We start from the raw sequence: 113,851 nt of genomic DNA on the forward strand, positions 1-113,851 counted from the left end.
GCAGCACCGAGCGTTCGCTGGCACGCCGTGCCGAACTCATCGCCATCGGGCGAAAGCTGTTCGCCGACACGTCGTACGACGCGCTTTCGATGGACAACATCGCGAACACCACTCGCGAAGGGCACACGCCCGGTGCGGCGCCGGCCGCGGGGTCAGGCCGCGTCGGGGAGCCAGAGGTCGGGACCGAAGACCTCGTAGCTGATCTGCCGGGCGGGGACACCCGCACCCAGGAGCCCGCCCCGCACCGTGCGCATGAACGGCAGCGGACCGCACAGGTACACCGACGCGTCCGAGGGGACGTCGATCCCGGCGAGGTCCATCAGGCCGCTGCGCGCGTCGGGTTCCTCGGCACCCGGCCGCTCGTACCAGAAGACCGCGCGGGCGTCCGGGAGTTGCTCCACCAGCGACCGCACCTCGGCGCGCAGGGCGTGCTCGTCGGGCGAGGTGTCGGCGTGCAGCACCAGGACCCGGCGGGCCGAGCCCGTCGCGGCGAGCCGGGCGAGCATGCCCACCATGGGGGTGCAGCCGATACCGGCCGAGACCAGCACCAGCGGGGTGTCGGCCTCGTCCAGGGCCACGTCGCCGGCCGGGACGGACAGCGCGAGTTCGTCTCCCACACCGGTCTGCTCGTGCAGCAGGTCGGACACCTCGCCGTCCGGTGCCCCCGCCTCGCCGGTGACGCGTTTGACGGTGATGCGGCGCAGGTCGCCCCCGGGGTCCGAGGACAGGCTGTACTGGCGCAGCTGGTGCACCCCGTCGGGCATCCGCAGCCGCACGCTCACGTACTGCCCGGCCCGTGCGGGCGGGGCGGGCTCACCGTCGGCCGGGCGCAGCAGGAACGACACCACGTCGGGGGTCTCCTCGTGCCGCTCGACGACCGTCCACTGCCGCCATATCGCGCCCGGTTCCACCCCCGCCCTCTGGTAGAGGCGGGCCTCCTGCCCGATGAGGGCACCGGCCATCAGCCAGTACACCTCGTCCCAGGCGGCGGCCACCTCCGGGGTGACGGCCTCGCCCAGCACCTCCGCGATCGCGCCGAACAGGTACTTGTGCACGATCGTGTACTGGTCGTCGGTGACCCCGACCGCGATGTGCTTGTGCGCGATCCGTGCCAGCAGGGCGTCCGGCCGGGTGTCCGGGTCGGCGAGCAGCGCCTGCGCGAAACCGGCGATGGAACCGGCCAGCGCCCGGCGCTGGGCACCACTGGCCTGATTGCCCCGGTTGAACATGCCGTCCAGCAGTTCGGGGCGGTCGCGGAACATCGCGCCGTAGAAACGTGCGGTGATCTCGTCGAGCGCTCCGGCCACGGCGGGAAGGGTGGCCCGGACCACTGCGGCAGATTCTTCGGACAGCATGAGGTCTCCCGACAACGTGACGGAGTAAGGGTGTTGGGCCGCCGTTCCGGACCGGCGGCACCACCTGTATAGCAATCCGACAGGAAGGTTTCCGTCGGTAACCCGCGAGGACGGGGCACTGGGGCCCATCGGCCGGGAAGAAGGGGACCTTCGGTCCCGGACGCCGCGCCCCGGCAGGGCCGATCGGCTCGGCCACGGGGGACCCACGGCGCTGTTCAGTGGCTTTCGCGCACCGTGGGGGCGGCCGCGTCGAGCTCCGCGGGCAGCAGGGGGAGCAGCTCGAAGACGCCGGTGAGCCGGGCGTGGCGGAGGAGGCGCAGGAAGGAGGGCCGGTCCGTGATCAGCCGCAGCCGCCCGCCGCGGGCCAGCACCCGGTTGCGGGTGCGGCACAGCACCCTCAGCCCCGAGCAGTCGATGAAGGAGACGGCGCGCAGGTCGAGCACCAGGTCGGGAAGGGCCCGGTCGGTCAGCGCGTCCAGGCGCCGCGACAGAACGGGTGCGGTGCGCAGGTCGAGTTCACCGCTCGGGGTGACGACCGTCGTGCCGGCGACGGTCCGTTCGGGAGGCTCCGCCGCGGACCGGCTGGGGTTCTGGGGCATACCCTCCAGACAACCCGGGCGGCGGGTCCGCCGGTAGGGCCGGCCGGCCCCGGCCGCGGCGGCCCTACCGGGGCCGACCGGCACTGACCGGTGAGTACGGCACCCGGGGCGGGGACGGGGGCGGGCGGGCGCCGGTATCGTGAGCGGAGCGACACCGCGGGGGATCGGCGCCGCTCCTGTCCTCGAGGATGGCCCGGCCGCGCGCCGTGGCACAGGTGCCGATGGTCCCGACATCCCGGACCGACCGGCCCCGGCCGCATCCACGGGACGGCGGGCGCCCCGGGACGGAACGGGTCCTCCGGGAAAGCAGGACCGGTCGGCTCTGGCCGTCCGGCCCGTGATCGAGAAGGATCTCCCCGGAGGGACCGCCCGGCCGGTGTACCCGGTGTACCGGGTATACAGGGACGGCCAGGTACAGCCAGGGACAGCCGAGAACAAGGAGCGTCAGATGGCGGACAGCGAGCAGCCCGGACCCGACCGGCCCATCCGGGTCTTCCTGCTGGACGACCACGAGGTGGTCCGCCGCGGAGTGCACGACCTGCTCAACGACGAACCGGACATCACCGTGGTCGGTGAGGCCGCCACCGTCGAGCAGGCCCTGGTCCGCGTCCCCGCGCTCCGCCCCGACGTGGCGGTGCTCGACGTCCGCCTGCCCGACGGCGACGGTGTGACCGTCTGCCGCGAGCTGCGCTCGAAGATGCCGGACCTGGCCTGTCTGATGCTCACCTCGTTCGACGACGAGGAGGCCCTGCTGGACTCGATCATGGCGGGTGCCTCCGGCTATGTGCTGAAGCAGATCCAGGGCTCTGACCTGGTGGCGGCCGTGCGGACGGTCGCCTCGGGGCAGTCCCTGCTCGACCCGAGCGCCACCACCCGCCTGATGGCCCGGCTGCGGCAGGAGCAGGAGGAGCCGGAGGAGGAGCAGGACGCCCTGCCGGGACTGACCGAGCGCGAGCGGGAGATCCTCGCGCTGATCGGTGAGGGGCTGACCAACCGGCAGATCGGCCAGCGGCTGTACCTCGCGGAGAAGACGGTGAAGAACCACATCTCCCGGCTGCTGGCCAAGCTCGGTGTGGAGCGCCGGATCCAGGCCGCCGTGATCGCCACTCAGGCCCAGGACCGGCTGCGGCGCACGGACCGCTGACGCCGGGTGCGGCATTCGGTGGGACGCGGTCGTGCGGGTCCCGTTACCGTGGCACCTGCCGGGGGCACGTTCCCGGCAGGGCGAACGAACGGGAGGACCAGGGGTGGAGAGCTCCGAGCGGGACGGGGACGCCCGTCTTCGGCTGCCGCAGCTGAGGCTGGACGAGTTGTTGGAGGAGCTCCAGGCCCGGATCGACGCGGCCCGCGGCACGCGTGACCGGGTGCACAGCCTGCTGGAGGCCGTCCTCGAGGTGGGGCGCGAGCTCGACCTGAAGCAGGTCCTGCACAGCATCGTCGACGCCGCGGCGGTGCTGGTCGACGCGGAGTACGCCGCCCTCGGTGTGATCGGCCCCGACGGCAAACGGCTGTCGGCCTTCCACACCGTCGGCGTCAGCGAGGAGGTGATCGCCCGCATCGGCCACTTCCCCGAGGGACACGGCATCCTCGGGGAACTGATCCGCCACCCCGAGACGCTGCGGCTGGACAAGCTCTCCGACCACCCCTCCTCCTACGGATTCCCGCCCCACCACCCGCCGATGAACAGCTTCCTCGGCGTCCCCATCCGGGTCCGGGACCAGATCTTCGGCAACCTGTACCTCACCGAGAAGCGCGCCGGGGCGAAGTTCGACGAGGAGGACGAGTCGGTCCTGTCGACCCTGGCCGTCGCCGCCGGCGTGGCCATCGACAACGCCCGGCTCTACGAGGAGTCCCGGCTGCGGGAGCGGTGGCTGCAGGCGAACACGGAGATCACCCACGCCCTGATGTCCGGCGGCGGCGGCAGCGAGGCCCTCCTGCTGATCGCCGAACGCGCCAGGGAGATCACCGGCGCCGCGCTCGCCGAGGTGGCGGTGCCGATGGAGGGCACCGGATCACTGACCGTGGAGGTGGCCATCGGACAGGAGGCGGACGCCCACCGCGGGCTCGTCGTACCCGTCGACGACAGTCTGCTGGGCCGGGCGTTCACCAGCGCCGCCCCCGTCACCAGCCCGGACGTCTCCAGCGACGAGAGGGTCTCGTCCGGACCACCGCGTTTCGCCGGACTCGGCCCGGCGGTGGCGGTGCCCGTCGGATCGGACGACGGCGTCCGGGGCGTCGTCCTGCTGGTGCGCGCCACCGGCGCCGGAGAGTTCTCCGAGAAGGAGATCGAACCGCTGCAGGGCTTCGCCGCGCAGGCGGCCGTGGCGATGGAACTCGCGGAGCGGCGCCGCGACGCCGCGCAGATCGCCGTGCTCGAGGACCGGGACCGGATCGCCCGGGACCTGCACGACCTGGCGATCCAGCGGCTGTTCGCCACCGGGATGACGCTGCAGAGCGCCGGCCGCTTCATCGAGCACAAGGAGGCCTCGGAGCGGGTCGCCCGGGCGGTGGACGACCTGGACGAGACCATAAAGATCATCAGGTCGACCATCTTCGGTCTGCGCGCGCACGACACCGCTTCCGGGAGCGGTCTGCGGGCCCGCGTCGTGCGGGTGGTCGGCGAGGCGGCCCCCCTGCTCGGCTTCGCCCCCAGTGTGCGGATGGAGGGCCTGGTCGACACCCATGTGTCGAAGGAGACCGCCGACCATGTGGTGGCCGTCCTGTCCGAGTCCCTGACCAACATCGCCCGGCACGCGCGCGCCGACCGCGCCCAGGTGGCCCTCGAGACCGACGGCCGCGAGGTGCGGCTGACCGTCTCCGACAACGGCGTGGGCATCCCGGCCGGCGGCCGCCGCAGCGGACTGCGCAACATGGCCGAGCGGGCCGCGCAACTCGGGGGCGAACTGGAGATCGACAGTTCGGCGGAGGGAGGCACCGCCCTGGTGTGGCGCGCGCCGGTGCGGGAGAGTTAGAGCCTGTCCCCGGCCGTGTGTGGCCGGGCCCGGGGCGGGGTACCCCGTGCCGGACCACCGGGGCTCTCCGCCGGGCCGACCGCGGAAGGAGCGTCTTCGTGACGGGCTGGACCTGGGAGTACGAGGGATACGACGCCGCCGAGGCGCGCCTGCGGGAGTCACTGTGCACGCTCGGCAACGGCTACCTCGCCACCCGGGGAGCGCTGCCGGAGTGCACCGCCGACGAGGTGCACTACCCGGGCACCTACACGGCCGGCTGCTACGACCGGCTCATCTCGGAGGTCGCCGGGCGGCAGGTGGAGAACGAGGACCTCGTCAACCTCCCCAACTGGCTGCCGCTGCGCTTCCGGCTGCCCGGCGGCCCCTGGCTCACCCCCGACACCGCGACCGTGCTCGACCACCACGAGACCCTGCGGATGGCCTCGGGGCTGCTGGAGCGCCTGACCCGGTACGACCTGGGCGGCGGCCAGGTGCTGAGGGTGCGCCAGGAACGGCTGGTGCACATGGCCGACCCCCATCTGGCCGCGCTGCGGACCGAGTTCACGGGGGAGCAGCACTCCGGCGCCCTCGAGGTCGAGGCGGCGCTCGACGGCGGCGTCACCAACGCGGGAGTGGCACGCTACCGGGACCTGGACGGCCGGCATCTGACCCATGTGCACAGCGGCAGCTCGGCTCCGGACACGGTGTGGCTGAGCTGCCGCACCCGTACCTCGGACATCCTGATCGCCTTCGCCTCCCGGCTGCTGTCCGAGGCGCCCACCGCGATCCGCAGGGAGGAGCGGCGTGCCGTCCAGTCGACCCGTCTGCACCTGACTCCGGGCCACACCGCGACCGTGGACAAGATCGTCGCCCTGCACACCTCGCGGGACCCGGCCATCAGCGACCCCCTGCACGCCGCCGTCGACCGGGTGGGCCGTGTGCCCGCCTACGACGAACTGCTGGAGACCCACCGGACGGCCTGGGGCCAGCTGTGGCGCCGGGGCGAACTGGACGTCCCCGGCGAGGCCGGCAGCATTCTGCGGCTGCACCTCTTCCACGTGCTCCAGACCCTCTCGCCGCACACCGCGGACCTGGACGTGGGGGTGCCGGCCAGGGGGCTGCACGGCGAGGCCTACCGCGGACACGTCTTCTGGGACGAGCTGTTCGTGCTGCCCTACCTCAACCTGCACTTCCCCGAGGTCTCCCGCGCCCTGCTGCACTACCGGCACCGCCGGCTGGGCCGGGCCCTGACCGCCGCCCGGGACGCCGGACGCAGGGGGGCGATGTTCCCCTGGCAGAGCGGCAGCGACGGCCGGGAGGAGGCCCAGCAGGTCCACCTCAACCCGCGGTCGGGCCGCTGGGTGCCCGACCACTCCCACCTCCAGCACCATGTGGGTTCGGCGATCGCGTACAACGTGTGGCAGTACTGCGAGGCCAGTGGCGACAGCGAGTTCCTGCACACCAAGGGCGCCGAACTGCTGCTGCAGATCTCCCGCTTCTGGGCGGACGCCGCCGCCTGGGACCCGCTGCTGGGACGGCACCGGATCAAGGGTGTGGTCGGCCCGGACGAGTACCACGACGCCTACCCCGACGCGGCCGAGCCCGGACTGGACGACAACGCGTACACGAACGTGACCGCCGCCTGGGTGCTCGCCCACACCCTCGACGTGCTGCGCTCCCTGCCCGAGCCGCGCCGGCGGGAACTCGACGAACGCACGGGCCTGGACGGAAGCGAACTCGAGAAGTGGGAGGAGGTCTCCCGCACCCTGCACGTGCCCTTCCACGACGGCGTCATCAGCCAGTTCGAGGGGTACGGAAAGCTCGCCGAGCTCGACTGGCAGGACTACCGGCGGCGTTACGACGACATCCGGCGGCTGGACCGGATCCTGGAAGCCGAGGGCGACACCGTCAACCGCTACCGGGCCTCGAAGCAGGCGGACGTCCTGATGCTCGGCTATCTGTTCGCTCCGGCCGAACTACAGGGCCTGTTCCGCCGGTTGGGGCATGAGCTGGACGAGGCGACCTGGCGGCTCACGGTGGACCACTACCTGCACCGCACCAGCCACGGCTCCACCCTCAGCGGCCTCGTCCACGGCTGGGTGCTGGCCCGTGAGCGGCGCGCCGAGGCCTGGACGTTCTGCCAGGAGGCGCTGCGCGGGGACATCGCGGACGTCCAGGGCGGGACCACCGGCGAGGGCATTCACCTCGGTGCCATGGCCGGTACCCTCGACCTGGTCCAGCGCGGACTGCCCGGGCTGGAGACCCGGGACGGCGATCTGAGGCTGGACCCGGTGCCCCTGCCGGAGCTGTCCTCCTACGGCTTCAGCCTGCGCTACCGCGGTCACTGGGGTGTCCGGCTGAGGCTGGAACGCGGCCTGCTGGAGATCGTCGTACCCGCCTCCGGCCCCGCCCCGATCGACGTGCGCCTCCCGGACCGCACGGCCCGCCTCCACCCGGGGGAGACGGGCCGCCTGCCCCTCACGGAATGACGGCCCCGGCCGGAGTCCGGGGCCGGCCGCAGGTCGGCGGTACGTCCGGCGCCGGACGTCCGGCCCTCAGCTCACGCGCCGCTCTCCCGCAGCATGTCCTCACGCTCCACGAGCTTCACCCGATCGCGTCCCTGCGGCTCGCCCAGCGCCTTCTCCGCGGCGTCCAGCCGGTACCAGCCCTCCCAGGTGGTGTAGCGGACGGCGCGCTCGGCGAGGAACGCGTCCACAGCCTCCGGGGCGGGCGAGTCCGGGGCCGACAGCCGGCCGTTGGCGAAGTCGTCCAGCAGGTTCGCCACCGTCTCGTTGGCGTCGCCCTTGGTGTGGCCGATCAGGCCCACCGGGCCGCGACGGATCCACCCGGTGACGTAGGTGGACGCCAGGTGCTCGCCGTTCTCCTGCACGACCCGGCCGCCCTCGTCCGGAACGGTGCCGGAGTCGATGTCCCAGGGCAGCTTGGGGAGCTTGTCGGACAGGTAGCCCACCGCGCGGTAGACCGCGCTGACGTCCCAGTCCTTGAACTCGCCGGTGCCCTTGACGTTGCCGGTGCCGTCCAGCTCCGTGCGCTCGGTGCGCAGGCCGACCACCTTGCCGTCCTCGCCGAGGATCTCGGACGGCGACTCGAAGAAGTGCAGGAACAGCTTGTGCGGACGGTCGCCGGCGTCGCGGATCGCCCACTTCTCCAGGGTCTTGGCGACCATGTCGGCCTGCTTGTTGCCGCGCCGGGTCGCGATCGAGCCCTCGTCGTAGTCGATGTCCTCGGGGTCGACGATCACCTCGATGCTGGGGGAGTGGTCCAGCTCCCTCAGCTCCATCGGGCTGAACTTCGCCTGCGCCGGGCCGCGGCGGCCGAAGACGTGGATCTCCCGCGCCCTGTTGGCCTTCAGCCCCTCGTGGACGTTCGGCGGGATCTCCGTCGGCAGCAGTTCGTCCGCCGTCTTGGCCAGGATGCGGGCGACGTCGAGGGCGACGTTGCCGACGCCGAGCACGGCGACCTTCTCCGCGTCGAGCGGCCAGGTGCGCGGCACGTCCGGATGACCGTCGTACCAGGAGACGAAGTCGGCCGCCCCGTAGGACCCGTCGAGGTCGATCCCCGGGACGGACATCGCCCGGTCGGCGGTCGCGCCGGTGGCGAAGATCACGGCGTCGTAGAACGCGCGCAGGTCGTCGAGATGGATGTCCGTGCCGTAGTCCACATTGCCGAACAGACGGATCTGCGGTTTGTCGAGCACCTGGTGCAGGGCCGTGATGATGCCCTTGATCCGCGGGTGGTCGGGAGCGACGCCGTAACGGATCAGACCGAACGGCGCCGGCATGCGCTCGAAGATGTCGATGGAGACGCCCGGTTCGGCGGCCACGTCGGACTTGAGCAGGGCGTCGGCGGCGTAGATCCCGGCGGGGCCGGATCCCACGACGGCTACCCGCAGGGGGCGGGGCATGAGCAGATTCCCTTCGAGTGATGGCAAGAGCGTCACTCGATCCTAAACAAAGGCTTGCCTTACCTGGTACGCGGGTCCGGTCTATGGGCACATAAGTGGCCCTTATGGCTCCTCGAAGCCCCTCATGCGCTTTCCGGCGTGACCCCGTGGTCACGGGATGAGCTGCTCCGCCCAGATGACCTTACCGGCCGGTAGGTAGCGGGTGCCCCAGCGCTCCGCCAGCTGCGCCACCAGGAACAGGCCGCGCCCGCCCTCGTCGGTCATGGTCGCGTACCGCAGATGCGGCGAGGTGCTGCTGCTGTCGAAGACCTCGCAGATCAGCTGGCGGTCCCGCAGCATCCGCACCTCGATGGGACCGCCGCCGTAGCGGATCGCGTTGGTGACCAGCTCGCTCAGGATCAGCTCCGTGCTGAAGGAGAGGTCCTCCAGTCCCCACTCGGTCAGCTTCCGGGTGACCTCGGCGCGCACCTCGGCGACGGCCGCCGGTTCGGAGGGCACCGGCCACCGGGCGATCCGGTCCGCGGCGAGTGCCCGGGTGCGGGCCACCAGCAGGGCGATGTCGTCCCGTGCCCTGGCCGGACGCCGGGACTCCAGTACGGCCCGGCAGGTGTCCTCGGGAGAGTCACCGGCCCGCGACAGCGCCTCGCGCAGCAGCTCCAGACCGACGTCGATGTCGTGCTCCCGGTCCTCGACCAGCCCGTCGGTGTACAGGACGAGACGGCTGCCCTCCGCCGGTTCCAGCTCGACCGTCTCGAACGGCAGCCCGCCCAGCCCCAGGGGCGGGCCGGCGGGCACGTCCACGAACTCCACGGCGCCGTCCGGGTGGATCAGCGCGGGAGGCGGGTGGCCGGCGCGGGCGACCTTGCACTTCCGGGTGACCGGATCGTAGACGGCGTACAGACAGGTCGCCCCGGTCACCGGGGCGCTGTGCTCGTCCTCCGTCTCGTCCGAGTCGATGCGGCCGACCAACTCGTCCAGCAGGCCCAGCAGCTCGTCGGGCGGCAGGTCGAGCGCGGAGAAGTTGTGCACCGCGGTGCGCAGCCGCCCCATGGTGGCCGCGGCGTGCAGCCCGTGCCCGACGACATCGCCGACCACCAGCGCGACCCGCGCCCCGGACAGCGGCAGGACGTCGAACCAGTCACCGCCCACCCCGGCCTGGGCGGGCAGATAGCGGTAGGCGACGTCCAGGGCGCTCTGCTCGGGCAGGCTGCGGGGCAGCAGGCTGCGCTGGAGCGTGACCGCCATGCCGTGCTCGCGCGTGTAGCGGCGGGCGTTGTCGATGGCCACCGCGGCCCGTGCCACCAGTTCCTCCGCCAGGGCCAGCTCGTCCTCGTCGAACGGCCCGGGCTTCTCGGAACGCCAGAAGCTGACCACGCCCAGCAGCAGGGAACCGGCCCGCAGCGGCACGGTGATCAGCGAGTGGATGCCGTACTCCACGACCTGCCCGGAACGCTCCATGTCCTGCGCCCGCCACCCCGGGGCCCCGCTCAGCCGGGGCTCGACGAGCGGCCGGCCGGTGGTGAGGCTGCGGCCCTGCGGGGACGTCCCGACGAACCGGATCCGGGTGCCCGCCGGGTACAGCGGGGCGTCCTCGCGGACGCCGGCCACCGCCGTGCGGCGCACCGGGTCCGTCCCGTCCGGCTGGCCGCCGGCCAGCACCGTCTCGAAGAGGTCCACCGTGGTGAAGTCCGCGAACCGCGGTACGGCGAGTTCCGTCAGCTCCTCGGCGGTACGGGTGATGTCCAGGCTGGTCCCGATGGCCACACCGGCGTCGTAGAGCATGTCCAGCCGCTCCCGCGCGGCCTCGGCGCGGCCGGACAGGGCGCGCAGTTCGGTGGAGTCGCGGATCGTGGCGACGCTGCCGGGCGGGCCCCCGGCGCGGTCGGTGGACCGCTGGTTGACGGCCAGCAGTCGGCCGCCGACCTGATGCACCTCGTCCGTGGCGACGCGTCCCGAGGACAGCAGGTCGGCGGTGCCGGGGGCGAGGGGGAGGTCGAGCACGTGACGGCCCTCCGCGTCCTCGGGCAGACCGAGCAGCCGGTGCGCCTCGTCGTTGGCGAGCAGCAGGGTGCCGTCGCCGGCGAGGATGATCACGCCTTCCCGCACCGCGTGCAGCACCGCGTCGTGGTGTTCGTACATCCGGGTCATCTCGTGCGGACCCAGCCCGTGGGTCTGCCGCAGCAGGCGTCTGCTGATCAGGGCCGCGCCCGCGGTGGCCAGCACCAGCGCGGCGCCCCCGGTGGCCAGCACCAGCGGCAGCTGGTCGTCGACGGCGCCCCCGACGTGCTCGGTCGTGATTCCCGCCGAGACCAGGCCCACGACGGCACCGTCGGGGTCGTTCACCGGCACCACGGCCTGGACGAGGGGACCGAGGGTGCCCGTGATCTCCTCGGTGACCGGCCGTCCGGCCAGCGCGGGCTGCAGGGTGCCGACGAATTTCTTGCCGATACGGTCCTTCTGGGGGTGTGTGTAGCGGATGCCCTCGGTGTTCATGACGACGACGAAATCGACCTTCGCCTGTTTGCGGATGGTTTCCGCGCGCGGCTGGAGCAGGAGAGTGGGGTCGGGGGATCTGAGTGCCTCGACGATGCCGGGCGCGTGGGCGAGCGTCTCCGCGACGGCGAGCGAACGGCTGCGAGCCTCCTGAGTGCTGTCGTGCCGCACTTGCAGCACCAGCGCGATCACGGCCGACAGGACCAGCAGCAGCACGATCACGACATGCAGGACGAACACCTGCCCTGCGACGCTGCGTGCGCTCAGCACCGGCCGGAGCCACGCCGGTGGGCGCCACCGCGGACCGTCGCCTCCCTGCCGCTGCCGACGTGGGGAGGTCCCGGTGCTGGGCCGCTGGGGCGACCGGGCCTGGGACCGGCCCATCAGTCGGACCATGTGCCGAGTTTAACTACAGGCCCCGAGGGCGCGTCCTCGACGGGCGACGGGTGTCCGTGACGGGACCCGGGCCGGTCGGGGGCGTCGACGGTGGGGCGTCGACGGTCCCGCCGCCGGACGTGCCCGAGGACCGCGCGACCGGTGGTGCGTTTCCGGTCGCGCGGTCCTCTCCCGTGCCATTCGCCCCTCGGCGCTCGTCCCCCAGGCGCTCGGAGGGGCTCAGTCGGCCAGCGCGCGGGCCAGCTCGGTCGTGGCACGGGCGATCTTGGTGTCCTGGTCGGCCATCAGGCGGTTCAGGTCGCTCCGCCGGGCACGTACCGCCTGCCGGGCGGCCCGCTCCCACACGACCGGGTTCTCGCGGCGATTGAGCAGCTTGGGATACGCGGCGGCGGTGCTCTCCCACTGCCGGGCATCGGCGATCGCCTTGAGCAGCCGGATGATCTCGGCGCGACAGGTGACGTGCGGCAGCTGCGCCAGCTCCCAGAGGAAGGGGACGGTGGCGGCCGTCGCCTGCTCCACCACGAAGCCGTACTGGCAGATGCGTTTCCGCAGATCGGCCAGTGCGGACCGGGCCGTGTCGGCGTCCCCCCAGGCGATGCCGTTGAGCAGCAGGGGGATGGCCGCCGCCGACCCGGTGGAGTCCTGGATGTCGCGCCACGGCACCCGGGACAGTGACATGAGGGGCGCCGTACGTGCCATTCCGGTCGGGGCCGTGTGGCGCACAGGGCGCTCGCTGCCCGGGTGTTCCGTCGAAGCGCTGCGCATCGCGTGGGTGCCTTTCCGCGGCGGTTGTGTCGAGTGGGGGGACTGGTCAGAAGGGCGGCCGGTCCGGCAACCGGGCCCGGACCGCGATCCCGGTGCTCGGCCCGGCCACTTGGTGCACAGGTGATGACATGCCATCTCCCCGATGGGACGTCAGGACAGGGCGCCACCAAGGGGGTTGACGCCACGACTATTATCCACGCTGAGAGTGATCGTGTGCAATTGCACGAGAAATTGCGTGAAGTTTTTCGCGGCGGGGTGGGCCGGGTGGCGACCGGGCCCGGCCCCTCCCGTGTGAACGGCCGGACCCCGTCCGGCGATACCCGCGAACAGCGAGGAGACTGCGGTGCCAGGAGTGCGGAACGGAGTGCGGGCGAGTTCCTTGGACGCCTGCTGGGTCAAGAGTCGGCACAGCAACGCCGAGGGCAACTGCGTCGAGGTGGCCCCGCTGGACGACGGCGGCGTCGCGATGCGCAACTCCCGCGATCCCGACGGTCCCGCGCTGGTCTACACGGCCGCGGAGCTGGCGGCGTTCCTGGCCGGGGTGAGGGACGGCGAGTTCGACCACCTGGTCTGAGCACTCCGGAGCCCGGCGCCGGGGCGGTGCGACGAAGCCCGGCTTCCCGTTTCCGCAGGACTTCTGCGGGTGGATGCAGTGCGGCAGAGCAGAAGTGCGATAGTGTGAATCGCCCTTGTGCCGGTCTGCTGGGAGTCAGGATGTCCGCCGCCTCGCACCGAATCTCCCGCCTGGAACCCTACCTGGACCGCCCCGAGCCGGCTCCGACCCTGCTGAAGATGCTGGTCGGTGTGCAGCTGGCGGGCTTTCGCGAGGACGCCGAGCTGGCCCAGGACCAGGCGGCGCGCTCCGTCGGTTTCAGTGCGGCGAAACTGTCCCGCATCGAGTCGGGCAAGGGGCGCCGCCCACCCACCGAGAGCGACGTCCGGGCGCTTCTGGAGCTGTACGGCACCGACGACTACGAGGTCTCGGTACTCCTCAAACTGCTCAAGCGGGCCGGGGACCCGGGGTGGTGGCAGCGGTACGACAAGCGGCTGATGCCCGAGTGGTTCGACCGGCTGGTCGGACTGCAGGAGGCCGCCGCCACCATCCGCACCTTCGAGATCCAGTACGTTCCCGGCCTGCTGCAGACGGCCGCCTACACCCGCGCGGTGGTGGAGCGCGGCCTGCCCAACGCCCCGGCCGGCGAGGTCCGGCGTCGCGTGGAACTGCGCATGCGGCGGGCGGAGTTGCTGCTGCGCGAGGGGGCTCCACAGCTGTGGGCGGTCATCGACGAGTCGGTTCTGCTGCGTGTGCTGGGCAGCGTCGAGGTGATGCGCGAGCAGCTCGAACACCTCGCGCGGATGGCGGAGCGCCCCAACGTCACGGTGCAGATCGTGCCGTTGGACGTGACCAACGCGTCGGCCCCCGCCATCCCGGTGACGTATCTGCGCTTCGACGGCCTCGATCTGCCCGACGTGGTCTACCTGGAGCACATCAAGAGCGCCAACTTCCTCGAGGACCGCGACGAGACGGAGGAGTACCGGATCGCGCTGGACCGCCTCGCCGACGAGGCCCTGCGGCCCCGTGACTCCCTGGACCTGCTGCGCACCACGATGGAGAGCCGCTACCCCTCGCCCCGCTCCGCCCCGCATTCCGGGGCATAGCGTTCCGCGAGGCGCGGCCGGCGCGGAGAGCGCACCGTACGGAGCCCCTCGCGCGGCCCGGTGATCCGGGTTCGCGCGAGGGGCGGCGGTGTGCCGGGGCCCGGCGGGCCGGGACCTACAGCGGAATCCGGCCCACGCCCCCGAACTCGATCCACTCCTGGGTGAGCTGACGGGGCGCCACCTCCGTGTCCGGACGCCAGGTGGAGACCTCCACCAGGCCCGGCTCCAGGACCTCCAGGCCTTCGAAGTACGACTCGACGTCGCTCTCCTGCCGTACCCGGCCCCAGTGCCCCTGGGTCACCTGGTCCATGAACTCCGTGACGGACTTGCGGACTTCGGCGTCCTCGCTGACCAGCTGGCACATCACCAGGAAGCTGCCCGGTGCGAGCCGCTCACGGACCCGGCGGGCCACGGCGAGCGGGCCGTCGGTGTCGCTGTCCGGGATGCAGTGGAACACGGAGTTGAACAGCACGCAGGCCGGCTGCGAGAAGTCGATCAGGCGCTGCGTCTCGGTGTGGCCGAAGATCTCGTCGGTCTCCCGCATGTCGGCCTGTATGACCACGGTGCGCTCGTCCTGCTCCAGCAGGGCGCGGCCGTGCACCAGGACCATCGGGTCGTTGTCGACGTACACCACGTGGGTGGTCGGGTCGATGCGCTGGGCGACCTGATGGACGTTGTCCTGGGTGGGCAGACCGGAGCCGTGGTCGAGGTACTGCCGGATCCCGTAGTCCTGGGTGAGGACCCGGACGACGCGCTGGAGGAAGCGCCGGTTGTTCAGGGCCAGGCGGCGGGTGCTGGGCACCACCTTGTCGAGCTCTTCCACGGCGGCACGGTCGGCCGAGTAGTTGTCCTTGCCGCCCAGGTAGTAGTCGTACATGCGTGCGGCCGTCGGCACTGTGGCGTCGATCTCGGTGGACAGCTGCTTGCCGGTGTGCATCGTTCCCCCTGCGGAGTGCCAACTGGACTGGCTGGACAGGGAGTACATCCTAGGGAGCGCCGTACGGCTCGGACCAGTCCATGGGCGAACAAGACCCTGAAGGAATGGTGGAGTTGCCTCTGCCGGTGTCCGGAGTCACCGTGTACGTGCCGGTATCGCGCGGTTCCTTCCGTCGCCGCGGCGCGGGGAAGGCCGCCGGCCGCCCGGTGTGAACCCACGGGGCGCCCCAGGGGAAGCATGCATTGCGTGCATGTTGCACCATGTAAAACATTCACTTGCTGGATGTGAAGATCGCCACTTCACTGGGGCCATGGTCACTCCACCCACCTCCGGTACCGACCTCTTCGCCGACGAGGTCGTGCTCGACCCCTACCCCGTCTACGCCGAACTGCGGGAGCAGGGTCCGGTCGTTCATCTTCAGAAGAACGACGTCTACGCGCTGACACGGTACGACGTCGTCCGGGACGCGCTCGCGGACTGGGAGTCGTTCTCCTCGACCTCGATCGCCTTCAACCCGATGGCCAACGAGGCGCTCGCCGGCACCTCGCTCGCGTCCGACCCGCCGGTGCACACCCAGCTGCGCGCCACGCTCACCGAGAACCTCTCCCCGCGGGCCCTGCGCGGTCTCAGGAGCGGGATCGAGAAGAAGGCGGACGCCCTGGTCGCCGAGCTCGTCGAGACGGGTTCCTTCGAGGCGATCGACGCCCTCGCCCGCGCCTTCCCGCTGGAGGTCGTGGCGGACCTGATCGGCTTCACCGGCCACGTGCGCGACAACATGCTGCGCTGGGGGCAGGCCGCCATGCAGGTCCTCGGCCCGATGAACCAGCGCACGGCCGAGAACTTCCCCGTAGCCGGCGAACTCTACGGTTGGTGCTCCGAGGTCAAGGCCGACGACCTGGCCGAGGGGTCCGTGGGCCGCGGCATCTTCGAGGCCGAGACGCGCGGCGCCATTCCCCCGGGCACGGCCGGCCACATCATCCACCAGTACCTCGGCGCCGGCGTCGACACCACCATCGCGGCGATCGGCAACATCGTCGCCCTCTTCGCCCGGCACCCCGACCAGCTCGCCCTGGTCCGCGAGAACCCCTCTCTGGTACCGGCGGCGTTCAACGAGGTGCTGCGCTTCTGGCCGCCCATCAACGCCTGGGGCCGGCGCGCCACCAAGGACGTCGAGATCGACGGGACCGTCATCCCCGCGGGCGCGCAGATCGCCGTCCTGCTCGGCGCCGGCAACCGCGACCCCCGGCACTACGAGAACCCGGACGCCTTCCTCGTCGAGCGCAATCCGGTCGACCACCTGTCGTTCGGCTACGGCCCGCACGGCTGCGCGGGCCAGGGACTCGCCCGCCTGGAGGCCCACGCGGTGATCGACGCGCTCTCCCGGCGCGTCGAGCGCCTCGTCGTCGGCTCCGAGGTCCGCGTTCCCAGTAACACCACCCGGAGCATCGAGGAGCTCCCCGTCCTGGAGGTGATCCCCGCATGAGGATCGTTCTTGACCGCCCCCGCTGCGAAGGCCACGGCCTGTGCGAGGAGGCCGCCCCGCAGCTCATGCACCTCGACGACGAGGGCGAGCTGGTGCTCGACCGTGAGGAGGTCGAGGGGGCCGACGTCGCCCTGGCGAACGCCGCCGCCCGCGTGTGCCCGGTCGCCGCGCTGAAGGTCATATGAGTACGAGCACCCTGAACCGCATCGTGGTCGTCGGCAACGGGATCGCCGGACTCACCGCGGCCGACACGCTCCGTGCGGCCGGCTTCGACGGCGAGCTGACCATCGTCGGCGACGAACCGCGCCCGGCGTACAGCCGCCCGGCCCTGTCGAAGGCGCTTCTGCTCGACCGGGACGACGTGTCGTCGCACGAGCTTCCACCGGCCGGTCACGGAGCGGCCGAACTGCTCGGCGTACGCGCGACCGGACTCGACCTCGACCGTCGGCGCGTCACGCTCGACGACGGCACGGAGCTGCCGTACGACCGCGTCGTCCTGGCCACCGGCTCCCGGGCGCGGCGGCTGTCCGACCTGCCCGGGGAGCTCACCCTGCGGGGACTCGACGACGCGCTGTCCCTGCGCGAGCGGCTGGCGGACAAACCGTCGGTCGTCGTGGTCGGCGGCGGCCCGCTCGGAATGGAGATCGCCTCCGGGTGCCTGGCCGCCGGCTGCCGGGTCACCGTCGTCTCCCAGGGCGTGCCCCTCATCCTCCAGCTCGGCCCCTACCTCGCCGACGTCTTCGTCAAGGCCGCGCTGGACCAGGGGCTCACCGTCGTCGAGACCGCGGCGGCCCGGCTCGAACAGCGGGACGGAGGCACTCGGGTCGTCCTCGAGGAGGGCCCGGTCCTCGACGCGGAGCTGGTCGTCACCGCCGCCGGCGACGTGCCCAACACGGAGTGGCTCGCGGGCTCGGGACTCACGGCGAAGGGGGCCATCCCGGTCGACGAGCGCGGGCTCGTCCGCCCCGACGTCGCGGCCGTCGGTGATCTCGCGGCCTTCCCCACCCCGCACGGTCTGCGCCGCGTCCCCCTGTGGAGCAGCGCGATCGAACAGGCGAAGGTCGCCGCCACGGCGCTCGTCCGCGGCGAGGAGTGCCCGCCGCTCCGGTTCCAACCGTACTTCTGGACCGAGCAGTTCGGGCTGAGCCTGAAGGCGGTGGGCCACCTTCCGGCGGAAGGGGAGCCGACGTACGTCGACGGGCGGCCCGGGGGCGGGCCGGCGTTGATGCGCTGGCCGCACGAGGACGGCACCGGCGACGTCGTGGCGCTCAACTACCGGATCCCGATTCCGCGGCTGCGTCGCATGACCCAGGCAGCCGCGTAAGGTCGACACATGGGCGAAGAGGGCACCACGGGTTCGGGGCTGGACCGGCTGGCATCGGTCAACCTCAACCTGCTGGTGCCCCTCCTCGCGCTCCTCGAGGAACGCTCGGTGACCAGGGCCGCGGAGCGGGTCGGTCTCTCCCAGCCGGCGATGAGCCACGCCCTCACCAGAATGCGACGGCTGCTGGGGGACGACCTCGTCGTCCGGCAGGGCACGGGCCTCACGCTGACCCCGCGCGCGCTGGAGCTGATCGCGCCACTGCGCAGTGCCCTGGAGCAGACGGCGCACATCGTGAACTTCCCCTGCTTCGATCCCGCCACGGACCGGCGCGTCATCACGATCGCCCTGACGAACAGCACGGCGTTCGTCGTCGGTCCCCGGCTGGCCCAGCTCGTCGCCGAGCGCGCGCCCCACGCCACCTTGCGGCTGCGCACGATCACGGTGCCGACGGAGGACACCTTCACCGACAGGGGGGTCGACGTCGTGCTGCTCTCCGAGGGGCACTTTTCGCCGTACCCGCGTGAGCGGCTGTACAACGACCGCTGTGTGGTGATGGCCGCGTCGGACACGCCGCCGGAAGCGAGCGCGCTCGACCTCCTGACCACCCAGCCGCACGTCGTCGTCGACACCGAACGGCGCGTCTTCCCGTATTCGGTGCTCGACGAGATGGGAGTCACCTACCGCGTCGGCCAGTTGAGTTCCGACTTCCTGCTAGTGCCCTTCCTGGTGGCGCGCGCGGGCGGCGTCGCACTCCTCCGCTACCGGGTCGCCGCCGCCATGCGAACGCTCGCCGATCTGCGGATCGAGGAGTTCCCGTTCCCGCTTCCCGGGCTCGGGATCGACATGGTCTGGAACCCCCGGCTGGCCGATCAGTACTTCATGGAATGGCTCCGGGCGCTGCTGTTCGACGTCGCGACCGAACTCTGACACCTACGAGGCCGTGCCTCTTCGGAGGGCCTTGACGTGCAGCGCCGGTCGAAAAGTCCACTTTTGCGCACACTGCTCCTCGTGCATCGTTTTACGTGTCGTTCATTTCATTGACGCTATGTAAACCGAATCGATACTGTGCCAGCAGCCACAGGGTGCTGGGCACCCCACTGAACACGTGAGGGCAGGCATGAGCGTCAAGAGCAACACCGTCAACACCGTTCTGGGCCCGGTGCCGGCCGAGCAACTGGGCGTCGTCGCGGTCCACGAGGCCCTGCTCTCCGTGGTCCCGGGCGCCGAGCACGCGTACGACATCACCATCGACCGCGCCGAGATCTTCGAGACCCTCGCCGCGAAGCTGAAGGACTTCCAGGCCCACGGCGGCGGCACGATCGTCGACAGCACCGGCATGTTCCACGGCCGGGACGTCCGGCTGTACGAGACCCTCTCCCGCACGACCGGCGTGCACATCGTCGCCTCGACGGGGCAGGGCCCGGAGGAGCTGCTCGGCGGCTACTTCCTCACGCCGCAGACCAACCCGCCGACGCCGTGGCCGGCCGAGAAGTTCGCCGACCTCTTCGCCGAGGAGGTCACCGAGGGCATGGTGGTCCCCCGCGTGGAGCGCCGCGGCGCCGCCGGCCTGGTGGCCACCACCGCGACCCTCGGGGGCATGACCGCGACCGACGAGAGCCTGTTCCGCGGCGCGGCCCGGGCCGCCCTGAGCACCGGCGTCGCGGTCTCCGTCCGCTACGGGAGCGACGCCGTCCACGACCTCGACGTCGTCCTGGAGGAGAAGCTGCCGGCCGACCGCGTCGTCGTCGGCGGACTCGACCGCAAGGACGCCGTCGCCGCCGGCGCCCCCCTCGAGATCGCCCGCCGCGGCGCCTACGTCGCGCTCGACCACGTCGGTGCAGAGGACGAGGCCCACATCACCGATGCCGAGCGCGCCGACCTGGTCGCCGAGCTGGTACGGGCCGGCCTCGGCAACCGGGTCCTGCTCTCGAGCAACGCGACCGGCGTGGCGAAGGGCCACCCCGGCAACGACCTCCCGTACAGCCACGTCCTGACCACCTTCGTCCCGCTCCTGAAGGCACGGGCTCTCGGCGACGAGGACGCGCAGCGGATCCTCGTGGAGAACCCGCGCGACCTGCTGTCGACGCGCTGAGCGCGCCGCCACGAACGACCATCGAGTTTCTTCAGCAAAGGTGAGTGTTGTGTCGAGAGTGAACACCGTCCTGGGGCCCGTCCCGGCCGAGGAGCTGGGTCTCGTGGCCGTCCACGAGCACATCGGCTACGGCATGCCCGGCTCCGAGCTGGACACGAAGTGGTGGAAGACCCCCGAGCAGCGGTACGAGGAGACCGTCCCGAAGCTGCGCAGGTTCCACGAGCTGGGCGGCGGCACCTTCGTGGACGCGACCGGGATCTGCAACGGCCGCGACGTCGACTACTACAAGTCGCTGTCCGCGAAGACCGGCGTCCACATCGTCGCCTGCACCGGCTTCGTCGGCGGTGACACCGCCCTGCCGCACTTCGCCCGGGCCGACGTGGACTACCTGACCCGTCAGTTCGTCCACGAGATCACCGTCGGCATCGGCGGCACCGGCAGCCTCGCCGGCGTCATCAAGGTCGGGGTGAGCCGCGGCGGCCGCATGACGGACCTGGACAAGCGCATCTACCGGGCCGCGGCCCGCGCCGCGCTCACCACGGGCGTGCCGGTCCTGACCCACCTCGCGATCGACGCCGAGAACGCGATCGCGATCTTCAACGAAGAGGGCCTCCCCCTGGACCGCGTCCTGTTCGGGCACGTCGACGACGGCGTGAACGCCGACAAGACGCGCGACGTCTGGATCGCGGAGCAGGGCGGGCGCATCGGCTTCGACACCTTCGGCTACGAGACCGAGCTGCCGGACCCGCCGTTCTGGGCCCGCCCCCGCCAGGAGCGCCTCGACCACTTCCTCCGGTTCATCGGCGACGGCCGGCTGCACCAGGTCCTCGCCTCCGCCGATGCCAACTGCAGCCCCCTGGGCTGGCCGGGCGTCAAGGGCCACACCGTCAACTACATCTTCGAGGACCTCATCCCGGACCTCCGCGCCGCCGGTCTCGACGAGGCCGCGATCAAGACGATCTTCGTCGACAACCCGGCCGACTTCCTCACCCTCCGGAAGTCCTCCTGATCCTCCAGAGCTTTTCTGACCCTCCAGAATCAGAGAGAACCACCATGCAGACCTCAGAACTGAAGAACCTGAAGATCGCCATCGTCGGAGCGGGCTACGGCGGCGCGGCGGCGGCCAAGGCCCTCAGCCTGCTCGGTGCCGACGTCGACGTCTACGAGCAGGCGACCCAGATCCGGGAGGTCGGCGCCGGCATCGGTCTGCGGCCCTCCACCATGAACCGTTTCCGCGAGTGGGGGATCTTCGACGCGATCGCGAAGGTGAGCTCGCCGAGCGAGTACTTCGAGATCCTCACGGCCACCGGTGAGCCGATCATGAAAGAGACGTGGCCCGTCTCCGGGGAGCAGACCCACACCCACCTGATCCACCGCGGTGACTTCATCGAGGCCCTCCTCGGCGTGCTCCCCGAAGGCATGGTGCACCTCGGTCACAAGCTGGAGAGCATCCAGGACAACGGCGACCGCTCCGTCCTCACCTTCGCGAACGGCAAGACCGTCGAGGCCGACCTGGTCGTCGGTGCCGACGGCATCAAGTCGGTGGTGCGCCACCAGCTGTTCAGCGACAAGGGTCCGGTCTTCTCGGGCGAGCACGCCTACCGCGCCGTCATCCCTGTCGACGCCGCCCACGGGATGGTCACCGACGACAACCTGCGGATGTACATCGGCAAGGGCACGAAGATCTACCTGCTGCCGCTGCGCCACCGCGGCCAGGTGTCGTTCGACATCACCGCCCTGTGTCCGGACAGCACCTGGAACCCGCAGAACACCAAGGAGGACATGCTGGCGACGGTGGAGGGCTTCGACGAGCGCCTCGTCAGCATCACGCGTGACCTCGACATGGCGACCGTGAACATCCGCGCGGTCTACGACATCGACCCGGTCGACACGTGGCACTCGGACTCCGTCGTCCTGCTGGGCGACGCCGCCCACTCGATGCTGCACCACCAGGGCCAGGGCGCGAACTCCGCCATCGAGGACGCCGGCGCGCTCGCCGACGCCCTGCGGGACGCGGACTCCCTGAAGGAGGCGCTCGCCCGGTACCAGGCCGTCCGCAAGCCGGAGACCGACAAGCTGCAGGCCATCTCGCGCCAGGGCTGGTCCGAGGAAGAGATCGAAGACGTCTTCCCCGGCCAGAAGCCGGCCGACGCCGCACCGAAGGAGTAACGGAATGCCCCTGCACCCTGAGATCGCCACGTTCCTCGCCGGTCTGCCGACGCCGCCCGAGGGCCCGCTCGACCCGGCCGCCATGCGCGCCGGGGACGAGGCGCACGTCGCTCCCCCCGAGGAGCGTCTGCCGCTGCACGCGGTCGAGGACGTGACCGCGAAGACGGCGTCGGGCGAGGTGCCGGTACGGATCTACACACCGGACGAGGCCGACCGCCACGGCGTGCTGGTCTACTTCCACGGCGGTGCCTTCTTCCTCGGCAGCCTGAACACGCACGATCACGTCGCGCGCTCACTGGCGAAGGAGACCGGGCTCAAGGTCGTCTCCGTCGGCTTCCGGCTGGCGCCCGAGGCCGCCTTCCCCGCCGGCCTCGACGACTGCTACGCGGTCGTGCGGTGGGTCGCCGAGGAGGGGGAGAGCCTGGCCTGGGACGGCACGACGCTCGCCGTCGCCGGCGACAGCTCCGGCGGCAACCTCGTCGCCGCGGTCGCGGCCAAGGCACACGACGACGGCTTCGACCGGATCACGCACCAGATCCTCTACTACCCCTCGCTGGACCTGGACTTCGACGTCGACCGCTATGCCTCGCTGCGGGAGAACGCCGTGGGCTACGGCCTGGAGACGGCGGGGCTCAAGCCCTTCAACGCCTTCTACATCGACAGCGGCGCGGATCCCGCGGACCCGCTCGTCTCGCCGATCAAGCGGGCGGACCTCACCGGGCTGCCGCCGGCCCTCGTGGTCACCGCGGAGTACGACCCGATGCGCGACGAGGGCGAGCTCTACGGGCGGCGGCTGCGGGAGGCCGGCGTGGAGGCGACGGTGAGCCGGTACGAGGGAGCGGGCCACGGATTCGTCCAGCACTTCTCCTGGATCCCGGAGTACCACGAGGTCTTCGCCGAGACGCGCGACTTCCTCGGCCGGCGCTGATCCGGCCGGCCGCGTACCAGCACAGAAAGAGGGCCATGACGCACGCAGTTCCCGTCCACCCCCTGGTCTCGCCGTGGGGCCGGTTCGGTCTCTACAGCTTCTTCATCGACGCACCCGAGCCGGCCGTCGTCGACACCGGGATCGCCTCCTCGCCCGCCGAGGGGATGGTTCCCGCGCTCGAGGCGATCGGGCGCCGCATCGAGGACGTGCGCTGGATCCTGCTGACCCACGGTCACATCGACCACGTCGGCGGGGCGCACGCCCTGTGGGAGCTCACCGGCCGGCGCGCACAGGTGGTGATCCACGAGGCCGACGCCCCGATGCTCCGCTCACGGCGGGCCCACGTGGAGGAGTACCTCGCGGGACGGGGCCGGTACCTGGCCGACCCGGGGGGAGAGGCAAAGGTGACGGCCGCCGCGCGGGCCGTCATCTCCGGCGAGATGGAGCCCACCCTGCTCATCGAGGGCGGCGAGACCCTCTCGCTGGGCGGCGGCGTCACCGTCTCGGCGCACTCGATACCGGGCCACACGCCCGGATCGGTCGCCTACGTCGTCGACGGACAGCGCTCGGTGTTCGTCGGCGACTCCGTACAGGTCCACGGGGCCGCCAACGGCTTCCCGGGCTACACGGACCCGGCCGCCTACCGCGCCGGTCTCGAGTACCTGCGGGACGAGATCCGTCCGCAGCGGCTGTACCTCGGGCACCCGTACCGCCGCGCGGACGGCACGCCGTACGGCGTCGAGCTCGACGCCGTACAGGCCCGGGAGGCCATCGACCAGAGCCTCGCCGCCGAGGGCCGGGTCGCCGAGGCCGCCCACGGCTGCCTCGAGGCCGGCCTGGAGGAGACGGATTCGCCGTACTCACCGTTCGCCCGCGCCGCCGAGGAGCTCGGCTACACCGGCGACCCCACGCTCGAGCCGTCGCCGTTCTTCACCACGATGCACGGCTACCGCACGCAGCACGACCAGAACTCGTAGTACAGGAGCTTCGCACTCATGACTGACTTCCAGACGATCCAGGCGGGCGGGCAGCAGATCGCCGTCCGCAAGGATCTCCGGATCCCGATGCGCGACGGTGTCATGCTGGCGGCCGACACCTACAGCGGCGTCGAGGACAAGCCGCGTCCGGCGCTCGTGGCGCTCAGCCCGTACGGCAAGGAACTGCAGGCCCTCGCCCTCACCACGCCACCGCAGCGGCGCCCCAGCCCGATGTGGGACGGCTGCATCGAGGCCGGCGACATCGCACGCGTCGTCCAGGAGGACTACGTCCACGTCATCGGCGACCTGCGCGGCTCCGGCGACTCCGAGGGCGAGCACATCGGCAACTACAACGCCGGTGGCGTGTCGCTCGGTCAGGACGCGTACGACTTCATCGAGTGGGTCGCCCGGCAGCCGTGGTGCGACGGCAACGTCGGCATGATCGGCATCTCCTACTTCGGCTCGATGCAGGTACTGGCGGCGGCCGAGCGGCCGCCGAGCCTCAAGGCGATCTTCGTCAGCGGCGGCCACTACGACTTCTACGAGACCACCTACCACGGCGGCGTCATGTGGTTCATGCCGCGCGCCGCCCGCGAGGGGCGCGGTGGCGACTCCGGCTGGGCCTTCACCGACGGCGTCAAGTCCCGCATGCTGGAGACCTTCTCCCCCGAGGAGATCAAGGAACGCGTCGCCGAGCGGCTGAAGGACCCGGACGTGGCCGCCTGGCCGAACCTGGTCCACGTGCTGAACTACCCGAAGAACCACGAGGCCTGGTTCGACATCGTGATGAACGAGGTCGACGGCGAGTGGTACGAGGAGCGCAACCCCGTCACGCTCGCGCCGAACATCGACATCCCCGTCTGGCTCCAGATCGACCAGGGCCGCGGCTGGACGCTGGACGGCACCATCGAGCTCTTCAACCGCCTCAAGGGCCCCAAGAAGCTGGACATCGGCCCCTACCCGCCCATGCAGTCGCGCCCCTTCATCGAAGAGCACGACAAGATGTTCCGCTGGTACGACCACTGGATCAAGGGCATCGACAACGGCGTCATGGACGAGCCCGCCGTCACCGTCCACGTCGAGGGCTCGCGCGAGTACGTCACCGGTGCGCAGTGGCCGCCGAAGGAGGTGGAGCACAAGGCGCTCTACCTCCGCCCGCGCCGCAAGCTCTCCTTCGAGCCCGAGCCGATGGGCGCCGAGCACGCCGCCCCCGACGGCTTCTACCAGGCGCCGCTGACGGTGACCGACAAGGTGGAGATGCTCAGCTGGAGCACCGAGCCGTTCACCGAGCCCACCGAGATGATCGGTCAGGGCGCGGCGCACCTCTTCGCGGAGATCGACCAGCCCGACACCAACTTCATCCTGCGCATGTGGGACGAGGCCCCGGGCGGCAAGCGCCAGCTCATCACGACCGCCTACCTCAAGGCCTCGCATCGCGAACTCGACGAGGAGCGCACCACGGAGGGCGACCCCTACCACCCGCACACGCGTGCGGTGCCGGTCGAGCCGGGGAAGATCGAGGAGTACGTGCTGCGCGTCTACCCGTTCGCGGCGACGTTCCTGCCCGGCCACAAGCTGGTCGTGGAGCTCTCCAACGCCGAGCCGCTGGCCGACGAGCACAACGCCCTGCTGCCGCCGGACGCCTTCCACCTGCCGGTGGGCCGCCCCGTCACCCACAAGATCTACCGTGACGCCGCGCACCCCTCCCGGCTCCTGCTGCCGTTCACGGCGGCCACAACGGTCACGGCGCCCGACGCGCGCTGATCCCGCCCGCGCGGGTACGCGCACCACCGATCTGCTCCCGGCACGGGCAGTGCCGGGAGCAGAGGCGTCCCACCTGTGCGGCGGGCGGTTTCAGCGGGCTTCCACGACCTCCTGGAACGACTGCATGCAGGGAAAGCAGTGGCGGTCCGTCGCGTGCCGCCGACGGGTCTCCTCCTCCTTCTCCACCCCGCACAGCGTGGTCCTCTTGTCCGTGGTCAGGACATGCCACACAGGCTCCCCCGAAGTGTCTGCACCGCACCACATCTCGTGCATTCCAGCTCCCTCCGGGTAGGCAGGCCGCTTCCATCCGAGCACGCGCGGGCCGAACCGACTCCCGGAGAGGGCCATGCGGGTGAAGTTCCGGCAGACAGGGCCGACCGCGGAGGGGCGGGCCGACGGGCCCGGGGAGCGGCGCGACGAGGCGGCCGAACGAGACCGGTGAGATTGCCGGTCCGCGCCGGACCCTTCCGCACCGACAGTGGCAACCGCCAGTCCCCGAGGCGGCGCCCACGGCCGGCGCACGGTCACTCCCACGTTCCATGCCGTACCCCGTGCACCGGCCGCCGGGTGGCTCGCCGCGACAGAGAGGACCACTCGTCGTGCAGCAGCATCCCCACACCAGCACCCGGCCCGGCAGAACCGGACGGTTCGCCGCGCTGGCCGCGGCCGTCGCCGCCGTCGTCGGCCTCAGCACCCTCACCGGTCCCGGCGCCCACGCCGCGGACAACCCCTACGAGCGCGGTCCGGCGCCGACCGAATCCAGCATCGAGGCGCTGCGCGGCCCCTACTCCGTCTCCGACATCTCCGTCTCCTCGCTCTCCGTGAGGGGCTTCGGCGGCGGCACCATCTACTACCCGAACAGCACCGCCGACGGAACGTTCGGCGCGATCGCCGTCTCGCCCGGCTTCACCGCCTACCAGTCCTCCATCGCCTGGCTGGGGCCGCGCCTGGCCTCACAGGGCTTCGTGGTGTTCACCATCGACACGAACACCACGCTCGACCAGCCGGCCTCCCGCGGCGACCAGCTGCTGGCCGCGCTGGACTACCTGACCCAGAGCAGTGCGGTCCGCGGCCGCATCGACAGCAGCCGCCTCGGCGTCATGGGCCACTCGATGGGCGGCGGCGGCACCCTCGAAGCCGCGAAGGACCGCCCCTCACTGCAGGCGGCGATCCCGCTGACGCCCTGGAACCTCGACAAGACCTGGCCCGAGGTCCGCACCCCGACCCTGATCTTCGGGGCCGACGGCGACACCGTCGCCCCGGTCTCCACCCACGCCGAGCCCCTCTACACCGGTCTGCCGTCCTCCCTCGACCGGGCCTACCTGGAACTGAACAACGCCACCCACTTCACGCCCAACTCGAACAACACCACGATCGCGAAGTACAGCATCTCGTGGCTGAAGCGGTTCATCGACGACGACACCCGCTACGAGCGGTTCCTGTGCCCGCTGCCGCAGCGGAGCCTGACGATCGAGGAGGCACGGGGCAACTGCCCGCACACGTCCTGAGGTTCCACCGGACCTCGACCCGGTGGCGGCCCGCACACGGTGCGGGCCGCCACCGGCGTTGTGCGGGTGCACCGCCGAGGGCCGCCCGGATTGGTCCGCGGCACACTCCGTTCCTCGCGTCCATGACGAAAATCCGCTGGTGGAGCGGTGGTTGGACCGGTCCGTGCGTGCGGACGGATGCCTTCCGCCGTTTCTTACGCATGAGTAACGTCGCGGAGATGACCGGACAGACGATCCTCGGACCCGCTCGGCTCCGGTACCGCCCGGGGCCCCGACGGCAGTCGCTCGCCGTGCTGCTGGACGGGCTGCGCACCGATGGCGGTGCCCATGTCGTGACCGGTGAACCCGGCGGCGGACGGACCGCCTTCCTGGAGTTCGCCGCGCGCTCCTTCCGCACCGGACCGGTGTGGCACGTCCGAGCCGATCCGGCCCGGAGCCCGCACCCGCACAGCGGTCTGCGCACCCTCCTGCGTACCGCCGGCCGCTGCGCACGCCTGTCCGACGACGGTGCGGCGGACGAGGTGTTCCTGGACGTCCTGCGCGAGGCGTCGGCCCGTTCGGCCCTGCTGGTGTGCGTGGACGACGCGCACCTGTGGGACCCCGCCTCGCGCGCCGTGCTGGGCAGGGCGGCGGCACGCCTGCACGCGGCGGACGACGCCCACCGGGTCGGGCTGCTCCTCACCGTCCCGGGACACCGGCCCGTGGACCCGGAGCTGGCCGGGCTGCCGGTGCTGGAACTCGCCCCGCTCACGCCCGGGGACGCGGCGGGACTCCTGCACGACCTGACGGACGGCGCCGTCGATCCCGCCGTCCGCGACGAACTGGTGACCGAGGCGCAGGGCAATCCCGCACTGCTGGTGGCCCTGGCCCACCGTCTCTCGCCCGCCCAGCTCCGCGGCCGGCGCGCGCTGCCCCGCCCGCCGGCCGACGCCGGGACGCTGGCCGCCGTCGCCGGCGGGTGCCTGACCGGTGTGCCGCCCGACCACGCCGACCTGCTGTTGTCGGTCGCGGCGGCGACACGTGTCACGGGCGAGCCGGACGCGGAGGCGTCGCTCGTGCGGCGGGCGGCGGCCGTACTCCGAGGACGGGGGGAGGCGTCGGGCGCGGCTGCCACCGACGTACCGGTGCCGTACGCCGAAACGCCCTTCGCATCGGAGGAGTTGCCCGACCTGCTCGTGCTCATCGAGGGCCGGATCCGGTTCCGCAGCGCGCTGCTCGGCAGGGCGGTGTACGCCGGCGCGCAGCCCGAACGCCGCCGCGCCGCGCACCGCGCGCTGGCCGGGGCGCTCCCGGTACCGCACGGCGTGCCCGCCCTGCTGCACCGCTCGTGGACCGTCCCGGGCCCCGATGCCGGACTGGCCGCGGAACTGGCCGCCGCCGCGGCCGACACGACGTCCGGGCTGCCGCCCGGTGTGCGCCGTACGGCCCAGGTGCGTGCCGCCGAACTGACACCGGACGACACGGAGCGCGCCCAGCGGTACACGGCCGCCGCGGAACAGGCCCTGCTCGCCGGGCATCCGCCCGAGGCCCTGCGGCTGCTCGACGCCGCCGTGACCTGTCCGGCGCCCGCCCCGGTGCGGGGCCGGGCCGAACTGCTCCGCGCCAAAGTGCTCCTGGCCGACGGTCCGGTGGACGACGCCCGTGAGTCCTTCCTGCTCGCCGCCGCCCTCCTCGCGGACCCGAGCCCCGCGGAGTCCGGTGCGGCGGTCCTCGGCGCGGCGGACGCGGCGTGGGCCGCGGGCGACCCGGCGGCCTGCCTGCGCGCCCTCGCCCACGAGACCCCGTCCGGCACCGGAGACACGACCGCCCCGCCCGGGACCGAAGACCCGGCCGCCCCGCCCCGGACGGGGAACCACGGCGCGGTCGCCCTGCTCCGCGACCACCGGGACGGTATGCGGGCGGTCCTCCAGGGGCGGTTCGACCTCGCCGCCGCCCCGTTGACCCGGGTGGTGGACCGCGGCCGCCCCGCCGCCGAGCCCGAGCGGCTGCTGCGTTCGGCCGCCGCGGCCCTCATGCTCGGCGACGTGACCGCCGCCCGCCGGGCCGGGGCGCGGGCGCTGGCCGCGGCCCGGACCCTGCGGACCGCCGCCCTCGAACCGAGGGCCCTGGAGTACCTGGCCTACGCCGAACTGCGGGCCGGCCGCCACCCACTCGCCCGGACCCACGCGGAGGAGGGGCTGCGCGCCGCGCGCCGGACCGGGCAGCGGAACACGGCCGCCCACCACCACGCGGTGCTGGCCCTCGCGGCGTCGATCGAGGGGGCGCAGGAACGCGTCGCCGAGCACACGGCGACCGCGCTCGCCACGGCCCGGCGGCACGGACTGGCGCAGGCCGCCATGCTCGCCCACTGGGCGGCGGCCCGCGCCGACCTGGGCGCGGGCCGCCCCCGCGAGGCCGCCGACCGGCTCGGCCCGCTGGTGCGCCCCGGCGCGCGGCGCGGGCACTTCGCGGTGTGGATGCTCGCCGTCCCCTGCTTCGTGGAGGCCGCCGCACTGGCGGGACAGCCCGAGCACGCCCGCGCGGTGGTCGAGGACTTCGCGCTGTGGGCCGGGTGCGGCGCCGACCCGCAGGCTCCCGCCCAACTCCTGCGCTGCCGCGCCCTGCTGGCCCCGCCGGAGGCGGCCGACGAGCTGTACCTGCGGGCCCTGGACCGGCACGACGAGACCTCCGGCGACTTCGAACGGGCCCGCACCGAACTGCTGCACGGCAAGTGGCTGCGCCGCCGGCGCCGGCTGCGTGAGGCACGGGCGCGGCTCGGGGAGGCGCTGGTGGACTTCGAGCGCTGCGGCGCGCACCTGTGGGCGCGTCAGGCGGGCGCGGAACTGCGCGCGGGCGGCGCGGCGCCGGGCGGGACCGGAGCCGGCGAGCCGCCCCGGCACGAGGGGCGGGACCTGGCCCGGCTGACCCCGCAGCAACTACGGATCGCACGGCGTGTCGCCGAGGGCGCCACCAACCGGGAAGTGGCCCTGAGCCTGTCCGTCAGCACCCGCACCGTCGACTACCACCTGCGCAACGTCTTCGCGACGCTCGGCGTCCGCTCCCGGGTCGAGCTCGTCCGGCTGGTCGAACAGGCGGAAAAGGCCGGTGCACACCTCTAGGGACCGACCGGACGGTATGCGATCCTTCGGGGCAGGACGAGTCAGGTGGCGGCCGCCCACGGGCTCCGCGGCCGGCCGCTGGCCGGTACGCGGACCGCCGCGCGGGCGCCGCCGGGAAGCCGACCCTGGGGGAGATGTGCGATGCGACACGCCGTACGGCCACGTGGCCTGCCCCGCCCCGTGCCCGCACCCGCACCCGCGCCGCGGTCATGGGTTCCGCGGGTGCGGTCACTGATCGACGCCGACGCGCTCCGCGTGCTGCACCGCGCCGCCCGGGTGCTGCTGGACGACCTGCCCCGCCTCGCCGACCAGCTGGTCGCCGTGCTCCAGGACCAGGAGCCCGCCTACCGGTCGGCGGTCGAGCAGGACGCCACCGAGATCTGGCAGGAGGTGCACCGCTCGCTGCGGCACAGCATCTCCTCGCTGCTGGACCCGCGCGGCGCCCGCGACGCCGCGCGCCGCTGCTCCTGGAAGATCGGCGCCACGCGCGCCGAGCAGGGGCTGCCGCTGGACGCGGTGCTGCACGCCTTCCGCCTCGGCGGCTCCCTGGTGTGGCAGGGCCTGGTGGAGGAGACCTCCCGGACCGCCCCCGAGGACGTACGGCTGCTGGTGCACGTGGCGTCGGACGTGTGGCACTTCGTCGACGAGCACTGCACCGTCGTGGCGGAGGCCTACCGGCAGACCGAGCGGCAACTGGCCTGGCGGCGGGAGAACAGGGTGCGGCTGCTGACCGCGGCGCTGCTGGACGGAACCAGCAGGATCGCCGACCTGCCCGAGGCCGCGCTCGCACTGGAGCTGCCGGAGCAGGCACGGTACGTGGTCGTCGCGGTCGGCGGTGGCGGACCCACCGCCTGTCCCGGTGCCCGAGCGGTCCTCGCTCCGGGGGTGCGCGTGCACTGGCACACGGGTGTGGACGCGGACCACGGCATCGTACGGGTCGACGACGGCACGGAGCCGGTGGTGGCGGACGAGCAGCCGCCGGGCGTACGGGTGGGGGTCGGCAGCGTCGTCGAAGGGCTCGCGGCGGTGGGGGAGGCGCGCAGGCTGGCGGACACCGCGCTGAGCCTGTGCCCGGAGACCGGCGGCACCGTCCGGCTGACGGAACACCTGCCGGCGGCGCTGGTCGTGTCGTCCCCCGATCTCGGCAGCGCGCTGGCCGACCGGCTGTTCGGCCCGCTGGCGCACCTCGAGCCCGCCGACGCGGAGGTCCTGCTGGACACCCTGGCCACCTGGCTGGCCTGCGACGGCTCGGCCCAGCGGGCGAGCAGACGGCTGTACTGCCACCGCAACACCGTCCTCAACCGCCTGCGCCGCTACGAACAACTGACGGGGCGCTCCCTGTCCCGCCCCTTCGACCTGGTAGAGGTCACCCTCGCCTTGACCGCCCGCAGACTCCTCCCGCGCCGACCGCTCACCGGACCTGAGGAACGTCCTTGACGAACACCACCCCGTCGATCCCGGCCAGATGGGCCGGGTCGAGGGACATGTAGCCGAACCAGGGGGACTCCCGGCGGACGGGCGGCCGGTCGCCGAGGAGGCCGGCCAGCCGGGCGCCGCCGACGAGGCGGCGGTCCTCCGGGAGCGCGTACAGGAGTCCTTCGAGGCTGTCCGCGGGCGGGGTGTCCACTCCCCGGTGGCGGATCGTGCCCAGGGCCGTGGCCAGGAAGGCGTACTCCTCGCCCAGGCGGGCGCTCACGAGCGCACCGGCACTCCACCACTCCAGCAGCGGCTGGTCCCACATGCGCATCGTGCTCTTGTGCCGCTGGAGGTGGGCGTTGTGCGCGAAGACCAGGGTCGGGCCCCGTTCGGCGAGGGCGAGGAGGTTGTCGGCCATCATCCGGTCCCGCTGGCCCAGCAGCCGGGTCATGCGGCCCGATGAGGTGTCGGCCAGCCAGGAGTGGTAGCGCAGCAGGCCGGTGGCGGTGCGCCCGTACAGGCGCGCCCTCTCCCAGTCGTCCCGCGAGGTCGCCGCGATCAGGTGCGGTGTCTCGGCCTCGAGCAGCGCCACCAGGTCGTCGGCGAGCAGCAGCAGCTCCCCGGCCTCGGCCGACCGTCCCACGGACCGGGCCGGGTCCGTCATGACGGCGGGATGGGTCCACCGGTCGTCGGCGCCGAGCAGCCGGTCCAGGGTCTCCGCGGTGCAGGGGAGCAGGTCCGGGGCGAGCAGGGCGGCGAGGAAGCCCTGGAGTGCGGTGAGGGCCTGCCGGGGGCTCGCGGCGCCGGTGATCTCCAGCGGGCCGTCGAAACCGGCGAAGCGGAGCCGCTCGGACGCGGGCCGGCCGTCGTTGTACTCCCGCATCCAGCGCACGAGTTCGCGGTTGGCCGCGGACGCGCCGAACCCGTGGCTGAACCCGTGCTCCATGACCTCGTCGAGGGTGCCCGTGCCCGAGGTGACGTAGTCGTCCACGACCAGGCCCCTCAGGCAGTCGCTCTCGATCGCCACGGTCCGGTAGCCCTTCTGCTCGACGAGCTGCCGGAAGACGTCGTTGCGCAGGTCGAGCAGCGTGTCCTCGCCATGGGTGGGCTCCCCGAGGGCGAGCACCCGCGGCCGGGCCCCGAGCAGCTCCGTGACGGCGGCGGCCGTCACGGCACGAGTGGTGTCCTTGAGGTCAGTAGCCATGCCCTCAACGCTATCGTTGAACTCACGGTGGAGACTTTCCCGCGATATCATCGGATCCGTGGGGCGAAACCTTCAAAACGCGGAGCGGCTCAGGCCGATCGACCTGGCACGCGGGCACGGTCTGTCCACGCAGGCGGTCCGGAACTACGAGGAGGCCGGCATCCTCCCGCCCGCAGACCGCACCCCCCACGGCTACCGCACCTACACCCCGCTGCACGCGCGTGCCCTGCGCACCTTCCTCGCCCTGGTACCCGGCCACGGCCACGCGGTGGCGACGTCGATCATGCGGGCCGTGAACCGGGGCGCGGTCGACGAGGCCCTGCTGACCGTCGACGAGAGCCACGCCCGACTGCTCGACGACCGGCGGACCCTGCAGACGGTGGAGCGAGCCCTCGGCGACCTGGCCTCCACCGCGGCGCCCGGACCCGGCACGGCGGTGTCCGGGACCGGCGGACGGTTCATCGGGCCGCTGGCGGAGGAGCTCGGCATCCGGCCCGCGACACTGCGTAAATGGGAGCGCGCCGGGCTGGTGAGCCCGCGCCGCGACCCGGTGACCGGCTACCGCGTCTACGAGGAGGCCGACGTACGGGACGCCCGGCTGGCCCACCAACTCAGGCGGGGTGGCTACCTGCTGGAGCAGATCGCCCCGATCGTCGCGCAGGTGCGGTCGGCGGGCGGGCCGGAGCCGCTGGAGGCGGCACTGCACGACTGGCACGGCCGGCTGTCCGCCCGCGGGCGGGCCATGCTGACCGGGGCGGCCGAACTGGAGGCCTACCTCCGCGCCCGCGGCTGACTTCGCCCTGGGCAGCCGCACAACCCGTGGCAGCCCCCGTTGGGACGGCGCAGCGAGCGGCGCCCGGAGCCTGTACCGGCCGTTCGCACCCGTGGTGTCGTGAGCTCCCCCTGCCGTCCAAGCCGTCGCCGCCGTGCGGTACGGCCCCGAGGAGCCGTGATGCCCCAAGCACCACCGGACGACCGGCCCGCGCTGCGCGTCGAGAACGTCGACGTGACGTACGGGCGAGCCCTGTCCGCCCTCCGCTCCGTCTCCCTGACCGTGCCGCACGGCGGCGTCGTCACCCTGCTCGGCGCCAACGGCGCGGGCAAGACGACCCTGCTGCGCGCCGTCTCCGGCACGCTGCGCCTGCACCGCGGCACGATCACGGCCGGCCGCATCCGCTACGGCGACACCGTGCTCGACGGCAAGGACCCGGTGACGGCGGTGCGCACCGGCGTCGTACAGGTCCCCGAGGGGCGGCGGGTGTTCGCCGGGCTCACGGTCGACGAGAACCTCCGCAGCGGCGGCCTGGGACTCGGCCGGCGCGGCCGGGACCAGGTCCACGAGGCGCGGGAGCGCGTGTTCGCGCTCTTCCCCCGGCTCGCCGAACGCACCCACCAGGCCGCGGGCCTGCTGTCCGGGGGCGAGCAGCAGATGCTCGCCATCGGCCGCGCCCTGATGGCCGCCCCCCGGCTGCTGCTCCTCGACGAGCCCTCCCTCGGCCTCGCGCCGCAGATGGTGCAGCGGATCGCCGAGGTGATCCGCGAGATCAACAGCCAGGGCATCGCCGTGCTCCTGGTCGAGCAGAACGCGGGCATGGCGCTCTCCCTCGCCGACCACGCCCATGTCCTCGAGGTCGGCGAGACCCGCCTGTCCGGCCCCGCCGACGAACTCGCCCGCACCGACGCCGTACGCCGCCTCTACCTGGGCGAGGCCACCGAGGACCAGGGGGCCGCGTGAACGACCGCACCACCGCCGCACCGCCCGCGCCCCCCGTGCTCGACGTACGGGGCGTCACCGTGCGCTTCGCCGGACTCACCGCGCTCGACGAGGTCTCCTTCACCGTCGAACCCGGCACGGTGCACGCGCTCATCGGCCCCAACGGCGCCGGCAAGTCGACCTGCTTCAACGTGCTGTCCGGGCTGTGCCGTCCGTCCGCCGGCACGGTGGCACTCGGCGACACCGAGCTGACCCGGCTCGCCCCGCACCGCATCGCCGCGCTCGGGGTGGCCCGCACCTTCCAGAACATCGTCACCACCCACGGCACGGTCGCCGACAACCTGATGCTCGGCCGCCACGCCCTGTCCCGCGCAGGCTTCGCCGCCGGCGCGCTGCGTCTGCCGCGGGCCGTGCGGGAACAGCGCGAGCACCTCGCCCGAGCCCGCGAGATCGCCGAACTGACCGGTCTCGGCGCCCACTTCGACAGCCCCGTGGCGCTGCTGTCGTACGGTGACCGCAAGCGGGTGGAACTCGCCCGCGCCCTCTGCCTGGAACCGCGCGTGCTGCTGCTCGACGAACCGGTGGCGGGCATGAACTCCGCCGAACGCGCCCGCACGGCCCAGGTCGTGGGCGAACTGCGCTCCGAACTCGGCCTGTCCGTCGTCCTGGTGGAGCACGACATGGGGCTGGTCATGCGGCTCGCCGACGACGTCACCGTGCTCGACTTCGGCCGACCCATCGCCCACGGCACCCCCGACGAGGTCCGCCAGGACCCCGAGGTGCTGCGCGCCTACCTCGGCACCGACACCCAGGGGGAGGACGCGGCATGACCGGGTTCCTGGACAACATCCTCGGCGGTGTCGCGCTCGGCGCGGTCTACGCGCTGGTCGCACTCGGCTTCGTCGTCATCTTCAAGGCGTCCGGCGTCCTCAACTTCGCCCACGGCTCCCTGCTCCTGTTCGGCGGGTACCTCACCGCGGTCCTCCACGACGACCTCGGCTTCGCCGGCGCGCTGGCGCTGGCGGTCCTCACCACCGCGGCCCTCGCGGGCGCACTCGACCGGTTCCTGCTGCAACGCGGCGGCCAGGACGCGCACTCCGCCCATGTGCAGACCATCGTCACCATCGGCGTCGACATCGTCCTGCTGACCGACCTGGCCCGGCGCATCGGCGGCGACCTGCTGCCCCTGGGCGACCCGTGGGGCGACGCGGTGACCGAACTGGGGCCGGTGACCGTCGCCGACAGCCGGCTCGCGGCGATCGTGGTGTCCGCGGTGGTCATCGGCGCCGCGTTCGCGCTCTTCCGGTTCACCTCGTGGGGGCTGTCCCTGCGGGCGGCGGCGGAGGACCTGGAGGCCGCCGCCCTGATGGGCGTACGGCTCAGCAGGGTGCGGGCGGGCGCCTGGTGCCTGGCGGGCGCGCTCGCCGCGCTGGCCGCGGTGTTCCTCGCCGCGTTCCCGGCACCGGGCCTGGAGCGCACCACCGGCCAGATCGCCCTCAACGCGTTCCCGGCCGCGATCCTCGGCGGGCTGGCCTCCCCGGCCGGCGCCCTCGCGGGCAGCCTGCTCATCGGCCTGACCGAGGCGCTGGTCGTCGGCCACCAGTCCGACCTGCACGTCCTCGGTGAGGGCTTCGGCGACGTCGCCCCGTACGCCGTGATGCTGCTGGTGCTCCTGGTACGGCCCGCCGGGCTGTTCGGCGCGAAGGGAGCGGCCCGTGTCTGACCGCCTCCTCGGCGCCCTCACCCGGCGCCCGGTCCGCATCGTGCTCCTCGCCGCCGTCCTGTGCCTCCCACCGTTCTACCTGGACGCCTTCTGGCTCCGCATCGGCCTGTTCTCCATGGCGGCGGCCATCGGCGCCGTCGGCCTCGCCCTCCTCACCGGCACGGCGGGTCAACTCTCCCTCGGCCACGCCTTCTTCCTCGCCGTCGGCGCCTACGGCTACGCCTATCTGGCGGGCGAGCCCGGACCGGGACTGCCCCCGGCCCTCGCCGCCCTCCTCGCCGTGGCGCTCACCGGAGCGGCGGGCGGGCTGTTCAGCCCCGTCGCCGCCCGGGTGAAGGGCATCTACCTGGGCATCGCCACCCTCGCCCTGGTCTTCCTCGGCCACCACGTCCTGCTGACCGCCGACTCCGTCACCGGCGGATTCAACGGCCGCTCCGTGCCCCCGCTCACCCTCGGCGGCTTCACCTTCGCGGAGAGCGACCCCGAACTGACCGTGCTCGGGGTGCCGTTCGGCGCGGAGGAACGGTTGTGGTTCCTGGGCCTGGCGCTGTTCGCGTTCACCTGGTTCACCGCCCGCGGCCTGCTGCGCGGCCGTTCCGGGCGGGCCCTGGCCGCCCTGCGCGACAGCGAGACCGCGGCGGCGGTGATGGGCGTCGACGTCGCCCGCCACCGCTCGGCGGCCTTCGTGGTGTCCTCCCTGTACGCCGGCCTGGCGGGCGTGCTCCTCGCCCTCTCCTTCCGCCGGGTCGTCCCGGACTACTTCTCCCTGGTCCTCTCCGTCGACTACCTCGCCATGATCGTCATCGGCGGGCTCGGCTCCGTCGCCGGAGCCACCGCCGGCGCCGTGTTCGTCACGGCGCTCCCGCTGCTGATGACCCGCTACGCCGACCAGCTCCCGCTGGTGGCCGCCCCCGGCTCGGGGGAGGGCTCCGTGGGCCCCACCGAGGCCGCCCGCTACCTCTACGGCGCCGCGATCGTCCTCGTCCTGCTGTACGCGCCCGACGGGCTGCACGGCCTGGCCCGTCGGCTCCGCGACCGCGTAGGACGCGGCCGCCACCACGCCCCCGCCACGGACCCGGCAGACCCTGCCGGCCACGCCGACTCCGCCGGCCCGGCCGGCCCGGTTTCCTCACCCCCGCACCCGGCCGCAGCCGCACGATCCAAGGAGCACACCCCGTGAACACCACCCATCACCGGCCCCGCGACCGGCGCCGCACCGCCCCCGCCGCGCTCGCCGGCGCCCTCGCCCTGCTGCTCGCGGCCACCGGATGCAGCTCCAAGGCGGACGGCGGCAACGGGGGCGGCGACGACGCCGACGGCTTCCGCACCGGCCCCGGCGTCAGCGCCGAGACCATCAGACTGGGCGCCCTCACCGACCTGACCGGCCCCTACGCCACGCTCGGCAAGAGCATCGTGCAGGCCCAGCAGATGTGGGCCGAGGAGACCAACGCCGACGGCGGCATCTGCGACCGCGAGGTGGAGATCGTCGTCAAGGACCACGGCTACGACGTGCAGAAGGCGGTCACCGCCTACGCCGACATCGCCCCGGACGTCGTCGCCCTGCCGCAGGTCATCGGCTCGCCGGTCGTCGCCGCCCTGCTCGACGACATCCAGCGCGACAAGATGCTCACCTTCCCGCAGGCCTGGGCGGCCTCCCTGCTCGGCAAGGAGGCCATCCAGGTCCTCGGCACCACCTACGACGTCGACATGATCGCCGCGGTCGACTTCCTCACCCGCACCGAGGGGCTGAAGAAGGGCGACACCATCGGCCACGTCTACTTCGAGGGCGACTACGGCGCCAACGCGCTGGAAGGCTCCACCTGGGCGGCGGAGCAGGCCGGGCTGAAGGTGGCCGGCCAGAAGATCCAGGCCACGGACACCGACCTGTCCGCACAGGTCTCGGCCCTGCGCAAGGAAGGTGTGAAGGCCGTCCTGATCAGCGCGGGACCCGCCCAGACGGCCTCCCTCGTCGGCGTCGCCGCCTCCCGCGGCCTGCGCGTCCCCGTCGTCAGCAGCGCGCCGGGCTACGCGCCCCAGCTGATGGAGACCCCCGCCGCACCGGCGCTGGCGGCCATGCTGCACATCGTGAGCGCCGCGCCCGCCGTCAGCTCCGAACTGCCGGGCGTGCAGCGCATGGTGGCGTCGTACAAGAAGAAGTACCCGGACTCGCCGGTCGACTCCGGAGTGCTCTCCGGCTACAACGCCGCGCAGCTCATGGGCGCCGACCTGAAGGCGGCCTGCGAGGCGGGCGGCCTCAGCCGCGAGGACGTGGTCACGGCGCACCGCTCCCAGAAGAACGCCGACACCGGCCTCGGCACCGCGCAGAACTTCTCCGAGGCCGACCGTCCGGCGAGCGTCGAGACGTACGTGCTCAAGCCCGACGCGAAGGCGGTCGGCAGGGTGGTGAACGCCGAGGAGGCGCACACCGCCCCGGGCGTCGAGGAGTACCTGTCCGGGCGATAGGCGCACCGCACCGTCCGTCCCCCGCCCCGGCGGACCCCACGAGGGGAACGTCGGGGCGGGCCGGACGGTGCGGTGCGAGGGCGGCGGGACGGCGGCCTCAGTCGGGGAGGAACCGGGGGGAACGGTCGGAGGCCGGCCAGACGTACGGCAGGTCGTCCGGCTCCCCGGGGAAACACCCCGCGTAGAAGGCCGGGTCCTTGCGCACCAGGGCCGAACGGTGGCTGCGGTGCAGGGCGTCGTCCCCGAGCCAGGGCGGCAGTTCCCCCGCCTCGGCCAGTTCCCGCTGACCGCGCACCGGCGCGCCGGGCCGGACGGTGGCCAGACCGGCGACGAGCGTGGCGGCGCAGCCGTCCTGGTACCCCCGGTCGCGCCAGACCCGGCAGACCTCGAGGCCGTAGCGCACCAACGCCTCCTCGTAGCCGGTCCACATGCGGACCGCGGGGTGCCGGCGCCATCCGTACCCGGGCACGATGAGGCCGCGCAGGACCTGGAGGGCCTCCACCCGCTGCTTGCCGAGCCGGCGCCGGTCGAGTACCGACGCCGACTCGTGGAAGCCGGGATAGGGCAGGAAGGTCTGCATCGGGCCGTCCCGAGGGCCGGGGCCACCGTGGCCGCGGAACGCGGCCCACTCCGTGGCAGTTCCCCTTCCGCCGCGGCGCACACCCCCTGGCTCAGCCCATGGTGCCCAGACGGGCCTCGCGCCACAGGTCGACGCCGCCGTCGGTGGCGTACTTGTCGATCTCGGCCAGCTCCTCGTCGCTGAAGTCCAGGTTCTCCAGCGCGGCGACGTTCTGCTCCAGCTGCTCGGTGCGGGACGCGCCGATGACCAGCGAGGTGACGCGCCGGTCCCGCAGGGCCCAGGCGAGCGCCATCTGGGCGAGCGTCTGCCCGCGGCGGGCCGCGATGTCGTTGAGGGCGCGCAGCCGGCGCAGCATGTCGTCCGTCAGCCAGGCGGCGTCGAACGACTTGCCCTGCGTGGCCCGCGAACCCTCCGGCACACCGTCCAGATACCGGCCGGTCAGCAGACCCTGCGCCAGCGCGGTGAACCCGATGATTCCGAAGCCCTCCTCCTGGGCCACGTCCAGCAGTCCCTCCGTCTCGATCCAGCGGTTCAGCATGCTGTACGACGGCTGGTGGATCAGCAGCGGAGTTCCCAGGTCCCGGAGGATGGCGACTGCCTGCCGGGTGCGCTCGGCGTCGTAGGAGGAGATGCCGACGTACAGGGCCTTGCCCTGGCGGACCGCGGTGTCGAGCGCGCCCATGGTCTCCTCGAGGGGAGTGGTGGCGTCGAGCCGGTGGGAGTAGAAGATGTCCACGTAGTCCAGGCCCATGCGCTTGAGCGACTGGTCCAGGGAGGCGAGCAGGTACTTGCGCGAGCCGCCGCCCTGGCCGTAGGGGCCCGGCCACATGTCCCAGCCCGCCTTGGTGGAGACCACCAGCTCGTCCCGGTACGGGGCCAGGTCCTGCTTCATCAGCCGGCCGAAGTTGATCTCCGCGGATCCGTAGGGCGGACCGTAGTTGTTCGCCAGGTCGTGGTGGGTGATACCGAGGTCGAAGGCGCGCAGGGCGATCTCACGCTGGGTCTCGAAGGCCCGGTCGTCGCCGAAGTTGTGCCAGTAGCCCAGGGACAGCAGGGGGAGGTCGAGTCCCGAACGCCCGGTGCGCCGGTAGCGCATGGTGCCGTCGTAGCGCTCGGGATTGATGACGTGGTTCATCTGGTGTTCTCCGGGTGCGATGCAGGAATGTCCCGTGGGACGTGGGAACCCTGTCCACACTGCCCCCGAGTGATCCGGAAGTCCAACCGATCCTTCGCACAGGACTCAGCGACACGGCTTCTGAATCCCGGGGGACCGTGGTCGGACGGGCGAGGCCGATTGACGGATTGCCGCCCTCGCCCGACGGGCAGGGAGGCTCTGAGTGTCATGAGCACGACTGCCCTTCCCCCACAAGGAGGTCGACCATGCGCATCCGTACGCTGACCGGAAGCCTGGCCACGGTTCTGGTGATGTCCTTCCCCCTGCTGTCGGGCGGCCAGGCCGTGGCCGCCCCGTCCGGTGTGCCGGAGCAGTCCCTGGCCGCCCGCGTGCTCACCTACGACGCGAGCGGCTCCGCGGAGTTCAGGTCCGCCGTCGACCGCGGCGCGGCGGTCTGGAACGAGAGCGTCGCCGCCGTGGAACTCCGCCCGGCCGCGTCCGGGCAGCGCGCCGATATCAGGGTCCTGGCGGACAACGGCTGGCCCCGCGCCCTGCCCGCCGGCCTGGGCGGCGGCACCGTCTACATCGGCCGCCAGGCCGTGAACCAGGGATACGACACGATCCGCATCTCGGCCCACGAGCTCGGGCACATCCTGGGCCTGCCGGACCGCAAGCCGGGCCCCTGCTCCAGCCTGATGTCCGGTTCCAGCGCGGGAACCGCGTGCACCAACCGCTACCCGAACGCGGCGGAGAAGGCGGAGGTCGAGAGGAACTTCGCGGGCACCCGCTCCGGCGCGGGCGGGGCGGAGCGGACGGGGGTGATGCCGCGAGCCGTGCCGATCGGAAACTGACCGACGGCGCCACCGCGCCCACCGGACCGCCTTCCGCGCTGCCCACCCGGCCGATGTGACTGCCCGGGGCGAGTGTGGTTATGATTGACACACGTCAAGGCGCCGGAACTCCCGGAGCCAGGCCGTGCGTTGGTGGTCCAAGGAAAGACGCCCCGCTTCCTGCGGGGAAATGCAGGTGCAAGGCCTGCCCAGCGCTCCACCGCAAGCCCGGTTCCCGAACCTCGTGTTCGGGAACCGGGCTTGCGCCGTTGCCGTTCCGTTCCGCCGGGAGCGGGTCGGGCGGTGTTGCGGAGTCAGGCGGTGTGCAGGGTCAGGCCGTAGCGGCCCAGGATCTCGTTGATCGGCTGGAACCAGGTCTCGCCCCCGCCGGAGCAGTTGCCCCAGCCGCCGGAGGTGACGCCCTGCGCCTGGTCACCGCTGATGAACGAGCCGCCCGAGTCGCCGGGTTCGGCGCAGACGCTCGTCTTCGTCATCTGATGCACCGCGCCCTGGCTGTAGTTGACGGTCTCGTTCTTGGCCAGGACCCTGCCGCAGTGCCAGCGGGTCGTCGACCCGGAGCGGCAGATGGAGGCGCCGACGGGAGCCTCGTTCGATCCGCGCACCAGCTGGTCGGGGACCGTGCCCCAGCCGAGCACCACCGGGACCGTCCACCAGCCGCTGCCCACGTTGACCCACGCGTAGTCGTTGCCCGGGAACGAGGAGCCCTGGAAGTTGCCGATGTACGAGCCGTCCCAGCCCCGCACCTGGCCGCCCACGCCGCCGCAGTGCCCGGCGGTCACGAAGCCGCCGTGCACCGAGAAGCCGATGGAACAGCGGACGTTGCCCGTGTAGTAGGGGTCGCCGCCCACCGTTCCCGCGGCGAAGGTCTCCGCGGCGGCCTCCACGGTGCGCACGGTGACCGGTCCGGCCTCGCGGGCCTCGGAGAGGAACCGCAGGACATCGTTGTCGTCCCGTTCGCCCTCGACGACGTTCACCACCACCGTGTTGGCGGTCGGATCGACGGACCAACTGCTCACACCCGAAGGCGCGTCGAGGCGGTCCAGCCGGGACTTGGCCGCGTCGAGTCGCTGTGCGCTGTGCTCGACGACGCGGACGGTCGCGCCGGAGGAGCGCAGGTCACGGACCGTCGACGCGTCCGCGTCCGAGGTGACCGCGACGGTCAGTTTCTCGCTTCCGGTGTCGAACCAGGCGCCGCCGTAGGCGGATCCGGCGGCCTCGACGGCCTCGGTTTCGAGGTCGGCGGCCCGTCGTTCGGCGGCCAGCCGCGCCTCGGCCCGGGCGGGGGACAGGCCGAGGTCCCGCTGCATCGCCTGCAGCAGGGCCGCGGAGGCCGGCGCGGAATCGGCCCGGGCGGCGGATCCGGCGGATCCGGCAGTGTCGCTCGCCGAGGCGGGCAGGGTGCCGGCCGCGGTCCAGCTGCCGAGCATGAGCAGGGCGGCCACGCAGGCATGCGTGAGTCGGGTGCGTCTCATGGGAAGGTGCCCTTCGTCGTTCCAGCAAGGTGGGGGTGGAACAACCACGTCTGAGAGCGCTCTCATCGGAGTTGGGCAGAGCCTAGCGGGGCCAGAGCGTCAGGTCCATGCCAATGCGGGAAATCCGGTGGGACCGGGCGGACGACGAGGCCGGCCATGTCCTGATCCGAGGGTGTCGTGTCCTGAAGGACGGGCGCAGTGGGGTCCTGTTCGGGGTTGAATGGTCCGCATGTCCCCTTCCGCTTTCCCCTCCTCGCCCTCTGCGCGACCGCCCTGACGGCCCCGACCACGCCGACCGTTCCGAACCACTCGGCGGCCCCCGACCGGCCGGCCCGTCCCCCACGACCCTGGAGCTCAGCCATGACCGACACCCCGACCACCACCCTCGCCGGCGTCACCCTGCCCGACAGCCGGCTCGTCCGCGAAGCCACCGAACTCGTCCGGGAGGCGGCCAACGACACCGTCTACCACCACTCCCGCCGCGTCTACTTCTTCGGCACCCTGCGCGGACAGGCCCGCGGTCTGCAGGCCGACCCCGAACTGCTCTACGTCGGCGCGATGTTCCACGACCTGGGCCTGACCGAGCGGCACCGCGGCAGCAAGCAGCGGTTCGAGATCGACGGCGCCGACGAGGCCCGGGACTTCCTGCGCGGCCACGGAATCGCCGACGACGCCGCCCATCTGGTGTGGGAGGGCATCGCCCTGCACACCACCCCGGAGATCCCCTGGCACATGGCTCCCGAAGTCGCCCTGGTGACCGCGGGTGTCGAGGCCGACGTGCTGGGCATCGGCCGCGACGAGATCCCCGCCCGGGCGCTCGCCGAGGTCGTGGACGCGCACCCCCGTCCCGACTTCAAGCGGAACATCCTCAAGGAGTTCACCCAGGGCATCGCGCACCGCCCGGAGACCACCTTCGGCAACGTCAAGGCCGACGTCCTGGAGCGCTATGTGCCCGGATACGTGCGCCAGAACTTCGTCGACGTCATCCTGGACTCCGACTGGCCCGAGTGACCGGTCCCCGCTCTTTTGGCTCTCCCCGTCCCTCCCGCCCGCACCGGGAGCCGCACACCAGGACCGGCGGCGGCTCTCGGCGGGACCCACCCGTCCGAGGACCCCATGCCGAGTCCCCCCTCCCACCCGGTCGCCGTCCTGCTGTACGAGGGTGTGCAGTTGCTGGACGTCGCCGGACCGCTGGACGCGTTCGCCGCCGCCAACGAGTACGGCGGCGGATACGAGCTGCGGACCGCCTCGCTGGACGGCGCGGCCGTCCGCACCAGCTCCGGCGTCCTGCTGGGCGCCGACTGCTCCGTCGACGGCCTGCCCGGGGAGCTGGGCACGCTGATCGTGCCCGGGGCGCCCGACTGGCGGCCCTCGGTCCTGGACCGCGACCTGCGGCAGGCCCTCACGGCGCTCGCCACCGGTGCCCGCCGCACCGCGGCCGTGTGCGCCGGCGCCTTCCCGCTGGCCTCGACCGGCCTGCTGGACGGCCGCAGGGCGGCCACCCACTGGGAGCTGGCCCGGCACCTCGCCGACCGGTTCCCCGAAGTCCAGGTCGACGCGGACTCGATCTTCGTCCGCGACGGCACCTTCTACACCTCGGCCGGGGTCACCTCCGGCATCGATCTCACCCTCGCGCTGATCGAGGAGGACCTGGGCGCCCACGCCGCCCGTGCCGTCGCCCGGCACCTGGTGGTCTTCCTCGCCCGGCCGGGCGGGCAGTCCCAGTTCAGCGTCCGCGCCCGGATCGGCCACCCCCGCACCCCGGCGCTGCGCACGGTGCTGGACCTCGTCACCGAGAATCCGGCGGCCGAGCACACCCTCGACTCCCTCGCCCGCCAGGTCGGGCTCAGCCCCAGGCACCTCACCCGGCTCTTCCGGACGGAGACCGACACCTCGCCCGCGCGGTTCGTGGAGCACGTACGCCTGGAAGCGGCCTGCACCTTGCTGGTGACCGGCACCGACCCACTGGACGCCGTCGCCCGGCACGCCGGGTTCGGCAGCCCGGAAACCATGCGCCGGGTCTTCCAGCGCGAACTCGGCATCACCCCCGGCGCCTACCGCACCCGCTTCAGCACCACCGCGGGCTCGCCCCACCGGCACATACCGAACGCCTGAGCCACAGACCCTCCCGGGGCGTCCGACAGTGTTCGACGGGTTCGACGGGTTCGACGGGTTCGACGACGCGACCGGTGAGGCGGCAGGGGAGCACCGCGGCCGGAGCGCGCCGAGTGCACCCCGTCGGGGCGCCGGGGGCTTGACGTACGGGACGCGCTCGGCGCTACTGGAAGGCGTTCCGGGCGGACGTTCTGGGGGGACGTCCGGTACCGGCCCGGTGTGCCCGCCCCCGCCGGGATGCACGTCGGGAGGTGACCGGTGCGGCCTCGATGGGCGGCGGCGATCGCTCTGCTGGCGTCGATACTCCTCGCGCACCTGTGCGCGCCGGTGGCCGCCGACGCGGCGGACCGGCGCACAGCGACCCGTCCCACGGCCGCCTCCACCCCCACGGCCGCCCAGGACCCCGCGCCCCGGCGCGTACGGGAACCCTCGCCCGGTCCGCAGGACGCCTGCCTCCACCGCCCCCTGGCACGCTCGCCGAGGACCGCGGGGGCGACCGGAGCCGCGCACCAGGCCGCGACGGACGCCCGGATGAGCACGGTTCGCCCCGAGCACGCCTCCCCCGCCCCGTGCACGCCGGGTGCCCCGCGCGGCGCGGAACCGGCGGGCCCGGACCGCGCCGCCGCATCGCAGACCCTTCGCTGCTGAGCGACCGCAGTACCGCCCGAGGCCTGCACCGCGCGGCCCGCGTGCCTTCCGGTGACCGCTCGCGCGCCCCACGCCGACGCAGGGCGACAGGCCTCCGCACGTCCCGGAAACCGTGACGACACAGGAGACTCCATGTCCCGAAAGCGCGTTCTCGTTCTGCGACCGGACGAACTGGGCCCCACCGAGTACAAGACGTGGAGACACCTGCGCGGCGAGTCCGGCGCACCGGAGAACCCGTTCCTCGACCCGGCGTTCACCGCGGCCGTCGGGCAGGGCAGGCCGGGAGCCAGGGTCGCCGTACTCGAGGAGGACGGCACACCCGTCGGCTTCTTCCCGTACGAGAGAGGGCCGTGGGGACGGGGCAGGGCCATCGGCCTCGGCGTGTCGGACAGCCAGGGCGCCGTGCTGCGCCCCGGCATCCGGCTCGACCCCCGCCGCCTCCTGGCCGCCTGCGCCCTCTCCTCATGGGAGTTCGACAACCTGGAGGCCGGTCAGCACCTCTTCGTACCGCATGCCACCGAGGAACTCGCCAGCCCGGTCGTCGACATCGGTGAGGGGTTCGAGTCCTACACCCGGCGGCTGCGCGCGCGTGCCCCCGGATTCCTCCGGCAGACCCTGGCCAAGGAACGCAGGCTCGCCCGGCAGGTCGGCGAGGTGCGGTTCGTCTACGACGCGCACGACCCGGACGCGTTACGGGCGCTGATGCGCTGGAAGTCCGCCCAGTACCGGCGCACCGGGCGCCGCGACCGGTTCGCACAGCAGTGGATCACCGCTCTGGTGGAACGGCTCGCGAGCGGCGACGACCCCGAGTGCCGGGGACTGCTCTCCGTGCTGTACGCCGCCGGCCGCCCGGTGGCCGCCCACTTCGGGCTGCGCTCGCCCACGGTGCTCTCCTGGTGGTTCCCCGCCTACGACCGCGACTACGGAAAATACTCCCCGGGGCTGGTGCTGCACCTGCGGATGCTGGAGGCGGCGGCCGCCGACGGGATCCGCCTGGTCGACCTGGGCAGCGGGCCGGCCCGCTACAAGGATTCGTTCAAGACCCGTGAACTGCCGGTCTACGAGGGCGCCGTGGTGCGCCCGGCGCCGGGTGGGACCGCGTACCGGCTGAGCCGCGAACCGGCACGGGCCGCCCGCCGCTTCGTACGCGACCGCCCCCGGCTGGCCGGTGCGGTCAGGCGCACGCTGGAGGAGGCGGGCCGGCTGCGCGACCGGTGAGGGCCCTCGCGCACGGCCGGGGCCGGCACCCGGGGTCGCTCCCGCTGTGGGACGCCCGCGGCGACCGGGGCGGGTGTCCCGGCGCCGGTCGGCCGGAACACCGTATGACATGCCCGACACATTTCGCCGAACGGGCGGTGAGCGGCCGCCCGGCCCGGCATGGTGGCCGGGGGAGTGCGACCGGGCATTTCGGGTAGTCGCGCGGTGTGATCGGTGAGTGAAGGCGGACCGAATGGAACCACTTCCGGTGGACGCAGGGGAACCGGTGCCGGGCGCACCGCGACGGGCGACATACGCCCTGGACGGTGACGGCGCGTGGATAGCGAAGGCCCGGCAGCTGGCCGCCGCGTTCCTGACGCGGGCCCGGACGGAGGACGGGCTGCCCGTCTCGGCGCGCGCGGTGGAGATCACCCAGCTCGTGGTCAGCGAACTGGTCACCAACGCCCGCAAGTACGCCCCCGGCCCCGTCCGGCTGGACCTGTGCATCACCGACGACGCCCTCGAGGTGATGGTCCGGGACGGCAGCGGCGTACTGCCCGTGGCCAGGGTCGCGAACCCGGACCGGGTGGGACAGCACGGCCTGGAGATCGTGATGGCCGTCGCCCACGGACTGGACGTGCAGCCGGAGCCGACCGGCAAACGCATCACGGCCCGCATCTCCCTCGTGGAGACGGCCGGCCGCTGACGGCCGGCCGCCCCCCTGGGGTGTTGTTTTCCTCAGGCGCCGACGTACGACGCGAGGTGCTCGCCGGTCAGGGTGGAGCGGGCGGCGACGAGGTCGGCGGGAGTGCCCTCGAAGACGACCCGGCCGCCGTCGTGCCCGGCGCCCGGCCCGAGGTCGATGATCCAGTCGGCGTGCGCCATGACCGCCTGATGGTGCTCGACGACCACGACCGACTTGCCGGAGTCGACGAGCCGGTCCAGCAGGCCGAGCAGCTGCTCGACGTCGGCGAGGTGCAGACCGGTGGTCGGCTCGTCGAGGAGGTAGACGCCGCCCTTCTCCGCCATGTGGGTGGCCAGCTTGAGCCGCTGCCGCTCGCCACCGGAGAGCGTGGTCAGCGGCTGGCCGAGGGTGAGGTAGCCGAGCCCCACGTCGGCGAGCCGGCCGAGGATCCGGTGCGCCGCCGGTGTGCGCGCCTCACCGGCGGCGAAGAACTCCTCGGCCCGTGCCACCGACATCGCGAGCACCTCACTGATGTCGTGGCCGCCGAGGTGGTACTCCAGGACCGACGCCTGGAACCGCTTGCCCTCGCAGTCCTCGCAGGTGCTGGCGACCCCGGCCATCATCGCCAGGTCGGTGAAGACGACACCGGCGCCGTTGCAGGCGGGGCAGGCGCCCTCCGAGTTGGCGCTGAACAGCGCCGGCTTGACGCCGTTGGCCTTGGCGAACGCCTTGCGGATCGGGTCGAGCAGCCCCGTGTACGTCGCCGGGTTGCTCCGCCGCGAGCCGCGGATCGGGCTCTGGTCGACCGAGACCACGCCCTCGCCGTCCTCCCCCTTCAGCCGGCGCAGCGACCCCTGCACGAGCGAACTCTTGCCGGAGCCGGCGACCCCGGTCACGACGGTGAGCACCCCGAGCGGGACGTCGACGTCGACGCCGCGCAGGTTGTGCGTCGTCGCGCCGCGGATCTCCAGCGCCCCGGTGGGTTTGCGCACCGACTCCTTGAGGACGGCCCGGTCGTCCAGGTGACGGCCGGTGACGGTGTCGCTGCCCCGCAGCCCCTCGACGGTGCCCTCGAAACAGACGGTGCCGCCCGCCGTGCCCGCGCCGGGGCCGAGGTCGACGACATGGTCGGCGATCGCGATCGTCTCCGGCTTGTGCTCCACGACCAGCACCGTGTTGCCCTTGTCCCGCAGCCGTAGCAGCAGGTCGTTCATCCGCTGGATGTCATGGGGGTGCAGGCCGGTGGTGGGCTCGTCGAAGACATAGGTGATGTCGGTGAGCGGGGAGCCGAGATGGCGGACCATCTTCACGCGCTGCGCCTCGCCGCCCGACAGCGTGCCCGACGGCCGCTCCAGCGAGAGGTAGCCCAGCCCGATCTCCACGAACGAGTCGAGGCTGTCGCCCAGGGCGGTGAGCAGCGGCGCCACCGAGGGCTCGGACAGGCCGCGGACCCACTCGGCCAGGTCCCGGATCTCCATCGCGCAGGCGTCCGCGATGGAGATGCCCTTGATCTTCGACGACCTGGCCCCCTCGCTGAGCCGGGTGCCGTCGCACTCGGGGCAGGTGGTGAAGGCCACGGCCCGCTCCACGAACGCCCGGATGTGCGGCTGCATCGACTCCTTGTCCTTCGACAGGAACGACTTCTGGATCTTGGGGATCAGTCCCTCGTAGGTGAGGTTGACCCCCTTGACCTTCACCTTGACCGGTTCCCGGTACAGGAAGTCCTGCCTCTCCTGTTCGGTGAACTCCCGGATCGGCTTGTCCGGGTCGACGAAGCCCGACGCGGCGTACACCCCGACGGTCCAGAAGCTGTCCGACTTCCAGCCCGGGATGGTGAACGCGCCCTCGGCCAGCGACTTGGAGTCGTCGTAGAGCTGGGTGAGGTCGATGTCGGAGACGGTGCCCCGGCCCTCGCAGCGCGTACACATGCCGCCGGTGCGCTGGAAAGTCGCCTTCACCGCCTTCTTGTCGCCGCGCTCGACGGTGATCGCCCCGCTCGCCCGGACCGAGGCGGTGTTGAAGGAGTACGCGCCGGGCGGGCCGATGTGCGGTGTGCCGAGCCGGCTGAAGAGGATGCGCAGCATCGCGTTGACGTCGGTGGCGGTGCCGACCGTGGAACGGGGGTCGGAGCCCATCCGCTGCTGGTCGACGATGATCGCGGTGGTCAGGCCCTCGAGGACGTCGACCTCGGGCCGGGCCAGGGTCGGCATGAACCCCTGCACGAAGGCGCTGTAGGTCTCGTTGATCAGCCGCTGCGACTCCGCGGCGACCGTGTCGAACACCAGCGAGCTCTTGCCCGAGCCGGAGACGCCGGTGAACACGGTCAGCCGGCGCTTGGGGATCTCGACGCTGACATCCTTGAGGTTGTTCACGCGCGCGCCGTGCACGCGGATCAGTTCGTGGCTGTCGGCGCCGTGCGGCGCGGCCGTTCGCGCCCTCGTCCTCATGACCATGCTGATGGTGTCTTCCTCTCGTGGATGATGCCCGTACCGGGTGGGATCGCCGAGCCGGGTCCGGGCGGTGACCGTGGTGACCGTGGCGACCGGGCGGCTCAACGCAGCTGCTGGATGCGGATCAGGTTGCCCGAGGGGTCGCGGAAGGCACAGTCACGGACACCGTACGGCTGCTCGGTCGGCTCCTGGACCACCTCGGCGCTGTCGGCCGACTGCAGCCGCGCGAAGGCGGCGTCCAGGTCGTCGGTGGCCAGCAGGAGACCGGCGTACGTGCCCTTGGCCATCATCTCGGCGATGGTGCGGCGCTCCTCGTCGGTGACACCGGGGTCGGCGGCCGGCGGGGTCAGGACGATGGAGGTGTCGGGTCGGCCGACGGGACCGACCGTGATCCACCGCATCCCGCCGTGTCCGACGTCGCCCCGGACCTCGAAGCCGAGGGCGTCGCGGTAGAAGGCCAGAGAGGCGTCCGGGTCGTCGTGCGGGAGGAAACTCGCGTGAATGGTGATGTCCATGGCCGTCACGCTAGAGGGGGGCCGGGCCCGGGCGCTTCTCGATTTCTGACCGGTTCCTGACCGGTCTGGTCACCTGCTTCGCCACGCACGGCGGCAGCCCCGCCGCCGTGCTCGCCGCGCGGCGCCGATAGGCGCCGGGCGGCATGCCGACGAGCTCGGTGAAGCGCGTGCTGAACGTGCCCAGCGACGAGCAGCCGACCGCGAAACAGACCTCGGTGACGCTGAGGTCCCCGCGGCGCAGCAGCGTCATCGCACGCTCGATGCGCCGCGTCATCAGGTAGCTGTACGGCGACTCGCCGTACGCCGCCCGGAACTCCCGGCTCAGATGCCCGGCCGACATGTGCGCGCCACGGGCGAGCGCCTCGACGTCCAGCGGCTGTGCGTACTCCCGGTCGATCCGGTCGCGGACCCGGCGCAGCCGCGCGAGGTCGCGCAGGCGCTGCGCCGGGGCCGGTGAGTCGGTCATGTGCGAAATCGTACCCACACGCGCCGTCTGACCTGCTCGGAGTCCTCCGGATCGGACGGTCACGGGCGGAACAACGGGCATCCCCTCATGGTTGAGACCGCTGTAGGTACGGCTGCGACGGTGCGGGACCATGGAGCCCGCGAAGACGCGGCGGAACCGTCCGTCCAGGACCCGGGAGAAGGGCGAGAGCAGATGACGAGGACAGAGAAAACCGTGGAGACGGCGCTGCTGGCGGGCGGCTGTTTCTGGGGCATGGAGGAACTGATCCGCACGTTCCCGGGCGTCCTCGGCACACGGGTGGGCTACAGCGGCGGTGACGTCCCCAACGCCACGTACCGCAACCACGGCACCCACGCCGAGTCGATCGAGATCACCTACGACCCCGCCGTCACGGACTACCGCACGATCCTGGAGTACTTCTTCCAGATCCACGACCCGAGCACCAAGAACCGGCAGGGCAACGACATCGGGCTGAGCTACCGCTCCGCCATCTTCTACCTCGACGACGAGCAGAAGCGCGTCGCCGAGGAGACGATCGCCGATGTCGACGCGTCGGGTCTGTGGCCGGGCCCGGTGGTGACCGAGGTCGCGCCGGCCGGCCCGTTCTGGGAGGCCGAGCCCGAGCACCAGGACTATCTGCAGCGGTACCCGGACGGCTACACCTGCCACTTCGTCCGCCCCGGCTGGCGTCTGCCGAAGCGCGCGGAGTCCTGAGCCGCCGGGCGCCTGAGACCGCACCACAGGGGGCGCGCACACGAGGCGGCGCGCCCCTTGTGGTGTCCGTCAGCCGAACTGGCCGGGCTGGTAGTCGCCGGCGGGCTGCTGGTTGATGACGTTGATGCGGTTGTAGGTGTTGATGACGGCGATGAGGGAGATGAGGGCGACCAGTTGGTCCTCGTCGTAGTACTTGGTGGCGTTGGTCCAGGCCTCGTCGGTGACCCCGCCGGCGGCATCGGCGATGCGGGTGCCCTGCTCGGCCAGTTCGAGGGCGGCGCGCTCGGCGTCGGTGAAGACGGTGGCCTCGCGCCAGGCGGCGACGAGGTGGAGGCGCTGGGCGGTCTCCCCGGCGTGGGCGGCGTCCTTGGTGTGCATGTCGGTGCAGAAGCCGCAGCCGTTGATCTGGCTGGCGCGGATCTTCACCAGTTCCTGCGTGGCGTGCGGCAGGCCCGATTCCGAGACGGCCTTGCCCGCCGCGTTGATGTGCTTCAGCACCTTGGTCGCGAGCGCGTTGCCGAAGAGGTTGATACGGGCATCCATGGTGATCTCCTGGTTCGCGTGTGCGGTGACACACTTCTGACGAGACGGCCCGCCGGGATGTGACAGGTTCCCGGGATGTGATGTACGTCTCCCGGCCGGGGGCGGCCCGCGGAGGCGGCCCGCGGGGGCGGCGGGACGGGCCGCGGCGGGCTCGCGGAGGCGTCGTCCACGGAGCGGCGGACGAGCGATAGCCTGACGGCATGCAGGACCACCCCTCCGCACCCGCCGAGAGCGGCGCCGCCCTGCCGCGCGTTCAGGGCCGCGGTCAGGACTGACACCCCGGCCCGGTACGGGAACAGTGAGGGGACGGGAAGGCCGGACGGGGAGCGGAGTGTCGGTGAGCGAGCGTCGGGAACGCGACTGGACGGACATGACGCCAGGAGATTTCGACCGTGACGCCCCGCTGCACCTGAACGTGGGCACCGGTCCCGTCGTGGTGCCGGCCGAGCCGGACGAGTACGGCACGGCGCCCCTGTTCGGCGAGGAGCTCCCGGCCCGACGCACCGCCCCGCGCCGCCTCCCGCGCGGCGGCGCGCCCGCCGAGCAGGAACACCTGTTCTGACTCGGGTTCAGGCGGACGCTTCCGGAGCGGGGATGCCGCACGGGGGACCGAAAGGGTGACCGGCCCGTGTCGGGTGCCGGCGGGCCGTATTCTCCGTGCCTCGGTTCCCGGGAGCGGGGTACGCGGACGGGGCGGCCGGCCCGGCGCGACGGGAAAGGGGAGAACGGCACGGGCGCTTCGCGGCGCGGGGTTCACCCCATCGGAGCGCGCCCGCTGCGTGGGACTCCTCGTCGTGAGACGTTGACGACCTGAGTGCCCCTTTTCCCGGTGCTTGTCGGCGCTCGGCCGTCCGCAGTCGGCAATCGAACACCCGGTCACCCCAGCCGTGGCCGCTACGAAGCGGAGGAGTGTCACCCCCATGAGCGAGGCCAACCCCGTCAAGAAGGCCGCCCAGAAGATCACCGACAGCCTGCAGGGCGACGCCGCGGGCCCGGAGGGGGGAATTCCCGGCAAGCCGGGCTCCGAGTCGCCGGCCGTGGCCGAGCCGACCGAGCCCCGCGGGCCGCTGCCGCCGAAGCCCGACCAGAGCGGCCCGGACACCGTCTCGCCCACCGGCTCGCCGACCGGGGCCGACCAGGCCAGGGTGGCCCAGTCCGGGAGTTATCTGACGAACGCGCAGGGCACCCGGCTGTACGACACCGACCACTCGCTCAAGGCCGGCCCGCGCGGTCCGGTACTCCTCCAGGACCACCACCTGCGCGAGAAGATCATGCACTTCGACCACGAGCGCATCCCGGAGCGCGTGGTCCACGCCCGGGGCGCGGGCGCCCACGGCGTCTTCCGGAGCTACGGCACGGCGGCCTCCGTGACCAAGGCGGGCTTCCTCGCAGCGGACGTCGAGACCCCGGTGTTCGTACGGTTCTCCACGGTGGTCGGCTCGCGCGGCTCCGCCGACACGGTGCGCGACACCCGTGGTTTCGCGACGAAGTTCTACACCAGCGAGGGCGTCTTCGACCTGGTCGGCAACAACATCCCGGTCTTCTTCATCCAGGACGCCATCAAGTTCCCGGACGTCGTCCACGCCGTGAAACCGCACCCCGATCGGGAGATCCCGCAGGCGCAGAGCGCGCACGACACCTTCTGGGACTTCGTCTCGCTGCACACCGAGGCCACCCACCACACGATCTTCTTCATGGGCGACCGCGGCATCCCGCGCTCCTACCGGATGATGGAGGGCTTCGGCGTCCACACCTTCCGCCTGGTGAACGCCGAGGGCGGCACGACCCTGGTGAAGTTCCACTGGAAGCCCAAGCTGGGCGTGCACTCCCTGGTGTGGGACGAGGCTCAGCTCATCAACGGCAACGACCCCGACTTCCACCGCCGGGACCTCGCCGACGCCATCGAGGCCGGGGCCCACCCGCAGTGGGAGCTGGGCATCCAGACCTTCCCCGACATCCCGGAGCAGACCTTCGAGGGCATCGACCTGCTGGACCCGACGAACATCGTGCCCGAGGAGCTCGCGCCGGTGCAGCCCATCGGGCTGATGACCCTCAACCGCAACCCGTCCAACTTCTTCGCCGAGACCGAGCAGGTGGCCTTCCACGTCGGGCACCTCGTGCCCGGCATCGACGTCACCGACGACCCGCTGCTCGCGGGACGGCTGTTCTCGTACCTGGACACCCAGATCACCCGCCTCGGCGGCCCCAACTTCCCCCAGTTGCCCATCAACCGTCCCCACGCGCCGGTCAACGACATGCTGCGCGACGGCATGCACCAGACCGCCGTGCACCGGGGGGTGGCCCCCTACCGGCCCAACTCCCTGGACGGCGGCTGCCCGTTCACCGCGGGCGCGGACACGGGCGCCTTCATCGAGACGCCGGTGAGAGTCCCGGAGGGGCGAAAGGTGCGCGAGGCGCCGGAATCGTTCGCCGACCACTTCAGCCAGCCCCGCCGGTTCTGGCTGAGCATGAGCCCGGTGGAGCGCGAACACATCATCGGCGCCTACATCTTCGAGCTGGGCAAGTGCTACGAGGAGGCCATCCGGGTAAGGACCCTGCAGGTCCTGGCCAACATCGACCCCGAACTGTGCGCCGGCGTGGCCGAGGGACTCGGGCTGCCCGCGCCGGAGCCCACCGTGCCGCTCGCCGACGTCGAGCCGAGCCCGGCGCTCTCGCAGGTCGGGCGGACCTGGCCGGTGGACGGCCGCGTCATCGGCATCCTCACCGCCCCGGACGGCGACCTCGACGGGGTGCGGGCGGTACGCGAGGCGGTGCTCGAGGCCGGCATGGTTCCGCTGGTCGTCGCGCCGAACGGCGGCACGCTCGGCACGGGCAAGAGCGCCCTGACGGCCCAGCGCAGCTACGTCACCGCGCGCTCCATCGAGTTCGACGCCGTCCTGGTGGCGGGCCCGCCGGCCGTCAGCGGCGACGCGCCCGGCGTGCGCGACGGCAAGGGCGCGCCCGCCGTGCCCCGGCCGTCGACGGACCCGCGGGTCGACCAGTTGTTGGCGGAGGCCTTCCGGCACGGCAAGGCGATCGGCGCGTGGGCGGGCGGCGAGTCGGCCCTCGAGGCGGCAGGCGTACCCGCCGGCGCCCCCGGGATCGTCGTCGCCGACTCCGGTTCCGCCGTGCTCGAGCAGGTCAGGGAACTGCTGGGCTCGCACCGGGTCTGGGAGCGTTTCGGCGCCCAGGTCTGACACCTCCCCTCCCCGGGACTCCGGCGGCCGGGACCTGCCCACGCGGCGAGGTCCCGGCCGCCGTCGTCGTCAGCCGAAGGCCCTGACCGCCTGGTAGTAGGTCCACGCGGTGCTGTTGCAAGCGGTCTTGGTGGCGCCGCTGTAGCCGGTGCAGACCCGCTTGAGGTCTTCGTGGAAGGCGTTGTCGAGGCGTGCCTTGTTGGCGTCGAAGGAGCCGGCCGCCTTGTAGTTGCGGTAACCGAAGTCGTGACGCGCGCAGGAGGTGGCGAAGGGAAAGCCGAACGGGTTGTCGGGGGAGGTGGAGCAGTAGTCGGTGCTCCAGTCGAACCCGTAGGCGGCCCAGGCGGCTTGGTTGGACCGCGCCGCGGCCCACTGGTTGTAGCTCGAGGCACTGGTCTGGGTCCAGTTCGAGAGGACCTGGGCCTTGTCGGCGGGAACCGCGTCGGCGGCCGTGGCGGTGCCCAGCACGCTGACGGCGGCGAGGGCCGAGGCGGCCAGTGCGGTGGCGAGTCTACGGTGCATCCCGAACCTCCATGGGGCTGCGATCCGGCCATCGGATCGCAGGTTCATGACAATAGAGATGCCCGTGCCGTCGGTGCTTTCACACCACGTCCGACTTGACGGCTTGTCAGCATCCGGCTCCACCGGGCGTCGTGAGCGCGTATCGGGGATGAACGGCGCACCCGGAACCGACTCTGTCCCGCCGGCCGGGCGGTGCTCCGCCCCTCTGTGTCAACTAGCTCTGTATGAAGGTGTGTTGATGTGAAAGACTCGGTGATCGTCAGCAGCCCTGATCCATCGTGGGACGGAGTCCTCCATGCCGGTCGGCAGGTCCAATCCTCCGCAGATCGACACCAGCAAGGCACATCCCGCGCGGGTCTACGACTGGTTGCTCGGCGGCAAGGACAACTACCCCGTGGACGAGGCCGTCGGCGAGAAGCTGCCGCCCGAGGCACGGGACGGCGCCCGGCAGAACCGTCAGTTCATGCACCGGGCGGCGGCCTGGCTCGCCGGGCAGGGCGTCGACCAGTTCCTCGACATCGGCACGGGCATCCCCACCGAGCCGAACCTGCACCAGATCGTGCAGTCCGTCGTTCCGGCCGCGAGGATCGTCTACACCGACAACGACCCCATCGTCCTGCGGCACGCGGAGACCCTGCTGATCAGCGGCCCCGGGGGCGTCACCGACTACATCCAGGCCGATGTGCGCAGTCCGGAAAAGATCATCGAACACGCCCGGACCGTCCTCGACTTCGGGCGTCCGGTCGCGCTGTCCCTGATCGCCCTCCTGCACTTCATCCCCGATGACCAGGAACCCCTGTCCATCGTCGGCGAGTTGCTCTCCGCGCTCCCGTCGGGCAGCTACCTCGTGCTGTCGCACGCCGCCTCCGACCGGCACGCGGAACTGGCCGCGCAGGTCGCCGACGAGTACGCCAGAGCCGGCATCCGCCTCGGCTTCCGCACCCGTGACGAGGTCGCCCGCTTCTTCGACGGCCTGGACATGGTGGAGCCGGGCCTGGTGACCGCACCGGAGTGGTTCCGGACGGCCCCGGCCCCCGCACCCGAGGACAGCGGCATCTACGCGGGCGTCGCACGGCTCCGCTGACGCGGCACCGCCCCGCCCCGGCCGCCGTCGCGCTCGTCACCCCACCGGCACCGTCACCTCACCCGCCCCCCGGGCCTGCGCCCCGCCCGCGACACGCACCGTGAACGGCCGCTCGGTCCCCGAGGCGGTGACCCGCAGGACGTCGCCGTCGCGCAGGACCCGGAAGGCCGCGGCCCGCGCACCGGTGGTGCCGGGCACGGTGATCTCGGCCGCGTAGTCGGGCGAGGCGGTCGGATGGACGAGGAGGACCGGCGCGTCCAGCCAGTCGCCGTCCGGCCGCGAGTCGTCGCCGGCCAGGGGCAGGACGGCGCCCTCCCGGACGTACAGCGGGAGGCTGTCGTAGCCGTGCCGTTCGGTGCGCCAGCCCGGACCGGTGACCTTCTCGCCGCTCAGCAGGTGGGTCCAGGCGCCCTCCGGCAGGTAGACCTCGACCTCGCCGTCCGGGCCGAACACGGGCGCCACCAGGAGGTCGGGGCCCAGCATGTACTGCCGGTCGAGCGGACGGCACGTCGGATCGCCGGGGAACTCCAGCATCATCGGCCGCATCATCGGCACACCGGTGGCGTGCGTCTCGACGGCCGCGCCGTACAGGTACGGCATCAAGCGGTGCTTGAGCAGGGTGAACCGCCGGGCTACGTCGACCGCCTCGTCGCCGAACTCCCACGGCACCCGGTACGACGAGGAGCCGTGCAGCCTGCTGTGCGAGGAGAGCAGACCGAAGGCGAGCCAGCGCTTGAACACCTCGGGGTCGGGCGTGCCCTCGAAGCCGCCGATGTCGTGGCTCCAGAAGCCGAACCCGCTCAGCGACAGCGACAGACCGCCCCGCAGCGACTCGGCCATGGCCTCGAAGGAGGACCAGCAGTCCCCGCCCCAGTGCACGGGGTACTGCTGCCCGCCGGCCGTCGCGGACCGGGCGAACAGCACGGCCTCACCCTGCCCGCGCTCCTTCTCGAGGAGCTCGAACACCGTCCGGTTGTACAGCTGCGTGTAGTAGTTGTGCATCCGCTCGGGGTCCGAGCCGTCGTGCCAGACCACGTCGGTGGGGATGCGCTCGCCGAAGTCCGTCTTGAAGCAGTCCACGCCCTGGTCGAGCAGGGCCTTGAGCTTCGATTGGAACCAGGCGCGCGCCTCGGGGCTGGTGAAGTCGACCAGGCCCATGCCGGCCTGCCACAGGTCCCACTGCCACACGTCGCCGCCGGGCCTGCGCACCAGATGCCCGAGGGCGGCGGCCTCGGCGAAGAGCGGGGACTTCTGGGCGATGTAGGGGTTGATCCAGGCGCTGATGCGCAGGCCCTTCTCCTTGAGCCGGGCCAGCATGCCGTCCGGGTCGGGGAAGACGTCGGGATCCCACTGGAAGTCGCACCACTGGTACTCGCGCATCCAGAAGCAGTCGAAGTGGAAGACGGACAGCGGGATGCCGCGCTCGGTCATGCCGTCCACGAACGACGTGACGGTCGCCTCGTCGTAGGACGTGGTGAACGAGGTGCTGAGCCACAGGCCGAACGACCAGGCCGGGGGCAGGGCGGGGCGGCCGGTGAGGGCCGTGTAGCGGCTGAGCACGTCCTTCGGGGTGGGGCCGGCGACGACGTAGTACTCCAGCGACTGGTCCTCGACGCTGAACTGCACCTGCCCCACGGACTCCGAGCCGATCTCGTAGGAGACAGCCCCGGGATGGTTGACGAAGACGCCGTAGCCGCGGGAGGAGACGTAGAACGGGACGTTCTTGTAGGACTGCTCGCTGCTCGTGCCGCCGTCGGCCTGCCAGACGTCGACGGTCTGGCCGTTCCTGACGAACGGGGTGAAGCGTTCGCCGAGGCCGTAGATCTGCTCCCCGACACCGAGCGCCAGCCGGGTCAGCATGTGGTGGGCCCCGTCGCCGGTGGTGGCGAAGGCGGTGCCCTTGGCGTCCGCGCGGGTCAGCTCACGGCCGTCCGCGTCGTGGAAGCCGAGCGTGAAGGGGCCGGACCCGTCGAGGCGGAGGGTCAGCGGACCGCTGGTCAGCTCGGTGACCGGGCCGTCCGTGCGCACCGTCCCGGCGCCGTCCGGATCGCCGGTGAGGACGAAGTCGGGACCGGGGCGCCGCTTGCCCGCGTGGTGGGTGACGCGGACGCCGATGACGCCCTCGGCGGGGGAGAAGCACTCGACCGTGACCAGGGGGGCGTTGAGGGTGTCACCTCGACGGGTCACTCTCCTGAGGGCGGCATAGCTGGTGAAGCGCTTCGATTCCGTGCGCACATCGCGCAACTCGGTGGCGTACGAGATCTGGACGCCCTCGCGGATGCGCCAGAAGCCGTCGGTGAACTTCATGATCTTCCTCGGAGGGGGAGGGGTGATGGCGGGAAGAGGGCCGTGCCTGACCAGGAACTATGACAGGTCCGGGAGTTCCTGTCACGCCCTGGAGCGAGGGGATCCCGCCGTCGGGGCCAGCGCGACCGGTTCTCGCCGGAGTATTGGTGATCAGGTCGAACACATGGCGTCCGGCCCGTAGCGTGGGGTCGTGCGCGAGCAGCGTACGCCGGAAGGATCGACTGTTCGTCGAAGCGCTTCACCAACCCTGATGAGCCGCCGACCCGGTGAACAGCCGGGCCGACCCCACCCGAGGGCACCCACCGTGACAGCACATCCCCCGGTCGCCGCACTGCGCGGGCGCCGACGCCCTCCACAGCTCCTAGGCCGAGCTCGGACCGGTCGACTCCCGCTTCGGCCTGATGCTCGCTGACGCCTCGCTCGGCATCCCGTTCTCCATCGTGCTGATGCGCGCCTTCACGGTGTCCGTCCCGGGCGAGGTCCTCGAGGCCGCGCAGCTCGACGGCGCCGGACCGTTGCGCACCTTCGTCCGGGCGGTGCTGCCGACGAGCCGCAACTCACTGCTCACCTCCGGCCTGTTCGCCTTCCTGTTCTCGTGGAGCGACTTCATGTTCGCGCTCACCCTGAACACCACCGACGAAGTCAAACCGATCACCCCGGGCGTCTACCGGTACATCGGCGCCTACGTCGGCGGCTGGGGCCCGGTGAGGGCCGCGTCCGTACTGTCCGCCGTGCCGGCGGCGATCCTGCCTCCTCGCCCCGAAGCACATCGCCGCCGGCGTCACCAGGGGGTCCGTCACATGACCACCGCACGCTCCGAGCCGGGCCTGAACGCATGAGCCACTTCCCCGGCGGGCTCCGCCGGGCGGGCCGGGCGGGGTCAGTCCGCCCGGCCCGGACCGCCGTCGCCGCCGGCCCCGGGCACCGTACGGAACTCCACGTCGACGACTCCGTCGACGTTGCGGCACAGCTCCTCGAGCTCCTCGGCCGTGGCCCGGGACGACAGCTGTCCGATGAGGCTGACATGGCCGTGCGTCACGTTCACCTCGACCGCCGAGGGCGCCTCACCGAGCGTACGCACCAGCACGTCCTCGACGATCTCCGTACGGATCGCCCGGTCCTCGCGCACGAAGACGCGCAGCAGGTCGCTTCTGCTCACCACACCCCTCAGCCGCCCCGCCGGATCGACCACCAGCAACCGCTTGATCCCGCGCCGTGCCATCATCCGGGCGGCGTCCACCACGCTCCAGTCCTCGGCGGCGCACAGCGCGGGCGACGTCATCAACCCGGCGGCGTCGGTGGCCCACGCCTTCTCCGGCCGGTGCTCCACTCCCGGCCCCTCGGCGTCACCCTCCTGCCGGCCCCACATCTTGTGCAGCAGGTCCGCCTCGGACACCACGCCCACCGGGCGGTCGTCGGCGTCCACGACGGGAACGGCCGTGATGTCGTACTCGAGCAGCAGATGCGCGATCTCCTTGAACGGTGTGGCCGCCTGGATCCGGACGACCGCGTCGCTCATCACATCGCGCACCTTCTGGTGGCTCATCGTGCTGGTTCCTCTCTCACTGCCGGCGCAGGACCGATGGAGGGACGGCCCAGTGCGCCCGGGGCCGTCACCACCACCATTGTCGGACGGCACGCGTGAGCGGAGAAACGACAAAGGCCCGCGTCGGCGGCACCGCCGGGGGAAAGAGGCCACGATCACCGGTCCGGCCCCCCGGTGAAGCCCGCCCCGGGCCCGGGGGGCACGAGGCGCCGGCCTCAGCGCCCGGACGCCGGCGCGGGCGGCACCGGCGTCCCCTCCTCGGTCCCGTACTTCGTACCGTCGTCGTACTCGGTGACGGTGAACGAGTCCAGCACCTCGCCGACCTCCTTGCCGGTGGCCGACCGGTCGTCCCACCCGGCCGCGACGACGGCCTCGTGGCGCAGCCGGTCCCTGGTGACCCGGATCCCCTGGAACGTGGAGGTGTGCCCGGCGCGGACCACCCGCGTCGCACCGTTGCGGGTCCACACGTCGTCGTCCTCGGAGGCGAGATCGTGGTACTTCGGCCCCGGGACGGCCACCGTGCAGACGGGTCCCGTCGTCACGCCGGGTGTGCCGGTGGCGTCCTCGTCGGCGAACCCGCGGGCGCACACGTGGTCGTGGCCCCTCGGCACCAGGTCGATGCCGCTGCACCGGAACACGGGGAGCCCCGCGTGCGCGGGTACGGTGGCGAGCCCGCCTTGTAGAGTTCGGTGATCCGGGTCCACGGAGTGCCCGATGCCGTCAGGAGAGCGCCATGGCCAAGGTCACCGTCACACTCGATGCCGAACTGGTCGTGGAGGTCATGGTCCTGGCCGGAGTCGGGTCGCCGCAGGACGCCGTCGAACTCGTGGTGCGGGACTACATCGCCCGCGGCCACCGTACGGAGGCCCGCACCGAACTCACCGACCGGAACCTGCGCGAGGTGGACACCAAACCGCAGGAGCCGCAGGGCTGAGCCCGGGGCGCCAAGGGGAGCGGCGACCGTCGTCACGGCCGCCGCTCCGAGGAACTCACCTGGAGCGGACCGGGGTCACCGCTCGACGCCGAGACCCGCGTCGTCCACCTCGTCCTTGCCCTCGGCCCTGAGCACCTTGTTCAGCGGTGCGAGGTCGTAGATGCCGTCCAGGGCGGGCTGCTTCAGCAGGCCGGCCTTCACCGCGTGCCGCGCCTGGGAGTCGAGGGTGGCGGCCAGCGGGTCGTCCAGGAAGGTGATGGACTCCCAGGCCGGGTCGAGGACGTCCTCGGGCAGGGCCTTGCCGGACAGTTCCTCGAGGGCCTTGTTCGCGGACTCCTTGGCCTTGTCGGGGTTGGCCTCGATCCAGTCGTTGGTCTTCACCGAGCCGCGCAGCACGGCCTCGACGACGTCCGGGTGCTCCTCGAGGAACTTCTGCGACACGATGATGTTCGTGATCACGAACTTCTTGTCGGGCCACAGGTCGGCCTCGTCCAGCAGCACCTCGGCGCCCTCCGCGACCAGCTTGGACGCCGTCGGTTCCGGCACCCAGGCGCCGTCGATCGAACCGGACTTGTAGGCGTCGGGCGCCACCTTGTTGTCGGTGCGGACGACGGAGACGTCGCCCTTGCCGCTCTGCGCGTCGACCTTCCAGCCCTTCTCCGCGATCCAGTTGAGGAACGCGACGTCCTGGGTGTTGCCGAGCTGCGGGGTCGCGATCCTCTTGCCCCTGAGGTCGTCCTCGGACTCGATCCTGTCCGGGTTCACCACCAGCTTCACGCCGCCGGAGGCGGAACCGCCGATGATGCGCAGGTTCTTGCCCCGGGACCTGGTGAATCCGTTGATGGAGGGGGAGGGGCCGATCCAGCCGATGTCGATGGAACCGGCGTTCAGCGCCTCGATCTCGGACGGCCCGGCGTTGAAGGTCGCCGACTTGATCCGGGTGCCGCCGAGCTCCTTCTGCAGCAGGCCCTCCTCGATGCCCACCAGTGCGTTGGCGTGGGTGAGATTCGGGAAGTAGCCGAGCTTCACCTCGTCGACGGACAGCTTCTCGGCGTCCGCCGCGACCTCGGACCGCTTGCCGTCGTCGGTGGACCGGGAGCCGTAGCCGCACGCGGTGAGCAGGAGGGGCAGGGTCGCGGTGACGGCGGCGGCGCGCAGGAGGGCGCGGGGGCTTGCGGCAGACACGGAGGTGTCCTTTCGGGGTGATCGGCGCGGAGAAGGTCGATACGCCGACATGAAGACGCGGATGCGCGAATGTCGCGGATACGCGGAGATACGGCGGGGAGACCGGGGGAGGGGTCGCCGCGTCGTTTCGGGAGTACCGGAAAGCGGGACTACCCAGAGACGGACGGCCTGGGCGCGGAGCGGCGACAGATGGCGCTCGACGCGCGGCCGAAGTCGATGTGACGGCGCGAGGTCAGGTGGGGCAGCAAGCGGGCCGTGCGGTCCGGTGCGCGCATGGCAGGCCCCTCCCATCCCTAGTTTCCTACCTGGTTGCTAGGGATCGTGGCAGACCGGGACCCTCCCTCCAAGGGGGTTTCCGTATTCTGGTGGAACTCATCTCATGATCTGAGATCCGAGTCCCGGGTGGCCGTCCGCTCGCTCAGGGGTTGACCCAGGCGTCCGGGGTATCGGTCAACGCGGTGACCTCGGCGGGGAGTTCGGTCGCGGCGACGTCGGCCAGGATCTCGCGCACGTTGGACCGCAGTGCGATCCACAAGGGGAGCAGCGACTCGGCGGGGCCGGTGTAGGACAGGTCCGGCGGGCGGGCCCCGCGCACCGAGACCAGCGGTCCGTCCACGACGCGGATGACGTCGGCGATGCTGATGTCCTCGGCGGGCCTGGCCAGTCGGTAGCCGCCGTTGCCGCCGCGCCGGCTGAGGACGAGACCGCCCCGGCGCATGTCGTTCAGGATGTCTTCGAGGAACTTGTGCGGGATGTCCTGGCCGTCGGCGATGGCCTCGGCCTTGAGGAGGGCGTCGCCTCGGGCCGTGGCGAGCTGCAGCGCGGCCCGTACCGCGTAGTCCGCCCTGGCTGAGATCCGCATGTCCGTAGTGTCCCGCACGCTCCGGCGGGTGTCCGGCGGGTGTCCGGTGGGACCGGCGGCCAGCCTGCCGGGCGCCCGGCACCGGTCAGGCGGCGTCCCTCCGGTCGGCGGATCCGGCGCAGAGGACCGAGGCGGGGGCCGCGGACCCGGGGGCGGCGGACTCGGAGACGGTGGGCTTGCGGAGCAGGAGGAGCGCGGCGTCGTCGTGCAGCCGTCCGCCCACGTGCGCCAGCAGTTCCTCGTGCAGCGCGGCGACCGTGCGGGCCGGGTCGTCGTACAGGTGCCGGGACAGGCCTTCGGCGAGAGGGTGGAACGCACGGTCGGCGTCGCGGGCCTCGGCGACACCGTCGGTGTAGAGCAGCAGCTGGTCGCCGTCCTCGAAGGGGAGCGCCTGGAGGCCCGGAGCCTCGCCGGTCAGGGCGCGCAGCCCCAGTGGCGGCGCCGGCCGCACGGGTTCCACCGGTACCACGGTCGTACCGCGGACCAGTAGCGGAGGCGCGTGCCCGCAGTTCACCACCTCCAGGCGGCCGGGCCGCGGATATCCGGCGACCACGGCGGTGACGAAGTCGTCGTTGCCCAGGTTGCGGGCCAGGCTCCGCTCGATCCGGCCCACGACGGCCGGCAGATCGGGCTCGCCGTGGGCCGCCTCGCGGAAGACGCCGAGGACGAGAGAAGCGGTCTCCACGGCCGGAAGGCCCTTGCCGCGCACGTCGCCGACGATGAGCCGCACCCCGTACGGGGTGGCCGTGAGGGCGTAGAGATCCCCGCCGATCCGGGCCTCCGCCGCGGCTGCGCTGTAGTGGACGGCGACCTGGAAGGGGCCGACGGTCTTCGGGGACGGTTGGAGGAGGGCGTGCTGGGCGGTCTCGGCCACGGAGCGGACGGCCGCCAGGACGCACTCACGGCGCTCCCGTACCGCGGCGGCCAGGCTGCCGGCCGGCGTCACGCTCCCCAGCACCGCGAGCACGGCGGTCAGATTCCTGCCGGAGATTTCGTCCCTGGTTCCCAGGACGAGGCTCAGGGACGTTGCGAGGAGGCCGACACCGACGACCCCGCGCCATCCGCAGGTGGCGGCCGCCAGCGCGGGCCCGGCGGCGAGCAGGGGAAGCCAGATCAGACCCGTTCCGACGACGACGTCGATGACCGCGAGGAGGCAGACGAGCAGCAAGGGCAGTACGGGCGTGCCGGCGGCCCGGTGCGCGAGCGCCCGGAGCCGGGGGAGCGGCGGGCGGCCGGGCGCCGTTCCCCCGGCGACCCCGAATCGGGCGGTGCCCGCCGCGATGCCGTCGGGCGTGACTCATGTGTCGTCCGCAATCCTCACTCGTGCGCGGCGCGCGTTCCTGGACGTTCTCTTCGTCCTGATTAGCCCGGGTTCGTCCAGGAGGGAAGGATGCAGGATGCGCTGAGCGCTTCGCAGGAGGCCGATTCTCGGATAGGGAGAGAAAGAGAAAGGCTTCGGGTGGCACGCTCGGCGATGGGCAGCGGCAGCCCCGCCTCACGCGCCGGCTGCTTCGCCGGCGCGCCGTTCTCGTGTGCGCTCACCGCTTCCGTCAGGCGGAAGGTGCGCTGTACGGAGGAGATGAGCGTGGGGCCCGGGGGCCCGCGACATGACACACCCCCGGCACCGGGCGGTCCGGCCGGCGGCCTCAGTCGAGGGTGATGCGCGCGGCGACCGGAAGATGGTCGCTGCTGGTGGCGGGCAGGGTGCGGATGTGGCGGACGGTGGCCGAGCGGGCCATGACCTGGTCGATCCGGGCCAGGGGCAGCGCGGCGGGGAAACTCAGGGCGAAGCCGCGCTCCGCCACGTTCATCCGCGAGGTCAGCGGGGTCAGGCCGCGGTCGTCGACGGTGCCGTTGAGGTCGCCGAGGAGGATCACCGTCTCCAGTTCCTCGGCGGCGACCGCCCTGCCCAGCAGACGGGCGCTCTCGTCCCGGTGGGCGGAGGCGAGACCGCTCGCCCCGATCCGCATCGAGGGCAGGTGGGCGACGTACGCCGCGACGTCCCCGTGCGGTGTGCGGACCACGGCCCTCAGCCCGCGGCTCCAGGGCTCGGTGATCCCCGGGGGTCTGATGTCCAGCAGCCGGGCATCGCTGAGCGGATGCCTCGACCAGAGGCCGACGGTGCCCCGCACCGCGTGGTACGGGTAGCGCCGGGCGAGCGTCCTCTCGTAGAGCGGCAGCGCCGCCGGCACCAGTTCCTCCAGTGCGATGAGGTCGGGCCCGGCGTCGGCCAGGGCACGGGCCGTGGCCGCCGGGTCGGCGTTCTCGTCGCTGACGTTGTGCTGCACCACCACCAGGTCCCGCGGACCGGCGGGCGGCCCGGGCAGGAGCAGCCCGCCGAAGAGACACGTCCAGGCCGCCACGGGCAGCAGCAGGGCCACCAGCGCGAGGGCCGAACGCCGCAGCAGCGCCAGGACGAAGAGCACCAGGACCACCGGGCCCAGCCAGGGCAGGAACGACTCCAGCAGGCTGCCCACCCGGCCGACGGCGTTCGGCACGGCACGGTGGAACACCAGCAGCCCCGCCGACAGCACCGCGGCCACCGCGACCACCCGCCCGCGCGTCCCCGTCCCCGCCACCGGCAGCGCGCCGCGGCCCATCCGTTCCCCCACGGCTCCCCGTCCGCACGACCGACCTTGCTCTTCCCAGGACGCGCCACCGCGTGACGCGGTTGCAGGCCGGCCGGCGACCCTCGGCCGCCCGGTGGGGGCCGAGGCCGTCGCGGTGCTCGACCGAAACGTCCCGGCCCCGGCGAAGGACACGACGAGGCCCCCGGAAGCCGACGGCTTCCAGGGGCCGGTGACGCTGTGGAGGGCGCGGTCAGCGGGACGTACGCATATGGTGCACTTCGCTGGCGACCGCCGCCATCAGTTCGGGGTCCAGGACCGACGCGTCGGCGAGCCGGGTCGAGGCGGTCAGGGAGTTCAGCAGCGTCTTGGTGACCCGCACGGCGGGCAGCGAGCGCCGCAGGAGCGGTCTGGTCCACTCGTCGACCGCGGCGTCGAGCGCCTCCTCGGGCACGACCTTCTGCAGGATCGACAGACCGAGGGCCTCCTGGGCGGGGAGGGGGCGTCCGGTGAGGATGATTTCACGCACGGACGCGGCTCCGACCTCGCTGATCAGCCGCGGCAGCAGGCCGCCCCACGCCGTGGGCAGACCGAGGGCGAGTTCGGGCAGCCGGAAGCTCGCGGTGTCGGCGCCCACCCGCAGATCGCAGGCGAGGGCGAGGGCGAAGCCGGCTCCGATGGCCCTGCCCTGGACGCGGGCGATGGTGACGGCGGAGTGGGACGCCAGCGCGTCGCACACCCGCCTGGCCTTGACGCCGGAGACCCGGATGCCGTTGCCGGTGGCGTCGTGGGCGAGGTGACCGGCGAACTCCTCGCGGTCCCCGCCGAGGCAGAAGTCCGGCCCGGCGCCGGTCATCACCAGGACGCGCACCGAGGGGTCCTGGTCGTCCAGCACGGTGAGCAGGTCGTCCAGCATGGCCTCGCTGACCACGTTGCCCTGCTCGGGAAGGTTCAACTCGATGGTGAGGACAGGACCCTGCCGGTGGGTGCGCAGGGTCTTCAGTATCCGGTCGTCGGGATCGTCGGAGGCGCCGTACAGGAGCGGGGCGTTCATACCGTCACTTTCAGGGAGGTGATGCGGCGGAAGACGACACGGGTGGTGTCGTACGTGGGAGGTGCGACGGGCCGCAACGTGGGAAAACGTTTCAGTAGTCGGACGAGGAGTTCACGCGCCTCGAGCCGTGCGAGGGCCGCTCCGAGACAGTAGTGCGCGCCGCCGCCGAAGGTGAGGTGCCCGCCGTTGCGCAGGATGTCGAAGGTGCCGGGGTCGGGGTTGCGGCGCGGGTCGTGGGCGGCGGATCCGTACAGCACGTGAACGGTGGTGTCCTTCGCGATCGGCACGCCCGCGAGGATGGTGTCGTCGGCGGCGACACGGGAGTTGACGAACACGGGCGGGTCGTAGCGCAGCGTCTCCTCGATCGCGTCGTCGATGTGCTCGGGGTGCCGCCGCAGCCAGTCGGCGCGCGAGGGGTCCTGGGTCAGCAGCCAGACGGCGTTGGTCATCAGGACGGCGCTGGTCTCCAGGGAGGCGATGGTGATGAACATCGTCAGGTCGTAGATCACCCGGTCCGCCGCGGCCCGGTCGTCCGGGTACCGGGCGTCCCAGTAGTGGATCCAGCCGGTGAGGACATCGTTGCCGGGGTGCGCGCGCCGGTGCCGGACGAGATCGGTGAAGTAGGCCCGCATCTCCAGGGTGGCCTGGGCGGATATCGCGAGTTCGCTCTTGGTGGGCAGCAACTCCTGGGCGTAGACCTGCCGGTGGGTGAAGTCCAGGATGTGCGCGTGGTCGTCCGGGTCGAGGCCGAGCCACTGGCCGACGGTGCGGACGGGCAACTGCTCGCCGACGACGGTGTTGAAGTCCGCCTCACCGTCGGCGTCGAGCCGGTCCGCGAGTTCGTCGAGGAGGCCGGAGGCGAGAGAGGCGATCCGGGGACGCAGGCGTTCGATCGAGGAGCGGTCGAAGGGGTTGCCCAGGGCCCGCCGCTGGCAGGTGTGGGTGGGGGCGTTGAGACGGGGCAGGGTTCTGGTCATCTCGCGGGTGGCGGTGGCTTCCCAGCGTTCCTGGCCGGGCTGGCGTTCCTGCCAGGCGAAGTCCGGGACGAGCCAGTTCCTGCCGCGCAGGACCTGGCTGCACGCCTCGAACCCGGTGACGAAGTAGCCGCCCCAGGGGGCGCGTACGACGTCCCCCATGGAACGGAGTTCCTCCCAGACGGGAAGCGGGTCGGTCTGTCCTTCACTCGAACGCAGTCGACGGAGGAGGGAGATGACGGTTCGGCGGTCCGTGTTACTGGCGCCGGGAATGGTGCTGGTGTCACGTATTTCGCCAACGGCGGTCACGCGAAGCTCCTTTGGCTGGGCGCTGCCGGTACCGCCGGAATCTACCCTTCCACCCTCCTCCGTCATGCGCCACAGAGTGTTGCTCCTGTCACATGCAGTGCATCAGACGCGGAAGACGTCGAGGAAGCTGCTCCAGAAGCCCTTCCTCCGGCCCGACTCCCGCCGTGCCGGGGCGGCTTGGGCCACGGGCAGCGGCTGCTCCGCTCCGGCCGACGCGGCCCGGCGCTGCAGGGCCGCCGCCATCCGGGTGGCCGGCGACGGACTGAAGGTCGCCGGCAGTGTCACCAGCGCGCGGTGGAACGGTCCCGGCCGCCACTGCAGTTCCTCCCGCGGCACGGCCAGTGTCAGGTCGGGCAGCGCGTTGAGCAGCCGCTCGAGCGCGGTGATCGCGATGACCTGCGCCGGGTCCTTGGCGGGGCAGGCGTGCGGGCCGGCCCCCCATGCCAGGTGGGCGCCCCTGCTGCGGGTGCGGCGGGCCTCGGCGAGCGCGGGATCGCTGTTGGCGCCCGCGAAGGAGATGACGACCGGGGTGCCCGCCTCCACCACGTGGCCGCCGAGGTCGACGTCCTGGACCGGGTAGTGGGTCGCGTAGTTGGCGATGGGAGTCTCGTTCCACAGCACGTGATCGAGCGCCTCCTCGATCAGCATGCCGCTCTGCCGGCCGCCCGCGTCGGACAGCAACAGCGCCAGGGCGTTGCCGATGAGGTTGCGTTCGGGCTCCACCCCGGCGCCCATCAGCATCACCAGCTGGTCCTTGAGCTCCTCGTCGGTCAGCCCGGCCGGGTGCTGGATCAGCCAGGAGGTGACGTCGTCGCCGGGCTGGCGCCGCTTGAGGGCGATCAGCTCCATGAGGCAGGCGGTGAGGTCCTCGTTGGCGCGCAGGGCGTCCTTGCCGTCGAAGATCGCCGACATCGAGGTGGTGAGGGTGTCACCGATGTCCGCGGGGCAGCCGAAGAGCTTGTTGAACAGCAGCAGCGGCAGCAGCTTGGCGTAGTCGTTGAGCAGGTCGGCGCGGCCCCGCTCGCTGAACTGGTCGAGGAGGTAGTCGGCGATCGGCTCGACGTCACGGCGGATCCGGGTGATGTTGAGCCGGGCCAGGCTGTCGGTGACCGCCTTGCGCAGCCGCAGGTGCACCGCGCCGTCGGTGAACAGGCAGTTGGGCCGGTACGCCATCATCGGCAGCACCGGGTTGTCCATCCCGATGCGCCCCTCGTTCAGGGCCTTCCACCGGCGGGCGTCGCGGGCGAAGAGCTCGGTGTTCTGCAGGACGCGCAGCGCCATCTCGTGCCCGACGACCAGGGTGGCGTCCGCGCCCGGGGCGAGTTCGACCGGGCCGGCCGGGGCGTGGGCGCGCAGCCGGTCGTAGAGCGCCTGCGGGTCGGCGGCGAACGAGGCGTCGTGCATGGGGCATCTGCTGCCCGTGGGCGCAGACGTCGACTGAAGATCCATAAGTCGTCCTTGGTGATCCGGGAACCGCTGTTCCCGGTGGAGTGGGCGCGTGACGGTCAGGCGGTGCGTTCGAGCAGATGCCGGACCAGCGCGATCAGTGCCTTCGCGGAGGACTGCTGGTCACGGGCGTCGCAGTAGACGACGGGAGTGTCCGGCAGCAGGTCGAGCGCCTCACGCACCTCCGCTTCGCTGTACGTGGCCGAGGAGTCGAAGGTGTTGACGGCGATGGCGTACTCCAGGCCGTACCCCTCGACGAGGTCGATGACGGGGAAGGTCTCCTCCAGCCGCGCGGGGTCGACCAGGAGCAGGGCTCCCAGCGCACCGCGCGCCATGTCCTCCCACAGCTGCATGAAGCGCTGCTGTCCCGGCGTGCCGAACAGGTACAGCACGAGGTCTTCGCTCAGCGTGAGACGACCGAAGTCCAGGGCGACCGTGGTGGTGGTCTTGCCCGTCACGCCCCGCAGGTCGTCGACGTGGACGGAGGCCTGGGTCATCTTCTCCTCGGTGCGCAGCGGAGTGATCTCCGACAGCGAACCGATGAGGGTCGTCTTGCCCACGGCGAAATGCCCGACGACCAGGATCTTCGCGGCGTTGGTCACCGCGTCGGAGACGTAGATGGAGCCCTGGGCCGTCTCAGCTGATGAGGGATTGGAGTCCATGCAGAACCTTCTCGAGGGTCGCTCTGTCAACGTTCTGGGCCCGCGGCGGTTCGGCGCGGTGCAGCAGGTGCCCCTGCTCGTACAGGTCGGTCAGCAGCAGGCGGGCCACTCCGACCGGCAGGCCGAGGTGGCCGGCCACCTCGGCCACCGACAGGTAGCCCCCCGCGCACAGCTCCCAGATCGCCGTCACTTCGGGCCCGGCCCCGAGCGGGAGGGTCCGCTCGGGAGCCAGCGTGACGAGGGTGTGCAATGCAAGATCGTCCGAAGACGGCAGGCTCCGGCCACCGGTGATGACGTAGGAGCGGACGAAGTCGCTGGATACGGACCCTTCCTCGCCGGGAGCCGTCATGAGCCGACACCGCGGTTCGCGCGTGGCGCCACGCTCATCGCCTTGCTCAGAGCCGCCACCGTCTTCTGCATGCGGAACGACACGGCCTCCATGTCGACGTCCGGAGCCGCCGAGACGGCCAGGTAGGCGCCCTGACCGGCGGCGCTCAGGAAGATCCAGCCGCCGTCGTACTCGAGCAGCGTCTGCTTCCAGACGCCGTTGCCCGCCCCGACGAAACCGGCGACCGCCCGGCTGAGGGACTGCATGGAACTCATGGCGGCAGCGTTCGTCTCCGCGTCGTCGCGCGAGATGTCGTCCGAACGCTGAAGCAGCAGGCCGTCACCCGAGACGAGCACGGCGTGACGGGCACCACGCACCTCGAGCACGTCGTTCAGCACCCACGACAGGTCGGTGTTCACTGCTGATCAGGTCCTTCCATGGTGTTCGTGATCCGACCGAGCTGTGTGCCGCGGGCGAACGCCCCGAGGCGTGACGCGGTCACCTCGCTGGCCGGTTCGGAGGTCTGCTCGTCGACACCGGCCGTGTCGTCCGGTGCGGGCACCACCGAGATGGGGCCCTGCCGCCGGCGTCGCTTGGGAAGCCCGCCGTTCGTCCTGCCCACCACGCGGGAGGGGCCCACCGGGACGGGAGCCAGCCGCTGCGGGGCGGCCTCCTGGCTCACGGCCTCCTGGACGGGCTCGGCGGGGGCGGGCGCCTCGGCGGACAGGAGGCTTTCCGGTACACGGATCACTGCACGCACTCCGCCGTAGGGGGACACCGAACCGACGGAGACGGAGAAGCCGTACCGCGTGGCGAGCATGCCGCACACCGCGAACCCGAACCGGGGCGGGTCGCCCAGAGCGGTGATGTCGACCTCGTTGTCGGCCGACAGCAGGGTCGCCGCCCGGTCCTTGGTCTCCTGGTCCATGCCCAGGCCGGCGTCGTCGACGATGAAGCACACACCCGTCGGGACGGCCTGGATGTTGACCTCGACCGGTGTGCCCGGAGCACTGTAGGTGGTCGCGTTGTCCAGCAGCTCGGCCAGCACGACGGCCACCGGCTCCACGGCCTTGGCGGAGACGGAGACGCTGACCTGCGCGTGGATGCCGACCCGGTTGAAGTCCTTGATCCGCCCCTGGGCGCTGCGCGCCACGTCGTACACGGTCGCCGTGCCGTCACGCCGGCCCAGCCAGCCGCCGCACAGGACCGAGATGCCCTTGGCCCGGCGGCTGAACTGGCTGCCGGTGTGGTCCACCGACATCAGGTCGGCGAGGACCTCGCTGTCGTTGCCGTACTTCTTCAACAGGCCGTCCAGCAGCAGCTGCTGCTCCTCGGCGAGGGACTGCAGTGTCCCCATCGCCGACTTCAGCACCACTTTGGTCGACGACTCGGCGTCCGCGCGGACGTCGGCGAGGTCGCCCTGGTGCTGTGCGTTGAGAGTGGCGATGTACCCCTGCTGCTGGGCGAGCTGGCCCTGAGCCAGGCTCAGCTCCGATTCCAGGTCCTTCCTCGTTCTGCGGAGCGCCAGGTTGGTTCTCCGTGCCCTCATCACTGCGAACGCCGCAGCGATGAGCACCACCAGCAGGACCCACAACAGTGGGTCCCTGATCAATGACGTCATGAGTCTCTCTTCAAGTCGCATCGTGCGGGAGTGCGGAGGGTCCACCGATCCGACTCGAGGAATCCGGCCGTCGAACGGCTCGAGCCCGCAGGCGGACCTCACCTCACACCTTGGCGATGGGGCCTTAGAGACTGTCCCCCGTACGCGTTCATGACGCGCCGTCAGTCTACTGAAAGTTCGATGATCTTATCAGGTGCATATGCACAAAATGCTTGTCTCGTTCCCTGCCCGGTGACCCTCACCAGACCCTCACACGCCCGCCTTCCACGGGCCACCGAAGCGGAAAACGGCGGCGCGGGACGGGTCGGGCGCCGGGCCGAACGCCGGGCGGAACCGGCCCCGAGAGTCCGTCGGACAACTCCCGGGCTGTCGGCGCAAGTCGGCGGAACGCAGCAGAAGGAGACCTGGGGCGCCGACACCGCACAGCGCTACGACACCCCGGGCGCCGGCATGTCCGCGCCCGAGCGCCCGGAGCCGACCGTCGACCGGCTCGTCGGCCCCGCCGGAGAGGAGGCCGCACCCGAGTTCGCCATCGGCGCCGGCAGGGTGGCGGACCCCTTGCCGAGCGGGGGTGCCGGTCCCCGGCATCGAGCTGTCCGTCCCGATGGCGGAGAGGCACGGACCATGGCGGACGAAGCGGCGATCCCGGTGGTCATCGGTGACATGACGACCGCCGTCGCGCCGGGCGGACACGACCTCGTCCGCCTCGCCCACAACACCCCCTCCGACCTGTTCACCCGGGCCGAGCAGGCCGAGTGCTTCCGCAACGCCGCCCGCCGTCCCGTCCCCGGGGGCCGGTTCGTGATCGGGCTCCGGGTGCCGGAGCCGCGCAGGCTCCCGCCGGGCCAGGAGGCCGCGGTCTGGCAGTCCGAGCCCGGGCGCATCGGCCTGGACACGTACGGCGTCCTGCGTCAGCGGGTGGTGTCGCACCACTTCCGGTTCGACGGGACCCGGCAGGCGCGGCTGTTCCGCAGCCCCCACCGCTCCATCCGGCCGGCCGAACTCGACCTCATGGCCCAGCCGGCCGGCTTCGATCCGGAGGCCGGGCATGCGGACCGGGCCGGGGCTCCTTTCACCGCGGGTCGCGCTCCCGCGTCTCGATCTGCCGCGTCCCGCCCACCCGGTAGCGAACGAGCACGCCGGGCCGGCCCGTACGGGCCGGCCCGGCGGGTGGTCCGGCTCGGCGTCAGACGTTGACCCCGAAGTCCTGGGCGATGCCCGTCAGGCCGGAGGCGTAGCCCTGGCCGACGGCGCGGAACTTCCACTCGGCGCCGTGGCGGTAGAGCTCGCCGAAGACCATGGCCGTCTCGGTGGAGGCGTCCTCCGAGAGGTCGTAGCGGGCGATCTCCTGGTTGTTGGCCTGGTTGACGACGCGGATGAAGGCGTTGCGGACCTGGCCGAAGCTCTGGCCGCGGTTCTCGGCGTCGTGGATCGACACCGGGAACACGATCTTGTCGATCTCGGCGGGCACGCCGACGAGGTTCACCTTGACGCTCTCGTCGTCGCCCTCGCCCTCACCGGTGAGGTTGTCGCCGGTGTGCTCCACCGAACCGTCCGGGCTCTTCAGGTTGTTGTAGAAGACGAAGTGCTGGTCGGAGGGGACCTTGCCGGAACCGTCGATCAGCAGCGCGGAGGCGTCGAGGTCGTAGTCGGTGCCGGTGGTCGTGCGGACGTCCCAGCCGAGGCCGACCACGACCGCGGTCAGCCCCGGGGCCTCCTTGCTGAGAGAGACGTTGCCGCCCTTGGACAGGGAAACACCCACTGCGTACTCCTTCTTGGTTGTCCTTGCTCGTTCTCGGTGATTCAGTCGCGCGAGTTGCCGAAGAGGAGGCGGTAGCCGATGAGGAGGACGAGGGCGCCGACGACGGCCGAGCCCCAGGTGGCGGCGTCGAAGAACTCCCGCTGGACCGGGCGGCCCAGGAACTGCGCCGACAGCCAGCCGCCGAGGAAGGCCCCGGCGATGCCGATGAGCGTCGTACCGATGAGCCCGCCCGGATCGCGTCCGGGCAGGACGGCCTTGGCCGCCGCTCCTGCGAGCAGCCCCAGTATCAGCCAAGCGATGACGCCCATGTCCACCCACTCCTCGTCTCTTCGCGTCCGTGCGTCGGCAGCCTATCTTCTACAATTCTGTAGAAGACGAGGGGTGGGGGCGTCGCGCGCTGATCAGTCCTCTCCTTCGTCCCCCTCGTCCTCGTCGCCCTCGAAGAAGTCCCCGACCTCGTCGATCACCTCGGCCGCGACCATGCCGCCGACCACACCGACGGCGAGCCCGGCCGCGCCCGCCGCGACGACGGTCCCCATGCCGGGGCCGGAGCGGTGCCCGTCGTGGACGTGGTGGCCGCCGTGCCCGTGGTCCGCGTACGCGCCGTACGCGGACCGGTGCTCCACGAGCCGGCGCATCCAGCCGTCGACGACGGCGTTCCAGTCCTGGTGCTCGACACCGTCGTGGGAGACGGTGAACCGGTTGAGCGCGTCGTGGCCGGAGGAGAAGAGCCCGCCGCGCCTGTCCGCCTCCAGGACGACCTCCATGCCGCCGGGGCCGGCGAGGAACGTCACCTCGATCTCGTTGACCTGGTGGGCGTACTGCGGCGCCGGGGTCAGCTCGATCTCCTGGTAGAAGGGCAGCTGCTGGCCGGTGCCGCCGATGCGGCCGTACTCGAGGTCGGCGGACCTGAAGCCGAAGCCCAGCCCGCCGAACGCCTCGAGGATCGCCTCCTGTACGGGCAGGGGGCCGACGTTCAGCTGGTCCAGGTCGCCCTTGTCCCTGGCGCCCGCCACGGCGAGCTCGGTGCGCACGCCCAGGACGATGCCGAGGCCCTGGCCGTGCAGCTCGGTGACGGGCGTCTCCCAGGGCAGCGTCACGGAGAACGGCACGCCGTGCACCGAGCCCGCGGCGAGCCGGAAGCCGCCGCCCACGGTGAACCGCTCGAAGGGGACGACGCCTTGGCTCTCGCCCTCCTCGTGCTCGGCCTCGACCCGGGCCACCAGCTCCAGCGTGATGTGCTCGATGTCGAAGTCGGCGTCCCCGCCCTTGAGATGGACCTGCCCGGTCAGCGCGGCTCCGGGCCGGGGCGTACCGGGGTCGAGGACCGTGTCGACCGTGGGGCCACCCACTCCGAGTGAACCGAGCAGTCGTTTGAACACCATCGCGGCGTTCACTCCTTCACGTGCGATCGTTCCGTAGGCGCGACGCCGCACGCCCCCGCGGGCATCCGGCAAGGGCCTTCTACAAGCACGTAGAAGCATAGAGGCGGTGGCGAACGAGGAAGGGTTCGCTGCGTGCCCGCACGGCGTGAATGGCCGAAAGTGGGCGCCCGCGCCCTGGGCGGACTCCACGGGTCCGGGAGCCGCCGGGCGTACGCGCTCGCAACGGCGACACGACCACGAGCCCGGGTTCACCCCGGCGTCCGCCCCGGTTACGGTTTCCCGAGTCGCTCCTCTCGTGTCGCATACGCAACTTCCGTAAGAGGTGTTCTGCCCTGTCCGGGTTCCCGAAGGAAGGAATCGTGAGAGAAACGCTGCCCGCGCGCAGCCCCGGGGAGACGGACGGGCCACCGGCCAGACCCGGCGGGACGGCACCGGTCGCGGTGAGGACCCGTGCCGCCGACGCGCCGGCCGACGCCCGCACCCGGTCGGCGAAACCGCGGGACGCGCTCTTCGACAACGCCAAGTACCTGGCCATCGTGCTGGTGGCGGTCGGCCACGCATGGGAACCGCTGCGCAGCGAGAGCCGCACCGTCACCGCCCTCTACACGCTTGTCTACGCCTTCCACATGCCGGCGTTCATCGTCGTCTCCGGCTACTTCTCGCGCGGCTTCGACTGGAGCGCGGGACGGATCAGGCGTCTGGTCACCGGGGTCGCCGTGCCCTACGCCGTCTTCGAGGTGGCGTACACCTTCTTCACCCGGTGGAGTGACAACGAACCGGACCGCCCGATCAGCCTGCTGGATCCCCTGTACCTGACCTGGTTCCTGGCCGCGCTGTTCATCTGGCGGCTGACCACACCGATCTGGCGGTCCGTGCGGTGGCCGCTGCCCCTCGCCCTCACCATCGCGGCACTGGCCACCCTCGCCCCGTCCATCGGCAAGGACCTCGACCTCCAGCGCACCCTGCAGTTCCTGCCCTACTTCGTACTCGGCCTGTCCCTCGGGCCGGAGCACTTCGAAAGGGTGCGGCGCCGTCGGGTGCGCCTCCTGGCCGTACCGGTCTTCCTCGGCGCCCTGGCCGTGGCGTACTGGGCCGTGACACGGATGAAGTACGCCTGGTTCTTCCACAACTCCAGCGCCGAGGAACTCGGGGCGCCCGCCTGGTACGGGCCCGTCATGACGCCGGCGCTCTTCGGCTGTTCGACGGTCCTGGTCGCCTGCTTCCTCGCCCTCGTGCCGCGCCGCCGGACCTGGTACACCGCGCTCGGCGCCGGCACGTTGTACGGCTACCTGCTGCACGGCTTCGTCATCCAGGCCGCCAACCACTGGCACTGGTCCCGCAACGACTGGTTCCACCAACCGCTTGGAAAAATCACCGTCACCCTCGTCGCCGCCGTGGCCGTGACCGCCCTGTGCACGGCACCGGTACGGCGAATCTTCCGGGCCGTGGTCGAGCCGGGAATGGACTGGGCCTTCCGGCAGCGGGAACCGGCACCACCGACATCCGGATGAAGCCCGAGGGGCGCACGGGCTCGACAACCCGTGCGCCCCTCGCGTTCGTGCCCCCCTCGTGCCGGTGCGTCCCCGCACCCCGCGGTCGTACCGCTCGCCGTCCCGTCAGGCCGCCTGACGGGAGGCCGACCGCGTGGCGGCGCGAGCGCGGCGGGCTCGGGCGCGCAGTACGGTCTTGAGCGCTTCACCGGTCCAGAGGATGGAGGAGCCGACGGCCGCGCAGGCCAGCCACTGGCCGGGAGTGAGGTCGGTCGTGGTGAAGAAGCCGTGCAGGGCGTCCGTCTCGACGATGAGCACGAGCAGGACGATCACGGCGAGGGTGGCGACGAACGCGGAGGTGTTCTGCAGCGTTTCACGGCTGAACACGCTGCGGGTGTCGTGCCGGACGTTGAGCAGGTTGAAGACCTGGAAGAAGACGAAGGTGGCGAAGGCCATCGTGCCGGCCACGGTCGCCTTCCCCAGCTCCGCCTCGGGTCCGGGTGCCCAGATCAGCATCGCGAGGGTGCCGACCGCCATCACCGCGCTCGCCAGGAGGATCCGGGCGAAGCGCGGCCGGCTGAGGATGCGTTCCCCGGCGCGCCGGGGCGGCCGGCTCATCGCGTCCGGGTCGACCGGGTCGACGCCCAGGGACATGGCCGGCGGACCGTCCATGACCAGGTTCACGAACAGGATCTGCAGGGCGGTGAACGGCGCCCCGCCGGCCAGACCGGTCAGCGAGGCGATCAGGAACGTGGCGACGAAGCCCAGGGCGGTGGAGACCTGGAACCGGGTGAACTTCACGATGTTGCCGTAGATGCCGCGGCCCTCACGGACGGCGGACACGATGGTGGCGAAGTTGTCGTCGGTCAGCACCATCGTGCCGGCCTCCTTGGTGACCTCCGTCCCGGTGATGCCCATCGCCACCCCGATGTCGGCCTTGCGCAGCGCGGGCGCGTCGTTGACACCGTCCCCGGTCATGGCGACCACGTCACCGCGGTCCTGCAGCGCCCGGACGATACGGATCTTGTGCTCGGGGGACACCCGGGCGACGACGCCCACCTCGTCCAGCCGCTCGGCCAGCACGGCGTCGTCGGCGACGCGGTCCAGCTCGGCGCCCGTCACCGCTTCGCCGGGGATGCCGAGCTCGCGGGCGATGGCGCCGGCGGTCACCGCGTGGTCACCGGTGATCATCCGGACCCGGATCCCGGCCTCCCTGCACTCGGCGATGGCCGCGCGCACCTCGGGGCGCGGCGGGTCGACGATGCCCACCAGCGCCGTCAGCACGATCCGGTCGAGGAGCTCCTTGAGGTCCTCGGGGGCCTGGAACCCCTCGGCAGGAAAGTCCCCCATCCCCAGCGCCATCACCCGCATGCCCTGCTCGGCCAGGAAGGCGTTGCCCTCGTCGAACCGCCGCCGTGCCGCCTCGTCGAACGGCAGGAACCCCTCGTCGCCGAGGTAGCGGTCCGCGCGGTCCGCGAGGACGTCGGGGGCGCCCTTGACGCAGCACCGGATCACCGCACGCCCGGAGTCGTCCGTCCAGTCGTGGAAGGTCGCCATGAACTTGTAGTCGGAGTCGAAGGGGATCTCCAGCCGCCGCGGCCGCTCCTGGCGCAGGCCGAGCACGTCGATGCCGCCCTTCTCGGCCAGGACGACCAGGGCGCCCTCGGTCGGGTCGCCCACGACCCGGCCGTCGCGGATCACGGCGTCGGTGCACAGGGCCATCGCGGTCAGCGCGTGGTCCAGGGTCGACGGCAGGCGCTGCCCGTCGGTGGTGCGGATCCGTCCCTCGGTGGAGTACCCCTCACCCGATACGGTGAGCCGACGGCCGGCCGACAGCACTTCCCGCGCCGTCATCTGGTTCAGCGTCAGCGTGCCGGTCTTGTCCGTGCAGATCTGGGTGGTGCTGCCGAGGGTCTCCACCGATGCCAGCTTCTTGACGATCGCCCCCTTCTTGGCCATCCGGCCGGTGCCCATCGCGAGGGTGAACGCGACCACCGCGGGCAGCCCTTCGGGGATGGCGGCGACCGCGAGCGACACGGCGCTGATGAACAGGTCGCCGAAGTCCTGCCCGCGCACCAGGCCGAGGACGAAGACGATGACGATGACCAGCCCGGCGACCAGGGCGAGGGTGCGGCTGAGCGCGTCGATCTGGCGCTGCAGCGGAGTCGGCCCGGGCTGGGCCTGGTGCAGCATGTCGGCGATGCGGCCGGTCTCGGTGCTCATCCCGGTGGCGGTGACCGTGACCTCGCCGCGGCCGCGGGTGACGGCGGTGTTCATGAAGACCGCCGTCACCCGGTCGGCCAGCGGGGCGTCCAGCGCGACCTCGGCGTCCGCGTCCTTCGCCACGGCCAGGGCCTCACCGGTCAGGACGGACTCCTGCACCTCCAGGGACGCCGACGACAGCAGCCTGCCGTCCGCCGGCACCCGGTCGCCCGGCGCCAGGGTGATCACGTCCCCGGGAACCAGTTCATCGGCGGCCAGTTGCACCAGCCGTCCGTCACGGCGGACGGTGGCATGCGTCACCGTCATCTCCCGCAGGGCGTCCAGGGCCGCCTCGGCCCGGGACTCCTGGACGAACCCGATCGTCGCGTTGAGCAGGACCACCACCGCGATCGCGACGGGCGTCTCCCACTCCCGGGTCACCACCAGGCTGACCACGGCGGCCACCAGCAGAATGATGATCAGCAGGTCCTGGAACTGGCGCAGGAAGGCCCGCCAACGGGGTTCCCGGGGAGCCTCGTCCAACTGGTTCGGCCCGTGCTCCGCGAGCCGCCGCGCCGCCTCCTCGGACGACAGCCCCGCCCCCGGCTCCACATCGAGCCGGTCGGTGACCTCGGAGGGAGGCAAGGCATGCCAGGAGGGCGGTGTGACGGAAGTGCGGGAAGGCGACATCGCTCCATTCTGCACGCGGCCGCACCGCCGGGCATGACCGGGATTCAGTTCTCCGAGGGGGCGAGGACCGCGAAGTCCGCGTTCCCGGGGGCGAGCCGGCCGACGCCGGGGGCGTCGGCCGGCTCCGGTCCGGGCGTCAGCCCAGCGGTGTGATCCGGATGTCGCGGAACCGGACTCTGTCCCCGGGGTTTCCGTGGTCCTGGAGCCGCACGGCTCCCGCGGCGGGCGTCTCGGCCCTGCCCGAGGCCGTGGGCCCGTCCAGGGTGACGTCGTCGTGGACCTTCTTCCCGTTCCACACCACCGTGACCCGGGCGTCGGCGGTCTTGCGGCCGTTGTCGTCGAAGCGGGCCGCGCGGAAGACGATGTCGTAGGTCTGCCACGTCTCCGGCGCCGTGGCCGCGTTCGTGTCGGGCGCCCGTTTCAGATAGAACGCCCCGGCCTCATCGGTGTCGAGTGTGGTGTCGCCGTAGGAGTCCAGGATCTGGAGCTCGTAGCGGTCCTGGAGGAAGATGCCGCTGTTGCCGCGGTCCTGCCCGGTGACCTCGGGCGGAAGCAGCGGGACGCGGAACTCCACGTGCAGCGCGAAGTCCCGGTAGGCGTCCTTGGTGCGGAGGTCACCGCAGCACACCTCCATCGACTTCTCCTCGGCGAGCGGCCAGCGGGAGGTCCTTCCGTCGGTGTGCTGCCACTGGGCCTGCGAGCCGGCCGTGCCGTCGAAGAGGGTGACCGGGGCCCCGTGCGGCTGGACGCTGATCATGTCGAGGTTGACATGGCCGGTGTCGCCCGCGTCGTACCGGTAGGAGACCGTGTTGGCTCCGGCGCGCAGGACCAGCTTCTCGGTCTGTGTCGACCACGAGTCCCAGTCACCGGTGGAGGCGAGCTTGGTCTGCCGCACCTTCTTCCCGTTGACGTACACGGAGAGGGACTTGGTGCCCTCGAACGGGTTGGGCCCGTTGGAGTAGCGCAGCCCCACGTCGTAGGCGCCCGCCTTCGGGACCGTCACGTCGAAGGCGGTGCCGGCCCTGCCCTCCGTGGCGTAACGGTCGACGAAGCCGCTGCCGGAGTAGCCGACGTGGTCGGTGTCGACGCCGGCCGTGCCCGTCAGGCGCGCCTCCTCGGCCTCGTACCGGGTGGCGGGCGGCGGCTGCTTGCCCGGCATCCGGTTGAGGGTGTACCAGGCCTCGGTGTTCCACAACTGCTCACCGGAGGCGGAGGAGAAGGGGCGCGGGGAGCGGACGTGCACCACGCGGCCCGGCTTCAGACCGTCCAGCCGGAGCTCGACGGTGCGGCCGTCCTTCGAGAGCTTCGCCGAGCGCACCGCGAGCCGCTCCTCGGCGATCTTCGGCCCGCCGTAGTCCGCGGTCGGCGTGTAACGCCACTGCTCGGCACGGTAGTGCGCGGCGAGTTCCTCGGCGGTGGCGGCGGACACCGGCTGGGTGTACGTCAGGTCGAAGCCGCCGGGCACGGCCCGCATGGTGCGGATGTCGAAGGTGCTCCTGCCGTTCGGGGTCAGCTTCTGCAGGCCGAACTTGAGCTTGCCCTCCTGGCCCCAGTTGCCGCCGGCGCCCAGACCGCCGGCGTAGATCGCGCCGTCGGGGCCCAGGGTGATGCGGTTGACGCCCGCTTCGAGTCCCTGGGTGTGGCGGAAGACGGCACCCTGGTACTGGCCCTTCACCTTCTCCAGGAAAGCGCGCTGCAGACCGCCGTAGGTGACGTCGCCCAGCAGCATCTGCCCGGCGAACACGCCCTTCTTCAGGAGCAGTGGAGTGGAGGGCGAGTTGGCGATCTCGTTCTGCGGCAGCCACAGGACCGGCTCGGTGACGGGGGAGTCGTCGAAGGGGCCAAAGGGCTCGGTGTAGTGGTTGAAGAAGCGGTCCTTCTTGATCTGGACGAGCTTCGACGAGGGAAGCCACCCGCCCTGGTTGTCGGTGGCGAAGATGCTGCCGTCAGGCCCCCAGCCGATGCCGTTGGGCGTCCGCAGCCCTCCCGCGACCGGACTGATCTTCCCCGTCCTCTTGCTGATCTTGTAAGTGGCCCCCCGGCCCGGCGCCGGCTGTGGCACGGTGGTCGCGCCGCCGAGGTCGATGGCGACGGAGAGGTTCACGTAGAAGTAGCCGTCGCGGTAGAGCAGGCCGAAGGCGAACTCGTGGAAGTTGCCCCCGTACGGCCAGGTGGCGACCGTGCGGTACTCGTCGGTGACCTCGTCGCCGTCCCGGTCGACGAGCCGCGTCAACTCGTGCTTCTGCGAGACGTACAGCGCTCCGTCGACGTACTTGATCCCCATGGGCTCGCGCAGCCCGCTCGCCACTTTGGTGACGGTGACCTTGTCGCGGCTGGTGGCGCCGGTGACGTTGTCGAGCAGGTAGACCTCTCCGGCAACGTTGTCGGTGCCGCCCCAGGTGCTGATCGCCAGCCGTCCGTCGGGCAGCCAGTCCATGCCGCTGACCTGCGGTTCGAAGCCGTCCGGGCGCAGGTCGGTGAGGGTCAGGTCGGGTCGTACGCCGGTGAGCGGCAGACCGTCGCCGGGGGAGTCGCCGCTCGCCTCGCACTCCTTGCGGCCCGGCGCGGTGACCCGGACGACGTCGGCGTCGGTGCTCAGCGCCTCGCGGGGCACCACCGTGAAGTCGCTTGCGCCCGGAGGTCTCCAGGCCAGCTGGAGGCGCTGCCCGCCGTCGCGCTCGAAGTGTTCGATGCGCAACGGGTGCGCACCGGCGGTGAGATGGACCGTGCCGTCCTTCGGCTCGGCGCCGTGGAGCCCGTCGTGGTCGATGACGAGGTCGCCGTCGATGGTCAGCCGTGAGCCGTCGTCACTGGTCAGGCGGAACACGTACGAGCCGTCACGAGGAACGTTCAGGTAGCCCGAGGCCTCCGCGACGAAATGGTCGGACAGACCGCCGAAGTCGGCCTCCGTGGACCAGTCGACCGTCGACATCAGCTTGTCGTGGTTGGGGGTCTGCCCCGGCTTCAGCGTGCACAGCTTGCTCAGCGGCGTCTGCACGTCGAACACGCGCAGAGTGACCCCGGGTTCCTGGGGCGGGATGTCCGCGGGAGCGGCGGCGGCCGGCGGGGCGGAACACAGACCGGCGGCCAGGGTTCCCGCGAACAGCCAGGGGACGAAGTGTTTTCGAGCGCGTGGGAACAGCCGTGGGGGCATTGGTCCTCCGGAAGGTGGGGACCGGACCGTGCCGGATCTCGCTCCGGTCTGCTGCGGTGGCGCTGCACTTGCGCCGCCAAGCTAGAGGACTTCTGCTTGACATGTCCATACTTTGTCATCGGAGAGTTCAAAGTCCGGGACCGAGGGCCGGGAGAGGGCCGGGAGAGGGCCGGGAGAGGGCCGGGGAGCGGCACCCCCGTTCCTGCGAGTTCTCCGGGAATCCCCGTACCGGGCGCCGGGCCCACGGGGGATCACCCCCGCCGATCAGGGCATTTCCGGCCGGGTGGCGGGCCGCGCTCCCATACGGCTCCCAGAGACTTCCACATCGCTCCCAGACACCCCGGCCAGTCTTGGCCCGACGCACCGGGACGGTGCGCGTGTCGCAACGATCGATTCTGGAGAGCTGATGATCGAGGTTCGCGGGCTCACCAAGCGTTACGGCGAGGTCCTGGCCGTCGACGGCCTGAGCTTCACCGTGCGGCCGGGGGAGGTGACGGGATTCCTCGGGCCGAACGGGGCCGGGAAGTCCACGACCATGCGGATGATCCTGGGGCTGGACGCACCCACGTCCGGCACCGCCACCGTCGGCGGCCGGCCGCTCGCCGCGCAGCCCGTACCGATGCGGGCCGTGGGCGCGCTGCTGGACGCCGGGGCGGTACTGCCCGGCCGCAGCGCACGCCACCATCTGCTGGCCCTCGCGGCGAGCAACGGGTTCGCGCGCGGGCGCGTGGACGCCGTGCTCGAGGAAGTGGGTCTGTCGGACGTGGCGCGGCGTCCGGCCGGAACGTACTCGCTCGGGATGAAGCAACGGCTCGGCATCGCGGGCGCCCTGCTGGGGGACCCGCCGACGCTGGTCCTCGACGAGCCGCTCAACGGACTCGACCCCGAAGGGATCGTCTGGATCCGCCGCCTGATGCGGCGCATGGCCGCCGAAGGGCGGGCCGTGATGATGTCCAGCCATCTGATGAGCGAGGTCGAACTCACCGTCGACCACCTCGTCGTCGTCGGACGCGGCCGGCTGATCGCCGACACCGGCATGGCGGAGTTCATCGCCTCGTGCTCCGAACGGGAGGTCATCGTGCGCACTCCGCGGACGGTCGCCTTCGGCGGGCGGCTCGCGGCGGCGGGCGGCGTCGTACGGCCGGAGGGCGAGGACGGCCTGGTCGTGACCGGGCTCGGCGCGGCGGAGATCGGCGCGCTCGCCGCGGCCGACGGCATCGAGTTGCACGAACTGGCCCCCCGGGCGACCTCCTTGGAGGACGCCTTCATGGAAATGACCCGGGACAGCGTCGAGTACTCCTCCGAGAGGGAAGCGGCCTGATGAGCCAGAGCACCGTCGAGACACCAACCGCCCGAGACGGACGGACCGTACGTACCGCACGTTCGACCCGGATCGCACGAGCGGCACGCGCCAGGTGGCCGCTGGGCAAGGCGCGGCGCAACCGGCGCGAGGACCCGGCGGGGACGGCGGAACGGGCGGTGTTCCGCCAGGCCCTGCACGCCGAGTGGATCAAGCTGCGCACGATGCGCTCCACCCTGTACGTCGTCCTGGGCACGCTCGTCGCGGGGGCGGGTCTCGCCTCGCTGAACGGCTCCGCGTCCGGGGGCGAGTACGCCACCATGACGGCCGCGGACCGGATCGCCTTCGACCCCCTGGCCATCAGCACGAAGGGCTACATACTGGCGCAGCTCTCCCTGGCGCTGCTGGGCGGCCTGGTCGTCACCGCCGAGTACGGCAGCCGCACCATCGTCGGCACGCTGACCGCCGTCCCCCGCCGGGGCAGGGTGCTCGCGGCCAAGGCCGCGGTGCTCACGGCGATCGCACTGCCGACCGGAGTGCTGACGACCCTCGGCGGCTTCCTCGTGGGCCAGGCGGCGCTGGAGGGCGCGGGCGCCCCGCACGTCGCGCTCGGGGACGCGGGATCGTGGCGGGTCGTCCTCGGCGGCGGGCTGTATCTGGCGCTCGCCGGGCTCCTCGGTCTCGCCGCGGGCACGCTGATCCGCAGCACCACGGCCACCGTGACGACCCTGTTCACGGTCATGCTGATCGTCCCGGCCCTCGCACCGGCGCTGCCCGGACCGGTGGCGGACCGGGCGGTGAAGTACTGGCCGCCCTCCGCGGGCGGGCAGATCCTGACCGGCTACCGTGACCCCGCGCTGCTGGCCCCGTGGCCGGGGCTCGCCGTGATGGCGGGGTGCGTCATGATCCTGCTGACGGCCGCGTTCGTCACCTTCCGCAGGCGGGACGCGTAGCGGGACCGGGCCGAGCGGAATCGGGCCGAGCGGGACCGGGCCGAGAAGAGCAGGGTGGGGGACGACCGGAGGGGACGGCTGTGACGGAACGACTCCTGGTGGTGGAGGACGACACCACGCTGCGCGAACTCCTCTCCGCGAGCCTGCGGTTGGTCGGCTTCGAGGTGAGGGCGGTCATGACCGGCGCCGAGGCGATGGCCGCGGTGCGGCGGGACCGCCCCGACCTGGTCGTCCTCGACGTGATGCTGCCGGACTTCGACGGATTCGAGGTCGTGCGCCGCCTGCGCGAGGAGGGGCCGCGGGTGCCCGAGGGCCCTCCGCCGGTCCTGTTCCTCACCGCCCGGGACGCGGCCGAGGACCGGATCAGCGGGCTGACGGCCGGCGGCGACGACTACGTCACCAAGCCGTTCCACCTGGAGGAGCTGATCCTGCGCATCCGGGCCATCCTGCGCCGCACCGCCGGCCGGCAGCCGGACGGCCGACTCGTCGTCGGCGACCTCACCCTGGACCCCGAAGGCCGTCATGTGACGCGTGCCGGGCGGACGGTCCCGCTCTCCCCGACCGAGTTCAGCCTGCTGCGGGTGCTGATGGAACACGCGGGCCAGGTCCTGTCCAAGGAGCAACTGCTCGAACTCGTGTGGCGCTACGACTTCGGAGGCGACGACAGCATCGTCGCTTCCTACGTGAGCTATCTGCGGCGCAAGGTGGACGCGGGTGAGCCCAAACTGATCCACACGGTGCGCGGAACCGGCTACGTGCTGCGCCGGCCGCCGCGGTGAACCGCGCCGTGGCACGCCGGCTTCGGGGCCTCTCGCTGCGCGAGCGGCTGCTGATGATCACGCTGCTGCTGCTGGTGGCCGCGCTGGTCGGCAGCACCGGTCTGCTCCTCGACCAGTTCCGGCGCGGTCTCGTGGGACAACTGGACGAGCGGGTCCGCGGCATGGTCACCGTGGCGGCCCGCCTCCCCGCCCTGCCCGAATCGGTCGGCGCCGAGGTCCCGCAGGCGCGTGAAGCGGTGGAGCTGCGGTGGGTCCGGGACGTCCACCTCGTCCACCTGACCCCCGGTGGCCGCGTCGAGCAGGTCGTCCGGCCCGCCACGGGAGCGCCGCCCGACCTCCCCCGCCTCGACGCCGCGGCGGTCGCCGGCCGGAGGGGCGAGCCCTTCACCGTCCGCAGCGCCGGCGGTGGAGCGGACTGGCGGGTGATCGCCGTGCCGCGCGCGACCGGGGGAGCGGACGACCGGGGCGGCAGCGTGGTGGCGGCCGGCTCCCTCAGCGAGGTCGACGACGCGATGGGGCGCCTCACCGGCCGGGTCCTGCTGATCGACGCGGCGGTCCTGGTCCTCCTCGGCCTGGCCGGCCGGTTCGCCGTACGGGCCGGACTGCGGCCGCTGCGCCGGATCGAGAGCACCGCGGCCGCCATCGCGGGCGGGGACCTCTCCAGCCGGGTCCCGGAGCTGGCGGCCGCGCACACCGAACTCGGCCGGCTGTCCGCCGCGCTCAACGGCATGCTCGACCGGATCGAGGCGGGCGACAGGGCCCGCGCCGACTCCGAGCAGCGCATGCGCCGTTTCATCGCAGACGCCAGCCACGAACTGCGGACACCGCTGTCCGGCATCAAGGGCTTCACCGAGCTGTACCGGATGGGCGGCATGCCCGAACGGGCCGACGTCGACGCCTCGATGGGCCGGATCGAGCGCGAGGCCTCCCGGCTGGTCGACCTGGTGGAGGAGCTCCTGCTCCTCGCCCGGCTCGACGAGCACGGCACCGCCGCGTCCCTTCCGCTCCAGCTGACCCCGATGGACCTGCGCACCCTGGCCGCCGACGCGCTGCACGACCTGCGCGCGCTCGACCCGCGGCGCCCCGTCACCCTCACCGGCCCCGGCGGCGGGCCGCCCGGTCCGGCCCCCGTCCTCGGCGACGAGGCCAGGCTCCGCCAGGTCACCTCGAACCTCGTCGGCAACGCCGTCGCCCACACCCCCTCCGGCACCCCGGTCCGTATCGGCGTCGGGACCCAGGACGGCCACGCGGTCCTCGAGTTCGAGGACGAGGGCCCCGGGATGACCCGGGACCAGGCCGAGCGGGCGTTCCACCGCTTCTACCGCGCCGACGAGGCGCGGGCCCGCGCCGGAGCCGGCGGTGCGGGCCTCGGTCTGGCCATCGCCGACTCGCTGGTACGGGCGCACGGCGGCCGCACCGAGGTCCGCACGGCCCCGGGCGAGGGCGCGGCGTTCCACGTCCTGCTGCCCCTGGATCCCGGCGCCTGAGGTCCCGCGCCACCGCGCCACGGTCGCCACCGGACGCGCCTACGACGACTGGCGCACCACCAGTTCCGTCGGCAGCGTCAGCTGCTGCCGGGGTGCGCCGTGCCGGGTGATGTCGGTGAGGATCCGGGCCATGGTGCGGCCCAGTTCCTCCACCGGCTGACGCACCGTCGTCAGGGGCGGATCGGTGTGGCGGGCGAGGACGGAGTCCTCGAACCCGACGACGGCGACATCACCGGGCACCTGCCGCTTCTGCCGGCGCAGCTCCGCCAGGGCGCCGACCGCCATGAGATCGGAGGCGGCGAAGACGGCGTCCAGGTCCGGGACGCGTTCAAGAAGCGAACACATGGCGCGGCTGCCGCTCTCCTCGGTGAAGTCGCCCGCTTCGACCAGGAGTCCGTCCACCGGCGCGCCCGCCTCCTGGTGGGCGGTGCGCCAGCCGGCGAGCCGGCTGCGGCCGACGTCCATGTCCTGGGGGCCGGTGATCGTGGCGATCCTCCTCCGGCCGCTGCGCAGCAGGTGCCGGACGGCCTCGGCGGCTCCCCCGGCGTTGTCGGAGTCGACGTAGCTCAACTGCTCGCCGGCGTCGCGACGGCCGGCCAGCACGGTGGGCAGGCCCATCTCCTCCAGCATGCCGGGCAGCCGGTCCTCGGAGTGGACGGAGACCAGGAGCACGCCGTCCACACGGCGCGTCGCCAGCGACTCGGTCAGCTGGTCCCGCTCGGCCTCGTCGCGCACGAGCATGAGCTGCAACTGGATCCGGCTCTCGGCGAGGGCGCCGCTGACCCCCCGGATCAGCGCGGCGAAGAACGGCTCGGAGCCGAGCCGGCTCTCCGACTCCGGGATCACCAGGGCCACGGCGTCGGTGCGGTTGGTCACCAGGCCGCGGGCGACCGAGTTGGGGACGTAGTTGAGCTCCTTGATCGCGGCCAGGACCCTGGAGCGGGCATCGGCGCTGACCAGATCCGAGCCGTTGACGACACGGGACACCGTGGTGCGGCCCACCCCGGCACGGGCGGCGACCGTTTTGATCGTGGGCCGGCGATTCCCAGTCATGCACTCCCCTCCCTCGGCAGCCGCGGCGGCGCCGGCCGCGGGATGACCAGCGGCAATTGTTGCAGATGCCACCGCGACCGGAGCACCCCCGAGGCTTCGGGAACGAGCACCGGACAGCGGCGCCGGACGAGACATCGGTTCAAGTCATTGACATATCCGCCCCGGGACAGGAGCCTTCGATGCGTCGATGGGAACGTGCCCACCCTGAAGTGGGCACGTTCCCACCTGATTTCCGGAGCCGCTGCGGTCATCGCGGAACTCGTCACTCCGGTGTGTCAGCGCTGTCGCTAGGAGGAGATCCATGGGCACTCTCGGTTCGTTGCGCACGAGGGCGGTGGCGACAGCCGCGGTCGTCGGCGCGCTGGTACTTGTCGCCGGTTGCAGCAGCGGCGGTGACTCGGTCACCGGCGGCGGCAAGAAGGACGGCAAGGTCACCATCACGATGGGCCTGTTCGGGGTGATGGGTCTCAAGGAGACGGGGCTCCTCGAGCAGTACGAGAAGGAGAACCCCGATGTCGAGATCAAGGCCGAGATCGCCGGGGACGAGCAGACGTACTACACCGCGCTGCAGACCAGGCTCGCCGCCGGCGACGGTCTGAAGGACATCCAGGGCATCGAGATCGGACGGGCCAAGGAGATCACCGAGACCCAGTCGGACAAGTTCGCGGACTTCGCCGGCACGGCGGGCGCCGACCACTTCCTGCCCTGGAAGCAGTCCCAGATCAGCACCGAGGACGGCAAGGTGCTGGGCCTGGGCACCGACATCGGCCCGATGGCCGTCTGCTACCGCAAGGACTACTTCGAGAAGGCCGGCCTGCCCACCGACCGGGAAGAGGTCGGCAAGCTGTGGGAGGGCGACTGGAACAAGTACGTCGAGGTCGGCCGCACCTTCAAGAAGGGCTTCAAGGGCGGTGAGGTGGCGTACATGGACTCGGCCAGCGGTCTGTTCAACGCCATGGTCTACGGCCACTCCGAGCAGTACTACGACGAGAAGGGCGACCTGATCCACGACAAGAACCCGGTCGTCAAGGACGCCTGGGAGCTGTCCGCGGACGCGGCCGACGAGGACCTGACGGCCAAGCTGCGCCAGTTCCAGCCGGGTTGGGACCCCGGTCTGGCCAACGGCACGTTCGCGACCGCCGTGTGTCCGGCCTGGATGCTCAGCCACATCAGCGAGAAGGCCGGTGACGCCAACAAGGGCAAGTGGGACGTCGCCCGGGCGCCCAAGGGGGCCAACTGGGGCGGGGCCTTCCTCGGTGTGGTCGAGAAGAGCCCGGTGAAGGAGGAGGCCCAGAAGCTCGTCGCCTGGCTGACCGCACCGGAGCAGCAGGCCCACATCTTCAAGGAGATCGGCAACATCCCGTCCTCCCAGGAGGCGCTGCAGAGCGACGACGTGAAGAACGCCGAGTCGGAGTACTTCAGCGGTGCGCCGATCGGCCAGATCTTCGGTGCGGCCGCGCAGGAGATCCCCGACAAGCAGGTCCTCGGCCGCAAGGACGGAACGATCAAGGACACCTTCTCGCAGGGCCTGGCCCTGGTCGAGCAGGGCACCGCACGTGACAAGGCGTGGAACACCACCATGGAGCGCATCGAGAAGGCGGTCGGCTGACCGGTCGCCCCGCGATCGCCCTGGGCCCGCCGCCTTCCGCCGGCGGGCCCGGGCCCCGGCTCACACATCCGCTCTCAGGAAGGAAGTCCGGTGGCCACCTCCACCACCAAGGCCCTGGCCGGCGAGGAACCGCCAGGCGCGCCGCGCACGTCCGGAGGCGAGAGGACCGTCCGGCGGCGCAGCGCGCTGCTGCACCGACTGGACGTCAAGGGCGCGCCGTTCGCCTTCGTCGCACCGTTCTTCGTCGTCTTCGCCGCGTTCAGTTTCTACCCGCTCGTCTACACGTCGTGGATCTCCCTGCACGACGTGGAACTGGCCACCCTGGACGTGATGGAGTGGGTGGCGTTCGACAACTACGTCGAGCTCTGGGGCGACTCACGGTTCTGGAACGCGCTGCAGAACACCGTCACCATCGGCGTCATCTCCACGGTGCCGCAGCTGCTGATGGCCCTCGGCCTGGCGCACCTGCTCAACTACCGCATGCGCGCCTCGCTGTTCTTCCGCGTGGCCTCGCTGGTCCCGTACGCCACCTCGGTCGCCGCCGCCGCCCTCGTGTTCACCATGATCTTCGAACGTGACTTCGGCATGATCAACTGGGCGCTCGGCGCGGTCGGCGTCGACCCGGTGAACTGGGAGGCCGACAAGTGGCCCGCCCAGGTGGCGATCTCCACCATCGTCATCTGGCGCTGGACCGGCTACAACGCGCTGCTCTACCTGGCCGCCATGCAGGCCATCCCCGCCGACCGCTACGAGGCGGCCTCCCTCGACGGCGCCTCCCGGTGGAAGCAGTTCACCCATGTCACCGTCCCGGGCATCCGCTCCACCATCGTCTTCACCATCGTGCTCTCCACGATCGGCGCCACCCAGCTGTTCGGCGAACCGCTGATCTTCGGCCAGGGACCCAACGGCATCACCGGCGGCGCGGACAACCAGTACCAGACCCTGGGCCTGCTGCTGTACGAGGAGGGCTGGAAGAACTACCAGATGGGCCGCTCGGCGACGGTCGCCTGGGCGATGTTCATGCTGCTCGTCCTCGCCTTCGTGACGCAGCGCCTGATCAAGCGCCTGCGCTCCCGTACGTCCTGACCTGGAGTCGTCATGACCATCCACAGCCTCCCGGCCCGGACGAAGACCCCGGACCGGACTCCCGCCGAGAAGCCGGTCCGCCGCGGCGGCCGCCGGCTGCTGCGCGAGCGCGCCGGGCGCCAGCACCACGCGGGCCCCCTCGCCTACCTCCTGCTCGCCGTCATGGCGGTGCTGTCCATCTTCCCGCTGTACTGGACGATGGTGGCGGCCTCCACCGACAACACCCGGGTCAGCCAGACGCCGCCGCCCTTCCTGCCGGGCCCGAACCTGTTCAGCAACCTCGCCCGGGCCTGGGACGAGGCGGCCATGGGCAAGGCCATGATCAACAGTCTGATCGTGGCCGGGGTGATCGCCCTGTCCACGGTGATGTTCGCGACCCTGGCGGGCTTCGCCTTCGCCAAGCTGAAGTTCAAGGGGCGCAACGTCCTGCTGATGCTGGTGATCGGCACCATGCTGGTGCCGCCGCAGCTCGGCGTCGTACCGCTGTTCATGATGATGTCCGAACTCGGCTGGTCGCAGCAGCTGCCCGCGGTCATCTTCCCCACGCTGGTGAGCGCGGTCGGCGTCTTCTTCATGCGGCAGTACCTCTCGGAGGCGCTGCCCGACGAACTCGTCGAGGCCGGACGCGTGGACGGGGCGCACTCGCTGCGGATCTTCTGGAGCATCGTGCTGCCCGTCGCCCGGCCCGCGATGGCCGTCCTGTTCATGATCACCTTCGTGCACGCGTGGAACGACTTCTTCTGGCCGTTCGTGGTGCTCGACATGACCAACCCGACGGTCCCCGTCGCCCTCACCCAGCTCAGCGCGGGCTACGTCCGCGACCAGTCGCTGATCATGGCGGGCGCGCTGCTCGGCACGCTGCCGCTGCTGGCGATGTTCATCGTCTTCGGCCGCCAGATCGTCAGCGGCATCATGGCGGGCGCCGTCAAGGGCTGACCGCCGCGCCCGGTCCGGCGGCCCCGGGCCGCCGGACCCGCGCACCACCCCCACCGGGCGTTCACGCCCGCGCACCACCCCCATCACCCGAAAGGACTCACGTGGTCACCGCAGCACGGCAGAGCGCGTCCGCTCCGGACGCCGCCCGCACCTTCCCTCCGGGATTCCTCTGGGGCTCCGCGACCGCCTCCTACCAGATCGAGGGCGCCGCCGCCGAGGACGGCCGCACCCCGTCCATCTGGGACACCTACGCCCGCACCCCCGGCCGGGTCCGCAACGGCGACACCGGCGACACCGCCACCGACCACTACCACCGCTGGCGCGAGGACGTCGCCCTCATGGCCGAACTCGGCCTGGGCGCCTACCGCTTCTCCCTGGCCTGGCCCCGGATCCAGCCCACCGGACGCGGCCCCGCCGTACAGAAGGGCCTGGACTTCTACCGGCGCCTCGTCGACGAACTGCTGGAGAAGGGCATCCAGCCCGTCGCCACCCTCTACCACTGGGACCTGCCCCAGGAGCTGGAGGACGCCGGAGGCTGGCCCGAGCGCGCCACGGCCGAGCGGTTCGCCGAGTACGCGGCCATCGCCGCGGACGCCCTCGGCGACCGGGTGAGGACCTGGACCACCCTGAACGAGCCCTGGTGCAGCGCCTTCCTCGGCTACGGCTCCGGAGTGCACGCCCCCGGCCGCACCGACCCGGTCGCCGCCCTGCGCGCCGCCCACCACCTCAACCTCGCCCACGGCCTGGCCGTCCAGGCGCTGCGCGACCGCGTCCGCGCCGACGCCCGGTGCTCGGTCACGCTCAACATCCACCACGTCCGCCCGCTCACCGACAGCGAGGCCGACACCGACGCGGTCCGCCGGATCGACGCGCTCGCCAACCGGGTCTTCACCGGCCCGATGCTGCGGGGCGCCTACCCGGAGGACCTGCTCAAGGACACCGCGGCACTGACCGACTGGTCCTTCGTCCGTAGCGGCGACCTCGAGCGGATCCACCAGCCGCTGGACTTCCTCGGCGTCAACTACTACACGCCCACCTTGGTCTCCGAGGCCGACGGCAGCGGCACCCACGCCTCCGACGGACACGGCAACAGCGCCCACAGCCCCTGGCCGGGCGCCGACCGGGTCGCCTTCCACCAGCCGCCCGGCGACACCACCGCCATGGGCTGGGCCGTCGACCCCACCGGCCTGTACGACCTGCTGCGCCGGCTGGCGTCCGACTTCCCGAAGCTGCCGCTGGTCATCACCGAGAACGGCGCGGCGTTCGACGACTACGCCGACCCGGAGGGACAGGTCAACGACCCCGACCGGATCGCCTACCTGCGCGGCCACCTGGCCGCCGTCCACCGGGCCGTCGCCGACGGCGCGGACGTGCGCGGCTACTTCCTGTGGTCGCTGCTGGACAACTTCGAGTGGGCCCACGGCTACGGCAAGCGCTTCGGCGCGGTCTACGTGGACTATCCGACCGGCGCCCGCATCCCCAAGGCCAGCGCCCGCTGGTACTCCGAAGTGGCCCGCAGCGGGGTCCTGCCCGGCGCCTGACCGGACCCGGAAGCACCGCGCCGGAAGCGGGGGACCGGGTAGTGCACCGGCCCCCCGGTTCCGGCCGTCAGGGGCGAGGCGCGGAAGTCGAGGGCGTCAGAGCCGAGGAGTGGAAGGCAGCCGATACGCCGCCGCAAACTGTTTCGGAGAAACCCGAAACATTCGAATCTTCCTTGCGCGCCCCCTGGAACCGCCGTCCCCGCGCCCCTTCACGCCTCCTCGGGCGGAGCCGTGCTCTGCCGCACCACCAGGTGGGTCGCCAGCTCTATGCGCTGTGCGGCCGTGCCCGGGACGTCCGGGCGGAGCAGCATCCGGGCGGCCTCCTCGGCCATCTGCCGCAGCGGCTGGTGGACCGTGGTGAGCGGCGGACTCGACCACTGCGCCGGCGGTACGTCGTCGTAGCCGACCACCGACAGGTCCTCGGGCACGCGCAGCCCCCTGACCCGCGCCGCCTCCAGCACGCCCAGCGCCTGGAGGTCGCTGCCCGCGAAGATCGCCGTCGGCCGGTCGGGTCCGTCCAGCAGGTCCATGGCGTGCTCGAAGCCGCCCCGCACGTGGAAGTCGCCGAAGCGCGTCAGGCGCGGGTCGGTCTCCAGGCCCGCCATCGCCAGGGCCGAGCGGTAGCCGTCGAGGCGGGCCAGCGAGCACAGCATGTCCTCGGGACCGGTGACGATCGCGACCCGCTCGTGACCGAGGTCGGTGAGGTGGCGGGTGGCGGCGAGGCCGCCGGCCCAGTTGGCGGAGCCGACTGAGGGCACGTCCGGGTCGGGGTCGCCCGCCGGGTCGATGACGACGAAGGGGATGGCCGCCGCCCTGAGCCGGCGCTTGACGTCCTCGGGGAGGGCGGAGAAGACCAGCACCACGCCCAGCGGCCTGCGCCGCAGCACACCCGGGAGCCAGTCCGGCGCGGGTGTGTGCCGGGTGCCGCTCTCGGTGAGCGCCACCGTCGCACGGTTCTCCTTGGCGACGTTCTCCACGCCCTTGATCAGCTCCATCGACCAGATGCTGTCCAGTTCGTGGAAGACGATCTCGATGAGCGGGGAGCGGGACGCCGACTGCCCGCGCCGGCGGTAGCCGTGGGTCTCCAGAAGGCGCTCCACCTTGGTCCGCGTCGCGCGGGAGACGTCCGACCGGCCGTTGAGGACCTTCGAAACTGTCGGCATCGAAACGCCGGCCTCTTTCGCGACCGCGGCCAGGGTGACTCGGCCGCCCACCTCGTCGTCATCGTGCATACCCGCAGGATAGGCCACCGCGCGTCGATAACGGTTTGGTGACTACCGGCCTGACCGTTGACCGAGCCCTTGGTCTGACCTACTGTCCCACGGCATGGACTTTCGGTGATGGGGCCGAAACTTTCGAAAGGCGAACGATGAAGACACGTGCGCGCTTGCCCAGACTGGTCGCCTGCGGTGCGACGCTCGCCCTGGCAGTGACCCTTTCGGCCTGCGGCGGCGGGGGCGGCGGGGCGTCGGCGGACGACGACAAGATCCACGTCCTGGTCTACGGGGACGCCACCAACAAGGTCGAGAAGAGAATCGTCGACACGTTCAACAAGACGTCCGACGTCAAGGTCGTCCTCGACACCATCCCCGGTGCGGACTACCAGAAGAAGCTGCAGACGATCATCAGCACCCCGCAGGCCCCGGACGTCTTCTTCAACTGGGGCGGCGGCAGCATCAAGCCGTTCGTCAAGGCCGACCTGCTGTTGCCGCTGGACGACTTCATCAAGGAGAACCCGGACCTGGAGAGCAAGTTCCTGCCGTCCGTCTTCAACAACGCCGTCGTCGACGGCCAGCCGTACGGCATACCCATGCGCGGCACCCAGCCGGTCCTGCTCTTCCACAACAAGAAGGTCCTCGACGAGGCGGGCGTCAAGCCGCCGAAGACCTGGGACGAACTGCTCGACGCGGTCGGGAAGCTCAAGGACGCGGGCGTCACACCGATCGCGCTCGGCGGCGGCGACATCTGGCCGACACAGATGTGGTTCCAGTACCTCTTCGACCGTGTGGCCGGCCCCGGGCTGTTCGAGAAGGCCGTCGGCGGAGACAAGAGCGCCTGGGAGAGCGCGGACAGCAAGAAGGCCCTGAGCATGATCAGGGAGCTCGTCGACGCCGGCGCCTTCGGCAAGAACTACGACTCCGTCAAGTACACCAACGGCGGCTCGGTCCAGTTGGTGGCCTCGGGCAAGGCCGGCTTCGAGCTGATGGGCTCCTGGTACTACTCGCAGCAGTTGACGGACCACAAGGCGTTCGCCGAGAAGGGCCTCGGCTACACCGCCTTCCCGACCGTCGAGGGCGGCAAGGGCGACCCGGCCAACGTCGCCGGCAACACCAACAACTACTACTCGGTGATGAAGAAGACCAAGCATCCCGAGGCCGTCGCCGAGTTCCTGAAGCTCATGTACTCCGACGAGTTCGTCAAGGCGCAGTTGGACATCGGCAACCTGCCGACCACGACCAACACCGCCAATTTCATCGACAATTCGGCCACCCCCGAGTACTCGCGCTTCCAGTACGACCTGGTCGCCGACGCCCCCTCGTTCCAGCTGTCCTGGGACCAGGCGTACCCGCAGAAGGCGAGCTCGGACATGCACAAGGCCGTCCAGCAGTTCTTCAACGGACAGCTCGACGCGGACGGCTTCATCAAGGCCATGCAGGCCCTCCCCACCGAATGAACGGCTCATGACCACTCAGATCACGGGCGCTCAGCCCGCCGCCGGACCCCGCAGGGGGTCCCGGCGGCGGCCGTCCGCCTCGTCCGCAACGACGGTGGGCCGCCCCGGCTTCGCCTGGGCGCTGCCCGCCGCAGTGTTCTTCACCCTCTTCGCGATCGTCCCGCTGATCATGGTGGCCGTGCTGTCCTTCATGAGCTGGGACGGGATCGGCTCGCCCGAGTTCGTCGGCACGGACAACTGGTCCCGCCTGATGGACGACCCGGTGATGTTCAAGAGCATCTGGCTGACCCTGCTGCTGACCGTGCTCGGCGTGGTCCTCCAGACCCCGCTGAGCATCATGCTCGGCGTCTGGGCCGCCGGACACCAGCGCAACCGGGCCGTGCTGTCCGTCATCTACTTCATCCCGCTGCTGCTGTCCGCCACGGCCGTCTCCGTGCTCTGGCGGGCACTGCTCGACCCCAACTTCGGCATCCCCGCCGACGCCACCTGGCTGTTCGGCGACGGAAACCTCTTCGGGGAACAGGCCACCGCCATCGGGGTGCTCGCGTTCGTCAGCACCTGGCAGTTCACCCCCTTCCACACGCTGATCTACCAGGGCGCCGCCCGCGCGATCCCCCAGGTGCTCTACCAGGCCGCGGAGATCGACGGGGCGGGCCGCTACCGGCAGTTCTTCCACATCACCCTGCCGCAGCTGCGCAACGCGATGATCACCTCGATGATCCTGATGATCGTCGGCGGCCTGACCACCTTCGAGACGGTCCTCATCCTGACCCAGGGCGGACCCGGCACCGACACCACCATCAGCGCCTACTACATGTACGACAAGGCGTTCAAGAGCTTCGACTACGGCACCGGCTCCGCGATCGCCCTGGTCCTGGTCGTCGCGGCCACGATCATCTCGCTGATCGTCGTCCGGGTCTCCGGCTACGACAAGATGCGCAGCACCATGGAGGGTTCGTCATGAGGCGCCGCCCCAACTACCTGGCCGGCGCCGGCTCGCTCCTCTGGCTCTTCCTGGTCGGCCTGCCGCTGTACGTGCTGCTCGCCGCGACGCTGCGCACCCGCCAGGACTACGCCGAGAACGGCCCGGTCTCCCTCCCGGACAGCTTCACCCTGGACAACTACACCGGCGCCTTCGCATCGGGCTTCGACCAGTACTTCTTCAACACGCTCGTCGTCACCGCCTGTGTGATCGGCATCGTGCTGCTGCTGGTCCCGCCGCTCGCCTACGCGATCGTCCGCAGCCGCGGCCGGACCACGTCGGCGATCTTCCGGCTGTTCCTGCTCGGCCTCGCCGTCCCCGCCCAGGCCGTCATCGTGCCGATGTTCTACCTGATCAGCGAAGCCGGGCTGTACGACAACCTGCTGGGCGTCATCCTGCCCACGGCCGCGTTCTGCCTGCCCATGTCGGCGCTGATCCTCAGCGGCGCCATGCGCGACATCTCCCCGGAGCTGTACGAGGCCATGGCCATGGACGGCGCCACCCCGCGGCGCATGTTCTTCCAACTCGTCCTGCCACTGTCCCGCGGCGGACTGTCCACCATCGTGGTCTTCTCCGCACTCCAGGCCTGGAACGGCTTCCTGTTCCCGCTCGTCCTGACCCAGTCCGACTCCTCCAAGGTCGTCACCCTGGGTCTGTACAACTTCCAGACCGAACACGGCATCGACATCCCCGGTCTGCTGGGAGCCGTGGTGCTGTCCATGGTGCCCATCCTGCTCGTCTACCTGTTCGCCCGTCGTGCCCTGGTCCAGGGCCTGATGGGTGTCGGAGGAAAGTGACTGCCGACGTGGCCGTAGAGACCACCCCCGAAATCCCCCTCTGGAACGACCCCGACCTCCCCGTCGCCGCCAGAGTCGACGCACTCGTCGGCGCGATGACCCTGGACGAGAAGATCGCCCAGCTGTACGGCGTATGGGTCGGCGCGTCCGCCAACGGCGGCGAAGTGGCCCCGCACCAGCACGACATGGAGGAGGCCGTCGACCTCGACGCCCTGCTGCCCGCCGGACTGGGCCAGTTGACCCGCCCCTTCGGCACCGCCCCCGTCGACCCGGCGCTCGGCGCGCTCTCCCTGCTGCGCACCCAGTCCCGGATCACCTCGGCGAACCGCTTCGGCATCCCCGCCGTCGCGCACGAGGAGTGCCTGGCCGGCTTCGCCGCCTGGGGCGCCACCGCCTACCCCGTCCCGCTGTCCTGGGGCGCCACCTTCGACCCCGATGCCGTACGCCGGATGGCCGGTGCCATCGGCCGCGACATGCGCTCCGTCGGCATCCACCAGGGCCTCGCCCCCGTCCTCGACGTGGTCCGCGACGCCCGCTGGGGCCGGGTCGAGGAGACCATCGGCGAGGACCCCTACCTCGTCGGCACCATCGGCACCGCGTACGTCCAGGGCCTGGAGTCCGCCGGGATCGTCGCCACCCTCAAGCACTTCGTCGGCTACTCGGCCTCCCGCGCCGGACGCAACCTCGCCCCCTCGCCCATGGGCGCCCGCGAACGGGCCGACGTCCTGCTCCCGCCCTTCGAGATGGCGATCCGCGAGGGCGGCGCCCGCTCGGTCATGCACTCCTACACGGACACCGACGGCATCCCCGCCGCCGCCGACGAGAGCCTGCTGACCGGACTGCTCCGCGACACCTGGGGCTTCGACGGCACCGTCGTCGCCGACTACTTCGGCATCGCCTTCCTCAAGACCCTGCACGGCGTCGCCGGCGACTGGGCGGAGGCCGCGGGCGCCGCGCTGAAGGCCGGCGTCGACATCGAACTGCCCACCGTCAAGACGTTCGGCGCGCCGCTCGCCGAAGCCGTCGCCGACGGCCGCGTCCCGGAGGAGGTCATCGACCGCGCCCTGCGCCGCGTCCTGACCCAGAAGGCGGTGCTCGGCCTGCTCGACCCGGACTGGAACCCGGTGCCGCCCGCCCTCGACGGCGCCGTCCCGGACGACCCGGACGCCCTGCGCGGCACGATCGACCTGGACGGTCCCGAGAACCGCGAACTGGCCCGCGAGATCGCCGAGAAGGCCGTCGTCCTCCTCACCAACGACGGCACCCTGCCCCTCACCCGGCCCCGCCGCATCGCCCTGGTCGGCCCCAACGCCGCCGAGGGCACCGCCGTACTGGGCTGCTACTCCTTCCCCCAGCACGTGGGCGTGCAGCACCCGGACGTCCCGGTCGGGATCGACCTGCCCACCCTGCACGACACCCTGACCGCCGAGTTCCCCGACGCCGACATCACGGTCGCCCGCGGCACCGGCGTCGACGACGGCGACCTCTCCGGCATCGGCGAGGCGGTGGACGCGGCCCGCGAGGCGGACCTCGTCATCGCCGTCCTCGGCGACCGCGCGGGCCTGTTCGGCCGCGGCACCAGCGGCGAGGGCTGCGACGCCGAGTCCCTCGCCCTGCCCGGCGCCCAGCAGCACCTGCTCGACGCACTGCTCGACTCCGGCACGCCGGTGGTGACCGTCCTGCTCGCCGGGCGGCCCTACGCGCTCGGCCGCGCCGCCGCCGAGTCCGCGGCGATCGTGCAGTCCTTCTTCCCCGGAGTCGCCGGCACCCAGGCGATCGCCGGAGTGCTGAGCGGCCGCACCAACCCCTCCGGCCGGCTCCCGGTCAGCGTGCCGCGCGGCCCGGGCTCCCAGCCGACCACCTACCTCGGCGCCCGCCTCGCCCAGCTCAGCGAGGTGTCCAACATCGACCCGACCCCGGCGTTCGGCTTCGGCCACGGCCTGACGTACACGGAGTTCGCCTGGAGCGACCTGGAGGCGGAAGCCCAGGAGACGGGCACGGACGGCGAGTTCACCCTCTCCCTCACCGTCCGCAACACCGGCGACCGTTCCGGCACCGAGGTCGTCCAGCTCTACCTCCACGACCCGGTCGCCTCCGTGGTCCAGCCGGTGCAGCGCCTCGTCGGCTACACCCGGCTGGAGCTGGACCCGGGCGAGGCCCGCAGGATCCACGTCACGGTCCCCGCCGACGTGGCCTCCTTCACCGGCCGCGACGGCCACCGGATCGTCGAACCGGGCGCCCTCGAACTCCGCCTCGCCGCGTCGAGCACCGACCCCCGCCTGACGGCGACGGTCACCCTGACCGGCCCGGAACGCCGGGTCGACCACACCCGCCGCTTCCACGCGGCCTTCACGCAGGCCCCGGCGGGGCAGGGCTGACCCGAACCCGACTCCGGCCGGCCCGGACCGCACCCGCGGTCCGGGCCGGCCGCATGTCGGCCGAGTCCCGTACTTCCGGGAAAGCGGGTCAGCTCCGGCCCCGCCGCAGACCCGCGACGAACCCGGACCATGCGCTCCGCGGGAACGCGAGCTGGGGCCCACCGCGTTCCTTGGAGTCCCGTACGTGTATGACGGCCGGGCCGGGGGCGACTTCGACGCACTCGCCGCCCTCGTCGCCGCTGTAGCTGCTCTTCAACCAGATGAGCGGTGCGGGCTGTTCGGTGTTCATAGGTCTCCCAGCATCTTCTCGATCAGGCGCAGGGATTCGCGTGGGGTGAGCGCCTGCCCTCGGATGCTGCCATGTTTCGCGGCCAGGATGCGTACCTCTTCCTGGTCAGTGATGAGACGGCTGATGTGCTGGACCTCCAGATAGGCCACCTGCGGTTTGCCCTTCGGGGTGAGCAGCGTGAACGGTCCGCCCATGCCTGCGTGTTCCTCGCTCGCGGTCGGCATCACCTGGATCTCCACGTGGCGCATGCGTCCTGCCCGCAGCAGTTGTTCCAGTTGTCCGCGCTGTACGTCCCGCCCGCCGAAGGGATGCCGCAGAATGCTCTCTTGAATGGTGGCGCTCACGGTCGGTGGCGGCCACCGTGTCATCAGCTCCTGCCGATCCATCCTTGCGGTGACACGCTGCTCGATGGTCTCCTCGTCGAAGAACGGCTGTCGGCTGGCAAAGACGGCGCGGGCGTAGTCCGGGGTCTGGAACAAGCCGGGTACCGCATGGTTGGCGAAGTAGCGCAACTCCACGGCTTCCGCCTCCAACCGGGCATAATCCCGGAACCACTCCGGATGCCGCACCCGGCGCCGTGCCTTCGCCCGCTTCACATCCTCCGCCGCCGACGCCAACAAGCCCCTGCACTCCAACAACTGGTCCACCGCGACCAGCAGTTCCGGCTGAGGAGTCCGCCGTGCCCGCTCGACCGAGGAGATCGTCTCCTCGCCGTACCCGATCTGGTCGCCCAGCTCCTTCTGGCTCAGCCCGGCCCGCTCCCGGGCCACCTTGATCTGGCGGCCGAGGGCTCGGAACAGGTCCGCGACCTCGTCGGTGCCCTCTGTTTCGCCACTCGTGGGGAGACCCGTACCCGGCTGCGCTGTCATGCCGCACCACCACCTTGCTTCTCGTACTGGGGACGAACCGGCGAAGCCCCGGCCAGGTCATGGCCGTGCGCCCGGACATCACACCGTCCGCGCCGGGGCAGTCGCTCTGCGTACCGCCCGGACTGCTGCACACGGTAGGACGGTTCGGTCACCCTCGGTGATGTGAATCAGGAAACTGTCACCGCACCCGGTGAACCGACCGGCGCCACCAGCCACTTCCGCACCATGTTCCCCACCACGGCGCGGGGCGCGCACGACGCCCGCCATGCCGCTGAGCACTGGCTCGCCACGCAGCAGGGATGGCCGGAAGCCGCCACCGCCGGCGACGACAGCGCAGCCACGGCGTCCCTCCTCATCGCGGAACTGACCGCGAACGCGGCCCTGCACGGCCGGGTGCGGGGCAGGAACGCACGTCTCGCCCTCGCCCTGACCCCCGCCACCCTGCGGATCGAGGTGACCGACGCACGGGGCGAACGTCTGCCCGCGCCGACCTCGGTCGCCGATGCCGACAGCGAGGGCGAGTCCGGACGGGGCCTGCTCCTCGTCGCCTCGCTCGCCGACGCCTGGGGCTGCGAGCCCCATCACCCGGGCGGCAAGACGGTGTGGGCGGAGTGCGCCCGGCGGGCCGCCCGGACAGGACGGTAGGCAGGGCAAGGGCACTCTGCCGCCGGTGCCCCGCCCGCCCTGCTCACCACAAGCCCGGCTGTCGGCCGACCCGTCCTCAGGACGTGCCCCTGCCCTCCCAGCGGTCCCGGAACCACGTCAGCGTCTCGGTGAGCAGCTCCCGGTTGCGGTCCTTCTCCAGCAGGGACAGCCGGATGTTGGGACGCAGCTCCAGCTTGCCCTCCGGGAGGTCGACACCGTCCAGAGCGTTGAGACGGGTGAGGAATTCGGCGCGCAGCGTGCGGTCGGTGAACGGCTCCCGCGCGGCGAGGTACTGGAACACCACCTCCGCCGTGCCCCCGCGCCCGGCGCCCGGGTAGAGCGTCATCGGCCAGATGCCGCGACCGGGGCCGCCCGCCTCGCCGAGCATGAGGTACGCGCTCGTGGTGACGTGTCCCGCGCCGTGACCGATCCAGCCGCCCAGTGCCTCCCAGTGGGCGAAGAGCGCGCGGACCGCTTCGACGGTCTCGGGGGAGTCGTCTGCGGCGAGCTGGCGGAAGAACCGTTCGGCGCGGGTCTCCTCTCCCGGCGTTCCCGCGGTTCCGTCCTGAGCGGTGTCCTCGCCGTCCGCCCGGTCGTCGTCCGTGCCGGCGAGCAGCGCGGCGAGGTCGTCGGCGGTGAGCCGCTGGGCCGGGTCGGCGGCCCCGGTGGCCGTGAAGCGGATGCCGTCGGCGGCCAGCCGGGCGCGGACGTCGTCACTTCCCGCTTCCTGGGGCGTCGCCCACCGGAAGCCGTCGGAGACCTTGCCCTCGGAGGTGAGAACCCGGTACGCGTTGGCCACTCCGGAGATGTTGGCCAGGTGGTTGCCCACGGCCTGGGCGCCGGAGCCGAGGAACGCGGCGAGATCGCCGTACGAGGTCCAGGTGCCGTGGGGGAACGCGGCGAGGACCTGGTGGGCGAGCTGCCAGTCGCGGCTGCGCTCCGCGCGGCCGACTCCGCGCAGCGGGGCCGGCCACAACGCGATCGCGCGGTCGGCGAGTTCGTCGGCACGGGCCAGGATCTCGCGCACGCCCCAGCGTTCAGTGGCGGCGATGCGGCGGTTCATCTCCAGGTGGCTGCCCCGCAGCAGGTCCTGTTTGCGCTCGAAGGGGTGGTTGGACAGCTCCGCGTTGACCGCGGTAAGCGTCAGGTTGCCGAGGGTGTGCTGGAACAGGGCGTGCAGTTCCTCCGGGGTCTCCTCGCCGTCCGCCTCCTCGCTCAGTGCACGCAGCCACTCGTCACTGGGCGACTGCGGCATGACGTGCTCAATGGTGAGCTGCGCGGCGGCGAAGTCGACGGGTTCGGGATGCTCGTAGCTCTCCTCCAGCCGTTGCAGCACCAGTTTGCGCTGCTGCCACCGGCCGTACTGGTAGAACGGCGCCTTCCTGATCTTGTCGCGCAGTTCGGTGTCATCGGGCCAGAAGCGGTTCTCGGAGGAGAGGAGCCGGTGCAGTCCCTCGGTGACGGGCACGTCGAGCGGGAGCTGTCCGGGCACGGCCTGGAAGATCCGGTTGAGGTTGTTGACCGGGACCCGGCAGATCATCCGACGGACGAGGAAGCTCTCGATGTACGCCAGGGCGCGGGCGGTCTCGGAGGAGTCCGCTTCCCCGCGCTCGCGCCGGTCGAACAGCAGCATCAGGGCGGGGTAGGTGACGGCTGCCTGCCACGCGTCCAGGCGACGGAGCGCGGCCCGGACCGCGGGATCGGGCTCCTCCTCGGGGTGCAGCAGCCGACGGAAGTGGGTGCTGCGGCGGTGCAGTTCCCTGATGTACTCCTCGATCTCCGCCTCGCCCGTCTTCCTTTCCTCGAAGCGCTTCTGCTGGGCGGTGTACAGATCCTGACGGCGGACCCGGTCGTCTCCTTCAAGTACCAGTTGCAGCCACATGAGCTGTTCCAGCTCGTCGTTGCTCAGACTGCCCTGCAAGGGGAGCCAGTAGGTCTCGTAGACGTGCTCGCCGCGCGTCGGAAGCCGCATGAAGAGGTAGTTGCGCAGCAGGTCGGCCTGGCTCAGCTTGAGGCCGGTGTTGTTGAGCGACTCGAAGATGCGGTGCACGTTGTCGCCGCGCTCGGCGGTCACCGCCACCAGCGTGAGCCGGGAGGTGATCGCCTGCTCGATACGGAACACGTCCTGCGGGGCCGCCGGATCGTCCGCCTCGACGAGCTTCTTGCGGAAGAAGGCATAGGCGGTGGCGACACCGCTGCCGGTGGCCTGATCGGTGAGGGAGCCGCGGATGTGGGCGGCGAACTGAGGCCGGTCCGCCTGCGTCGGCAGCAGACGGAGGTGGTTGTTGCCGCTCTTCCGTTTGTTGATCAGGTATTCCTCGTCGATGCGCTCGGCCTCGTCCGGCTGGGTGGCCGCGACATGATCGCGGATGGCGGCCAGCGCCAGGGACAGCGTGGTCAGCCGCTGCTGACCGTCGACGACGAGCCAGCGGGGGAACGTCACCTCGTTCTGCGGTGACGGCGCGAGCACGACCGAACCGAGGAAGTGCGTGCTGCTCGCCTTGCCCTCCTCCGACTCGAGCAGCTCGGCCTGTTCCAGGATGTCGCTCCACAGCTGCTTGAGGTGCTTCTCGGTCCAGGAGTACGTCCGTTGGTAGAGCGGTACCTGGAACTGCTGGGCCCGGCCCTGTACGAGATCGGCGAACAACGTTTCCTTGGCCTGCATGATGGCCCCCTTGATCCTCGAGCGTCCGCCGCCGATTACATCAGGCCCGGCCGACCTCCGTATCGGAAAAGCCCCATGAGGTGCGGAATCATCGGAGATCCGGTCACACTGTATTTCGGGGGGTCTGTCTTGAGCTGACGGCTGGAGAAGTCGGCCCCGCTCTCTACCAGGCGCTGCCCCCGGCGACCGACGGCCCCGCCGCCGCGCTGCCCGGACGCGGCCGCAAGCCCCTGTTCTTCAGCGACAGCCGCCAGGCCGCCGCCTACTTCGCCCCTACCTCGAGGACTCCTACACCCGTATCCAGCACCGGCGCCTGATGACACAGGCCGCCCTGAAGGGTTGCCCCGACCTCGACGAGCCGCTGCACATCGACGACCTCGTCGCCCATACCATCCGCGCAGCCGACCGCGCCGGAGTCTTCCGCCGCAACGACTCCCGCCATCCGCACGATGAAGGAGGAACGGGGCCGTATCTGGCGCAAGGCAGGGGAGTTCTTCCTGCCCGATGACACCACCGGCGAGACAGCGGCCCACATCGTGCGCGACTGGCTCACGCCCGTCCCGGAGAGCGTGGCGGCCTCGATCCTCCGGGTGCTTCCCGCAAGCGTCCAGGACGAGATCGACGTGGAATCAGGTGCCTGGGTCGGCGAACTGGACCGGCTGCTGCGGGCTGCGGGACAGATCCTCGAGCAGGACGTCACGGCCTACAGCGAGCGCCGCGACCAAGCGGTGGCCGCCCGCAAGTACCGGCTGGCGGACATGTACGAGAAGGTCATCCGCAATCTGACGCACCGCGACCTCCTAGGGGTCCTGGCCAACCGCAACGTCCTGCCCAAGTACGGCTTCCCCGTGGACACCGTCGAACTGCGCATCCCCCAGGACAGCGGCGCCGTGTCGGGCCAGCTCGAACTCACCCGCGATCTCAATGCCGCCGTCCACGAGTACGCGCCGGGTGCCGAGATCGTGGCGGGCGGCCAGCTGTGGGCATCCGCCGAGGTCTACCGCCTGCCCGACCGCGAACTGGTCAGCCGCCACTACACCGTGTGCGGCACCTGCGGCCGCTACCGCGAGGCCACCGAGCCCGTCGACCCCACCTGCACCGCCTGCGGCGAGTCGTCCACCTCCGCGCCGCGCCGCTACGTCGAACCGGTTTACGGTTTCGTCGCCGCACGCGGACCTCAGCGTCGGCCGGGGCAGACCCCGCCGCGCCGCTCCTGGTACGGCGACGTCCACATGTCCACCGAGACCGCGGACGTCCACGAGGGAACCACTGTCTTCACCTCCGGACACACCACGGCCTGGTCGGCGGGCGCCCGGGGCGAGATGGTCGTCGTCTCGGAAGGACCGGGCGGCGCCGGGTACGAGATCTGCGACTGGTGCGGCTGGGGCCGCCCGCACGCGCGTGCCGGATCCCGGGGCGCGGGACACCCTCATCTGCTGAAGGACACCCAGTGCACCGGCCCGATGCGAGTCGTTTCCCTTGCGCACCGGTACCAGACGGACTTCCTCCAGATACACCTCGACCTGCTCACCGCCCTCAGCGCGACGCAGGAAACCCTGCGCTCCGGCCTCTACGCACTGCTCGAGGGCGCGGCCACCCACCTGGAGATCAGCCGGGACGACATCGACGGCACGGTCCACACCGGAACAGACGGCATGCCGTCGCTGCTGCTCTTCGACACCACACCGGGCGGCGCGGGTAACACGATCCGGATCGGGGAGCACCTTGAGGCTGTTGCGCAGGCGGCACTCGGCAGGGTCAACGCCTGTGAATGCGGTCCGGAAAGCAGCTGCTACACGTGCTTGCGGACCTTCCGGAACGAGCGCTTCCACGAGTTGTTGAGTCGTCGCGAAGCGGTATCGCTCCTGTATGCCCTGACCGGCGGGAAGGGCGGGCAGTAGCGCGACACGCCGAAGCGTCGGTGGGTCCGGCAACAGACGCTGCCGGACCCACGCGCGGGATTGTTCTGCCTACTTCAGGTAGGGACCGTCCGCCCCGATCTTCCCGGACCCGTCGAGGACGTAGACCCGCAGGTTGCCCTTGCCCGGCGCGGCCACGGTCAGGGCGCCGTTGGACACGGACCTGGTGTCCCCGGTGACCGCGTCCCGGTATGTGCCGTTCGGTACGCCGGTGAAGGTAGCGGCGCCCGAGACGGTGACGAGGGCGAAGCTGTCCGTGCCCCCGCTGGTGTAGCGGCGCTTGAAGGCCATGTCGCCGCTGATGCCGTTGGTGGAGTACTGGCCCATCTGGAGGGCGGGGACGGCCCGGCGGATCTGGTTCAGGCGCTGTACGTGCTTGACCAGGGGCTGTTGCAGCGTCGTGGCGACGGCACCGGTGGCCGAGTCGACCTTGGAGAAGTCGGAGGCCTTCACGTTGCCGGCGACATGATCGCCGAAGTACGCGCGGCCGGTCGTGGCCAGCGGGCAACTCGGGCCGCAGTCGATCTTCTTGCCCTTCTGGAACTCGATCTCCGAGCCGTAGTAGAGGGTGGGGATGCCGCGGAAGGTCCACATCAGCGACATGTTCTCGGCCCAGGCGTCGGTGCCGCCCGTGTAGCGTTCGCTGCTCTTGTTGGGCCCGTAGTCGTGGCTGTCGACGTAGACCACGTTGTAGGTGGCGTCGTGGTAACTGTCGTCGGAGTCCTTGCCGTTGTGGAAGGCGTTGCTCGCGTCACCGAAGTTCATGTGCATGCGCATGTCGATGACGTTCATGCCGGAAAAGCGGCTGCGGTCGGGGGCGTGGTAGGTGTTGCCGTCGAGGAACGCGTTGGTGGAGGTCGGCTGGTTCCCCGTGCCCTGCTGCTGCTCGTGGTCGTACATCTCCAGGGCGGCCTGCCCGTCGTCGGCGCTGTACTCCTTGTGCTCCTTCCAGGTGAAGAACTGGGCGGAGTGGTTGACCGAGCCCCGGTTCCACTTGTCGTTGACGAAGGCGGCGACCTCGCCGAAGACGAAGAAGTTCTTCGCGGCCTCGGCACCGTGCCGCTGGGCGACGCGCTCCTGGATCGCGGGCAGGAAGCGGCGGTTCCAGGTGGTGCGGGGGATGTGGACGGCCGTGTCGACGCGGAAGCCGTCGACGCCCATGTCGATGTACTTGTCGTAGGCGCCGATCAGGTAGTTCTGCACCTGCGCCTTCTCGGTGTCGAAGTCGGCGAGGTCCTCGTGCAGCCAGCACGAACGGGAGTCCTCGCCCTCCCAGTTGCCGATCCAGCACTGGTGGTAGTACGCCTTCGGGAACATGCCCGAAGTGGGGCTCGGCCACTGGCAGTTGTAGATGGTGTAACCCTCGGGGCTCTTGGCGCCGGTGGGCCTGCCCCAGTTGACGCAGGTGTTGCCGGACGGCTCGGCGGTGGACCAGAGGTCGCCGTTGTAGTGCGACTTGCCGCTCTTGGGGTCGACGGTCAGGCCGTCGTACTCGAAGCCGGGCTGCCTCTCGTCGTAGTACCAGCTCCACTGGGAGTCGCGCACGCCGTACACGGTCGGGGTGAACAGGCCCTTGGCGCCCCAGCGGGAGGAGTGGTTGTAGACCACGTCCTGGTAGATCTTCATGTCCTTGGCGTGTGCGGCGTCGATCAGGTCCTGGTAGCCGGCGCCGGCCGACTCCAGGCGGGGGTCGACCCGGTAGAAGTCGTAGCCGTGGTAGCCGTGGAAGTCGTAGTCCGAGCGGTTGAGCACGACCGGGGTGATCCACACGGCGGAGAAGCCGAGGCCCTTGATGTAGTCGAGCTTGTCGACCAGGCCCTTGAAGTCGCCGCGGAACATGGGGTCGTCGTTGGCCGCATTGCCCGACTTCACGTGCTGGCTGCCGCCCCGGTTGTTGGAGGGGTCACCGTCGTTGAACCGTGCGGTGAGCACGAAGTAGATCGGATCCTTGCGCGGGTCCGTGCCCAGCGGTGTGCCGGTGGCCGGACCGCCCGGCGCGCTCCCGGTCCTGGCACTCGCCCCGGCGGAGGCGGCCGAGACGTTCCCGGCGGCGTCCACGGCACGCACCGTGTAGGTGTACGTGGTGTCCTCCTCCAGCCCGGTGTCGGAGAACACCGTCGAGGAGACGTGGGTGACCGTCGTGCCCGCGGTGCCGCCGGTGCGAGTGACCTGATAACCCGTCACGCCCCTGTCGTCCGTGGCGGGTTCCCACGACACGACGACCGAGGTGCCGGTCGCCGCCGCCCGCACCCCGGACGGGACGCTGGGCGCCCGGGTGTCCGGCTCCTCGCCCGCGCACGGGTCCTCCGCTCCGGCGGTGACGGTGTTGTTCCGTACGGTGCTGGTGCCGGACGGGATCGTGTAGTCGGCGCCGTTGTTGTTGTCCCAGGTGCCGTTGCCGTTGTTGAAGGCGGCCCGCAGGGAGTCGGCGGACCCGAGGTCGACGGTCCGTTTCCACCAGCCGGTGCAGGCCTGTTCCATGCCGATGCCCGGGACGGGGGTCCAGGCGCCGCCGTCCGGTCGGTAGTGGAGGTTCACGGTGCTCCACCCGAGCGGTCCGGCCGCGTAGTAGACGGTGGCCGACCGCGGGCTCTCCGGCTCCTGTCCCGCGCAGGGGTCGCTGTGCGCCACCACTCCGTCCTTGACGGTGATGCTGCCGGTGCCCAGGTCGTAGTCGCGCCCCGCGTTGTTGTCCCAGGTGCCCGAGCCGTCGTTGAAGGCGGCCCGCAGTCCGGCGGCCGAGCCCAGGTCGACGGTGGTCTTCACCCAGTCCGTGCAGGCCGCCTCCATGCGGACCCCCGGGACCTGCGTCCACGTGCCGCCGTCCGGGGCGTAGTGCAGGTAGGTGGAGGACCAGTTCCGGGTCTTCGTGTGGTAGTAGACCGTTGCCGAGGTCGCGGCGGCGGTTGCGGCGGTCCCGGTGGTCGCGGTTGCGGCCGTGAGCTCGGGGTCCGGGGCGGGGGGACCCGTCACCGAGGCCAGGACGAGGAGTCCGGTGGACAGGGCACCCGCGGTCCAGCCGCGGGCACGCGGTCGGTGGCGTCGTCTCATGTGCGCCTCCAAGTGGGGTGAGGGAAGCCGGGGAGGGACTTCCTGTGGACGCACACCGCGAATCCTGACGCGCCTGGAGATCCCGATGCGCCCATGCCTGCACAAGGATTCTGAAAATTACGGAAACTCCTTGCGGGCGAGGGGAGATTACTTGTGCATGACATGCCTGTAAAGAGGGCGCGCAGGAGAGTGGGCGAGGGTGGAGTGTCCGCTCCGTCACCGCTTGGGGTAGCTCTTTCCGGTCGACCCGCAGGCGGGGTCGGAGGTGCGCCCTGCGTGCCGGATGCCGTCACGTGAATGCGGCCGGGCGCCGCTTCAGCGGGTTGCTGTGACGACCTGTGTTCAGGAACTGCCGGGAAGGCGGCCTGGAAGGACTTACTGAAACTTGCAGCAAGATGGCGCAAATGCTGCCTGGCCACCGGTGAAGCGCCCTAGCCTGAGGGCGCATCGGTTCACGAGTTGAAGGAGAGTACTCCCATGCGTCAGGCAACGCGTTCATTCTTTGTGGCGTCGGCAGCAGTGCTGCCGACGCTGATGGGCGGCGCGGCAGCGCACGCGCTGACGCAGGAAGCCGGGCGGGCGCAGGCCGGTGTCCCCGCCTGCGTGGAGGTCGCCCCGAGCTGGCGCTACACCTTCGTCACCAACAACTGTTCCGCCCCCTACACGCTGACCATCGCCTACAGCGACGGTCGCGAGGTGCCGTGCCGCGTCGCCCATCCCGGCAACCACATCACCTTCCCTGGTTATGGCACCCGGGGTGACCATGTGGTCGGCGCCGTCCTGTGCTCCGACGGCGCCGACCACTGACGCACCTCCCGGCCGGATTGGATCAGGAAGGCCCGAACGCGTGCTCGTGTCCGCTGCCGTCAGCCGGTGCGGCGGGAGCGGGCCAGAGCCAGCCGGCCGCAGACCGCGGCGATCAGCCCCAGCACCAGGGCCAGGGCGCCACCGACCACTCCGTTGCCGGTGCCGGGACCGCCGTCGGCGACGGCTAGATTCAGCGCGCCGATGACCATGCCGGCCAGCCCCGCCACCAGGGCCGCGACGGCCCTGTTCCTCCTGTTCCCGGTGCCGGTACGGCCCGCGGAGCGGGCCAGGGCCAGCCCACCGATGACCACGCCGGCCAGCGCCACGAGCGCGGCCGTGGTGCCCACGAGTCGCCCGGTGGTCAGGCTGTAAGCATCGACGGCGGCCGACTGGGCCGAGGCGTGCGCGGCCGCCGGTGCGGCAAGCCCGATGCCTCCGAGCGCGGCGGCCACGGCGGCGGCGAGCAGGCGACGAACAGACATTCGAGGTACTCCTTCTCTTCCTGCGACTGGGCGTCGCCTGAGCATGTCTGACGGCCTCACCCACGGTCGTCCGGCGGACGCAGACACTTCGCGCTGCCGCCGCTGCCGCATCCGGCTACCACGGACGCCGCAGGAGGTGCGAAGGTACTGCGCGTGCGGTAGTCGGCCGCTCGTTCACGAGGGGGACTCGCCCGCGGTGGCAGCCAGCTAGGGTGCGCGCATGAGTGCAGGTGAGTCCGGCGTTCGGGCCCGGTTCGGAGACTGGGCCCTCGCTGTCGGCGTGGCGGCAGTGCTGCTGGTCACCGGGCTGTCCGGACAGCGTGCCGCCACGGACTTCGCTTTGCCCGGGTACGCGCTGCTGACGATCGGCGGGCTGGCGCTGGGCGCACGCCGCCGGGCTCCGGTTGCCGTCCTGGCCGTCACCGGGCTGTGCGCGGTGGGGTACCAGGCGGCCGGTTTCGACGTGCCCGCCGTCGCGTACCTGTTCGCGGTGTACGCGGCCGTACGGGCGGGACACCGCACCGTCACGGTGGTGGCGAGCGTGGCCATGCTGGCCTTGCTGCCGCTCGCGGCCCTGGCCTCGGGACTGCGCGACACGGGCGAGGTGTTCGCGCAGGCCCGAGGCGCCCTCGAGATCGCCTGGCTGATCGCGGCCGGCGCCGCGGGGGAGGCGTTGCGGCAGGCCGAGCGGAGGGCGGACGAGGCCGAGCGCACCCGGGAGGAGACCGCGCGGCGCCGCGCCGACGAGGAACGGCTCCGTATCGCCCGGGAGCTGCACGACTCGCTCACCCACCAGATCTCGGTCATCAAGGTGCAGGCGGAGGTCGCCGTGCACGTGGCCCGCAGGCGGGGCGAGGAGGTGCCGCCTTCCCTGCTGGCGATCCAGGAAGCCGGACGCGAGGCGAGCCGGGAGCTGCGCGCGACGCTGGAGGCGTTGCGCGACGACGACACGGCCCCACCGCGCGGGCTCGACGATGTCCCGGAACTGGTGGAACGGGCCCGTACGTTCGGCCTGGACGCGACGCTGACGATCGAGGGACAGCGACACGGCGTGTCGGCTGCGGTGGACCGGACCGTCTACCGGATCGTTCAGGAGTCGCTCACCAACGTCGCCCGGCATGCGGACGCGGCCACGGCGTCGGTCCGGATCGACTGCCGTCCGGACGCCCTCGTGATACGCGTCGACGACGACGGCAGGGCGACGTCGGCCACCGCCCCGGTACCCGGTCTCGGGCTGCTCGGCATGCGCGAACGCGTCACCGCCCTCGGCGGCCGGCTGCGGGCCGAACCACGCGGCGAAGGCGGCTTCACCGTCCAGGCCGAACTTCCCGTGGAGCGGACGTCATGATCCGTGTCCTGCTGGTCGACGACCAGCCGCTCATCCGCAGCGGGTTCCGCGCCCTTCTCGATCTCGAAGACGACATCGAGGTGGTGGCCGAGGCCGCCGACGGCAGCGAGGGCCTGGAGCTCGCCAAGGAGCACCTGCCCGATGTCGCGCTCGTCGACATCCAGATGCCGGTCATCGACGGCATCGAGGCGACCCGGCGCATCGCCGCGGACCCGACCCTGGCCGGGGTGCACGTCGTCATCCTGACCAACTACGGTCTGGACGAATACGTCTTCGACGCGCTGCGCGCCGGCGCCGCCGGATTCCTGGTCAAGGACGTGGTGCCGGAAGACTTCCTGCACGCCGTACGCGTCGCCGCGCGTGGCGATGCCCTGCTGGCACCCTCGATCACCCGCAGGCTGATCAACCGGTACGTCACCCAGCCGCTGCCCACCGGCACCGACACGGGGCTGGAAGAGCTGACCACCCGCGAACGCGAGGCTGTTGTCCTGGTCGCGCGGGGCCTGTCCAACGACGAGATCGCCGACCACATGGTGATCAGTCCGCTGACTGCGAAGACCCACATCAACCGGGCCATGGCCAAGCTCCGTGCCCGTGACCGGGCCCAACTCGTGGTCCTCGCCTACG

The 113,851-nt window shown here is 71.6% G+C and carries 95 protein-coding genes and 2 pseudogenes (1 of these 97 cut by a window edge); 55 read left to right on the forward strand and 42 right to left on the reverse strand.

Translation table 11 applies throughout. From position 1 onward, the window contains the following. Positions 1-152: 152 nt before the first annotated feature. Both ACWEQO_RS13425 and ACWEQO_RS13430 read right to left on the reverse strand, forming a co-directional pair. Positions 153-1,355 (reverse strand): globin domain-containing protein, encoded by a 1,203-nt coding sequence (locus ACWEQO_RS13425; RefSeq protein WP_361459704.1) that lies wholly within the window; start codon positions 1,353-1,355, stop codon positions 153-155. Between the two features lie 215 nt (positions 1,356-1,570). After that, positions 1,571-1,954, reverse strand: a complete 384-nt coding sequence (locus tag ACWEQO_RS13430) for an STAS domain-containing protein (protein ID WP_361459703.1) — start codon at positions 1,952-1,954, stop codon at positions 1,571-1,573. Between the two features lie 448 nt (positions 1,955-2,402). Here ACWEQO_RS13430 and ACWEQO_RS13435 point away from each other — a divergent pair, with 448 nt between their 5' ends. From ACWEQO_RS13435 to ACWEQO_RS13445, 3 genes are all read left to right on the forward strand, one after another. Further along, complete coding sequence (locus tag ACWEQO_RS13435; protein ID WP_361459702.1) at positions 2,403-3,098, forward strand: response regulator transcription factor; 696 nt, start codon at positions 2,403-2,405, stop codon at positions 3,096-3,098. Between the two features lie 103 nt (positions 3,099-3,201). After that, a complete protein-coding gene (locus ACWEQO_RS13440) occupies positions 3,202-4,926 on the forward strand; it encodes a GAF domain-containing protein (RefSeq protein ID WP_452982303.1) in 1,725 nt (574 codons plus the stop codon). 98 nt (positions 4,927-5,024) lie between these two features. Continuing rightward, the gene (locus tag ACWEQO_RS13445; protein ID WP_452982306.1) at positions 5,025-7,394 is read left to right on the forward strand and encodes a glycoside hydrolase family 65 protein; all 2,370 of its coding nucleotides are present in this window, start codon (positions 5,025-5,027) and stop codon (positions 7,392-7,394) included. Between the two features lie 71 nt (positions 7,395-7,465). Here ACWEQO_RS13445 and ACWEQO_RS13450 read toward each other — a convergent pair whose 3' ends face one another. The 3 genes from ACWEQO_RS13450 to ACWEQO_RS13460 all read right to left on the reverse strand — a co-directional run bounded on the left by ACWEQO_RS13450 (position 7,466) and on the right by ACWEQO_RS13460 (position 12,484). Beyond that, positions 7,466-8,830, reverse strand: coding sequence for an FAD-dependent oxidoreductase (locus ACWEQO_RS13450; RefSeq protein WP_452982309.1), 1,365 nt, complete (start codon positions 8,828-8,830; stop codon positions 7,466-7,468). A 150-nt stretch (positions 8,831-8,980) separates the two neighbouring features. Further along, entirely contained in the window at positions 8,981-11,719 is a 2,739-nt protein-coding gene (locus tag ACWEQO_RS13455) for a SpoIIE family protein phosphatase (RefSeq protein ID WP_452982312.1), read from the reverse strand. Positions 11,720-11,938: 219 nt separating this feature from the next. Further along, positions 11,939-12,484 carry a hypothetical protein gene (locus tag ACWEQO_RS13460; RefSeq protein ID WP_361459697.1) on the reverse strand — a complete coding sequence of 182 codons (546 nt, stop codon included), beginning with the start codon at positions 12,482-12,484 and terminating at the stop codon, positions 11,939-11,941. 343 nt (positions 12,485-12,827) lie between these two features. Between ACWEQO_RS13460 and ACWEQO_RS13465 the strand changes: the two genes are divergently transcribed. Next, positions 12,828-13,058, forward strand: coding sequence for a DUF397 domain-containing protein (locus ACWEQO_RS13465; protein ID WP_361459696.1), 231 nt, complete (start codon positions 12,828-12,830; stop codon positions 13,056-13,058). A 140-nt stretch (positions 13,059-13,198) separates the two neighbouring features. After that, complete coding sequence (locus ACWEQO_RS13470; protein ID WP_361459695.1) at positions 13,199-14,143, forward strand: helix-turn-helix domain-containing protein; 945 nt, start codon at positions 13,199-13,201, stop codon at positions 14,141-14,143. Between the two features lie 115 nt (positions 14,144-14,258). Here the strand turns inward: ACWEQO_RS13470 and ACWEQO_RS13475 are convergent, their stop codons facing one another. After that, a complete protein-coding gene (locus tag ACWEQO_RS13475) occupies positions 14,259-15,080 on the reverse strand; it encodes an SAM-dependent methyltransferase (protein ID WP_452982317.1) in 822 nt (273 codons plus the stop codon). 310 nt (positions 15,081-15,390) lie between these two features. Here ACWEQO_RS13475 and ACWEQO_RS13480 point away from each other — a divergent pair, with 310 nt between their 5' ends. The 10 genes from ACWEQO_RS13480 to ACWEQO_RS13525 all read left to right on the forward strand — a co-directional run bounded on the left by ACWEQO_RS13480 (position 15,391) and on the right by ACWEQO_RS13525 (position 25,817). After that, positions 15,391-16,563 carry a cytochrome P450 gene (locus ACWEQO_RS13480; RefSeq protein WP_452982320.1) on the forward strand — a complete coding sequence of 391 codons (1,173 nt, stop codon included), beginning with the start codon at positions 15,391-15,393 and terminating at the stop codon, positions 16,561-16,563. Beyond that, the gene (locus ACWEQO_RS13485; RefSeq protein WP_361459692.1) at positions 16,560-16,748 is read left to right on the forward strand and encodes a ferredoxin; all 189 of its coding nucleotides are present in this window, start codon (positions 16,560-16,562) and stop codon (positions 16,746-16,748) included. The genes ACWEQO_RS13480 and ACWEQO_RS13485 overlap by 4 nt, the downstream gene beginning before the upstream one ends. Next, positions 16,745-17,887 carry an NAD(P)/FAD-dependent oxidoreductase gene (locus ACWEQO_RS13490; protein ID WP_452982323.1) on the forward strand — a complete coding sequence of 381 codons (1,143 nt, stop codon included), beginning with the start codon at positions 16,745-16,747 and terminating at the stop codon, positions 17,885-17,887. The genes ACWEQO_RS13485 and ACWEQO_RS13490 overlap by 4 nt, the downstream gene beginning before the upstream one ends. A gap of 9 nt (positions 17,888-17,896) precedes the next feature. Beyond that, positions 17,897-18,814, forward strand: coding sequence for a LysR family transcriptional regulator (locus ACWEQO_RS13495; protein WP_452982326.1), 918 nt, complete (start codon positions 17,897-17,899; stop codon positions 18,812-18,814). Between the two features lie 190 nt (positions 18,815-19,004). After that, positions 19,005-19,979: a phosphotriesterase family protein gene (locus tag ACWEQO_RS13500; RefSeq protein WP_452982329.1), complete on the forward strand. Its 975-nt coding sequence runs from the start codon at positions 19,005-19,007 to the stop codon at positions 19,977-19,979. Positions 19,980-20,028: 49 nt separating this feature from the next. After that, positions 20,029-20,988, forward strand: coding sequence for a phosphotriesterase family protein (locus tag ACWEQO_RS13505; protein WP_452982332.1), 960 nt, complete (start codon positions 20,029-20,031; stop codon positions 20,986-20,988). A gap of 44 nt (positions 20,989-21,032) precedes the next feature. Next, positions 21,033-22,148 carry an FAD-dependent oxidoreductase gene (locus ACWEQO_RS13510; protein WP_452982335.1) on the forward strand — a complete coding sequence of 372 codons (1,116 nt, stop codon included), beginning with the start codon at positions 21,033-21,035 and terminating at the stop codon, positions 22,146-22,148. A gap of 4 nt (positions 22,149-22,152) precedes the next feature. Further along, positions 22,153-23,076, forward strand: coding sequence for an alpha/beta hydrolase (locus ACWEQO_RS13515; RefSeq protein WP_361459686.1), 924 nt, complete (start codon positions 22,153-22,155; stop codon positions 23,074-23,076). A 35-nt stretch (positions 23,077-23,111) separates the two neighbouring features. Continuing rightward, a complete protein-coding gene (locus tag ACWEQO_RS13520) occupies positions 23,112-24,053 on the forward strand; it encodes an MBL fold metallo-hydrolase (protein WP_452982338.1) in 942 nt (313 codons plus the stop codon). 18 nt (positions 24,054-24,071) lie between these two features. Beyond that, entirely contained in the window at positions 24,072-25,817 is a 1,746-nt protein-coding gene (locus ACWEQO_RS13525; protein ID WP_452982341.1) for a CocE/NonD family hydrolase, read from the forward strand. 90 nt (positions 25,818-25,907) lie between these two features. Here ACWEQO_RS13525 and ACWEQO_RS13530 read toward each other — a convergent pair whose 3' ends face one another. Next, entirely contained in the window at positions 25,908-26,048 is a 141-nt protein-coding gene (locus tag ACWEQO_RS13530) for a hypothetical protein (RefSeq protein WP_361459683.1), read from the reverse strand. A 368-nt stretch (positions 26,049-26,416) separates the two neighbouring features. Between ACWEQO_RS13530 and bdeA the strand changes: the two genes are divergently transcribed. From bdeA to ACWEQO_RS13545, 3 genes are all read left to right on the forward strand, one after another. After that, positions 26,417-27,325, forward strand: a complete 909-nt coding sequence (gene bdeA / locus ACWEQO_RS13535) for a bis(hydroxyethyl) terephthalate hydrolase (RefSeq protein ID WP_361459682.1) — start codon at positions 26,417-26,419, stop codon at positions 27,323-27,325. A 218-nt stretch (positions 27,326-27,543) separates the two neighbouring features. After that, positions 27,544-30,423 (forward strand): LuxR C-terminal-related transcriptional regulator, encoded by a 2,880-nt coding sequence (locus tag ACWEQO_RS13540; RefSeq protein WP_452982345.1) that lies wholly within the window; start codon positions 27,544-27,546, stop codon positions 30,421-30,423. Between the two features lie 141 nt (positions 30,424-30,564). Further along, positions 30,565-31,860 (forward strand): helix-turn-helix domain-containing protein, encoded by a 1,296-nt coding sequence (locus tag ACWEQO_RS13545; RefSeq protein WP_452982348.1) that lies wholly within the window; start codon positions 30,565-30,567, stop codon positions 31,858-31,860. Here the strand turns inward: ACWEQO_RS13545 and ACWEQO_RS13550 are convergent. Then, positions 31,835-33,043 carry an erythromycin esterase family protein gene (locus ACWEQO_RS13550; RefSeq protein WP_452982351.1) on the reverse strand — a complete coding sequence of 403 codons (1,209 nt, stop codon included), beginning with the start codon at positions 33,041-33,043 and terminating at the stop codon, positions 31,835-31,837. The genes ACWEQO_RS13545 and ACWEQO_RS13550 overlap by 26 nt on opposite strands. A 58-nt stretch (positions 33,044-33,101) precedes the next feature. On the opposite strand from ACWEQO_RS13550, the gene ACWEQO_RS13555 reads away from it, so the two are divergent. The 6 genes from ACWEQO_RS13555 (at position 33,102) to ACWEQO_RS13580 (ending at position 38,943) form a co-directional block, all read left to right on the forward strand. Further along, positions 33,102-33,836 carry a TioE family transcriptional regulator gene (locus tag ACWEQO_RS13555; RefSeq protein ID WP_452982354.1) on the forward strand — a complete coding sequence of 245 codons (735 nt, stop codon included), beginning with the start codon at positions 33,102-33,104 and terminating at the stop codon, positions 33,834-33,836. A gap of 159 nt (positions 33,837-33,995) precedes the next feature. After that, on the forward strand, positions 33,996-34,778 hold the full coding sequence (locus ACWEQO_RS13560; RefSeq protein ID WP_452982357.1) for an ABC transporter ATP-binding protein: 783 nt from the start codon (positions 33,996-33,998) through the stop codon (positions 34,776-34,778). After that, positions 34,775-35,587 carry an ABC transporter ATP-binding protein gene (locus ACWEQO_RS13565; protein WP_452982360.1) on the forward strand — a complete coding sequence of 271 codons (813 nt, stop codon included), beginning with the start codon at positions 34,775-34,777 and terminating at the stop codon, positions 35,585-35,587. Before ACWEQO_RS13560 ends, ACWEQO_RS13565 begins: the two co-directional genes overlap by 4 nt. Then, a complete protein-coding gene (locus tag ACWEQO_RS13570) occupies positions 35,584-36,480 on the forward strand; it encodes a branched-chain amino acid ABC transporter permease (protein ID WP_452982363.1) in 897 nt (298 codons plus the stop codon). The genes ACWEQO_RS13565 and ACWEQO_RS13570 overlap by 4 nt, the downstream gene beginning before the upstream one ends. Further along, positions 36,473-37,660, forward strand: coding sequence for a branched-chain amino acid ABC transporter permease (locus ACWEQO_RS13575; RefSeq protein ID WP_452982365.1), 1,188 nt, complete (start codon positions 36,473-36,475; stop codon positions 37,658-37,660). The genes ACWEQO_RS13570 and ACWEQO_RS13575 overlap by 8 nt, the downstream gene beginning before the upstream one ends. After that, complete coding sequence (locus ACWEQO_RS13580; protein WP_452982368.1) at positions 37,657-38,943, forward strand: ABC transporter substrate-binding protein; 1,287 nt, start codon at positions 37,657-37,659, stop codon at positions 38,941-38,943. The genes ACWEQO_RS13575 and ACWEQO_RS13580 overlap by 4 nt, the downstream gene beginning before the upstream one ends. A 97-nt stretch (positions 38,944-39,040) precedes the next feature. On the opposite strand, the gene ACWEQO_RS13585 is transcribed toward ACWEQO_RS13580, so the two are convergent. Next, positions 39,041-39,523, reverse strand: a complete 483-nt coding sequence (locus ACWEQO_RS13585; protein ID WP_452982371.1) for an MSMEG_6728 family protein — start codon at positions 39,521-39,523, stop codon at positions 39,041-39,043. Between the two features lie 91 nt (positions 39,524-39,614). Next, positions 39,615-40,658, reverse strand: a complete 1,044-nt coding sequence (mgrA, locus tag ACWEQO_RS13590) for an L-glyceraldehyde 3-phosphate reductase (protein WP_361459671.1) — start codon at positions 40,656-40,658, stop codon at positions 39,615-39,617. A 245-nt stretch (positions 40,659-40,903) separates the two neighbouring features. On the opposite strand from mgrA, the gene ACWEQO_RS13595 reads away from it, so the two are divergent. After that, positions 40,904-41,488 carry a snapalysin family zinc-dependent metalloprotease gene (locus ACWEQO_RS13595; protein WP_361459670.1) on the forward strand — a complete coding sequence of 195 codons (585 nt, stop codon included), beginning with the start codon at positions 40,904-40,906 and terminating at the stop codon, positions 41,486-41,488. Positions 41,489-41,781: 293 nt separating this feature from the next. Here ACWEQO_RS13595 and ACWEQO_RS13600 read toward each other — a convergent pair whose 3' ends face one another. Further along, positions 41,782-42,960, reverse strand: coding sequence for a S1 family peptidase (locus ACWEQO_RS13600; protein WP_361459669.1), 1,179 nt, complete (start codon positions 42,958-42,960; stop codon positions 41,782-41,784). Between the two features lie 360 nt (positions 42,961-43,320). Between ACWEQO_RS13600 and ACWEQO_RS13605 the strand changes: the two genes are divergently transcribed. From ACWEQO_RS13605 to ACWEQO_RS13625, 5 genes are all read left to right on the forward strand, one after another. After that, positions 43,321-43,971 (forward strand): HD domain-containing protein, encoded by a 651-nt coding sequence (locus tag ACWEQO_RS13605; protein WP_452982375.1) that lies wholly within the window; start codon positions 43,321-43,323, stop codon positions 43,969-43,971. 105 nt (positions 43,972-44,076) lie between these two features. After that, positions 44,077-45,075, forward strand: a complete 999-nt coding sequence (locus tag ACWEQO_RS13610; RefSeq protein WP_452982378.1) for a GlxA family transcriptional regulator — start codon at positions 44,077-44,079, stop codon at positions 45,073-45,075. 258 nt (positions 45,076-45,333) lie between these two features. Next, positions 45,334-45,723 carry a hypothetical protein gene (locus ACWEQO_RS13615; protein WP_452982381.1) on the forward strand — a complete coding sequence of 130 codons (390 nt, stop codon included), beginning with the start codon at positions 45,334-45,336 and terminating at the stop codon, positions 45,721-45,723. A 132-nt stretch (positions 45,724-45,855) separates the two neighbouring features. Beyond that, on the forward strand, positions 45,856-46,941 hold the full coding sequence (locus ACWEQO_RS13620) for a GNAT family N-acetyltransferase (RefSeq protein WP_361459665.1): 1,086 nt from the start codon (positions 45,856-45,858) through the stop codon (positions 46,939-46,941). Positions 46,942-47,173: 232 nt separating this feature from the next. After that, positions 47,174-47,626: an ATP-binding protein gene (locus ACWEQO_RS13625; protein ID WP_361459664.1), complete on the forward strand. Its 453-nt coding sequence runs from the start codon at positions 47,174-47,176 to the stop codon at positions 47,624-47,626. A gap of 32 nt (positions 47,627-47,658) precedes the next feature. On the opposite strand, the gene ACWEQO_RS13630 is transcribed toward ACWEQO_RS13625, so the two are convergent. The 3 genes from ACWEQO_RS13630 to ACWEQO_RS13640 all read right to left on the reverse strand — a co-directional run bounded on the left by ACWEQO_RS13630 (position 47,659) and on the right by ACWEQO_RS13640 (position 51,036). After that, positions 47,659-50,058 (reverse strand): ATP-binding cassette domain-containing protein, encoded by a 2,400-nt coding sequence (locus tag ACWEQO_RS13630; RefSeq protein WP_452982386.1) that lies wholly within the window; start codon positions 50,056-50,058, stop codon positions 47,659-47,661. 98 nt (positions 50,059-50,156) lie between these two features. Continuing rightward, positions 50,157-50,570 carry a VOC family protein gene (locus ACWEQO_RS13635; protein WP_361459662.1) on the reverse strand — a complete coding sequence of 138 codons (414 nt, stop codon included), beginning with the start codon at positions 50,568-50,570 and terminating at the stop codon, positions 50,157-50,159. A 10-nt stretch (positions 50,571-50,580) separates the two neighbouring features. Continuing rightward, positions 50,581-51,036 (reverse strand): helix-turn-helix transcriptional regulator, encoded by a 456-nt coding sequence (locus ACWEQO_RS13640; RefSeq protein ID WP_361459661.1) that lies wholly within the window; start codon positions 51,034-51,036, stop codon positions 50,581-50,583. Positions 51,037-51,228: 192 nt separating this feature from the next. On the opposite strand from ACWEQO_RS13640, the gene msrA reads away from it, so the two are divergent. Beyond that, positions 51,229-51,750, forward strand: coding sequence for a peptide-methionine (S)-S-oxide reductase MsrA (gene msrA / locus ACWEQO_RS13645; RefSeq protein WP_361459660.1), 522 nt, complete (start codon positions 51,229-51,231; stop codon positions 51,748-51,750). 69 nt (positions 51,751-51,819) lie between these two features. Here the strand turns inward: msrA and ACWEQO_RS13650 are convergent, their stop codons facing one another. Beyond that, positions 51,820-52,293, reverse strand: coding sequence for a carboxymuconolactone decarboxylase family protein (locus ACWEQO_RS13650; RefSeq protein ID WP_361459659.1), 474 nt, complete (start codon positions 52,291-52,293; stop codon positions 51,820-51,822). A 337-nt stretch (positions 52,294-52,630) separates the two neighbouring features. Here ACWEQO_RS13650 and ACWEQO_RS13655 point away from each other — a divergent pair, with 337 nt between their 5' ends. After that, positions 52,631-52,855 (forward strand): hypothetical protein, encoded by a 225-nt coding sequence (locus tag ACWEQO_RS13655; protein ID WP_361459658.1) that lies wholly within the window; start codon positions 52,631-52,633, stop codon positions 52,853-52,855. A 358-nt stretch (positions 52,856-53,213) separates the two neighbouring features. After that, complete coding sequence (locus tag ACWEQO_RS13660; RefSeq protein WP_452982392.1) at positions 53,214-55,490, forward strand: catalase; 2,277 nt, start codon at positions 53,214-53,216, stop codon at positions 55,488-55,490. A 69-nt stretch (positions 55,491-55,559) separates the two neighbouring features. Here ACWEQO_RS13660 and ACWEQO_RS13665 read toward each other — a convergent pair whose 3' ends face one another. After that, a complete protein-coding gene (locus ACWEQO_RS13665; RefSeq protein WP_361459656.1) occupies positions 55,560-56,012 on the reverse strand; it encodes a phospholipase in 453 nt (150 codons plus the stop codon). Between the two features lie 295 nt (positions 56,013-56,307). Between ACWEQO_RS13665 and ACWEQO_RS13670 the strand changes: the two genes are divergently transcribed. Beyond that, positions 56,308-57,096 (forward strand): SAM-dependent methyltransferase, encoded by a 789-nt coding sequence (locus ACWEQO_RS13670; RefSeq protein ID WP_452982395.1) that lies wholly within the window; start codon positions 56,308-56,310, stop codon positions 57,094-57,096. Between the two features lie 36 nt (positions 57,097-57,132). Here the strand turns inward: ACWEQO_RS13670 and yicI are convergent, their stop codons facing one another. Next, a complete protein-coding gene (yicI, locus tag ACWEQO_RS13675) occupies positions 57,133-59,403 on the reverse strand; it encodes an alpha-xylosidase (RefSeq protein ID WP_452982398.1) in 2,271 nt (756 codons plus the stop codon). A 368-nt stretch (positions 59,404-59,771) separates the two neighbouring features. Here yicI and ACWEQO_RS13680 point away from each other — a divergent pair. Further along, positions 59,772-60,207, forward strand: a pseudogene (locus ACWEQO_RS13680) (carbohydrate ABC transporter permease); the annotation flags it as partial. Positions 60,208-60,283: 76 nt separating this feature from the next. Here ACWEQO_RS13680 and ACWEQO_RS13685 read toward each other — a convergent pair. Together ACWEQO_RS13685 and ACWEQO_RS13690 are read right to left on the reverse strand one after the other, a co-directional pair. Next, positions 60,284-60,949: a CBS domain-containing protein gene (locus ACWEQO_RS13685; RefSeq protein WP_452982401.1), complete on the reverse strand. Its 666-nt coding sequence runs from the start codon at positions 60,947-60,949 to the stop codon at positions 60,284-60,286. A gap of 215 nt (positions 60,950-61,164) precedes the next feature. Continuing rightward, complete coding sequence (locus ACWEQO_RS13690; RefSeq protein ID WP_452982404.1) at positions 61,165-61,587, reverse strand: hypothetical protein; 423 nt, start codon at positions 61,585-61,587, stop codon at positions 61,165-61,167. A gap of 95 nt (positions 61,588-61,682) precedes the next feature. Between ACWEQO_RS13690 and ACWEQO_RS13695 the strand changes: the two genes are divergently transcribed. Next, positions 61,683-61,883 (forward strand): type II toxin-antitoxin system VapB family antitoxin, encoded by a 201-nt coding sequence (locus ACWEQO_RS13695; protein ID WP_361459651.1) that lies wholly within the window; start codon positions 61,683-61,685, stop codon positions 61,881-61,883. A 75-nt stretch (positions 61,884-61,958) separates the two neighbouring features. Here ACWEQO_RS13695 and ACWEQO_RS13700 read toward each other — a convergent pair whose 3' ends face one another. From ACWEQO_RS13700 to ACWEQO_RS13750, 11 genes are all read right to left on the reverse strand, one after another. Beyond that, positions 61,959-63,068: an ABC transporter substrate-binding protein gene (locus ACWEQO_RS13700; protein ID WP_452982407.1), complete on the reverse strand. Its 1,110-nt coding sequence runs from the start codon at positions 63,066-63,068 to the stop codon at positions 61,959-61,961. Positions 63,069-63,486: 418 nt separating this feature from the next. Continuing rightward, positions 63,487-63,930: an RrF2 family transcriptional regulator gene (locus ACWEQO_RS13705; protein WP_452982410.1), complete on the reverse strand. Its 444-nt coding sequence runs from the start codon at positions 63,928-63,930 to the stop codon at positions 63,487-63,489. Positions 63,931-64,015: 85 nt separating this feature from the next. Then, entirely contained in the window at positions 64,016-65,104 is a 1,089-nt protein-coding gene (locus ACWEQO_RS13710; protein WP_452982698.1) for a PP2C family protein-serine/threonine phosphatase, read from the reverse strand. Between the two features lie 472 nt (positions 65,105-65,576). Continuing rightward, a complete protein-coding gene (locus ACWEQO_RS13715; RefSeq protein WP_452982701.1) occupies positions 65,577-66,530 on the reverse strand; it encodes an endonuclease/exonuclease/phosphatase family protein in 954 nt (317 codons plus the stop codon). 220 nt (positions 66,531-66,750) lie between these two features. Next, positions 66,751-67,551: an enoyl-CoA hydratase/isomerase family protein gene (locus tag ACWEQO_RS13720; RefSeq protein ID WP_452982413.1), complete on the reverse strand. Its 801-nt coding sequence runs from the start codon at positions 67,549-67,551 to the stop codon at positions 66,751-66,753. Then, entirely contained in the window at positions 67,548-68,834 is a 1,287-nt protein-coding gene (locus ACWEQO_RS13725) for a cytochrome P450 (protein ID WP_452982416.1), read from the reverse strand. The genes ACWEQO_RS13720 and ACWEQO_RS13725 overlap by 4 nt, the downstream gene beginning before the upstream one ends. A 102-nt stretch (positions 68,835-68,936) precedes the next feature. After that, entirely contained in the window at positions 68,937-70,238 is a 1,302-nt protein-coding gene (locus tag ACWEQO_RS13730) for a cytochrome P450 (RefSeq protein WP_452982419.1), read from the reverse strand. Positions 70,239-70,339: 101 nt separating this feature from the next. Continuing rightward, positions 70,340-70,942 carry a GTP-binding protein gene (locus ACWEQO_RS13735; RefSeq protein ID WP_361459644.1) on the reverse strand — a complete coding sequence of 201 codons (603 nt, stop codon included), beginning with the start codon at positions 70,940-70,942 and terminating at the stop codon, positions 70,340-70,342. Next, a complete protein-coding gene (locus ACWEQO_RS13740) occupies positions 70,917-71,291 on the reverse strand; it encodes a DUF742 domain-containing protein (protein ID WP_361459643.1) in 375 nt (124 codons plus the stop codon). The genes ACWEQO_RS13735 and ACWEQO_RS13740 overlap by 26 nt, the downstream gene beginning before the upstream one ends. Further along, positions 71,288-71,689, reverse strand: coding sequence for a roadblock/LC7 domain-containing protein (locus ACWEQO_RS13745; protein WP_361459642.1), 402 nt, complete (start codon positions 71,687-71,689; stop codon positions 71,288-71,290). The genes ACWEQO_RS13740 and ACWEQO_RS13745 overlap by 4 nt, the downstream gene beginning before the upstream one ends. Continuing rightward, entirely contained in the window at positions 71,686-72,891 is a 1,206-nt protein-coding gene (locus tag ACWEQO_RS13750; RefSeq protein WP_452982424.1) for an ATP-binding protein, read from the reverse strand. The genes ACWEQO_RS13745 and ACWEQO_RS13750 overlap by 4 nt, the downstream gene beginning before the upstream one ends. Before the next feature lie 450 nt (positions 72,892-73,341). Here ACWEQO_RS13750 and ACWEQO_RS13755 point away from each other — a divergent pair. Further along, positions 73,342-74,018: pseudogene (locus tag ACWEQO_RS13755) on the forward strand (SAM-dependent methyltransferase). 59 nt (positions 74,019-74,077) lie between these two features. Here the strand turns inward: ACWEQO_RS13755 and ACWEQO_RS13760 are convergent. From ACWEQO_RS13760 to ACWEQO_RS13770, 3 genes are all read right to left on the reverse strand, one after another. Then, on the reverse strand, positions 74,078-74,653 hold the full coding sequence (locus ACWEQO_RS13760; protein WP_361458339.1) for a TerD family protein: 576 nt from the start codon (positions 74,651-74,653) through the stop codon (positions 74,078-74,080). A 41-nt stretch (positions 74,654-74,694) separates the two neighbouring features. After that, positions 74,695-74,961, reverse strand: coding sequence for a GlsB/YeaQ/YmgE family stress response membrane protein (locus ACWEQO_RS13765; protein WP_452982428.1), 267 nt, complete (start codon positions 74,959-74,961; stop codon positions 74,695-74,697). 93 nt (positions 74,962-75,054) lie between these two features. Continuing rightward, on the reverse strand, positions 75,055-76,038 hold the full coding sequence (locus ACWEQO_RS13770; RefSeq protein WP_452982431.1) for a sporulation protein: 984 nt from the start codon (positions 76,036-76,038) through the stop codon (positions 75,055-75,057). A gap of 359 nt (positions 76,039-76,397) precedes the next feature. Between ACWEQO_RS13770 and ACWEQO_RS13775 the strand changes: the two genes are divergently transcribed. Further along, a complete protein-coding gene (locus ACWEQO_RS13775) occupies positions 76,398-77,549 on the forward strand; it encodes an acyltransferase family protein (RefSeq protein WP_452982434.1) in 1,152 nt (383 codons plus the stop codon). Between the two features lie 105 nt (positions 77,550-77,654). Here ACWEQO_RS13775 and ACWEQO_RS13780 read toward each other — a convergent pair whose 3' ends face one another. Both ACWEQO_RS13780 and ACWEQO_RS13785 read right to left on the reverse strand, forming a co-directional pair. Next, complete coding sequence (locus ACWEQO_RS13780; RefSeq protein ID WP_452982437.1) at positions 77,655-80,375, reverse strand: cation-translocating P-type ATPase; 2,721 nt, start codon at positions 80,373-80,375, stop codon at positions 77,655-77,657. Between the two features lie 181 nt (positions 80,376-80,556). Next, positions 80,557-83,574 carry a family 16 glycoside hydrolase gene (locus ACWEQO_RS13785; protein ID WP_452982440.1) on the reverse strand — a complete coding sequence of 1,006 codons (3,018 nt, stop codon included), beginning with the start codon at positions 83,572-83,574 and terminating at the stop codon, positions 80,557-80,559. 406 nt (positions 83,575-83,980) lie between these two features. On the opposite strand from ACWEQO_RS13785, the gene ACWEQO_RS13790 reads away from it, so the two are divergent. The 4 genes from ACWEQO_RS13790 to ACWEQO_RS13805 all read left to right on the forward strand — a co-directional run bounded on the left by ACWEQO_RS13790 (position 83,981) and on the right by ACWEQO_RS13805 (position 88,093). Further along, positions 83,981-84,895 carry an ABC transporter ATP-binding protein gene (locus ACWEQO_RS13790; protein WP_452982443.1) on the forward strand — a complete coding sequence of 305 codons (915 nt, stop codon included), beginning with the start codon at positions 83,981-83,983 and terminating at the stop codon, positions 84,893-84,895. Next, on the forward strand, positions 84,895-85,827 hold the full coding sequence (locus ACWEQO_RS13795; RefSeq protein ID WP_452982446.1) for an ABC transporter permease: 933 nt from the start codon (positions 84,895-84,897) through the stop codon (positions 85,825-85,827). Before ACWEQO_RS13790 ends, ACWEQO_RS13795 begins: the two co-directional genes overlap by 1 nt. Before the next feature lie 80 nt (positions 85,828-85,907). Next, positions 85,908-86,606 carry a response regulator transcription factor gene (locus ACWEQO_RS13800; RefSeq protein WP_361458359.1) on the forward strand — a complete coding sequence of 233 codons (699 nt, stop codon included), beginning with the start codon at positions 85,908-85,910 and terminating at the stop codon, positions 86,604-86,606. An 8-nt stretch (positions 86,607-86,614) separates the two neighbouring features. Next, a complete protein-coding gene (locus ACWEQO_RS13805) occupies positions 86,615-88,093 on the forward strand; it encodes a sensor histidine kinase (protein ID WP_452982449.1) in 1,479 nt (492 codons plus the stop codon). A 39-nt stretch (positions 88,094-88,132) separates the two neighbouring features. On the opposite strand, the gene ACWEQO_RS13810 is transcribed toward ACWEQO_RS13805, so the two are convergent. Continuing rightward, positions 88,133-89,146 (reverse strand): LacI family DNA-binding transcriptional regulator, encoded by a 1,014-nt coding sequence (locus ACWEQO_RS13810; protein ID WP_452982452.1) that lies wholly within the window; start codon positions 89,144-89,146, stop codon positions 88,133-88,135. Positions 89,147-89,447: 301 nt separating this feature from the next. Here ACWEQO_RS13810 and ACWEQO_RS13815 point away from each other — a divergent pair, with 301 nt between their 5' ends. From ACWEQO_RS13815 to ACWEQO_RS13830, 4 genes are all read left to right on the forward strand, one after another. Continuing rightward, entirely contained in the window at positions 89,448-90,755 is a 1,308-nt protein-coding gene (locus ACWEQO_RS13815; protein ID WP_452982455.1) for an ABC transporter substrate-binding protein, read from the forward strand. A 90-nt stretch (positions 90,756-90,845) separates the two neighbouring features. Further along, positions 90,846-91,841, forward strand: a complete 996-nt coding sequence (locus ACWEQO_RS13820; RefSeq protein WP_452982458.1) for a carbohydrate ABC transporter permease — start codon at positions 90,846-90,848, stop codon at positions 91,839-91,841. Positions 91,842-91,853: 12 nt separating this feature from the next. Beyond that, positions 91,854-92,777: a carbohydrate ABC transporter permease gene (locus ACWEQO_RS13825; protein WP_361458371.1), complete on the forward strand. Its 924-nt coding sequence runs from the start codon at positions 91,854-91,856 to the stop codon at positions 92,775-92,777. A gap of 101 nt (positions 92,778-92,878) precedes the next feature. After that, positions 92,879-94,318, forward strand: a complete 1,440-nt coding sequence (locus ACWEQO_RS13830) for a GH1 family beta-glucosidase (protein WP_452982461.1) — start codon at positions 92,879-92,881, stop codon at positions 94,316-94,318. A 209-nt stretch (positions 94,319-94,527) separates the two neighbouring features. Here the strand turns inward: ACWEQO_RS13830 and ACWEQO_RS13835 are convergent, their stop codons facing one another. Continuing rightward, entirely contained in the window at positions 94,528-95,550 is a 1,023-nt protein-coding gene (locus tag ACWEQO_RS13835) for a LacI family DNA-binding transcriptional regulator (RefSeq protein ID WP_452982464.1), read from the reverse strand. 137 nt (positions 95,551-95,687) lie between these two features. On the opposite strand from ACWEQO_RS13835, the gene ACWEQO_RS13840 reads away from it, so the two are divergent. The 4 genes from ACWEQO_RS13840 to ACWEQO_RS13855 are packed head-to-tail and all read left to right on the forward strand — an operon-like array spanning position 95,688 to position 101,149. Next, entirely contained in the window at positions 95,688-96,992 is a 1,305-nt protein-coding gene (locus ACWEQO_RS13840) for an ABC transporter substrate-binding protein (RefSeq protein ID WP_452982467.1), read from the forward strand. 7 nt (positions 96,993-96,999) lie between these two features. Then, positions 97,000-97,956 (forward strand): carbohydrate ABC transporter permease, encoded by a 957-nt coding sequence (locus ACWEQO_RS13845; protein WP_452982470.1) that lies wholly within the window; start codon positions 97,000-97,002, stop codon positions 97,954-97,956. Continuing rightward, positions 97,953-98,771 carry a carbohydrate ABC transporter permease gene (locus ACWEQO_RS13850; RefSeq protein WP_452982473.1) on the forward strand — a complete coding sequence of 273 codons (819 nt, stop codon included), beginning with the start codon at positions 97,953-97,955 and terminating at the stop codon, positions 98,769-98,771. The genes ACWEQO_RS13845 and ACWEQO_RS13850 overlap by 4 nt, the downstream gene beginning before the upstream one ends. Next, positions 98,768-101,149: a beta-xylosidase/alpha-l-arabinosidase gene (locus ACWEQO_RS13855; protein ID WP_452982476.1), complete on the forward strand. Its 2,382-nt coding sequence runs from the start codon at positions 98,768-98,770 to the stop codon at positions 101,147-101,149. The genes ACWEQO_RS13850 and ACWEQO_RS13855 overlap by 4 nt, the downstream gene beginning before the upstream one ends. Positions 101,150-101,237: 88 nt before the next feature. On the opposite strand, the gene ACWEQO_RS13860 is transcribed toward ACWEQO_RS13855, so the two are convergent. Next, complete coding sequence (locus tag ACWEQO_RS13860; RefSeq protein WP_452982479.1) at positions 101,238-101,438, reverse strand: DUF397 domain-containing protein; 201 nt, start codon at positions 101,436-101,438, stop codon at positions 101,238-101,240. Then, positions 101,435-102,307: a helix-turn-helix domain-containing protein gene (locus ACWEQO_RS13865; RefSeq protein WP_452982482.1), complete on the reverse strand. Its 873-nt coding sequence runs from the start codon at positions 102,305-102,307 to the stop codon at positions 101,435-101,437. The genes ACWEQO_RS13860 and ACWEQO_RS13865 overlap by 4 nt, the downstream gene beginning before the upstream one ends. A 162-nt stretch (positions 102,308-102,469) precedes the next feature. Between ACWEQO_RS13865 and ACWEQO_RS13870 the strand changes: the two genes are divergently transcribed. Beyond that, positions 102,470-102,952: an ATP-binding protein gene (locus ACWEQO_RS13870; RefSeq protein ID WP_452982485.1), complete on the forward strand. Its 483-nt coding sequence runs from the start codon at positions 102,470-102,472 to the stop codon at positions 102,950-102,952. 76 nt (positions 102,953-103,028) lie between these two features. On the opposite strand, the gene ACWEQO_RS13875 is transcribed toward ACWEQO_RS13870, so the two are convergent. Then, positions 103,029-105,617: a GmrSD restriction endonuclease domain-containing protein gene (locus ACWEQO_RS13875; protein WP_452982488.1), complete on the reverse strand. Its 2,589-nt coding sequence runs from the start codon at positions 105,615-105,617 to the stop codon at positions 103,029-103,031. Positions 105,618-106,066: 449 nt separating this feature from the next. Between ACWEQO_RS13875 and ACWEQO_RS13880 the strand changes: the two genes are divergently transcribed. Continuing rightward, the gene (locus ACWEQO_RS13880; RefSeq protein WP_452982491.1) at positions 106,067-107,518 is read left to right on the forward strand and encodes a DUF1998 domain-containing protein; all 1,452 of its coding nucleotides are present in this window, start codon (positions 106,067-106,069) and stop codon (positions 107,516-107,518) included. A gap of 69 nt (positions 107,519-107,587) precedes the next feature. On the opposite strand, the gene ACWEQO_RS13885 is transcribed toward ACWEQO_RS13880, so the two are convergent. Further along, the gene (locus tag ACWEQO_RS13885) at positions 107,588-110,587 is read right to left on the reverse strand and encodes a carbohydrate binding domain-containing protein (protein WP_452982494.1); all 3,000 of its coding nucleotides are present in this window, start codon (positions 110,585-110,587) and stop codon (positions 107,588-107,590) included. A gap of 477 nt (positions 110,588-111,064) precedes the next feature. Here ACWEQO_RS13885 and ACWEQO_RS13890 point away from each other — a divergent pair, with 477 nt between their 5' ends. Next, a complete protein-coding gene (locus ACWEQO_RS13890) occupies positions 111,065-111,394 on the forward strand; it encodes an alpha-amylase (RefSeq protein ID WP_452982497.1) in 330 nt (109 codons plus the stop codon). A gap of 59 nt (positions 111,395-111,453) precedes the next feature. Here ACWEQO_RS13890 and ACWEQO_RS13895 read toward each other — a convergent pair whose 3' ends face one another. Next, positions 111,454-111,876, reverse strand: a complete 423-nt coding sequence (locus ACWEQO_RS13895) for a DUF6223 family protein (RefSeq protein ID WP_452982500.1) — start codon at positions 111,874-111,876, stop codon at positions 111,454-111,456. Between the two features lie 220 nt (positions 111,877-112,096). Here ACWEQO_RS13895 and ACWEQO_RS13900 point away from each other — a divergent pair, with 220 nt between their 5' ends. Together ACWEQO_RS13900 and ACWEQO_RS13905 are read left to right on the forward strand one after the other, a co-directional pair. Beyond that, positions 112,097-113,224 carry a sensor histidine kinase gene (locus ACWEQO_RS13900; protein ID WP_452982503.1) on the forward strand — a complete coding sequence of 376 codons (1,128 nt, stop codon included), beginning with the start codon at positions 112,097-112,099 and terminating at the stop codon, positions 113,222-113,224. Then, a protein-coding gene (locus ACWEQO_RS13905; RefSeq protein ID WP_452982506.1) for a response regulator crosses the window boundary here: on the forward strand, positions 113,221-113,851 show its 5' portion. The gene runs 32 nt beyond the window's last position; only the first 631 of its 663 coding nucleotides appear in the window; its start codon is at positions 113,221-113,223; its stop codon lies off the right edge, out of view. Before ACWEQO_RS13900 ends, ACWEQO_RS13905 begins: the two co-directional genes overlap by 4 nt.

It is taken from the genome of Streptomyces sp. NPDC004051 (genome assembly GCF_053604275.1).

Excerpts from the sequence above, each read along its gene's own strand:
- ACWEQO_RS13740 (WP_361459643.1), bottom strand. The coding sequence starts at position 71,291 with ATGACGGCTCCCGGCGAGGAAGGGTCCGTATCCAGCGACTTCGTCCGC.
- ACWEQO_RS13520 (WP_452982338.1), top strand. The coding sequence starts at position 23,112 with ATGACGCACGCAGTTCCCGTCCACCCCCTGGTCTCGCCGTGGGGCCGG.
- ACWEQO_RS13430 (WP_361459703.1), bottom strand. The coding sequence starts at position 1,954 with ATGCCCCAGAACCCCAGCCGGTCCGCGGCGGAGCCTCCCGAACGGACC.
- ACWEQO_RS13665 (WP_361459656.1), bottom strand. The coding sequence starts at position 56,012 with ATGCACCGTAGACTCGCCACCGCACTGGCCGCCTCGGCCCTCGCCGCC.
- ACWEQO_RS13720 (WP_452982413.1), bottom strand. The coding sequence starts at position 67,551 with ATGAACGCCCCGCTCCTGTACGGCGCCTCCGACGATCCCGACGACCGG.
- ACWEQO_RS13525 (WP_452982341.1), top strand. The coding sequence starts at position 24,072 with ATGACTGACTTCCAGACGATCCAGGCGGGCGGGCAGCAGATCGCCGTC.
- ACWEQO_RS13450 (WP_452982309.1), bottom strand. The coding sequence starts at position 8,830 with ATGCCCCGCCCCCTGCGGGTAGCCGTCGTGGGATCCGGCCCCGCCGGG.
- ACWEQO_RS13425 (WP_361459704.1), bottom strand. The coding sequence starts at position 1,355 with ATGCTGTCCGAAGAATCTGCCGCAGTGGTCCGGGCCACCCTTCCCGCC.
- ACWEQO_RS13435 (WP_361459702.1), top strand. The coding sequence starts at position 2,403 with ATGGCGGACAGCGAGCAGCCCGGACCCGACCGGCCCATCCGGGTCTTC.
- ACWEQO_RS13585 (WP_452982371.1), bottom strand. The coding sequence starts at position 39,523 with ATGCAGACCTTCCTGCCCTATCCCGGCTTCCACGAGTCGGCGTCGGTA.
- ACWEQO_RS13795 (WP_452982446.1), top strand. The coding sequence starts at position 84,895 with ATGAGCCAGAGCACCGTCGAGACACCAACCGCCCGAGACGGACGGACC.
- ACWEQO_RS13895 (WP_452982500.1), bottom strand. The coding sequence starts at position 111,876 with ATGTCTGTTCGTCGCCTGCTCGCCGCCGCCGTGGCCGCCGCGCTCGGA.
- ACWEQO_RS13770 (WP_452982431.1), bottom strand. The coding sequence starts at position 76,038 with ATGGTGTTCAAACGACTGCTCGGTTCACTCGGAGTGGGTGGCCCCACG.
- ACWEQO_RS13670 (WP_452982395.1), top strand. The coding sequence starts at position 56,308 with ATGCCGGTCGGCAGGTCCAATCCTCCGCAGATCGACACCAGCAAGGCA.
- ACWEQO_RS13750 (WP_452982424.1), bottom strand. The coding sequence starts at position 72,891 with ATGACGTCATTGATCAGGGACCCACTGTTGTGGGTCCTGCTGGTGGTG.
- ACWEQO_RS13600 (WP_361459669.1), bottom strand. The coding sequence starts at position 42,960 with ATGAGACGCACCCGACTCACGCATGCCTGCGTGGCCGCCCTGCTCATG.
- ACWEQO_RS13570 (WP_452982363.1), top strand. The coding sequence starts at position 35,584 with ATGACCGGGTTCCTGGACAACATCCTCGGCGGTGTCGCGCTCGGCGCG.
- ACWEQO_RS13630 (WP_452982386.1), bottom strand. The coding sequence starts at position 50,058 with ATGGTCATGAGGACGAGGGCGCGAACGGCCGCGCCGCACGGCGCCGAC.
- ACWEQO_RS13510 (WP_452982335.1), top strand. The coding sequence starts at position 21,033 with ATGCAGACCTCAGAACTGAAGAACCTGAAGATCGCCATCGTCGGAGCG.
- ACWEQO_RS13470 (WP_361459695.1), top strand. The coding sequence starts at position 13,199 with ATGTCCGCCGCCTCGCACCGAATCTCCCGCCTGGAACCCTACCTGGAC.
- ACWEQO_RS13515 (WP_361459686.1), top strand. The coding sequence starts at position 22,153 with ATGCCCCTGCACCCTGAGATCGCCACGTTCCTCGCCGGTCTGCCGACG.
- ACWEQO_RS13730 (WP_452982419.1), bottom strand. The coding sequence starts at position 70,238 with ATGCACGACGCCTCGTTCGCCGCCGACCCGCAGGCGCTCTACGACCGG.
- ACWEQO_RS13550 (WP_452982351.1), bottom strand. The coding sequence starts at position 33,043 with ATGGCTACTGACCTCAAGGACACCACTCGTGCCGTGACGGCCGCCGCC.
- ACWEQO_RS13860 (WP_452982479.1), bottom strand. The coding sequence starts at position 101,438 with ATGAACACCGAACAGCCCGCACCGCTCATCTGGTTGAAGAGCAGCTAC.
- ACWEQO_RS13810 (WP_452982452.1), bottom strand. The coding sequence starts at position 89,146 with ATGACTGGGAATCGCCGGCCCACGATCAAAACGGTCGCCGCCCGTGCC.
- ACWEQO_RS13715 (WP_452982701.1), bottom strand. The coding sequence starts at position 66,530 with ATGGGCCGCGGCGCGCTGCCGGTGGCGGGGACGGGGACGCGCGGGCGG.
- ACWEQO_RS13620 (WP_361459665.1), top strand. The coding sequence starts at position 45,856 with ATGTCCCGAAAGCGCGTTCTCGTTCTGCGACCGGACGAACTGGGCCCC.
- ACWEQO_RS13785 (WP_452982440.1), bottom strand. The coding sequence starts at position 83,574 with ATGCCCCCACGGCTGTTCCCACGCGCTCGAAAACACTTCGTCCCCTGG.
- ACWEQO_RS13650 (WP_361459659.1), bottom strand. The coding sequence starts at position 52,293 with ATGGATGCCCGTATCAACCTCTTCGGCAACGCGCTCGCGACCAAGGTG.
- ACWEQO_RS13635 (WP_361459662.1), bottom strand. The coding sequence starts at position 50,570 with ATGGACATCACCATTCACGCGAGTTTCCTCCCGCACGACGACCCGGAC.
- yicI (WP_452982398.1), bottom strand. The coding sequence starts at position 59,403 with ATGAAGTTCACCGACGGCTTCTGGCGCATCCGCGAGGGCGTCCAGATC.
- ACWEQO_RS13865 (WP_452982482.1), bottom strand. The coding sequence starts at position 102,307 with ATGACAGCGCAGCCGGGTACGGGTCTCCCCACGAGTGGCGAAACAGAG.
- ACWEQO_RS13610 (WP_452982378.1), top strand. The coding sequence starts at position 44,077 with ATGCCGAGTCCCCCCTCCCACCCGGTCGCCGTCCTGCTGTACGAGGGT.
- ACWEQO_RS13495 (WP_452982326.1), top strand. The coding sequence starts at position 17,897 with ATGGGCGAAGAGGGCACCACGGGTTCGGGGCTGGACCGGCTGGCATCG.
- ACWEQO_RS13885 (WP_452982494.1), bottom strand. The coding sequence starts at position 110,587 with ATGAGACGACGCCACCGACCGCGTGCCCGCGGCTGGACCGCGGGTGCC.
- ACWEQO_RS13790 (WP_452982443.1), top strand. The coding sequence starts at position 83,981 with ATGATCGAGGTTCGCGGGCTCACCAAGCGTTACGGCGAGGTCCTGGCC.
- ACWEQO_RS13605 (WP_452982375.1), top strand. The coding sequence starts at position 43,321 with ATGACCGACACCCCGACCACCACCCTCGCCGGCGTCACCCTGCCCGAC.
- ACWEQO_RS13545 (WP_452982348.1), top strand. The coding sequence starts at position 30,565 with ATGCGACACGCCGTACGGCCACGTGGCCTGCCCCGCCCCGTGCCCGCA.
- ACWEQO_RS13705 (WP_452982410.1), bottom strand. The coding sequence starts at position 63,930 with ATGCGGATCTCAGCCAGGGCGGACTACGCGGTACGGGCCGCGCTGCAG.
- ACWEQO_RS13455 (WP_452982312.1), bottom strand. The coding sequence starts at position 11,719 with ATGGTCCGACTGATGGGCCGGTCCCAGGCCCGGTCGCCCCAGCGGCCC.
- ACWEQO_RS13840 (WP_452982467.1), top strand. The coding sequence starts at position 95,688 with ATGAAGACACGTGCGCGCTTGCCCAGACTGGTCGCCTGCGGTGCGACG.
- ACWEQO_RS13875 (WP_452982488.1), bottom strand. The coding sequence starts at position 105,617 with ATGCAGGCCAAGGAAACGTTGTTCGCCGATCTCGTACAGGGCCGGGCC.
- ACWEQO_RS13485 (WP_361459692.1), top strand. The coding sequence starts at position 16,560 with ATGAGGATCGTTCTTGACCGCCCCCGCTGCGAAGGCCACGGCCTGTGC.
- ACWEQO_RS13685 (WP_452982401.1), bottom strand. The coding sequence starts at position 60,949 with ATGAGCCACCAGAAGGTGCGCGATGTGATGAGCGACGCGGTCGTCCGG.
- ACWEQO_RS13695 (WP_361459651.1), top strand. The coding sequence starts at position 61,683 with ATGGCCAAGGTCACCGTCACACTCGATGCCGAACTGGTCGTGGAGGTC.
- ACWEQO_RS13500 (WP_452982329.1), top strand. The coding sequence starts at position 19,005 with ATGAGCGTCAAGAGCAACACCGTCAACACCGTTCTGGGCCCGGTGCCG.
- ACWEQO_RS13835 (WP_452982464.1), bottom strand. The coding sequence starts at position 95,550 with ATGCACGATGACGACGAGGTGGGCGGCCGAGTCACCCTGGCCGCGGTC.
- ACWEQO_RS13880 (WP_452982491.1), top strand. The coding sequence starts at position 106,067 with ATGAAGGAGGAACGGGGCCGTATCTGGCGCAAGGCAGGGGAGTTCTTC.
- ACWEQO_RS13640 (WP_361459661.1), bottom strand. The coding sequence starts at position 51,036 with ATGACCGACTCACCGGCCCCGGCGCAGCGCCTGCGCGACCTCGCGCGG.
- ACWEQO_RS13625 (WP_361459664.1), top strand. The coding sequence starts at position 47,174 with ATGGAACCACTTCCGGTGGACGCAGGGGAACCGGTGCCGGGCGCACCG.
- ACWEQO_RS13765 (WP_452982428.1), bottom strand. The coding sequence starts at position 74,961 with ATGGGCGTCATCGCTTGGCTGATACTGGGGCTGCTCGCAGGAGCGGCG.
- ACWEQO_RS13735 (WP_361459644.1), bottom strand. The coding sequence starts at position 70,942 with ATGGACTCCAATCCCTCATCAGCTGAGACGGCCCAGGGCTCCATCTAC.
- ACWEQO_RS13900 (WP_452982503.1), top strand. The coding sequence starts at position 112,097 with ATGAGTGCAGGTGAGTCCGGCGTTCGGGCCCGGTTCGGAGACTGGGCC.
- ACWEQO_RS13825 (WP_361458371.1), top strand. The coding sequence starts at position 91,854 with ATGACCATCCACAGCCTCCCGGCCCGGACGAAGACCCCGGACCGGACT.
- msrA (WP_361459660.1), top strand. The coding sequence starts at position 51,229 with ATGACGAGGACAGAGAAAACCGTGGAGACGGCGCTGCTGGCGGGCGGC.
- ACWEQO_RS13480 (WP_452982320.1), top strand. The coding sequence starts at position 15,391 with ATGGTCACTCCACCCACCTCCGGTACCGACCTCTTCGCCGACGAGGTC.
- ACWEQO_RS13660 (WP_452982392.1), top strand. The coding sequence starts at position 53,214 with ATGAGCGAGGCCAACCCCGTCAAGAAGGCCGCCCAGAAGATCACCGAC.
- ACWEQO_RS13475 (WP_452982317.1), bottom strand. The coding sequence starts at position 15,080 with ATGCACACCGGCAAGCAGCTGTCCACCGAGATCGACGCCACAGTGCCG.
- ACWEQO_RS13540 (WP_452982345.1), top strand. The coding sequence starts at position 27,544 with ATGACCGGACAGACGATCCTCGGACCCGCTCGGCTCCGGTACCGCCCG.
- ACWEQO_RS13815 (WP_452982455.1), top strand. The coding sequence starts at position 89,448 with ATGGGCACTCTCGGTTCGTTGCGCACGAGGGCGGTGGCGACAGCCGCG.
- ACWEQO_RS13890 (WP_452982497.1), top strand. The coding sequence starts at position 111,065 with ATGCGTCAGGCAACGCGTTCATTCTTTGTGGCGTCGGCAGCAGTGCTG.
- mgrA (WP_361459671.1), bottom strand. The coding sequence starts at position 40,658 with ATGAACCACGTCATCAATCCCGAGCGCTACGACGGCACCATGCGCTAC.
- ACWEQO_RS13845 (WP_452982470.1), top strand. The coding sequence starts at position 97,000 with ATGACCACTCAGATCACGGGCGCTCAGCCCGCCGCCGGACCCCGCAGG.
- ACWEQO_RS13850 (WP_452982473.1), top strand. The coding sequence starts at position 97,953 with ATGAGGCGCCGCCCCAACTACCTGGCCGGCGCCGGCTCGCTCCTCTGG.
- ACWEQO_RS13595 (WP_361459670.1), top strand. The coding sequence starts at position 40,904 with ATGCGCATCCGTACGCTGACCGGAAGCCTGGCCACGGTTCTGGTGATG.
- ACWEQO_RS13490 (WP_452982323.1), top strand. The coding sequence starts at position 16,745 with ATGAGTACGAGCACCCTGAACCGCATCGTGGTCGTCGGCAACGGGATC.
- ACWEQO_RS13560 (WP_452982357.1), top strand. The coding sequence starts at position 33,996 with ATGCCCCAAGCACCACCGGACGACCGGCCCGCGCTGCGCGTCGAGAAC.
- ACWEQO_RS13460 (WP_361459697.1), bottom strand. The coding sequence starts at position 12,484 with ATGCGCAGCGCTTCGACGGAACACCCGGGCAGCGAGCGCCCTGTGCGC.